Origin of the sequence: Hymenobacter sp. UYP22 (genome assembly GCF_040547285.1) — a bacterium.
Lineage (GTDB): Bacteria > Bacteroidota > Bacteroidia > Cytophagales > Hymenobacteraceae > Hymenobacter.
Genome location: NZ_JBEPPK010000001.1, coordinates 56212 through 168275, shown reverse-complemented (window position 1 = coordinate 168275; position 112064 = coordinate 56212). Strand labels below are relative to the sequence as shown.

Below are 112064 nucleotides of genomic sequence, written 5' to 3'. Positions count from 1 at the left end.
GGCCCCGCTGGCCTGGCGGCTGTTCACCAAAAGCCTGCCGCTACCCCAGGCTGCCGCCCTGCTGACCCTGAACGGACCGGAGTGGCTCACTGCTCCCTTTCTCTCTACGCTAACGGTAATGGCGTAGCTTTAAGCGGGGCACCTGCCGCCGCCCGGCACTACCAAGCGGCGGCAGGTGCCCTGTAGCTAAATGCAGGCGGTTATTCCTCTTCTAGCTGCTCAAACACGGCTTCCATTTCATCGAAGTCGCGCAGGCCGGGCTTGATTTCGTCGCCGCCTTGCAGCACAATGCCCGCAGGCCGGACGGTATCGGCCAGGGTACGTAGGGTTTCAGGGGCGAAACCAGCCCCCAGCCAGATGCTGTACGTGCGGGCTTGCTCGGTGAGGCGCAGCATGGCCGCCGCGTTGGGCAGGGGGGAAGGCGGAGTAGCCAGCACGAAGCCCTGGTAGTACGGGGCCTGCTCCCGGAAACGCAGGTCCACGTCCTCGGGCATCATGTCCGGAATCCAGTTGATCAGCTTCAGGGCGGGCACGGTTAGCTGGGCCAGCTCCTCGGCGGGGCGGCGGCGGTGCAGTAGCACGGCCTGCAGCCCACATTGCGCCACCAGGGCGTTAATTTCAGCCACGGGCAGCGTATCAAACTCGCCAATGAGCTGCACGCCGGCCACCCAGCCGCTGAGCTCCTGCATGGCCTGCGGCGTCAGATAATCGGCAAAAGCGGGGTCGAGGCGAAATGTGAGCGAATCAGCCCCCATGCCGGCGCAGTAACGGGCGTCGGAGAGGTTATTGATGCCGCGCACCATCACGGGAAGTAACAAAGCCATAAGAAGAGAAACGAAAGGCGGAAAACAGCCCCGACGCTACCGCCGTTGCCGCTGCAATAATCGGGACTTCTGCGTGAATTGTTGAGTGGGCAGATAGGTGTAAGGTGCATACGTCTGTCATGCTGAGCGAAGCGAAGGATCTTCTCCCGCTGCAACGGCTGGTTCATGTGGAAGAAGATCCTTCGCTCTGCTCAGCATGACAAGGCTTTTTGATGGCAGGGCCTTATAGTGCATCAACTCACCTATTCCCTCATGTAACCATCCACCCGTCCCGCTTTCGTATCTTTGCGCATTCGGCCGGAACCTTTCACGCTTCGGGCGCAATTTGATTCACGTATGAATACAACGAAAGGACGGGTGCTGGTGGCCATGAGCGGCGGCATCGACAGCTCCGTGGCAGCCGTGATGCTGCACGAGCAGGGGTATGAGGTGGTGGGGATGACCATGAAAACCTGGGACTACGCCTCGGCGGGCGGCAGCAAGAAAGAAACCGGCTGCTGCTCCCTCGACAGCATCAACGACGCCCGCCAGATTGCCGTGGAGCTGGGCTTCCCGCACTACATCATCGACATCCGGGACGAATTCGGCGACTTCGTCATCAGCAACTTCACCGAGGAGTACCTGGCCGGGCGCACCCCCAACCCCTGCGTGCTCTGCAATACCCACATCAAGTGGGATGCCCTGCTGCGCCGGGCCGATCAGCTGGGCTGCGAGTTCATTGCTACCGGCCACTACGCCCAGGTGCGCCAGGAAAACAGCCGCTACGTTATCAGCAAGGGCCTCGATGATAACAAGGACCAGAGCTATGCCCTCTGGGGCGTAACCCAGGAAAGCCTGGCCCGCACGCTGTTTCCACTAGGGCAGTTGCGCAAAACGGCCATCTACGACTTTGCCCGGGAGCGGGGCTTTACTGAGCTGGTAAACAAGCCCGAGAGCTACGAAATCTGCTTTATTCCCGACAATGACTACCGGGGCTTCCTGCGCCGCCGGGTGCCGGGCCTGGAGGAGCGCGTGGCCGGGGGGGAGTTTGTGCTGCGCGACGGCACCGTGGTGGGCAAGCATGAGGGCTACCCGTTCTACACTATCGGGCAGCGCAAGGGCCTGGGCGTGGCGCTGGGTTTCCCGGCCTACGTAACGGCTATTGACCCCGACACCAACCGCGTGGTACTCGGCAACTTCGATGATCTGGCCAGCACCCGCACGGTAGTGGGCAAGCTCAATATGGGTAAATACGCTTCCCTGGAAGGCCGCGGCCTAGTACCGAGCACCACCAAAATTCGCTACAACCACGATGGTTCCCCGGCGTTTCTGGAGCAGAAGGGCGACAAAATTTACGTGTACTTCGAGGAGGCCGTGCACGCCGTGACGCCCGGTCAGGCCGCCGTATTCTACGATGGGCAGGACGTGCTGGGCGGGGGCTGGATTGAGCGCCACACCATTGGCGAAATTCCGGAGCCCACCGCAGCGGTAGCTCTGCACTAAGCGGCCGGTCGGAATTAACTAAGCGGCCCGGGCACTTGTCCGGGCCGTTTGCGCGTTGCAACGGCGACCCGGCCTGGTTGCGTAATGAATTCCTGTTAAACCTGTGGTACTTTCAGGGCGCTAACTGTCTTCTATGAAAAAGAATTATTCCGCTTATTTCCCGGCCCTGCCAACTACGGCGGCGTGGCTGGGCCCGGTTCTGCTGCTGGCGGCCGTAGCGGGCTGCCAGAATGAGACCGTGCAGCTGCCCAACCCCGGCCCCGAATACTATCCCGTGGCCGTGGGGGCGTACCGGATTTATGATGTGGCTGATACCAGCTGGCGCAACAACGTACCCACGGCCAGCCGCTTTCAGTTTCGGGAGCAGGTAGCCGCCGAACTCAGCCCCGATGCCACCGGCCAGCCCGTGTACCGCGTCGTCCGTTCCCGCCGCGCTACCCCGGCTGATGCCTGGGCTACAGACTCGGTGCTGACCGTGACGGTAGGCCGCCAGACGTTGACTGAGCAGCGCAACGGGCGTCGGACGGTAGAATTGGTGTTCCCGGTAGTGGAGGGAAACTCCTGGAACACGGACACGTTTTTCGCTCCGGATACCTCCAGGGTACTCAACCGCGTGCCTAACCGGTATTACCGCCAAGCGGGGCAGGCCTTCAGCATTGCCCGGGCCGGCAAAACGTATTCTTACCAGAACACCGTCACCACCCTTAATGACCTGGATGCCGCCAACGGAATAAACGTTTGTGGCACTACCGTGCTGCGCACAACGTATGCGGAAGGAATTGGGCCCGTGTACCGGGTACGGCGGCGCTTTTCGCATGAGCTGAGTGGTTCCGGTACCTGCAACCCCGCCATCAAGTACCTGGGCCAGTCGCGCAGTGAGGTGCTGATTGAAAGCGGTAACTAGCTTTCCGAGTAGCTGGCGTGAAGCCACCGGTAAAAACCCTGCCCGGAGCTTCGGTTCCGAGCAGGGTTTTTGCCTGTTAAATCATTCCTGAAAACGCAGCAGTTGCGGCGCGAAACTGTGAATTTTCCAGGCTGCGTTGTATCTTCCGGCACGTCAATCCTATTCTGAATGACCTCGTCCCGCCTCCTGCTTATTGTTGGCCTGAGTTTGCCACCTTCGCTTACGGTTACGGCTGCTCCTGGCCCGCCGCTCACACCCACCAAAACCACCGGTACGGTGCGCAAGCACCTGGTGTATTTTAAGGATAAAGCCGGCACGCCGTTCTCGGTGGCGCAGCCGCAAGCTTTTTTATCTACCCGAGCCATTCAGCGCCGCCAGCGCCAGAATATTGCCGTGCTCCCGCGGGATTTACCCGTGTCGCCGGCCTACGTGCAGCAGGTAAAGGCCGTTTCCGGGGCGCAGGTGTGGTATACGTCCCGCTGGTTTAATGCCGCCGTGGTTGCCTGCGACTCGGCTACGCTGCTGCAGGTACAGGCTCTGCCCTGCGTGCGCGCGGCCCAAACCCTGAACCGGGGCCTGCCCGGCACCCGCAAGCCGAAAGGCGAGGACACCGACCAGCCCCCGGTGCTGGAACGCGGCACCCGCAGTCAGTACGGCAAGGCCTTCACCCAGGCCCAGATGATTGGAGCCGTGCAGATGCACGATGCCGGCTTTCGGGGTGAAGGCATGCAGATTGCCGTATTTGATGCGGGCTTTCCGGGGGTGAATTCCGCCTCGGCCTTCGCCTCCATATTCCAGGAGCAGCGTTTGGCCAGTACCTTCAATGTGGTGGACAAGAATACCCAGGTGTACACCCGCAACAACCACGGCACGCACTGCCTTTCCACCATTGGCGGCAACGAGTCGGGTTCCTACATCGGCACTGCTCCCAAAGCTACTTTCCGCCTGTTCATTACGGAGGATGCCGCTTCGGAACATCCCATTGAGGAAGCCAACTGGCTGATTGCGGCCGAAAAAGCCGATTCAGCCGGCGTGGACGTGATTAGCTCCTCCCTGGGCTACAGCACCTTCGACTTTCCTTCTATCGACTACACCTACGCCAACATGAACGGGCGCACGGCCATTTCTACGCGGGCGGCTACCGTAGCGGCCCGGGTGGGGATGGTGGTGGTGAGTTCGGCCGGTAACGAGGGCAACGGCACCTGGCGTTATATCACCGCCCCGGCCGATGCCGATTCCATCCTGACCGTGGGCGCTGTTGACTCGCTATCGGCAGTGGCGGGCTTCAGCTCCCGGGGGCCCACGGCCGATGGCCGCATCAAGCCCAACCTGGCCGCTATGGGGGTGCAAACGGCCATTGTAAGCGCGAGTGGGGCAGTTACCCGGGGCAATGGTACGTCCTATTCCTGCCCGGTGCTGGCGGGTATGGTAGCCGGGTTCTGGCAAGCCAACCCCACGCTCACGGCCCAGCAGGTCATTAGCCTGTTGCAGCGCTCCGGTACCCGCGCCGGCACTCCCAACGACGAAATAGGTTACGGGTTGCCCAACTTTGTGCGGGCCTATAACCTGGCCAACCCCGGCACGCCCCTGGCCGCGGCCCCGCCCGCCCCGCGCCAGAACCTGCTAATTTACCCCAACCCCAGCAAGGATGATGAGCTGTACCTGCACCTGGCCGTCGACTTTCAGGCTGTACCCCTGCAAGTGCACATCTACGACAGCCGGGGGGCGCTGGTAGCCGAGCAGCAGGTAGCACCTACTTCGGCTGCAGCCGTGCGCCTGAAGCCGGGCGTACTCACCAAGGGAGTATATACCTGCCGAATTAGTAATGGGCGTGAGCAGCGCACCGTTCGGTTTGTGAAGCTCTAAACCAACTTTCCTTCAGCCACCAAAAAAGCAGGCCACACTGGTCTGCTTTTTTCTTGCCGTTTACCTGGATAACTAATATAATTGGCTTTATAATTGCGAATAATTTTAGTAAATTGTCTCGCTTTTCAGGCAGTACTTCCTGCCAGTTGAAAAGCTCTTTTTGTCAGCAGATTCACACTAAACTTCTTGTATATGTTGCAGATGATGGTCACCAAGCGCCTGGGTAAGCGCCAGTTTCACTTCACCGTTCAGGGTGCCAATTTTCACGAAGTGGTAGCGGAGTATGACCGCCTGAGCTTTCCGGATGTAAACAAGTGCGGCGTATGCGGGTCGGATAATCTGGACCTGACCGCCCGCGAGGCGCAGGGCAAGTTCAAGTACACCTCACTCAAATGCCTGGATTGCCGCGCCGACGTGACATTCGGCAAACGCCAGGACGACGACCAGACCGTGTTTTTGCGCAAAACCGAGGATGGTAAGCTGGATTGGCGGGCCTGGGAAAAGGAGCCGGCTACTAAGTAGATTGCCTTTTCTGGGGCTCCATCCTCCACTAGGCTGAGTGGACAGTCACGCTTCTCACTACCAAGCGGAACGTCATGCCGATCCGGAGGCCAAGCATCTCGCGTGCTGAGGTTGAAGTTACTAGCACAACCTCAGCACGCGAGCTGCTTCGTCCCTGGCTCAAGGCGCCACATGCTCGGCATGAGGTGGCGTTATGTAGGCTTGCTTGTTCTGTCCACACAGCCTAGTAAAGCGCTGGTGTACCTGCTTGGCCGGGTGCACCAGCGCTTTTTTTGTGGCCAACATACTACTGGGAGTGGCCTGCCGTTCTTTTGGCCATCCTGGCGCTTTATCGCGTAGCCGGGCTTTTCCTGCGGCATCGTATTACTATCAGGGGCTATTCCGTTACTTTCGCGCTATGAATCCAACCCGTCGCATGGCGCCGTTGCTGGCTCCCTCCTTACTTGCCGCCGATTTTGGCAATCTGCAGTTTGAAACCGAGCGGCTGGCCGGCTCCGCCGCCGACTGGCTGCATTTTGACGTAATGGATGGCCGTTTCGTGCCGAATATCTCCTTCGGCCTGCCGGTGCTGCAGGCCGTGCACCGCCACGCCAAGCAGCCCATTGATGTGCATTTAATGATTGAGGAACCCCAACATTTTCTGGGTGCTTTCCGCGACGCGGGTGCTGCCAATATCACTGTGCATTATGAGGCCTGTACCCACCTGCACCGCGTAGTGCAGCAAATCAAGCAGTTGGGCTGCCGCGCCGGCGTGGCCCTGAACCCCCACACGCCGGTGAGTGTGTTGCAGGACATTGCCGCCGACCTCGACCTGGTATGCGTGATGTCGGTAAACCCCGGCTTTGGGGGCCAGGCCTTCATTCCGAACACCCTGCGCAAAGTGGCGGCCCTGAAAGAGCTGCTGGTGGATTGCGGCTCCGAGGCCCTGATTGAAATTGATGGGGGTGTGACCCTGGATAACGCCGGCGCCCTGGTAGAAGCCGGGGCCGACGTGCTGGTGGCCGGTTCCTTCGTGTTCAGCTCCCCCGATCCCGTAGCCACCCTGGCCACTATGCGCCAGCAGCTGGGAGCCGCCGTGAACAGTGCCGAGCTTACCTAGCCTTCCCCGAATGCCAGCAATTTTCCGCGCCCAGTTCCGGGCTCAGTCGGCGGTGTGGCTGGGGCTGCTTGTGGCCCCCGTAGTACCGGCCCTGTTGCCCGCGCCGGCGCAGGCCCAGCAAACGAGCCGGGTGCTGCTCACCGGCACCGTGCGCGACGCGGCGGGCCGGCCCCTGGAGCAGGTGGCCGTGGGCGTGGAAGGCATGCCCGGCGGCACCAGCACCGACGACCGGGGCCGCTTCGCCCTGAACGTAGTGCGGCCTTTGGGTAGCAAACCGCCCGTGCTGGTTATCCGCCGCCTGGGCCACCGCACCGAGCGGATTCAGCTGGATTTGAGTAGTCAGCGGGAGTTGGTCCTGACGATGCAGGAAGACAGCCGGGCCCTGGGCAACGTAACGGTGCGGGGCCGCACTGAGGCGGCTGACACCCGCGAGCAGGTGAGCATTCTGCAGCTGGAACCCCGCACGGCCAAGGAAATACCTTCGCCCTTCGGCGACTTTTCGGCGGTGCTCAAAACCCTGCCCGGCGTGGCTAGCACCAACGAGCTGACCAGCACCTACTCGGTGCGGGGCGGCAACTACGAGGAAAATCTGGTGTACGTGAACGGGTTTGAGGTGTACCGGCCCTTCCTGGTTACGGCTGCTATCCAGGAGGGCCTGAGCTTTGTGAACCCCGATTTAGTCAGCCGCATTGAGTTTTCGACCGGGGGCTGGCAGCCCAAGTACGGTGACAAGCTGTCCTCGGTGCTGGACATTCAGTACACGCAGCCCGACCGGTTTGAGGGTTCCGCTACGGCCAGCCTGGTGGGCGGCACGGTGCACGTCGGGGCCGCCTCGGCCAATAAGCGGGTGAGCTACCTGGCGGGAGTGCGCTACAAAAATGCCACGTACGTGTTCAACTCCCTGCAGCAGCAGCAGGGCGGCTACAACCCCACCTTCTACGACGGCCAGAGCCTGATAACCCTGAACCTGGGGCCCAGGGACAACCTGGAGCGCACCGGCCTGAGCATCTTCAACACGTTTGCCCACAATGATTTCCGCTTCAACCCCGAGAGCGGGCAAAGCTCCTTCAGCACCGGCACCAACCAACTCTCCCGTCTGTATATCGGCTACGGCGGGCGGGAACGGATGCAGTACGACATGTACCAGGGCGGGCTGCGTTTGCATCACGACGCGGCGCGCAACCTGCGGCTGGAGCTGTTGGGCGGGCTGCTCTATTCCCGGGAGTTTGAGTACCGCGACGTGGAGGCGGCTTACAGCATTGCCGAAATCAACCGGGACCAAAACTCGCCCGATTACGGGGGCGACCTGAACCGGCGCGGCTTGGGCTCCCGGTTTCAGCACTCCCGCAACAACCTGCTGGCCCGCATTGCCAGCCTGGAAACCCGCGGCACCTGGACGCCCGGCGAGCGAAATACGGTGCGCTGGGGCCTGAAAGTGGGGCAGGAGCAGATTGAGGATGAACTAAACGAATACAGCTTCGTGGACTCGGCCGATTATGTGCCGGAGTTCCGCCGGACCCGCCTGCGCTCCAACCTGAACCTGAAAAGTACCCGCACCCAGGGCTACCTGCAGCACACCATCCGGTTCGACTCCCTGCGCACGCTCACCTACGGGGCCCGCGCCAGCTACTGGACGGTAAACCGCCAGGTTACCTTTAGCCCCCGGGTGCAATATTCCTTTGTTAGTGCCCGCAACCCCCGGCTGGCCTGGAAAGCGGCGGTGGGCCTGTACCATCAGCCGCCGTTTTACCGGGAGCTACGCTACCAGACCGGGGCCCCCCAAAGCCAGGAAGGCGTACTAAACCTGGATTTGCGCGCCCAACGCTCCCTGCACTTTATTGTGGGCAATGAGCTGCGCTTTACCCAGTGGGGCCGCCCGTTCCGCTTCACCGGTGAGGCCTATTACAAGTACCTCACCGATGTAGTGCCCTACGACATCGACAACGTGCGCCTGCGCTACCAGGCCCAGAACAATGCCCGCGCCTACGCCGCCGGCCTTGATGCCCGGGTGAGTGGGGAGTTTATTCCCGGCACGGAATCCTGGTTTAGCCTGGGCGTGCTCACCACCCGTGAGAATCTGGCCGCCGACTCCATCAATACATTCGATGCCAACGGGGGCATCACCGGCCGCGTGCCCAAAGGCTACATTCGCCGGCCTTCGGATCAGCGGCTGAATCTGGGCGTATTTCTGCAGGACAATTTGCCCGGTAACCCCTCGGTGAAAGGCTACGTGAACCTAGTATTTGGTACCGGCCTGCCCTTCAGCCCCCCCGATGCGCCCGATTTGCGCGGTACCAGCAAGCTTACCCGCAGCTACAAGCGCGCCGACCTGGGCTTTACCAAGGTGCTGAGCCTGCGCTCAGAAGCTGAGCAGCAGCAGGGCCGCGCCGTGCAGCTCCGTAGCCTCTGGCTGAGCCTGGAAGTGCTCAACGTGCTGGGCGCCGACAATCTGGCCGGCTACAACTACATCCAGGACCTGAACGGGGTAACGTATTCCGTACCCAACTTCCTTTCCCGCCGCCTGGTGAATCTGCGCGTTATTGCCCGGTTTTAGGGCGTTTGGGCTGCGTTTTTGCTGGGTAGTTGCTGGGTAGTTGCTGGTCCTCGCCGGGTTCCTGGTGTACGTCGCGGAAGCACAGCATTGGGAGGAGGCGTTCCTCCTTATCAGCGTCGAAGCCACAAGTGGCCTGGAATGTCCGCGGATTGTGGTAAGTGCCGAACAGCCAGTCCCAGAGCGGTAAGTCGCCGTAGTTGTGGCTGTGCTTCTGGTACTGGTGGTGAATACGGTGCATTTCGGGACGCTGAAATACGTAGCCGACCCACTGGGGCGTGCGCACGTTGGTATGGTAGAAAAACTCCCCCAGGGCCGTGCAGAGGGTGTACAGGGCCCCGGCCGCCGGACTCAGGCCCAGCACCGTAAAAACCAGCAGCCCACCCAGTACGGAGTTAACCATCATTTCGAGCGGGTGCTTGTAAAAGGAGGTAATCACCTCAATGCGTCGGGGGCTGTGATGAATCTGGTGAAAGTGCAACCACAGGAAATCAACGGTGTGCCGCCACCGGTGCCACCAGTAAAATACGAACGTGGCCGCAACGTAAGCCAGCAGGCCGCCCGCCACCGGGCCCACGTGCCGGGAAAGGTGCAGCAGGGAATACTCTGCCAGCCACTTCTCCCAACTTATGCCGGCCAGCAGTACCACGCCCAACTGGGCCCCGTTGATGGCCAGCACGCGGAGCGGCCAGGACGAAATGCGCGGCAGCGGCCAGCCCGGAACCAGCCGTTCCAACACGAAGCAGCCCACGAATACCGCCAGAATATAGCCGAGGGTGGGCGGGAAATCCAGCTTGGGCAACAACGAGAAGTCACAGCTGGCCAGAAAGTAAAGGGAAAGCATAAGGGTTGACGTTTGGTGAAACCATGCGTCAAAAGTCTCCTGTATGGGCCTCACTTCCCTTGATATTTGTCAAGAACGACGGCTCAAGAAAGGCGGCTTAGCCGCGGCGGGCGCGCAAGCGGCTCAAGGTTTCGGGCGTGATGCCCAGGTGGCTGGCCAGCAGCTTAAGCGGCACGCGGCGGGCTACATCCGGAAACTGCTGCACCAGCAGCGCGTACCGCTCGGTGGCCGGCAGCATGCGCAGGTGCAGCGCCCGTTGTTCACTCAGCACGTAATACTGCTCCGTGAGTACCCTGCCAATGTAATTGAACTCGGGAAACTGCTGGTAGAGGGCCTGCAAGTGGTCCTGGGTGATAAACCAGAGCACGGAATCCTCCAGGGCCTGCAGGTATTCGTGGGAAGGCTGCCGGGAGAAAAAGCTGAGAATGGCCGCCACGAAGTGGCCCTCGGGCATAAACCAGGCCGTGACTTCCTTGCCATCCTTCAGGTAAAAGCCCCGAATTAGCCCACTTTCCAGGAAGTAGAGCTTGTGGGCCGTGTGGCCCGGTTGCAGCAGCAGGCTGCGGGCCGGAGCCGTTTCCCGCCCCACCAATTGGCGCAGGGCCGCCTCCAGCCCCGGGGAAAGCGGGTGAATAGCGTGGCAGCGGGCAATGAAGGCCTCCATAGAAGCAAATAACAGCCAAAAGGAGAAAGTAAGCTAACGTCAGCACGTAAAAAGGCAGCGCGGCTACGTCCTAGTGGGAAGCCGTAGCCGCGCTTTGACTTTTTACTTGCTCCCTTTGACTTCTAATACGCCTTCGCCTGCCACTCGGTGAGGGCAATGCGCATGCCCGGCAGCTGCGACTTAAAGGCGGTATCCTCCTTGTCGCCGAGCTTGATGGCCTTGCGGGCGTACACGATGGCCGTGCCGAAATCCTGCTGCTGGGCCAGCAAACGGGCCTTGATCCAGTTGTTGGTGGCCGCATCCTGCAGCTTCAACGACTCATTAATCCACGTAAGGGCGCGCTCGGGCTGAATGTTATTCTGCACCAGATAATCGGCGGCCTGGGCCAGCAGCTGCCAGTCATCAGGTTTCTGCTGCAGTACCTGCTCAATGCCCACTAGCACCTGCTTGTGCACTTCCGTTTCGATGAGCAGGGTGAGGGTGCGCTTTTCCCAGGTGAGGTTGAGGTGGGCACCGGTGGGCTTGATGTCGGAAAACCAGTACGTGAGGTTTTCGTGGTAGGGGGCCGTTTCGGGCATCACCGGCACCCGAATTATATCGTCGCGCTGGTCGTAGCCCTCGGCTCCCCAGTGGGTAGTCACGCGGTTCAAGGCCAACTCCCAGTCCCGGTCCTGGTGGGGTACCACGTAGTAGGAGTACTGCCCGGCCGGCACCAACTGCCCCCGCAGCAAAACCGGGGTAGAAAAGCGGATGAGCGTGTTTTCATTGGCACCGGCCCGCCACACCTGGTCGTAGGGCACCAGCCCGCCCCACACCGTGCGGTTACGCACCGCCGGCGCGTGGTAGTCTACCGTTACTTCCGTGAGCCCAAACGTTTGCGAAACCGACGCCCGGGGACTGGCTTGGGGCAGGGGCAGCTGAATGGCGGGCACGCCAGCGGCCGGAGCCGCCATGCCGCTTGGCACCGCGCTGGCGGGCGTAGTAGGTACGGGCTGGGATGAGGCAGGAGTGGGGGCTGGCTCAGAAGAAGCTGGGGAGGTGGCCGGGGCCGTCTGGGCCCGCACGAGCTGAGGCGCACAAGCCAAACTTAGCCCCATGCCCCAACAAAGAGCCGATAAGCGAATGGTAAACATAGCGGAAAGCAACAGGTGAGGCGGAAAAACCGCAACGGGCAACCCCATCGGAGTGGTGGGCTCCGAAACAATGGTGCCAGAATGGCGGCTCTGGGGCAGAAAAGGCAAAGGTCCGGCTTTTATGGTAAAAATTCGGTGAAAAAGTTTTCAACTCTGGCCGTCGCGCTTACCTTTGCCCCGTTACCCCGAGCCCCGTATGCCCTTCTCCGCGCTTTTCCTGAGCCCCATGAGCCATCTGGCCGCCCCCGCTGCGGGCCGCCTGGCCGGGCCCTGCGCGTCTGAGACTCAGCATCACCATCATCACGGGCACCATTCCTCTTTCTAGAGGAATATACGCATCATATTGACCCCGTTGGGCGAACCGCAACCGGTTCCCCGGCCCCCGAAAATCAGGTGGCCCGGCCAAATTATGGCCATTTCCCAACGCTGGGGTCTGCTTCCCCGTTTCCCCACCAACTCATCCTTGAATTGCGGTTGCGCACCGGGCAAAATCACCCACTGCCGACTCCCGAATTCAACATTTACTTCCCAACGACATGCTCCGTCTGGCCATCCAGAAATCGGGCCGCTTAAGCGAAGACTCCCTGAACCTGATTCGGGAGTGCGGCATCAGCTTCCTCTCGGCTTCTTACAAGCTCAAAACCGAAGCCACCAACTTTCCCCTCGAAATCCTCTACCTGCGCGACGACGACATTCCCGGCTACGTGCAGGACGGTGTGGCCGACCTGGGCATCGTGGGCCAGAATGTGCTGGTGGAAGCCGGCTTTCCCAACCTCGAAGTAGAAGGCCTGGGCTTTAGCAAGTGCCGCCTGAGCCTGGCCGTGCCCCGCGCCGCCGCCTACGACTCCATTGAGGATTTACAGGGCGTGAACATTGCCACCTCGTACCCCCGCATTCTGGGTGATTACCTCGCCGAGCGCGGCGTGAAAGCCAACCTGCACACCATCAGCGGCTCGGTGGAAATTGCCCCCAGCATTGGGCTGGCCGAGGCTATTTGTGATATTGTGAGCAGCGGCTCCACGCTGCTGGGCAACGGCCTGCGCGAGGTGGAAACTGTATTCCGCTCCGAAGCCGTGCTCATTGCCAACCAGAACCTGAGCGCTGAAAAGCAGGAATTACTGGAGCAGCTGCAGTTCCGGATGCAGGCCGTGCGTCGCGCCCGCCGCAACAAGTACATCGTGCTGAATGCGCCCGTGGCCGCCCTCGAGGCGGTGAAGGCTTTGCTGCCCGGCATCAAGTCGCCGACGGTGACCAAGCTGGCCGAGGAAGGCTGGGTATCGGTGCAGTCGGTGGTGAACGAGGACGATTTCTGGCACATCACCAGCCAGCTCAAAGCCGTCGGCGCCGAAGGCATCCTGGTACTCCCGATTGAGAAAATGATTTCGTGAAGAAGCTAGGAGTTAGGAGATAGAAGCAAGGAGTCAGGAGTTAGAATCAAATTGGTGTTTCTCGTCCTATTCCAACTCCTTGCTTCCAACTCCTAGCTCCTAACTCCTAACTCCTTTAACCATGAACATCTTCCAATATCCGGTACAAGCTGAGTGGGCGGCGCTGCAGCAGCGGGCGGCCCAGCAGCAGGCCCAGGACGTGGAGCAGCGCGTGCAGCAGATTTTTGAGGATGTGCGCCAACGCGGCGACGCGGCCCTGCTCGACTACGCCCGGCAGTTCGACGGGGCTGACCTCGCGGGTGGTTTGCGCGTGGGTCCCGAGGAGCTGGCGGCCGCCGCGGCCCAGGTGCCGGCTGAGCTGCAAACGGCCATCCGGCAGGCGCACGCCAATATTCTGCGGTTTCACCAGGCGCAAATTCCCCAGGAGGAGCGGGTGGAAACCATGCCGGGCGTAAGTTGCTGGCGGCGGGCGGTGCCCGTGCAGCGGGTGGGCCTCTACATTCCGGGCGGCACGGCACCCCTGTTCAGCACCCTGCTGATGCTGGGCGTGCCCGCCCGCCTGGCCGGCTGCCCCGAAATCGTGCTCTGCACCCCGCCCCAGAAGGACGGCTCAGTGAATCCCATCATCCTGTTCACAGCCCAGCTGCTGGGAATCAGTGCCATCGTGAAAGCCGGCGGGGCCCAGGCCGTGGCCGCGCTGAGCGGCGGTACCGGTTCGGTGCCGGCCGTGGATAAGATATTCGGCCCCGGCAACCGCTACGTGACGGCCGCCAAGCAGCTGGCCACCCGCTACGGCGTGGCCATTGATATGCCGGCCGGCCCTTCGGAGGTGCTGGTTATTGCCGACGCCACGGCCACGCCGGCCTTCGTAGCCGCCGACCTGCTCAGCCAGGCCGAGCACGGCCCCGACTCCCAGGTGATTCTGCTGTCTGATTCCGTAGCTATACTGGAGCAGACGAAAGCGGAAATTGAGCGCCAATTGCGGGAGTTGCCCCGGGCGGAAGTTGCCGCCCAAGCCCTCACCGAGAGCCGCGCCATTCTGCTGCGTACGCCGGAGGAAATGCTCTACTTCTCGAACCAGTACGCGCCCGAACACCTGATTCTGGCCGTAAAAAATCCGGAACAGCTTGCTGAAGGCGTGACCAACGCCGGCTCCGTGTTCCTGGGCCACCTCACCCCGGAAGCCGTGGGTGACTACGCCTCGGGCACCAACCACACGCTGCCCACCAACGGCTACGCTCGCAACTACAGCGGCGTGTCACTGGATTCGTTCCTGAAGAAAATCACCTTCCAGCGCCTCACCCCCGAAGGCCTGCTGAACGTGGGCCCCGTGGTAGAAACCATGGCCGAAGCCGAAGGTCTCCGCGCCCACGCCCGCGCCGTCACGCTCCGCCTGGAAGCCCTGGCCGGCAGGGAGCAGTAAAGATTGGATGAAGTAGACCGTCATTCCACCCCTCGCGAGGAATCTCGCTTGCCTGCGTCAGAGTCTATTTGGTTGAAGTATGAAAGTGCAAAGTCAAATCATGAGCTATTCCACGCTTGAAACCACGCGTACTTGCCTGGCCAGTGCTGGAGCTGTTCAATTGGCTCTTTCAATTTCTCAAATTCTTGCGGGCACTCCGCTTGAAAAACCGTTGCTGCATAATGCCCCGCAGCAGATTTGGACCAATCAGTATGTTGTGTATCTCACAACTGACGAAATAGAGTCTATTCGTGAGATTCTCTTCAATGCTGAGGCTGCTTCAGTTAGAAGTGATGGCGAGGCAACAGAACAGACTAGTTTCTATGCATCATTAGTTGATGTATGGAGTGACTTGTTCGATCAGGCAAAGCAATAGAGATGCTTCGGCAAGCTCAGCGTGACGCTCTACAAAATCCGCGAAATCCGAATAATCCGTCTAAATCCGTGATTCATGTTTAATCTCGATAGCCTCGTACGCCCCAACCTGCGGGATATGAAGCCCTACTCGTCAGCCCGCGACGAATTTCAGGGCGAGGCCCAGGTCATGCTCGACGCCAACGAGAACAGCCTCGGCAGCGCCGGCCCCGACCAGTTCAACCGCTACCCCGACCCGCTGCAACGCGCCGTGAAGCAGGAGCTAGCCCAGCTTAAAGCCGTGCGCCCCGAGCAGATTTTCCTCGGCAACGGCTCCGATGAGGCCATCGACCTGCTGGTGCGCCTCACCTGCGTGCCCGGCCACGACAGCCTGCTGATCCTGCCGCCCACCTACGGCATGTACGAGGTGGCCGCCAACCTGAATGATGTGCGCGTAGAGCGTCTGCAGCTGACGCCCGATTTCCAGCTCTCGCCCGAAATCGTGGCCGGCGTGCTGGCTTCCGACGCCAAAATCGTGTGGCTCTGCTCGCCCAACAACCCCACCGGCAACCTGCTCCACGCCCAGTACATAGAGGAAATCCTGCGCGGTTTCCGTGGGCTGGTAGTGGTAGATGAGGCCTACGCCGATTTCGCCGCCGCCCTCAGCTGGACCACCCGCCTGGCCGAATTCCCGAACCTGGTGGTGCTACAAACCTTCTCGAAGGCTTGGGGCCTGGCCGGCCTTCGCCTGGGTATGGCCTTCGCCTCGCCGGAAATCATCGGCTACCTCAACAAAATCAAGCCGCCCTACAACGTGTCGGAGGCCACGCAGCGCTTCGCCCTGCAGGCCCTGCGCGACACCGACCGGTTTGAGGCGCTGCGCGAGCAGCTGCTGGTAGGTCGCGACTGGCTGGCCGAGCGACTGCCCGCGCTGCCCATCGTGGCAGAGGTGTTTCCCTCGGATGCCAACTTCCTGCTGGTCCGTTTCCACTCCGATGCCACGGCCGTTTACGATTTCCTGGTAGCCCGGGGCATCATCGTGCGCAACCGCACCACTCAGCCCGGCTGCGCCGGCACGCTCCGCCTCACCGTGGGTACCCCCGCCGAGAACGAGCTGCTGCTCCAGGCTCTGCGGGAATTTGCGGGGTAGTATATATAAGGAGTAAAGTATGGCATGCGGAGGTTGCCGAAGCATCTCTACCGTTTCGTTGTAGCAGGTTTCTAACTATGGATTCATCTTCAACCGCTCGTTTCAAGGATCAGAATAAGATCCTTAGACATTTTAAAGAGCGTATTACGGTTTGCTGCCCTAAGTGCGAGGGGCGAGGTGAAGTGGTAACAGACTTCACTACGTACAATAGTCGATTCCACTGTCTGAACTGCTTTCATCAGATGGAGAAAAGCCTAGTATTTTTTGATTTGGTGTTGAAGGTGTACTGTAATCAGTGTTCCCATAAAATTGTAGTAGAAACCTCTGAGGTCAAGCAAAAGAAGGAATCCATCAGAGTGCGTTGCTCTGAGTGTGGAGGAGTTGAATCATACAAGCCAACTTATATCGCCCACACTGGCTATTCCTACGCTTTTGATGGCGTTGATCCTTTTTTCCAACTGCCGCTCTGGTATCAGGCCTCTTTCAAAGACGAACTGTTTTGGGCATACGGTCCGGAGCACTTGCTCTACCTAGAGCAGTACATCGGAGCCAGATTACGTGAACGAAATCAGCGTCTTTACGCCACAATGGTGGAGCGGCTGCCGCAGTTCATCAAATCCGCTAAGAACCGGGATTCGCTGCTGAAACTGCTGGAGCGCATGAAGCTGAAGTAACCACCAGCTGTCTTTCATTTTGCATACATAACTCTGTCGTTGCCTGACAGGCTTAATCAATTCATGAAAAAAGTACTCTTCATTGACCGGGACGGCACCATCCTCATCGAGCCGCCGACGGATTTCCAGGTGGACGCGCTGACGCGGGAAAAATTTCAGTTTGTGCCCGGTGCCATCACCGGTCTAGCCCGCATTGCCCGCGAACTGGATTACGAGCTGGTGCTGGTGAGCAACCAGGATGGGCTCGGCACCGAGAGCTTCCCGGAGGATACCTTCTGGCCGGCGCACACTATGATGCTCGACGTGCTGCGCTCGGAAGGAGTGGAGTTCGTGCGTGAGCACATCGACCGGAGCTTCCCCCACGAGAACCTGCCTACCCGCAAGCCCGGCACCGGCATGCTCACCCAGTACCTGGGCGAGGGCAGCGGCTACGACCTCAAAAATTCCTTCGTCATCGGCGACCGGCTGACCGACGTGGAGCTGGCCCAGAACCTGGGCTGCCAGTCCATCCTGCTGAAGCCGGAAGGGGAGGGCGACGACCGCGCCGCGCTGACCACCATGAGTTGGGAAAAAATATACCAGTTTCTGCGGCTGCCCGCCCGCACCGCCGTGGTACAACGCGACACGAACGAAACCAAAATCCGCATTGAACTGAACCTCGACGGCAACGGCCGCCCCGAGATGCACACCGGCCTGGGCTTCTTCGACCACATGCTCGACCAGCTCAGTAAGCACTCGGGCGTGGATATGAAAATCACGGTGCAGGGCGACCTGCACATCGACGAGCACCACACCATCGAGGACACGGCCATTGCCCTGGGCGAAGCCTTCACCCAGGCTCTCGGCGACAAGCGCGGCCTGGCCCGCTACGGTTTCTTGCTACCCATGGACGACGTGCTGGCCCAGGCCGCCATCGACTTCTCGGGCCGCCCCTGGATTGTGTGGGATGCCGAGTTCAAGCGCGAGAAAGTAGGGGATATGCCCTGTGAAATGTTTTACCATTTCTTCAAGAGCTTCTCCGACGCCGCCCGCTGCAACCTCAACATCAAAGCCGAGGGCCAGAACGAGCACCACAAGATCGAAGCCATATTCAAGGCCGTAGCCAAGTCCATCAAAATGGCCCTGGTGCGCGACGCCGGCCGCATGGAAATCCCCAGCACGAAAGGCATTTTGTAGTTTATCCATTTGTTTAAACAAATGGATAAAGGGTTGCTCAGGCGTGATTTGCGTGCATAATTGCCATCCTGAATGAAGCGAAAGGCCGTGTTACATTGCACCGGTTCGTGCTGGCATAAAAGGGCCTTCGCTCCATTCAGAATGGCAGATTATCAACCCAAATACCTTTACACATTTGTTTAAACAAAAGAATAGACGCCCGTTGACTTCTCACATTCTCAAATGGAAATAGCCATTATTGATTACAAAGGCGGCAACGTACAGTCGGTGCTGTTTGCGCTGGAACGGCTGGGCGTGCAGGCTACGCTCACGGCCGACCACGACGTGATTCGCCGCGCCGACAAGGTGCTGTTCCCGGGCGAAGGCGAAGCTGCCTCCGCCATGCGGGAGCTGCGGGCCCAGGGGCTGCACGAGCTGCTGCCCACGCTTACACAACCGTTCCTGGGCATCTGCCTGGGCATGCAGCTGCTGGGCCGCCATACCCAGGAAGGCGGGGGCACTGAGCTGCTCGGAATTCTGCCCTTCGACGTGGTGCGGTTCCCGGCCGCGCCGGAGTACAAAGTACCGCACATGGGCTGGAATAACCTGCAGGTGTTGCGTGGTCCGCTATTCGAGGGCCTCAGCGCCGAGGACTACGTGTACTTCGTGCACAGCTACTACGCCCCGGTGGGCGGGTACACCATTGCCGAGGCCGCGTACCCCGCGCCGTTCAGCGCCGCCGTGCAGCACGAGAACTTCTACGCCGTGCAGTTCCACACCGAAAAGAGCGGCCCCGTCGGCACCCGCATCCTGGAAAACTTTCTCAAGCTGTAAGTCCGTGATAAAAGAACGGTCATGCTGAGCTTGGCGAAGCATCTCTACCGCTTCGTTGTGGTAGTACTTGATTACCCCCTCGGTAGAGATGCTTCGCCAAGCTCAGCATAACCGTTCTTTTGATCCGCTATCAGCACTAAGCCCTACATCCAACATGGAAATCATTCCTGCTATTGACCTCATCAACGGCCAGTGCGTGCGCCTGACGGAGGGCGACTTTGCCCAGCAGACCACCTACGACGCCGATCCGCTGGCCGTGGCCCAACGCTTCGAAGCCGCCGGCGTGAAGCGCCTGCACCTGGTGGACCTCGACGGGGCCCGCGCCAAGCGCCCCGTGAACCTGCCCGTGCTTGAGCGCATTGCCCGCCACACCAGCCTGCATATCGACTTCGGGGGCGGGCTGCAGAGTGAGGACGCCGTGCGCCAGGCTTTCGACGCCGGAGCCCGGCAGATTACGGCCGGCAGTATTGCCGTGCGCGAGCCCGAAACTGTGAACGGCTGGCTCCGTGCCTTCGGGGCCGACCGCATCATCATTGGGGCTGACTACCGCGACAACCACATTTCCATCAACGCCTGGGCCGAGCAAAGCGAGCGGACCCTGCGGGAGTTTGTGGAGGGCTACCTGGCCAGCGGAGCGACCACCTTCATCTGCACCGACGTGAGCAAGGACGGCAAGCTCCAGGGCCCGTCGCTGACTACCTACACCGAGCTGCGTGAGCAGCTGCCCGCCGCCCGCCTTATTGCCAGCGGCGGCGTAACCACCATTGCCGACGTGGAGGCCCTGGCCGCCGTGGGCATGCACGGGGCCATCATCGGCAAAGCCATCTACGAAGGCACCATCACCCTGGAGCAGCTGCAGCCTTGGTTGTAGGGTGTAATACTGTTATGGAGCAGCTTCTTAAGGTAAATGTGCTAAGTCTGGATGATGGTGACGGCTTTCTGCATTATGAAATTGCCTTATCTAACGGTGATTCAGCAGCTGCCCTCGACTTCTATGGATACGATGACCAGTTCAAAGACTTTGGAGAGCAACTCAAGAATTTTCCGCTGACTGGCAAAAGCACTGTCAGGCTACAAATAGGAGAAAACTCCCCTAGATGGGCGTACTATATGCTGCTGGAAGTATTCTGCTATCAGCCAAATGGTGCATCTGCCATTCTAGTGGATATCAAGAATCATCGGGAAGCCCCATATAGTTGTGATTGTAAGTTTTATATACTGACGATTCCAGCAGAGCTGAATAGGCTAGGGGCTCTACTCAGTGGTTGGAACCCACGTGAAAAGCCAGTTCTCAACTGGCCCAACTCAAATCAGACAGAAGACTAATCTAGTCAACCACCCAAGCATGCTAACCAAACGAATCATACCCTGCCTCGACGTGAAGGACGGACGCACCGTGAAAGGGGTGCGCTTCGAGGGCCTGCGCGACGCCGGCGACCCGGTAGCTTTGGCCGCCCGCTACGCCCGCGAGGGCGCCGACGAGCTGGTGTTCCTCGATATTACCGCCACCAACCAGAAGCGCGCTACGCTGGTAGCCCTGGTGCGCGACGTGGCCCGGGAGCTGGACATTCCCTTCACGGTAGGCGGCGGCATCGGCACCGTATCCGACGTGGAAGCTCTGCTCATGAATGGTGCTGATAAAGTGAGCATCAACTCGGCCGCTTTGGCGCGTCCTGAGCTGATTGACGAGCTGGCCGCCCGCTTCGGCTCCCAGTGCATCGTGGTGGCCGCTGATGCCCGCTATAACGACGCCGACGGCTGGCAGATCTACACCCGGGCCGGCACTTACAATACGGGCCGCGACGCGGTGCAGTGGTGCCGGGAAGCCGCCGAGCGGGGCGCGGGCGAAATCCTGCTGACCTCTATGAGCAACGACGGCACCAAGGACGGTTTCGCCCTGGACATCACCGGGGCCGTGAGCCGGGCCATCACCATTCCGGTGGTGGCTTCGGGTGGAGCCGGCTCCAAGCAGGACTTCACCAACGTGTTCCAGCAGGCTCATGCCGACGCCGGCCTGGCCGCCAGCATCTTCCACTTCGGTGAAATCGGCATCCGCGAACTGAAAGAACACCTGCGCCAGGACGGCATTGCCGTGCGGCTGTAACTTGTTGAGTGATGAAGTGAGGAAGTAAATGGTGATGAGGTAACCCAGAAATTAGTTGTTTCTCTATGCAACGCCGGTCCCTTAATACCTTGCTTTTCACCTCATCACCTCATCACCTCATCACCTCATCTCTTAAAACATGGATTTTGCCAAAATGCCCGATGGGCTGATTCCGGTGATTGTGCAGGATGCCCACACGGGGCAGGTGCTGATGCTGGGCTACCAGAACGAGGAAGCGCAGCGCGTGACCCGCCAGACGGGCCGCGTGACGTTCTTCTCCCGCTCCAAGCAGCGCCTCTGGACCAAGGGCGAAACCTCCGGCAACTACCTCACCGTGGTGAGTGAGCACGAGGACTGCGACCAGGACGCCCTGCTCATCCTGGCCCGCCCCGACGGCCCCACCTGCCACCGGGGTACCACCAGCTGCTTCGAGCAGCCCCGGCAGACGCGCTACCCGGCCCCGGCCGTGAGCTTCGTGGCGGAGCTGGAGCGCCTGGTGCAGCGTCGTTACCAGCACCCCGACGAAGACCCCAAGTCGTACACTGCCTCTCTATTCCGTAAGGGAATGCCCAAAATCGCCCAGAAAGTAGGAGAGGAGGCCGTGGAAACCGTCATCGACGCGGTAGGCGGCAACGTGGAGGGCCTGAAAGGCGAGGCCGCCGACCTGCTCTACCACCTGCTGGTGCTGCTGACGGCCTCCGGCCTGTCGATGGAGGATGTGGTGGACGTGCTCAAGCAGCGCCACACCACCATTTCCGGCGGGGTGCGGCGGGAGTAGATTGCGGGTTGGAGCGGTTTTGCTTAAGAAGGAAGCTTAAAAGGCGTATCCTATTTCCAGGTCGGAAGCGGTAGTAACGTGAACGTCTAGTCCACCTTTGCCGGGCCGGTTAGAAACCGCAACGGCTGTTGAGCGGGGGGTATAGTCGAATCCGGTACTACCGCTCAGCAGCCAGCGGCCCTTGCGCAGCTGGTAGCCGATGCGAGTGGTGAGGGGTACGTGCACCTGAATGCTGCTGACATATCCCCCCGGACTGTTACTGTCCTGCTGAAATTCCTCCGCAACGGCCTGGAGGCCGGCTCCTACGAACAAGCCGGCTCCGGGGCGTCGCAGGGGCCATAAAAAATAGCGCAGCTGAGAGGTAAGCAAGGCACTGTTGTAAACGCCCCGGCTTTCCCTTACTGACTCGTATTGTCCGCTAACGGGGTTGAGTACGACGGTATAGCGACTCGTATTTCGATGGATGCCGCCCAGGCCCAGGCGCAAGCCAAGACGCGCCGTGAGCAGCCGCTCATACGTGAGGCCGGCGTAGTGGGTCAAGCCCCCATATTCGGCTCGGTGTAAGCCCAGATATAGAGCATGGTGAAGCGCAGGATGCACAAGTGAATCGGGCGGTGATGATGGAGATGCCAGCAGTACAGCCGCTGTTAAATGGACAAGCATAAAGGGCTTAAGATAAGATGAGTTTTCAGGAAGATGGCTGGAGAACGGCGTGTAGGCTATATGTAGTATAGCCTATAAACTGATTATTCAAGAGCTTTTCTGCCGCGTTCCGCTTCTACCCGGTGGCTCAAAACCTGTAACCCAACTGCAGCCCGGCACCTCGGTTCAGGGGCTGATATCTGGCCTGGGTGTTGCGGGAAAGGGCCCGCCGCAAAATTTCCGTTCCCACAAACGTATCCAGCACGAGCCGTGAGCCGAGGCCCCATTGACGACCTAATTGGAGCTGAGGCTGCAGCCGGGTAACTGCGGAGTAGGCTACGTAGGCCGCCGTGGTGGGCGTGGGTCCATATTCGCGGGTAGTGCGAACGTGTGAGCCGTGCAGAACCAGGGCGGCATACCAACCAGTCAGGGGCCGGCCAGCGGTTCGCCGCCGGAAGTAGTACCGGGCCTGCACATCCACGTTGTAGTACCGGTTCACTCCCTGCTCAACCGTGGGCTGCTGCTGCCCGGCCGCATTGGTGTACCACAAGCCGTAGGAAGTATAGTGCTGGGGGAAATAGCCCAACGTGGTGCTAAGACTCCAGCGGGCCGGTAGCCACCGTTCATAGCTAAGTGCCACGTCGGGCTGCTCAAATACGCGCAGCCCAATTTTAAGCGCTTGTTTACTGGTTTGAGGAGGAGTTTCGGGCTCAAGCGTCTGGGCTTGGGCCACGAGAGCGGGTAGAGAAAGCAGGGCCAGCAGGCCGCTTAGTCGGTAGGGCATAGAACCTATTCGGATAGCTGGCAGTAAGATACTGCCGCTAGATGAATGGTTGCAGCCTGGCGCACCTATTCGCTACCAAACCTTCCGTACCTTGCGCCCCCGATTCACCCTCCGTTTCTATGTCTGCTCCCGACCACGCTGCCTACCTTGCCTCCCAAAGTCTGACGGTCCTTGTGCCCGTGTACAACGAAGAAGAAAGCCTGGGGCAGTTTGTAGTGGAGATGGATAAGTTCCTGACTCAGACGCCGGTGCCGACCACCGTGCTGTTCGTGAACGATGGATCGACCGATGGCTCCCTGGCTATTCTGCGCGCGGTGTGCCAGCAGAAATCCGCCTACGAGTTCATTAGCCTGAGCCAGAACCGGGGCCTGAGCACGGCCGTGAAAGCCGGCATCGACCACGCCCGCACCACCCTGATCGGCTACATCGACTCCGATATTCAAACCACGCCCCTGGATTTTCTCACCTTTTTCGAATTTTTTCCGGAGTTCGATATGGTAAACGGTATCCGCAGCAAGCGCCAGGATACGGTGGTCAAGAAGCTCTCCTCCAAAATTGCCAATGGGGTGCGCCGCACGCTCATCAACGACGGCATTCAGGATACCGGCTGCCCGCTGAAAATCATCAAAACCGAGCACGCCCGCCGCCTTCCGCTGTTTCACGGCATGCACCGCTTTCTGGGGGCGCTGGTGCAGCTGCAGGGCGGGCGCGTGAAGCAGCTGCCGGTGCGTCACTTTCCGCGCTTTGCCGGCACGGCCAAGTATAACCTCTGGAACCGGGCCTGGAAACCTTTGGTCGATACATTTGGTTTCCGCTGGATTCGCTCACGCTGGAAAAACTACGAAATTGGGGAAGCGCACCGCCAGCAGGCCGGGGCGGTAGCCACCACGGGCAAGTAAGCGCCGGGCCCTATGACGTCGCAAACGGTTGCCCTGGGCATTGGGCTGGTGTCGCAGCTGCTGTTTTCCAGCCGCATTGTGCTGCAGTGGATCCAGAGTGAGCGGGCCAAGCGGGTGCTGGTGCCCACGCTGTTCTGGCAAATCAGCCTGGTATCGTCCTTTCTGATGATTGTGTACGGCATTCTGCGCCACGACCCGGTCATTCTGGGCGCGCAGCTGATCAGCTACGCCATCTACATCCGCAACCTGCAGCTGCTGAAGGAGTGGGACAAGCTCAACCCCTGGTTCCGGGCCGGCGCCTACGCGTTTCCGGTGGCCATGCTGGCCTGGTTTGTTGCCGGTAACCAGCACTTCAGCCTGCAGGCCATGCTGGGCAGCCGCATTCCGGGCGGACTGCTGGCGCTGGGCGCGGTGGGGCAAACCATTTTCCTGCTCCGCTTCGTGTACCAGTGGATCTACTCCGAGCGCAAAGGCGAGTCGTCGTTGCCCCTGAGTTTCTGGGTAATCAGCTTTGTGGGCTCGGTGTTGATTCTGGTGTATGCCTTTCTACGCCTCGATGCGGTGCTGATTATTGGTAACGTGTTCGGTACGGTAGTGTATGCCCGCAACATTGTATTGCTGCGCCGCGAATTGCGCCGCACGGGTACAGATGAACTCAGAGCGCCAGTGGGGTAGAGATGGTGTTACCCGTACCAAAAAGGGGGCGCGGTGCTTGATAATTACCGCGCCCCCTTTTTGGTAGGTGCAAGCCGCGAATACCTCCTATCTGGCCCGTTGTGGGCGCAACATGCGTGCGTATCTTTGAGCCAAGCGTACGGTAAACACCCCGCCAACACGGTAGCCTATAATACGGCGAAACCCCGACTGTTGGCGCAATCGGGGTTTCAAGAAGTGGGTGCCTACACACCCTGTCTTCTTCAACCAATGAGAAAGGTGCGTACGAACCCGAAGCAAACCGTGAGGCGGTTTCTTCGGGAGAACAAGTCCCTGCTTTTGCAGGTGACGCTGTTTGTGGTAAAAGAGTGGCTACTGCCGCTGCTGCACCACTGGTAACAGGTTCGAATAGGGGGCGGGGCGATACGCTCAGCCCCCTATTTTATGGTCGGCCGTTTGCCGCCCTACAAACATACGGGGTTCGAAGAAGTTTGGTGCAACCCCCACCTCAAAATTTGTGATCTACGGCCACGGCCCCCGGCTCGAGCCAGGAAGTTTGGTCCAGCCACTGCACAAATTCGGTGAGGCCCGCTTCCAGGGTAGTCTGGGGGGAATAGCCCAGCAGCTGGCGGGCTTTGCTGATATCGGCGTAGGTAATGTCTACGTCGCCGGCCTGCATGGGCTGAAATGCCAGTTGGGGCTCTTCCCCCACGGCCTCGCCCACGGCGGCAATCAGGTCCAGCAATGCCACCGGCCGGCTGTTGCCCAGGTTTACGGTTTCGTACACGCCGGTATGCGTGAGCAGGTAGTGCACACCCCGCACGATGCCCTCCACGGTATCCCGGACAAAGGTATAGTCGCGGGCCGTGCTACCGTCGCCGAACACCGGAATGGGCTGCCCGGCCCGCAACAGCCGCACAAACTTATGAATGGCCAGGTCGGGCCGCTGCCGGGGGCCGTACACGGTAAAGAACCGGGCATTGAGCACGTCCAGCCCGTGCAGGTGGTGGTAGGTGTAGGTGAGCTGTTCCCCGCTGAGCTTGGAGGCGGCGTAGGGCGAGATACAGGCGGCCAGCAGGTTCATATCCTCCCGGAAGGGCTGCTGGCGGGTGTTGCCGTACACGGAGGAGGAGGAGGCAAAAAACAGCTTGCCAATAGCGCGGTGCCGCATCCACTCCAGCAGGTAGGTGGTGCCCAGCACGTTGTTTTCCAGGTAGCCGATGGGGTCCTGCACGGAAGGGCCCACGCCGGCTTTGGCGGCCAGGTGTACTACGGCCTCAATGGGGTCGGCGGGCAGGGCATCCACCAGGGCATCCAGGCCCCGGCGCAAGTCAACCTCGTGGAAGCTAAAGCGGGGGTGGGCCAGGCAGGTAGCCAGGTTTTGCTCCTTGAGGGGGCGGTTGTAAAACGGGTCGAAGTTATCCAGGCCCACCACGCGGTGTCCCTCGAGGAGCAGGCGCTCGGCCAGGTGTGAGCCAATAAAGCCCGCGCAGCCCGTTACCAGAATGGATGCCATGCGTACGATGCAGGGAGAAAAGGGAAGAGGAAAAGAGGGCCTGAAACCAGGCCGGGGCAAAGGTAACCGGAAATGCCCCCCGCCGGTTATTCTGCGTATAGGCCCCGGCCAGCTCGTTACGGGCAAGTGCCGGCCCCTGTTGCCGTCCGGCTTCCTGTTTGCTGCCACCCCCCTAGCTATGCCCCGATTTCCCCTTGCTTCTACCTGCCCCCTGGCCCGGCTGCTGGGGGCCATTCTGCTGGCCATCGGCAGCCCTGGTCCGGGTATAGCCGCCGGCCCGCCACCGGTGCCTGCGGGCCCTGCTCCTGTGGTGATTGGGCACGCGGGTTCGGGCTTTTTTCACTTTTTCAACTCCCTGCCGCCCAGTAGCCTGCGCAGTATCGAGCGGGCTCTGCACCGGGGTGCCGATGGGGTAGAAGTGGATGTTCGGCTTAGCCAGGACAGCATTCCGGTGCTGTACCACGATAACTCGCTGGCAACGATGACGACCGGCCAGGGTTGCGTAAGCCAGACGCCGGCCGCGGCCCTAACCCAACTGCGCTACCAGGGTGGCTGGCCCCACGACTGGGTGCAGCACGAAAAGCTTCAGACGCTGGAAACCGTGCTGCAGCGGTTACGCCAGGAACCGGTATTCCCTTATGTGCACCTGGATTTGCACGAGGATGACGACTGCAACCACAACGACGAAGTGCGCAGCCGGGCCCTGGCGCGGTGCCTGCGCCGGCTGCTGATTGCCTACCAGGTACCCCCGCAGAAGGTGCTGATTCTGACTACCCGGGCCAGTACTTTGGGGTACCTGCGGCAGCTGCTGCCCCAGGTACCCCTGGGCTACGAGATGAACAATGATTTTGCGGCGGACGTGGCCACGCTGCAGCAGCTCCCGCAGGTGCAGGTGGCCGTGCTGCACAAAGACCGGATTACCCCGGAGCGGGCCGCAGTAATTCACGGCCTGGGCCGGCAGCTGGTGGTGTTTGGCGGGCGCTCGGCCCGGGCCGTTGGCCGGGTGGTGGCCAGTGGCCCCGAGGCCTATGAGGTAGATAATGTGCGGCAGCTGCGGGCTACCCTGCGCCGGCAGAAGCGCCTACCTGACACTACACCGTAACCCCACTTCCCGGCACCACACCCGCTAGCTGGTAGTTGCGGTGTGTCGGCCAGCGCGTTTCTTTGTTGCTATGTCCATACTACATCCCGTATCGTCCCGGTGGGGGCAAGCCGTAGCCGTGCTGCTGGTGAGCAGCTTTAGCTTTTTTATTCACGGCGATGCGCCGGCCGTTAGTCTGATGGAGTCGCGCAACTTTGTAGCGGCCCGCGAAATGGTGGCCGGCGGCTCCTGGCTTATCCCCACCATGAACGGGGAGCTGCGCCTGGCTAAGCCGCCGCTGCCCACCTGGGCTGTAGCAGCCGTGCAGCAGCTTTCCGGCCCCACTGCCGACCTGGGGATGTTGCGGTTGCCGGCGGCGGTGGCGGCGTTGGTACTGGTGCTGTTCTTCTGGGGCCTGGCCCGGGAACTGACGCGCCAGCAGCCGGGGGAAGCCTCGGCCCCGGGCCGTACGGCTTGGCTGGCGGCGTTGGTACTGGCCAGTAGCTTGCTGGTCATCACCACGGGGCGGGAAGGGCAGTGGGATATTTTTGCCAATAGCTTAATGGTCGGAAGCCTGTGGCTGCTGGTGCGCGGGTGGCAGCGGGAGCGGGGAGTAGTAGATATTCTGCTGGGGGGCTTGCTGGCGGGGTTATCCATGCTCAGTAAAGGGCCGGTGCCCCTATACGCGGTTCTGCTCCCGTTTCTACTGGCTTTTCTTGTGCAGCAACCCCAACGGCGCCGGCTCGTGGTCCGACAGGGCAGCGCTACGCTGGGAGCCGGTGTGCTGGCCCTTCTGGTGGGCGGCGCGTGGCCCCTGTATATCTGGCTGAAGGTAGCACCCGTGGCCTTGCACGTCGCCCGCACCGAAATGTCTTCCTGGGCCGACCGCCATGTGCAGCCCTTCTGGTATTACTGGTCGTTCTTCGCTTTTACCGGGCTCTGGGCGCTGGTGGCCCTGGCCGGGCTCGTAGCCCCGTATGCCCGGGCCCGGGCCGGTCGTTTTGTGCCGTACGCGCTGGCCCTGGCCTGGGTGGTGGGTGGCCTGGTGCTGCTAAGCCTGGTACCGGAAAAGAAAGAGCGGTATATGCTGCCCCTGATGCCACCATTGGCGTTACTTGTGGCTGGCCTCATCCGCTACTGGGAAAGCACTGCCCGCCCGGCCCTGGCCAAAGCAGATGTGGGGCTGATTCGCAGTTGGGGGGCATTACTGGCTCTGGTGGCGGCCGCGTTACCAGTGATTATGGGGGTGGTCGGCCTCCCGGGTTTTACTATCGGCTCCACCCGTTGGGCCTGCGTGGTCGGTATTTGCAGTGGGCTGGTGGTGTGGGTGTTAGGGCAGGGGGTGCGCCGGCTACAGCCGCGGGTGCTGACCGGGGCTACAATCGTCTTCACGGCTAGCGTGTTGGCGTTGCTGATGCCCGCATACCCGGCCTGGGAGGCCCGTAAGGATACGCCTGGGCTAGCTCATATCCAGGATGTCCGTACCTGGCCCCAGGCGCGGGGCCTAGCCGACTGGCGCAGTCTGGATACCCTGCACGTAAAGCAGGCGTGGAGCGCGGGCCGAACCGTACCTGTCTGGCATCCCTCACTTATGGACCTACAAAACCTGAAGAAGCCAGTGTTGGTGCTGGCGGGCTCGCCGGTACCAGCTAAACTACCAGCTGGCTGGCAACAAAGCGTGCGAGTGCAACGCCTTGACAGCTTTTATCTGGGCCGGAATGAAAAATCAGGCTACTGGCATGTATCCAGAATAGATCCTATTTGATAAAGCACAGCAAATTTAAAAACTAATTGATTTATAGTGATTTACTTTAAATATAAGTTAACATAATAAATAAATGGAATTAAGCCTAAAGATTATGGACACTAACTAATGGAAGTAGGGGGTGTGAATTCACTCGTCGGCAAACATAGCTTGCTGGTCATCACCACCGAGAAGCGGTTATCAAGAGACGAAAGGAATGGTAGAAGCTCCACACAATACCCTTTCGAAAGTCACTCCACTACTACCCGCCACGGCATCCTAAACTAAGTTGGAATGGGAACCGCCGCGGCGGGTAGTAGTAGTGCGTTAAGCAGACAAGCGTCGGCGAATCTGCTTGATCAGTACTTCCACTACATCCAAGTCATCCAGTTCGTCTACCCGCAGCTGTGTATCTATACCCGGGCCCTGAATCCGAATCGAGTAGCTGGTAGTAGGCTCACTACTTGCCTGGGCGGTTGCTGATACCTCGGATGCTGTTGCGCCCGCCGGTTGGTATGAAGAAGCAGGTACATCAGGAGCGCCCGCGGATATACTGCCAGATCCGGGGGGTATACGGGTGGTAAATACCGCTTCGGGGCCACCGGCAGCTACGTGCGTTGCTTGCGGTATAGCTGGGGCAGTATGCGGAGTTGTAAAATCAGGTACAACCTCCTCTAAATCGTCCGTGTCCAGGCCAAATAAGCTGGACACAGCATCAACGGTGCGCGCAGGAGTAGGCACTGGGGGTACAAAGCTGGCGACGGGAGATAGACTACGGGTAGAAGGTGGATCTGCGTCCTCATTGGGAGTAGGTGTAGAGCGCCCAGCCGAGCTAACGGAGCCAGCAGACGTTCCTGCGGCTCTGAAAAGATTACTAGGCATCTCACCACTGGCTAACTCCCGGCGTGGGGCCTGCTGGGCAGCTAACAGGTCAATATCGGCTAAGACGTTACGCTCATCCATAATACCTGCCATCCGCGCTCCATCGATAAAGGCCTTGGCGACAGTTTGGGCGTTTATCTCTTCTACTCCGAATTCCCGGATCAGCATTACGTCGAACATATGCACAGGAAGCTCCCGATTGCGAAACTTGCGGCATATCTGGTTGAACAGGGGCGGATGCAAAAAGGCTTCCCGGTGGTAAATAAGCTCTTCTTGCTTATCGTACGCATGCTTGATGCGACGAAACAAGTTAGTGGTTGTTAGAAACTCCCGCTTACTGGTGAGTAACCCGAATTTAACGGCTGAACCAATAATGGCTTTAAAGGATCCACTGACCTTTCTATTCAGTTTCCGGGCAGCCGTCTCAATGGCACATTTGCCGCCAGTATCATCAACTATTTCGGCTACTTCCCACGCTCCCTGATACGAGGTGCGAGGATAGTCTATGGTCTTAGGCATATAGGTTAAAAGGAAGAAGTGGCAAGTAATAAAGTAAAAGTATACGGCATATAAGAGAAATCAAACTAAACTAAGTAATAAATAGCAGTATAAAGTATATAAAAGTAAAACCTACTTATACTTTTTGTGCTTTTTTTTACTTTTCAGATATCCATTATAAGTAACACAATTACACTTATACCACAACAACTAGTATATATTTTACCCTCTAACAAGGCCGGGCCAGGGGAGGGCAAGCGAACAACTGTCTGGCCCGGTTACACAGGGCACATAGGCTGCGCTGCTTCGAATTGGCTGAACGTTTCTATACTTCGCAATGCACGTTCTACCTACCTGCTTATACGAGTCGAAGGCCGGTGCTCCTCAAGCCACTCGAATTATGATTTATTAGCGCCTACTTTACTTGTGAACTTGGTCTGCGTAGGTAGGAAGAGATACAAAGGAGAAGAAGGATAAAGAAGTAAAAAGGTGTGGTCTGTGACGTGCCCGTATTCTAGGCTTAAGTATGGTGGTCTAATTTTTTAAAGTGTAGGGCCAAGGATTACATATATAGCCAGTCAGCTTATTGCCGGCACTCACAGCAGCTGATTCAGGTAGAAAGCCAACAGACAGTGGCTAACAATGGAAGTATAATATACAAACACTGTACTGTGCAGTAAGCCTTAGGCAGATGACGCAACTTAGATCGACAGGATATTTCTGTCTTATAATTTATATTATGTTAAGTAATGATTTGGTATAATAGGCCAACACAATGTGCTGGCCTATTATATTCAGTTGCTCCCCTATTGTAGGGTTGCGAGTTACTTCTTTGATGCGTCTAACTTGGCTGACATTTTCTCGGAATCAGCCGTGCGGCCTACGCGCAGGTAAGCCTTCTGCAAGGAAGAAATGGTAGACCGATCATTGGGCTGTGCTTGCAGAGCCTTCTCGAAGTACGGAATCGACTCCTGGAACCACTTCTTACCATCGGCTTCAAACTTCTTCCCGTTCTTGTTATAGTCAGCCAGACTCATCTTGCTGGCCTTCGTGAACAGATCAGCACCTTTGTTGTAGCTGTAAACACCCAGGTTGAAGTTCGCGTCGAAATTGGTTGGGTCAACTTCTACTGCTTTCCGGTACGCTTCCAATGCCTTAACTGGCTGCTTGTCCCCATCCAGGATTGAGCCTTTTACCGCATACAGATTGGAGTTGGTGGGGTCAGCAGCAATGGCCCGGTCAATTTTGTCGAGGGCTTCTTTGCCACGGCCGGCGCTGAGGTACATGTTCAGTTCCTCCAGCATGAAGCTCTTGTTGGTTGGGTACGCTACCAGCGCATCCTGCACTACCTTCAAAGCCGCCGCATCGTCTTTTTCCTGGCGAGCAATCTGCAGCAGACGGCCGTACATCTGCGGCGACTTATAGCCGATGCCCTGGAGCTTACCGTACATTTCCTTTGCTCCGCCGAAATCCTGGTTGGCTTCCGAGGCATACGCGGCATACAGATAGGCCGTGGAATCCTGAGGCCGAATTTGCTGGGCCATGCGGTACGAGTCAATAGCCTTGGCGTAGTCCTTACCGTTGTAGCTTTCCACGCCGGCGTTCAAGGCCAACCCGTACAGGCCGTCGAGCTTAGCAGTAGCCATTTTGCCATATTCGCTGTCCTTGCCCTCGAGGCTCACAGCTTTAGAGTACGACTCAAAAGCCGTTTTGGTGCCCTCCATTACGGGCAACGACTTGCCATAAATAGGACTGGCGACGATGCCCTCGTAGATTTCGCCCCGGGTATACCAGGTTTTGGCTTTGCCCTGAGTTTTTTCGTTGGTAATGGCTTTATCAATTTCAGTGCGGGCCTTGTCCAGCGTGCCTTGCTTCTGGTACAAGATGGCATTGGTTACGGCCGAGTTTTGGGCCGACGCCGTGTGCAGGGCGGCAGCGGCTACAAGAGTCAACAGAGTCTTCTTCATGGGAGTTTTGCTGAAGAATTACAGGTAAAATGAAAGGAGTTGCAAGACAAACGGCAGAACCCGTTGCCGAGTTCTGCCGCTGCAAGTTAATTAGCGCTGATGAAATCCGGGTCCGTGAGGTCCGTCAGGTCCGGGTCCGGCGAATTACCGAGCCCCTCCCCGTCTGCTCCGGTGCCGTTGGGCTCGGCGGCGGCAAACAGGTCCGTTTCCGCGTCCGGGTCTTTTTCCTCGGCCGCCACTTTGGCCACCGAGGAAATTTCGTCGCCCTGGCTGATTTTGAGGAGCCGCACGCCTTGCGTGGCCCGGCCGATGCTGCGCAAATCACTCATGCGCAGGCGAATGGTAATACCCGATTTGTTGATAATCATCAAGTCATCGGTATCATTCACGGCCTTGATGGTCACCAGCTGCCCGGTTTTATCGGTCAGCTTCATGGCGCGCACGCCTTTACCGCCGCGGTTGGTGATGCGGTATTCCTCCAAGGGACTCCGCTTACCGTACCCGTTTTCGGAAACCACCAGCAGCTCATCCTGGCTATCTTTATCAATACAGACCATGCCCACCACTTGGTCGTCGGCCATTTCCTCCGACAAGGTGATGCCGCGCACCCCGGCGGCCGTGCGGCCCATGGAGCGTACTTTCTCCTCGGGGAAACGTACCGCCCGACCCGAGCGCAGGGCCAGCACCACCTCCGAGTTACCGTTGAGCAACTGCACGTCCAGCAGCCGGTCGCCTTCGTTGATGGTAATGGCGTTGATACCGGCGGTACGGGGCCGCGAGTACGCTTCCAGCGGGGTTTTCTTCACGGTGCCCTGCTCGGTGCAGAACATCAGGAAGGTGTTGTCCAAGTAGTCTGGGTCGCGCAGGCCGCGCACGTTCAGGACGGAACGCACGTTGTCTTCACGGGGAATTTCAATCAGATTCTGGATGGGCCGGCCTTTGGTGGCCTTCCCTCCTTCCGGCACTTCATATACTTTCAGCCAGAACACGCGGCCAGCTTCGGTAAAGAACAGCAGGTACTCGTGGGTGGTAGCCACAAACAGGTGCTCGGTAAAGTCATCCTGCTTGGAGGTAGCGCCCCGTACACCTACGCCGCCCCGGCCCTGGGCCCGGTACTCGTCCAGGGGGGTGCGCTTGATGTAGCCTTCGCGGGAGATGGTAATGACCATGCTCTCGTCGGCAATCATGTCCTCCATGGAGAAGTCGCCGCCGGCGTACTCAATGCTGGTGCGGCGGGCGTCGCCGTACCGCTCCCGAATGTCCACGAGTTCCTGGCGGATGATGTCGCGCTGCATGTCATCGGAGGCCAGCACGGCTTTCAGATGGTCAATCAGGGCCATCAGCTCGTTGTATTCCTGCACCAGCTTATCACGCTCCAGCCCGGTGAGGCGCTGCAGACGCATATCCAGAATGGCACGAGCCTGCACCTCACTCAGCGAGAACCGCTCAATGAGCTGGGCCCGGGCCGCGTCCCCGTCCCGGGAACCACGGATCAGGGCAATTACCTCGTCGAGGTGGTCGAGGGCAATGAGCAGACCTTCCAGGATGTGGGCCCGCTTCTGGGCTTCGGCCAGCTCGTAGCGGGTACGGCGCACCACCACATCGGCCCGGTGCTCCACAAAGTAGTGGATCAGGTCCTTGAGGTTGAGCGTCATGGGGCGGCCTTTCACCAGGGCCACGTTATTCACACCGAAAGAAGACTGCAGCTGGGTGTACTTGAACAGGTTGTTCAGGACCACCGTGGGCATGGCGTCCCGCTTCAGGTCGTAGACGATGCGCATACCGTCCCGGTCCGACTCGTCGCGCAGATCGGCAATGCCCTCGATTTTCTTCTCGTTGATGAGGCCGGCGGTTTTCTCAATCATCGAGGCCTTATTCACCATGTAGGGAATTTCGGTCACGACAATCTGCTCCTTGCCAGAGGCGGTGGTTTCGAAGTGGGCTTTGGCCCGCATCACCACCCGGCCCCGGCCGGTTTCAAAGGCCTGCTTTACGCCCTCGTAGCCGTAGATGATACCGCCGGTGGGAAAGTCGGGAGCCGTTACGTGCTCCATCAGCTCGGCAATGGTAATGTCGGGGTTCGAGAGGTAGGCCGTAATGCCGTCTACTACCTCCGTGAGGTTATGCGGGGCCATGTTGGTGGCCATACCCACGGCAATACCGGTGGTGCCGTTCACGAGCAGGTTGGGGAATTTAGCCGGCATCACCGACGGCTCCTCCAGGGAGTCATCGAAGTTAGGCTGGAAATCCACGGTTTCCTTGTCCAGGTCGCCCAGCATCTCGTCGGAGAGGCGCTTGAGGCGGGCTTCGGTGTAGCGCATAGCGGCCGGCGAGTCGCCGTCGATGCTCCCGAAGTTACCCTGCCCATCTACCAAGGGGTAGCGCAGGCTCCACTCCTGGGCCATCCGCACCATGGTGTCGTAGACGGAGGAGTCGCCGTGGGGGTGGTACTTACCGAGCACCTCACCCACGATACGGGCGCTCTTCTTATAGGACTTGTTGTAGGATACGCCCAGCTCCGACATGCCGTAGAGCACGCGTCGGTGCACGGGTTTAAGGCCGTCGCGCACGTCGGGCAGGGCCCGGGAGATGATAACCGACATCGAGTAGTCGATGTAGGCCCCACGCATCTCGTCTTCAATGTTTATCGGAATGATCTTTTCGCCTTCCGCCATAGGGAGAATGTAGTCGGCCGCAGCGGCTCCGAAAAAGGAGCTACCAGGCCCGTGAGAGTGAACTTCGTTAAGCGTGCAAGATAGGCAAAAAACCGCGCTTTACCTAGCCAGAAGCCCGATTTGCGGGCTATTTCAGGGTCTTGCTCCGGTCGTTGTTATGCTTGCCGGTTTCCTGCTTGTGCACCTTGATTTTTTCGCCGATGGCGGGGTTCTGTTTCTTGAACCAGGGCTGCCCCCGGTACTTGGTGCCGCCGTGCAAATGCACCTTGCGGGTGTGGCAGGACGGCATGGGGCAGGTGCGGCAGGACGCCAGCAGGGCGAGCACCAGCAGGGGCAGGAAAAACCGAGGAAAAAACCGGGAGAAGGAAAGTATAAAACGCATGGCGAAAGATAGGCATTAGGACTGGGCTAGATCCTGGCCTTCCCACTCCCGCAGGAACTGGGCCACGAACTGCTCCATGAAGGCGTGGCGCTCCTCGGCCACGCGCCGGGCCGCGGGCGTGTTGAGCCGCTCACGCAGGTGCAGCAGCTTCTCGTAGAAGTGGTTGATGGTGGGCGCGGTATTCTGCTTGTAACTCTCAAAGGTGGCGTGCTGCACTGGCGCCACGGACGCATCGTGCAGGGGGCGGCCCTTGTGGCCCCCGTAGGCAAAGGCCCGGGCCACACCGATGGCTCCAATAGCATCCAGGCGGTCGGCATCCTGCACCAGCTCCCCTTCCACGGAACTCATGGGCGTGGCCACCCCCAGGCCCTTGAAGCTGATTTCCCGGATAATGGCCTCTACCCGCTGAATCACCTCTTCCGGAGCCTGCTGGCTTTGCAGCCACTGCCGGGCCGCCCAGGGGCCGGCCTCCTCGTCGCCACCGTGAAATTTCCAGTCGGCCACGTCGTGCAGCAAAGCGCCCAGTTCGGTGATGAGCAGGTCGGCCCCGGGCGTGTGTTGGGCCAGCCCCCGGGCCACCTGCCACACCCGGCGGATGTGCTCCCAATCGTGGCCGGAGCCTTCGTGCAGGAATTTTTCCCGGATATATGCGGCCGTACGGTCGACCAGCGCGGCCGGGGTTGTGGGGGTAAGAGTCATGGTAGGTGTTGGGTTCAATAAAGCAAGAAACCAAAAGTAGCACGCCGGCGCGGTACCCATTCGGCCCACTTGCCGGCCTGCAGGGCAACTGCCCCAGTCGGTGCAAGTAGTCAGCCCCTTACCCTACTCGCTTTTTCTTACCGGCCAGCCTGGCCCACGCTTAACGAGTCCCGGACACCCTTGAAATTAGGGCACACTATAGGATAATTCCTGTTTTTTACTTAGCTTAAATCAAGGAGAGAGTCAGTCTGCTAAACTCTGCCACTGCCCTACCGTTCCTCTACTCTGCCTATGCTCTAAACACCTACTGTCCGCTTTTCCGTCACCTTCTGACCACGTACTATATGGCTAGGGTAAGAAGCACCGTGCGGTCTGCCATTTTTCTGATTTTCTTCATTGGCTGCGCATTTTCCCTGCTGGCTCATCCGGCCCCGGGAGAATATGATGAAGAAACTGCCCGCGCCGAGCTATCTGCGGCAAAGGCCTCCTTACGCGCCCTGCTCAATACCGAGGCCCGGGGTGCTACGGCGACTTACGCCGCCCTGGGCCTGCGCAACGGTACGGCGGTGCAGGCCTTCTATGCCCGGCACGAGTACGCGGCCCACTGGATCCAGGAAGCCGGCTGGAACGAGCCGGCCCAGCGGGCCCTGGCAGTGCTGGGCCGCGCCGCCGAAATGGGCCTGAACCGCAACCACTACGCCTGGGGTTCCTTGCGGGCCCTGCCCGACTCTTTGCAGTTAACCCGCGCCCGGAGCCGGAGCCAACTGCTGGCCCTCGCCGAGCTGCGCCTGACGGATGCGCTGCTGCAGTACCTGCAGCATGTACAACTGGGCCGGCTTACCCCCCATACCACCGCCCTGTCCCCTCCGCCCGACAGTGCCCGCAGCACCCGCCTGGCAGAACAGCTGGATGCGGTGCTCCAGGCCCCTAGCCTACCGGCCGCCGTGCAGCAGCTGCAGCCGGCCACCCGAGGTTACCAGTTGCTGCAGGCAGCCTGGGCCCGGGCACTACAGACCTCCGCAGCAGATTCGGTACGGCTCATGCAGGACACTGTGGCCGGATTTGGGCGGGTGGCCGTGAACCTGGAGCGCCTGCGCTGGGAAGCCCCCGTCGACTCGGAGTACGCGGTAGTAAATATTCCGGCCTACCGCCTGCAGCTGGTGCGCAACGGGCAGGTGGTGCGCACCCACCGCGTGGTGGTGGGCAAACCGGAGTGGCCAACCCCGGTGCTCAGCGGCCGCATTGTAGTGTTTGTGACGGCCCCGGAATGGCGGGTGCCTTATAGTATTGCCGTGCAGGAGTTTCTGCCGGAGCTGCAGCAGGACCCCGGCTTCCTGTATGACCACCACTACCGGTTATACGACTGGCGGGGCCGTTTGCAAAACCCCTGGCGGGTAAATTGGCAGAAAGTAACGCCCGGCAAGTTTCCCTATACCATCCGGCAGCGGGCCGGTGCTTTCAATGCCCTCGGCAACGTGGTGTTTTACTTTCCTAACCAGCAAACTGTGTTCCTGCACGATACGCCGGCCCGCAGCGCTTTTACCCGCCCCGACAGAGCCCTCAGCCACGGTTGCGTGCGCGTGGAAAAGCCCTTGGAGCTAGCCGAGTATCTGCTGCGCCGGGAAGGAAGGGCCAAAGAACTCACGGCCCTGTACCAGAGCGTGCGGAGCCACGATAAGCAGCGCTTCGACCTGCAGCGGAGCCTGCCAATTTACCTGCGGTATTACACCTGCGAAACGGATAAAGGCAAGCTGGTTTTTCTGCCGGATATTTATCACCAGGATGCCGCCATACAGCTTGCATTACAAAAATAATAAGCAGACTATAAAGTGCGCAAACCGCTAATAACTAGCCGATTTTTAGCACATTTTAGATTTGATTTTCTAACGCAGGCATTTATTTTTAGCCGGAGTAAATCCGGGTAAAGCAATAGTGGCGTAGATGACGGCAAATAGTTCCACCAACAACTTATTTGCCTCTCTCCTCATGAAAAAGCACCTGCTTTCTCTCGCCCTGGTAGCCCTCATGGGCTCAGCTGCTGCTACCTCCGCTACTGCCCAAGCTAAACTTACGCCCGGCACCGTTTCGGTGGGTGGTGAAGCTATGTACCCCAACAAGAACATTGTTGAAAACGCCGTAAACTCGAAAGATCATACCACTCTGGTAGCCGCCGTAAAGGCCGCTGGTCTGGTGGAAACGCTGCAAGGTAAAGGGCCTTTCACGGTATTTGCGCCCACCAATGCCGCCTTCACCGCCCTGCCCGCCGGCACCGTGGAAACTCTGATCAAGCCCGAGAACAAGGCCACACTGACCAAAATCCTGACCTACCACGTGGTAGCCGGCAACATGACGGCCGACAAGATCATGGCGGCTATCAAAGCGGGCAAAGGCACGGCTACCCTTAAAACGGTAAGCGGCGGCACACTGAAAGCCATGATGAACGGGCCGAAAAACGTAGTACTGGTAGATGAAAAAGGAAATATTTCCACTATTTCTACCTACGACGTAATCCAGAGCAACGGCGTAATTCACGTAATTGATAAAGTGCTGATGCCCTAATACTTTTGGCAACTGTATTCTTACACAGCAGGCAGCGTATTTTATTTAAAATACGCTGCCTGCTGTGTGTTTTTATTTACACGTCAATTACAAATAAAATAAAGTTACAAAACAATAGGCTTAACAACTGACAAGGCACTTGGTATCTTAGCTGCTTTACCTACCCTTGCAAACAGTAGTCTGGGCATACAGGTTATAAGGGCAACCTACTCCCAACACCCTGTTGTATGCCCTATTTCAGCGCCGCTGACCTCCCCGAGTTGGAGAAAGTGTACCGGCTAAACTTGATTAACGCCATAACGGGCTTCAAGCCGGCTAACCTACTGGGCACGGCCGACGCCCAGGGCCGCACCAACCTGGCCATCATCAGCTCGGTAGTACACCTCGGCTCCAGTCCGGCCTTACTAGGGCTGGTAATGCGCCCACCCACCGTGGAGCGTCACTCCTACGACAATATCCGCGCTACGGGCTGCTACACCCTGAACCACGTGCATGAGGGTATTGCCCGGGCCGCCCACCTCACCTCCGCCAACTTTCCCCGGGAAGTGTCAGAGTTTGATGCTTGCGGGCTTACCCCGCAGTATGCCGATGATTTCGCGGCCCCGTACGTGCAGGAAAGCCACTTGCGGATCGGGCTGCGGCTGGTGCAGGAGGTACCTCTGGAAATTAACGGCACCGTCTTGCTGATTGGGTCGGTGGAACACCTGTATTTGCCCGACACCGGGGTGCTCCGCCCCGATGGCTCCCTGGACCTGGCGGCCGCCGGCACCGTAGCTCTCAGCGGCCTCGATACCTACTACCAGGCTTCGCCCGTGGCCCGCTACGGCTACGCCCGCCCCAACCAACCCTTGCCGGAGCTGCCCCTGACTATCTTCTGAAGCAACGCAACCAGCGGCTGCTTATACGCCCACGGCTCCCAGCTTCACCAGTTCCTCCCACACCCGGTGCACGGGCAGACCCATCACGTTGAAGTACGACCCTTCCAGGCGGGTTACGGCCACCATCCCAATCCAGTCCTGGGCGCCGTAGGCACCGGCTTTGTCCAGGGGCCGGTACTGGCGCACATAGTGCTCGATTTCGGCTAGCATCAGAGGGCGGAAGTGTACCCGGGTCTGATCAGAGAAAACTACTTGCCGCCCGTCGCCGTGCAGCAGGCACACGCCGGTATACACGTCGTGGGCGCGGCCCTGCAGCCGCAGCAGCATTTGTACGGCCTCGGCCTCATCGGCGGGCTTGTTCAGCACGTCCTCATCCAGGCACACGATGGTATCGGCTGTGATAACCAATTCCTGTGGGGCCAGGTCGGGGGCGTAGGCGGCGGCTTTGTGCGCGGCCAGATACTCGGCCACCTCGGCCCGCACCAGGTGGGGCGGAAAGTTTTCCTCCACTTCCCGCAGGCGGATTTCGTAGTGCAGCCCCAGCTCGGAAAGCAGTTGGCGGCGGCGGGGGGAGTTGGAGGCCAGAATCAGGCGGGGTACCGTGGGGGAATTAGCCATGAAAAGCGGCGTAGAAGGGCGAGTTGGCTTCGGCGTCCTGAATGCTGCTGAACAGAAATCCGCCAATGGTTTTGGGATAGAAAAACGTGGACTTAGGCGGCATAACGGCCCCGGAGTGGCATACCCGTTCTACTTCCGCCATGGTTACCTCGTTGGTAATAAAAGCGGCCCGGGCCTCGCCCCGGTCAACGCGGGTCAGGCACTCGGGAAAGTTGCGCACGTAGGCCACCCCCGTCCACTGCCGCTGCGCCTCCGGCCCCACAATGCCCAGGGCTTTTTCCAGCACGAAGTAATGCAGCACCGTCAAATCCAACGCCTTAACCTCGGAGGTAGTATCCCAGTCTAACTGCGGGTGTACCTCGGGCCGCAGCCGGATTTTGTACACGTGGCCCTCGCCCAGGTAGAGCCCAAAGGCCCAGGGCTTGCCGGCAATGCGTTCGGGCAGGTCGTAGGGGTCGTCCAGGGGCAGCACCGTGAAGTAAGGAGCCAGCCGGGCCAGCAGCTCCGCCTCAGTAAGGCCGCCGGGCAGCTCCAGCAGCAGCCGGTGCGTGGGCAGAATCCGCAGGTCATCGGCGGCGGCGTTGGTCAGGTACATCAGGTGGTAGTTCCAGGCTTCCCGGCCGGTGTAGGCCGCCCCGGCCGCCTGCTGCCGGGCCCGGCGGTAGGCCAAGGAGCCCTCGTAGCGGTGGTGCCCATCGGCCAGAATCACCTGCCGCTGGGCCAGCACCTGCTGAAACCGCCGGATGATGCGCGCATCCTGAATGACGGCCAGCACGTCGCGGGCGCCCTGGTAATCTTCCTCGGTTTGGTAGAGCGGGTTCAGCATGGCCTCGTCCAGGTAGCGCTCCAACTCAAAATCCTCGTCGCGGTAGAGGCCGTGGGTGGCGCTGGTCTGGAACTGGGTACGGGCCAGCAGCTCCGCCCGGTCGTTAACGGCGGCGGGCAGCGTATTCTCGTGGCGCAGCACCACCTCCTCATTCCAGTCGTAGGCCCGGATATGGCACATGAACCCCTTGCGGCAATATTCCCGCGCGCTGCCCGCCAGCCGAAAATACTGGTAATACACGTAGATGCCGGGCAGCTCATCCTGGCGCAGGATGCCCTGCTGCTGCCACTGCTGCAGCCGCAGCTGCGCCTCCCCGGCCGGGTCGTCGCCCCGGGGCACCGACAGGTGAATACTGTTAAGCGGATTGCGGTAGAGCGCCTCCCGCTGCTTTACCGATACCACATCAAACAGCGGCGACACGTAGGCATCTATCTGCTGGCTTAGCTCAGGAGCATAGCGCCAGCCACGGAGGGGTTGAATTTCAGCCAAGGGGAAAGGGAGAGTTAAAAGAGAAAAGGTAAAAAGTCAAAGTGCTGATTTCTTATACTCCAGCCCAGTCTTTTCTACCTCTTTCTTGACGGCCGGCAGCGTTCCGCCTGCCCGCTTTTACTGTTCACTTTTTATTTTTCTCACGGAGCCAGGCGGCTGATTTTCCAGCCCCCGGGATGACGCTCGTACACCAGCCGGTCGTGGAGGCGGGACGGGCGGCCCTGCCAGAACTCGATACGCTGCGGGCGCAGCAGGTAGCCCCCCCAATTGTCGGGGCGGGGCAGCTGCTCCTGGCCGGCAAAGCGAGCCGCTACCTCTTGCTCCCGCTCCTCCAACTCCTCGCGCGTGCGGATGGGCTGACTTTGGGGGGAAGCCCAGGCTCCAATCTGGCTGCTGCGCGGGCGGCTCTGGAAGTACTCGGTCGATACCGTTTCCGGGGCTTTTTCTACCCGGCCTTCCACCCGCACCTGCCGCTCCAGGGCGGGCCAGAAAAACGTGAGGGCTGCCAGCGGGCTAGTAGCTAGCTCCTGGCCTTTGCGCGACTCATAATTCGTAAAGAACAGAAAGCCTTCATCCTGGGGCAGCCCCTTAAGCAGCACCACCCGGGCGGCGGGCTGCCCGGCCTCGTTCACGGTGGCCAGGGTCATGGCCGAGGGCTCCTCCACGCGGGCGGCAATGGCCTCCTCCAGCCAGGCCCGAAATTGTACGACGGCCTCCATCTGCACGTCGGCTTCCGTGAGCGTCTGGCGGGAGTAGGTCTGGCGCAGGTCAGCCAGTTGCTGGTCAGTCATGGAGCGGGGTGGAACAGGTAAAAGTGAGTAGCCAAACCCGGAAAGTGGCCCAGGAAAGCACCTGTAGCCGCCCGAATTCGGCTGCAAGGTAGCACAAATGATGCGGCCAGGGGGAACCCGCAGCCCCCTGGCCATCGTACTCCCCTCAGGAGTACCAGCGCAGGGGCCAGGGCCTCTGCAAATCTTTTCCGTACTTACTTCTCCCACTCACCCGTGTTATTCCACGTACACCTGACTTCCAATGCCACGCCTTCAACCTGGTAGTCTGCTGATTTCCCAGCCTTTCTTGGGTGACCCCAACTTTGAGCGTACCGTTGTACTGCTGTGCAGCCACTCCGAGGAGGGCTCATTTGGACTGGTGCTGAACCGCCCAGCCACCCTGCAGCTGGGCGACGTGCTGGAGTTGCCCGGCGGCTCCGCCCTACCAGCGGCCAGCATTCCGCTGGGTATCGGCGGCCCCGTGCAGCCCGACACCCTGCATTATCTGCACCGCTATTCCGACCTTGCGCAGGCCCAGACCCTGGGTGACGACGTGTACTGGGGTGGGGATTTTGGCCAGCTACTGGATCAGTTGATATCTGGCACAACTAGCGCCGAGGATGTGCGCCTGTATGTGGGCTACTCGGGCTGGACGGCCGGGCAGTTGGCGGCCGAAGTGCAGGAAAATGTCTGGATTGTGCATCCTAATGCTGCCGCGAAAGTATTTACTTTGACCACCGATGCCTTTTGGCAGTCGATTTTACGGGAAAAAGGCGGGCGCTTCCGCATGCTGTCCAACTACCCCACCGACCCCCGCCTGAATTAACGCCTCACCACCTGCCCGGCCAGTACCCGGGCCTTCCTTTTGATTCGTATGCTACCTGACCAAGATACCCCCGCCCCCACTAACCCGGCCAACGATGCCGAGTCGCCGCAACGCATTCTGGAACGTCGCCTGGCCGAAATACGCTCCCAGCAAACCGGCCCCACCACGGACGCTGAACCGGAGCAGGGCACGGAGCCTTCATCAGCCCAGCCCGTAGCAGCCGGTACTACTGGGGCAGCGGCTGGCTCCTCGCCGGAAGTGGCCGCCACCGCCGAGTCGGCAACCCACGTTTCCGCCCCGGAATCGGCTCCGGAAGTACATTCAGCCGGTGAAGCCCGGGCCGTTGCCCACTACGGCACCACTACCCCCGCCGAAACTCAGCCCACCCCCGTAGCCACTCCTGCCACCGAGCACGTAGCAGGTGCTCATGAGGCGTCCAGCTTCACTACTCCGCCGACATCACAGGCAGCAGGTACTGGGCTGCCGGCCACTACCTCGCACGAGGAGGATGCCCCGCACGTTGCCCCGGTTGTTGACCTTGCTGCATCCGCCTCCATCGAGCAAGCTCTGGAGCAGGCCCCTGCCGTTGCCTCCCTGCCCACCTCCTCTGATGCGGCAGCCGTAGAAGATGAGGAAGAATATGTAGCGGACAGTCCGGCAGTTGACTTCAACTCCCTGGATTTGCCGGGCCAGACCCAGCACCTGCAGCACCTGCTTGACCGCCCCGATGCCCGTCAGAACCGCAAACAGATTACGGATCTGCACCGGCAATACGAGGCCGGCATTCAGGCCGAGCGCACCGCCGCCCGCCAACGCTTTCAAACCGAAGGCGGTGAGGCCGACGAGTTTGCCTATGCTGGTCCGGCTGGCTACACTGAGCTGACCAAATCGGTTCAGACCTTCCGGGAGAGTCGGGCCCGCGACGCCAAGGCGGAGGATGAGCAACGGGCCAAAAACCTGGCTCACAAGCAGTACCTGCTGTCTCAGCTTCGCACCCTGGTAGAGTCGGCCGAAACCAAGGATAGCTCGGCCCGCATCAAAGCCCTGCAGAACGACTGGAAAGCTACCGGCCCCGTTCCCCAGAAGGAAGCCCAGGAGTTGTGGAACAGCTACCACGCCCTACTGGACATCTACTACAACAACCGCGGCCTGTTCTTCGAGATGAAAGAGCTGGACCGCCGCCGCAACCAGGAAGCCAAAGAGGCGCTGGTTGGGCGGGCCGAGGCCCTGAGTCAGCAGTCCAGCATTAACAAAGCGCTGCAGGAGTTGCGCCAGCTGCACGAGGAATGGAAGCACATTGGTCCGGTGCCGAATGAACAGCGCGAAACGCTGTGGCAACGCTTTTTGCAGGCCTCGGAGCAGGTTCACAACCGCAAGCAGGATTTCCTTTCGGCCCGCCAAACGCAGGAAACTGCCAATCTGGAGCGTAAAACAGCCCTTATGGAGCAGTTGCGGCCTTTTGGCGACTTCCAGACGGAGCGAGTGAATGAGTGGCGGGCCAAAACCGACGAGCTGCAGAAGCTGAAAGAGGCCTGGGATGCCGCTGGCCTGGTGCCCCGCGACAAAGCCGAGCAGCTGAATAAGCAGTTTTGGGGTGCCTATAAGGGCTTCTTCCAGAAAAAAAATCAGTTTTTCAAGGCCCTCGATGAGGAAAAGAATAGCAACCTCAAACGTAAGGTAACCCTGTGTGAGCAGGCCGAGGCAGCCCTGATCAACCCGGATTGGGAGGAAGCCCGGGAAACGGTTATTCGCCTGCAAAAGGAGTGGAAGCTCATCGGTCGGGTTCCCGAAAAGCAGTCGGACAAAGTCTGGAACCGGTTTCGCACGGCCTGCGACTCCTTTTTTGATCGGAAGAAAGAAGAAACCCGCCAGCGCGAACATCACGCCCACCAACTCAGCCAGGAGCAAATCCAGTATCTCACCCAGGTAGCCGAGGCCGTAGCCGCTCTTTCGGTCGACCAGCCGGGTACGCTGGAGGGCTTCCGGGAACATGTGCACGGCTGGCGCACGTTTGATGGTGCCCGGGCCGGCCAGGCTGCCGAGGAGAAGTTTCAGAAACTAATGGCCTCCTACCTGGACCAGGTACCCGGCCTCACCTACCCGGAGCGCACCGACTTGCTCTTTAGCCTGCAAATTGAACGGCTCAAGGCCTCGCCCGATGCCCAGCAGTTACTGTACAAGAAGGAGCAGGCGCTGCGCCGGGAGATTAATGAGCTGGAAAACGACATCTCCACCCAGAAAACTAACCTGGAATTTTTTGCCCGCTCCAAAAACGCCGGGCAACTGCGTGAGGAGTACCAAGGCCGAATTGCGGAAACCCAAACCCGCATTGATGGCCTAAAGCGCCAGCTTCGAGCCGTGCGCAGCTAGATGATCCTGTTTTTATAAAAAAGGGCCTGTCGTGAATTGACAGGCCCTTTTTTATTTTCCGCAGCGTCAGCCAGTTACTATTTTTTTCGATAAATTATCCCTGCAATACTTGCCCCGTTCAGCCCCAACTTCTACTTTTGTGCCACCTGAATGCCTCCATAGCTCAGCTGGTAGAGCAACTGACTTGTAATCAGTAGGTCGTTGGTTCGATTCCGACTGGAGGCTCACATATTTAATCCCGGCAAACCCGGAAGTCCGCATATCTGGCAACAGAAGCGGGTTTCCGGGTTTTTTGCGTTTGGCCCAATCCTGCTTCCACGCCTGTGTAATCCCTGATTTAAGCCACAAAAACAGCCACACTATGACGATCCAATTCTACCTCCGGGACCCTGAATCGGCTACTCCTACGGCCGTGTACCTGTTGGCGCGCACGGGCGGCCAACGACTACGCCTGAGCAGCGGCGAGAAGTGCCTGCCCAGCCAGTGGGACGACAAGCGCCAACAGTTCCGCCGCTCCTATCCCGGCTATCAGGAGGCCAATGAGCTGCTGGCCTCCATGGCGGCGCGCCTAGTGGAGGCGCACCGCCGGCAGCGGGCGGCCGGAATTACGCCCACCCCCGCCACCTTAAAGGAGGCGCTAAACCCCGCGCCGGCGCCCGTGGTGCTGGAACAACGCCTCATCGAGCTGATGACGGAATTCCGGGAAGTCCTGCGGGGCCGGGGCTACATGCGCGACACGCTGCGGCATTACCTGGTTTCGCGCAACTGGCTGCGGGACTTTGAAGCGTATCGGGGCCGCAGGCTGCTGGTGGAAGCATATACGCTGGCTGACCATGATGCCCTGCTGCATTACCTGACCATCCAGCGCAAGCTTGCTCCGAACTCGGTGTACACGCTGGTAAAGAATCTGAAAGCCCTGCTCCGGCACCTGCGGGACGAAAGAGGCTATACGCTTGGCCTGGACCTGAAGCACCTCAAAGCCGTGCCGGTGGACGTGGACAAGGTGTACCTGACCGCCGACGAGCTGGCCCGCCTGTATCGGACGGTGCTGCCGGATAACCTGGCACCGGTGCGGGACGTGTTTCTGTTCTGCTGCTACACCGGGCTGCGCTATTCCGACGTGTATCAGCTGCACGGCGGCAACGTGGCGGGCTGGGACGGCGGGCAGGTGCTGCGGCTCACGCAAAGCAAGACGCGGCGGCCGGTGAGCATTTATCTCACGGAGGCGGCCCGGGGGATTCTGGATAAATACGCCGGCGAGCGGGCGAAGCTACTGCCCGTGTATCAGAACCAAGTGATGAACCGGTATCTGAAGCGGGTATGCCGGCTGGCAGGCGTTACGGGACTGGTGGAGGTGGTGGAAATCGTGCAGGGGCGGGTTTCCAAGACCCAGCAGCCGAAGTACGAGCTGATAACGATGCATACGGCCCGGCACACCTTCGCCACCCAGAGCCTGCTGCGGGGGATGCCGGTGGAAGTGCTGCAGAAGATCCTCGGGCACGCCAACATCAAAACCACGCTGATTTACGCCAAGATCGTGGAGGACTTCCAGCACCAGACCATGCGGCGCATCTGGGAAGGCCAGGGCCTGACGGACAGCACCGGGGCGCTGGATAGCCGGATCTGTGCCGTGGAGCCCTCGGCCGCCTGATGAGCCTCCCCATATCATAAAGCAACACCCCGGCTCACTTGGTGGGCCGGGGTGTTGCTTTATGATATGGAGATGAGTGGTATCTGACGACGCAGCCGTAGCAGACGGCGGCGCTGCCAGAGGCGCACCAGCAGCAGCAAGGCCAATAGCCCCGGAATCAGCAGCAGCAGCACCCAGGTATTGGCTTCGGGGTAGCTCGTGCCGCTGAGATTGGCCAGATTCACCATGAAATCGACGCAGTACCAGTAGGCCAGCCGGCCGAGGCGCAGCAGTTGGGTAAAGACGGCGCTACTCATGTACCGGCAGGGTTTGCAGGCGGCAGATGGCGCGGGCGTCGCGCAGTACGGCGTAGGTCAGGCGCAGCAGTAGCAGCGGGATGACGACCAGAAACACGAGCAGGTTGGCCAGCACGTAAGCGGCCCCGCCCCCACCGGCCGCCAGCGCCCGGATGGTGAGCTCGTAGAGCGGGCGCAGCCGATAGTAGGCCGGGCTGTTGGCCGGCGTGGCGTGCGGGCAGGCGTGGTCGTGGCAGTAGCGGGTGCAACGGGTTGCCACCCGGGCGGCCGTGGGCGGGTGCGGGGCGGTATAATTGACGGCAACGCCCAGCAGCAGCGGCAACAAGGCCAGCAGGAACGTGAGCAGCAGGGGGCGGAAGGCGGGCAGCATAGGCGGAATCAGAGAACTCAACGGCAAGGAAGCACTTACAACCCATTCCGGGGCCAGGGCACAACCGCTGCAGCATGGCCACCGCCCGGCGGGCTCCCTACCGGGCGTGACGGGGGGCTACCTGCGCTTCCAGCAGCCGCAGGGCAGCCTGCAACTGCGTATCCTGGTGCTGCAGGTAATCTTCGTAGGACTGGACCACTTCTATGTCGGGCAGGATGCCCCGGCCCACTGGCTGCGTAGCGCGCCGGAGCACCTGCTGCTCCAGATCGACCAGCGAAAACCGGGTGATGATGCCGGAGTGCGGCAGCTGGTAGGCGACGGGAGTATGGCCCGTGTGCCCGTAGTACCCCCCGATGGTTTCTGTGCCGATGACCACCGCCTCGGTATTGCCGCGCACCAGGGCTGCAAACAGGGAGGCGGCAGAAGCCACTTCCTGATCCACCAGCAGGTAGAGGGGTTTGGTGGTATGCAACGGATTGGGCTGCCACACCGGGTTCCAGCGGGCCCGCTGGTAGTGGCGGCCGGCCGTATCGGCCGGCCTGAATTCCCGGTGCAGCGCCCAGGTTTCTGCCAGCTGCTCAACCCAGCGGGCCAGGCCCCGGCTCTCCGTGAGCTGGTGCGCCCGGGAGGGCAGACGGCGGCAGCGCACGAAGGCCGACGTATTTTCCCGAAACGGCTCACGGGCCAGGTAGCTGAACGTGAGCAGATCGTTAGGGTCGGAGCCGCCGCCGTTGCCACGGATATCGACCAGAACGGCGGCAATGGCCGGCCGGTCGCGAATCAGGGTGAAGCACGAATCCAGGAAGCGAGCATAGGCCCGGTGCGCTTCGGAGCGGGCGTTGTCGCCGATGTCAAACGAGCGGATGGTGAGCACGGCGGCCGCCCCGCGCAGCTGCAGCCCGTACGGCCGGCTGGCGGAGGGCTGCTGCAGGGAGTCGAGCAGGCGCGAGTGCCGCTGCCGGCGGCGGGCCGCCACGGCCGTATACGGCACGGCGGGCAGCGCCCGCACGACCGGCGCGGAGTGTCCCGGGAGCCGCACGGCCACCCGGAACGTATCCTGGGGGCCGTAAGCGGCATGGTAGAACCGGGCGAAATGCTCCCCCAGCGCCGGGTAGCGGCCGGTGGTATTGGTGCCGTCGGTGGTGTAGTAGCGCCCCAGCGTGGCCTGCAGCTCCGGCAGCGCACGCCCGTTGATCGTCAGCAGCTCGGTGCCGACCGGCCAGGGGCCCTGCCGGTCGTCCAGCCGCAGCCGGCCCGCCACCAGGCGCACCAGGTACGGGAAGTACGCCGGCTGCTGCTCGCATGCCTGCTGCAGCTTCGCGGGCAGTTCGGTATCGTTGTGCAGGCTGCCTTCCAGATCCGTGAGCCCGACCACCAGCCGGTAGAACTGCAGCACGCTCAGGCCCTCCCCGACCTGACGGCTGGCCGCGGCGTACGCGCTGTCGAGCTGGGCCGGCGTACGGTATTTGTACGTCCCGGCGTGCGCCCACTCGCGCAACTGACGCAGCAGCTGCAGATCAGCCAAGGCCTGTGCCCGGGTCAGATGGGGACTGGCTGGAAACGAGGCGGGCTGGCCCAGCCCCGGGCGACCAGCGAGCAGCAGCAGAACGGCCAACAGCCCCCAGGGCCACCACCTCATCGCAGGGCGGCGGCTACCTCCTGCTCGGGCAGGCCGGTGAAGCGGCAGAACTCGCCGACAGAGACGTAGGAGCCGGTGGGCTTGCCCAGGTGCCGGCGCACGCGCTGGAGCAGGCGCTTGGCGCCGTCGTAGCTGTGGCCGGTGAGCGTGGCCACGTCCTTGGGAAATACGCAGACCTGGGGCATACGGGGTATCGTGGGGTAGTATCGGAAAGTGAAGATACGAAGCGCCCCGATGCCGTGCTAGGTTTGGCCTATGCAGGTATTCAGGGCACTTCTGCTGGCTATCCTCCTGACGGGCAATGTGTCCGTCCGGGCCCAGGTGCGCGCCAGCCGGTTGCCCCGGCTGCTGCGGCCCGCGCCAGCCGCCGGCGGGCTGCCGGCCTCGCCTGTGTGGCAGCTGGTGCGGGTGGAACGGGTGATAGACGCCGACACCTACGAGGTGGCCACGGCCGGCGGCCGGGCCCGGGTCCGGCTGCTGGGGGCCGACGCGCCGGAAGCGGATCAGCCCTTCGGGCCCGAGGCCACGGCACTGGTCAAGGCCTTGCTGCGCCGGCAGTACGTGTGGCTGCAGGTGCGGGGCCGGGACCTGTACGGGCGGCACCTGGCCGCGGTGCGGCTGCGGCCGGCGGCCTTTTCCTTTGCCGGACTGGTGGCGCTGGATAGCCTGCTGGTGGTGCGCGGCTGGGCCTGGGCCTATGAGCCGGACCGGGCTACGGCCCGGCGACTGGCCGAGCAGCAGCTGGCTCAGCGGACCGGCCGGGGGCTGTGGCAGTGCCCGCAGCCAATGGAGCCGCGCCTCTGGCGCGGCCTGGACAACGAAACGAAGCGGCGCAACCGGGGCGGCTGCCCCCGGCTGCAGCAAGCCCGCTGAAGCAGCCGTTTTTCTCACCTCTTTTCCCTTTTTCCGATGGCACGCATTCGCAGCCTGCTCGGCGACATTGAAGGCTCGGCCGGGCAAATCACCTTCAGCAAGCAGAATGGCAAGAACATTCTGCGCCAAAAAGTGGGCAGCAACTCCAGCAACTCGCCCGCCCAGCAGAACACGCGCAGCCGCTTCAAGCTGCTGGCCGACCTGTTCCGCCGCTTCGGCGGGGCCGTACAGCTGGGCCTCAAGTCCCAGGGCGGGCAGTCGCCATACAACCGCTTCGTGGGCCAGAACTTCGCCAACACCCAGGCCGATGCCCAGAACGTGGCCAGCGTGGACTACACCAGGCTGGTGCTCTCGAACGGGGCCGTGGAGCCGCTCACGGGCGTTTCGGCCGCGCTCGACGCGGCCACCGGCAAGGTGACCGTGAGCTTCGCCGACAACAGCAACGGCAACACGGCTTTGGACACTGACCTGGTGAAGGCCCTGGTGGTCAACAAAACCACCGGCCGGGTGGTGACGGCCGCCGATGAGGACAGCACCCGCGCCGACGGCGCGGTGGAGCTGGAGGACGACGCGCTCACGGGCGCCGTGGCCGCCGACCTGGTAGCCCTGGCCTTCGCCTACCGCGCCAACGGCTCGGATGCCTCGGCCACCAGTGCCGCGCAGGTAGCCTAGTAGTGGCCGGATGACGGACTGTAAAACCGCCCCGGCCGCTGTCGGGGCGGTTTTGCACCGTGGCCGGATTGAGGCACCGGAAGCTACCTGGGAGAAGCATAGGAGCAACCTACCAGCTACCCTCTCCCCTGTCGCGGCCGTCTTTTTTGCATTTTTCCACTCTTATTCTCTGCTTACGATGGCCAAGACTGCCTATCAGAAACAAGCCGACAAGCGCACGAAGGATGCGCTGCGGCTGCGGGCCCGCTTTGACAGGCGCCTGCGCAAGTGCGCCGGGCAGCTGCTCGACGCGCTGGCCGGCACGGCCCAGGCCAAAGCCCGCCTGGACCGCATCAACCTGCTCTACGGGGTGGACATCAGCACCGAAACCATACTGGCCTATGACGTACGTGTGGCGGGTCTGGGCGAGGCGCTGGCGCCGCTGCTGGAACAGAGCACGCCCGGCGAGGAAGTGCAGCTGTTCAACCCTACCCCGGACGGTAACGGCGGCCTGTCGCTGCCCACGGAATTTGTATTCGGGGAGCCCATTGAAGCGCCACCCATTATTGTGCTTCCCAGCCCGCCCCAGATGACGGACATGCTTTAATCCGTCAAAAGACCTTATTGCGACAAGCCCCGACCTGAGCAGGTCGGGGCTTGTCAGTTTATATGGATCAACAGTGCCAGTCTATTCGGCTACGGTTTGCATAGGTACCAGTTGCAGAACAGTCCGGGTACGATTGTCTGTCAACATCGGTGGCATGTATATGCTCGCACTGCCCTGGTTGGCAGGCAACGTGTTGCCAAACCAACCACCTCTGTTCCTCACTGCCTGAAGCGACCCACTCCCGTTGCCCCCCAGAAATACCGAGACATTCTGGAGCTGATGAACGCCAAACCACAGGGTGCTCGGGGCGGTGCAATAGTGGTACGACTCGGTGCTGCGTTTGCCTGCATATCTCAGCGGAACCTGGGTGCGTAACACATCAATCAGGGTCATGCCTTCGGGAGTACGCACCGTAAATTTGATATGCCCGCGACGTTGCCCCTGCGTGGCAACAGCCAGGATATGCGCTTTTGCTTCGACCAGACTTGTCAGCAGGACATATTCCTTCTGCCAAAGACCCGCCCGCTGCATCTGCAGCACGGCCAGATCAACATCAATCAGGTTATCGATTCGATGTGTACAAACATCAGCCGCTACCAACGCCAAGCGTCGATCTGATGAAAACCTCAACTGCATCAGGGCTTGCCCGCTTAGCGCGTCATGTTGCACCTCAATCTCCGGTTTCAGGTCAGCGCCCTGAACTATCGTGCCGTTCAAAGAAAGCTCAGGAAGCCGGCCATCGGTTTTGCGCCGCAGCCTGCAATGCCCTTGCGTGAAAATATTGCCAATAATCTGAAAGCGGCCTGCTTCCAATGTCCCATAGTCGCCCAGTGCTCTTTTTGTGGCAACCGGCCAATTGGGATGCATGTATTTATCGTAACGGCGTAGCGCCTGGCGGTAATAGGCAGGTGTATCGGACATATCAGGCTGTTCAGTAACGGACGTGCGCGCACGACTCAACCACAAGAAACAACGCTTTTCTGACTCAGCAGACCCGCCGGCGCGCTCAGGTCTGGGTTTTTCAGTTAGTTTCATACCAATTGTTACACGTATCTTCTGTTACCGAAATCAGAAATGGAGCATACTGCATCCCTGGTAGAGCCGTTGGCGCGCATCCGGCATTTGATGGGTTACATTCACGAGGTTGAGCAGGTGACCGTTCCGGCGGTTATGGCCGAAATGGCAGGCCTGCTGCTGCACCAGACGGAACTGCGCATAGGCGCGGCCCGGTATCGACTGGCGGATATTGAGTTTTACCTGCACAGCCGCGCCCACCCGGACACGTTCATCCACGGCGAACCGGAACAGCGGCAGTGCGGCCGCTGGTACTACAACCGGGCCGGCGGCGTAGATCTGACCTTCGGCAACGGCACGAACGCCGGCGGCATCCTGCTGCGCGGCCTGCTGCGGCTGGATGAGCCGGGCGGCGTGGTGTACGGCCCGCAGCGGGTGCTGCGGGAGCTGGTGGCAGTTCAGGCACCGATGTGGGAGTCAGCCGGCGGCTGGAGGCTGGAGGCCGTCGAGCGGCAGCCGGGCACCGTATGGAAAACAGAGCGCGTGAACCTGAAACAAGTGGACAGCCCCTACCGGAGTCTGCACTATCGGGTTATCGCTCATTCGGACTACCTGCGGCAGCTGCCTACCTCGGTGCGGAGCAAGCTGTGGCGGGAACTGGGCCTGACAGCGGATGATCTGAGCACCGCGCACCATGCATAAAGCGCAGCAACAGGCCCCGGTATATGTGGCTGATACCCTGGTGGTGCGCTATCCCGGCGCCGCCAGGGCCCTGCAGGCGGCGGTGGAAGCGGCGGGGCGCGTGCAGCTTGAGCTGGCGGGCACGCGGGACGTCTGGGTACGCGACTTTATGCCGGTGAGCACCGGGGACGGCAGCCGGGTGCTATTCCGCTACTATCCCGAGTACCTGCGCCCTGCCCAGTGGCGGGCCACCATAACGGATGCAGCACCTATCTGCCAGGCACTGGGGGTAAGTGTGCGTACCTCAGACCTGGTGGTGGACGGGGGAAACGTGGTGTGGGTGGGCCGGCGGGCAGTGCTGACCGACCGGGTGTTCAGCGACAACGCCGCCCTACCGGCCGAGCAAGTGCGGCGTCGGCTACTCGAGGAGTTGCGGGCGGAGGAGCTGATCATCGTGCCGGCGCACCCCCAGGACTTTACGGGCCATGTAGATGGCATGCTGTTTCCGGTGGACGCGCAGACCGTGCTGCTCAGCGCCTACCCACAGGAGAAGCCGGCTTTTCGGGAAGAACTGCACCAGGCATTGCAGCGGGCCGGCATTGCCTGGCAGCCGCTGCCGTACAATCCCTACGCCAACCCGACGTTCACGGACGCGGCCGGGGAATACGCCAACGCGCTTCGGCTGAACGCAACGATTCTGATCCCGGTATTCGGGCGCAGCGAAGATGAAGAAGCCCTGCGGTGCTACGAACGGGCCTTCCCTCACTGCTCTGTGCAGGGGGTAGCGGCAAACGAACTAGCCCGTGACGGAGGGGCCCTGCATTGCGTGACCTGGACCGGGTAGTATGCGGCCTGCTCAGCGACGCATAAGCAGGAGGCGGATTTCTGCCGCTGTAGCCTCCGCGGCTCCTTTTTCGCGCGCCGCCCAGCTACGGGGGCCAGCTTCTTCCTCTGTGGGGTAGCCGGCCGGAACGGGGGAACGGTACAGATGCAGGTAGTAGAGCACCATGGTGTACCAATGCGGCGTAAAGGCCGCCGGCAGATAGCCCCAATGGCGAAACATCCGGTGCTGATAGAAATTAACCGCGAAATTGTCGGCCAGCCGGGGCGACAGGACGCCGGTAGCAGTGGCCTGCTGCAGCAACTCACCGAACCGCTCGTGCATCGGCGCGTCGGTCAGCTTCCATTGCTGTTCGGCATAGGTGTAGCCGTTGAATAAGCCTGAAAAACAGCAGAGCCAATGTTGTGCCTCGTGGGTCAGTAGAGTATCATCCATATAGTCACGCATGATTTCTTGGTTACTACCTGCGCGTGAGCCGATTCAGCTCACCGAGTAGCTCGGTCATTTCCGGCGTCTGGAAAGGCGCTACTTTGGCCACTATTTGATCAAGAAACTGCTCCGTTTTGAACTGAGCATACCAAGCCAGACGGAACGGGCCGAATTGAGTGTCTGAGGGAGATCCGAAACTGAAATTGAATCTCTCACGGGCTAAAAAATGTCCTTCGACACCTCTATCAATCCGCTCAAAGCACGACAAGAGCTTATTGAATTTTGGCTGTGCCAGCAGTTCGACGACCTTCGCCAAGTCATGATTTTGATTGGCACCGCGCACCTCCAGCACAAACTCACCCTGCCACGCCAGCACTAGGCAAATTGAGAAGTCGTCGTATTGCACCAGATGCCAGACCATGGCCAAGTTGTTCCCGTTAATCGGCTTGTAGCTCCACCCTGGCGCCTGATGCTCACTTCTGAAATAACGGCTGATTCTTACAAAAGCCTTTTGGAACATGGCCTGCTTCAGCTGCTCATGGTGTTTAGCCAGGGAAATGAATGCATCCCATTTCTCGGGCGTGTCAAATAGCGTGAGGGCTTGGTTTATTTCTTCCGTCTTCATCTATTGAGTCGGTTGCCAGAATTGAATATACTGCTCGGTGAATTCCCGCAACCGGTGGTTGTAGGGCGCAATAAGTGTCAGGGAATGTTTCAACCAGTTCGCCACGAATTCGCCGAACAAATGATGCTCAATGATTCCGTCCGGTACTGTTTCCGGCAAGGTGGAGTCGTACCTGTTAGGCCTGGTCACGGACTGCCGGTCGGGTTGCTTCCAGGCCCCCGGGGACAGGTACATAATCCGGTAGCGGCTTCTCGGAGGGCTTATCAGTTCCCCGGGAGTGGGGTGTAATTCTCGCTGCTTGCGGTAGATTTCCTGATACCAATAGCGGTACAGCTGGTTGGGCTGGTCCAGAGCGTAATTTGATTTGTTTTCGATGATGACTACCGTGTGCGGATTCGCCCGTTTGATCAGCACGTCCACCCGTCCTACTTCGGCAGTCACAATCCAGGGAGATGCTGACGGGTCGTCGGGCTGGCTGATATCGAGCAAACGAAGAAACTCAATCAAAAACAGTGTACCCTGGCCGTGGGAAGCGCGCGGGTCGAGAAAATAGGCAAGTAGCCGACTGTGCGTGGTTTCGCCTGGGCTGAAGAAGTGGAATACGTTTAAATCCCGGCTGGTCAGCCGGTTTCGTTCCCGGCTCAGGATATCGTTTCTGCTGATTGCCGGAATCAATTCGGCCAGCACGCTGTGCCGTTTCCGCTTCTGTTCTGCATGAAGTAGCGCAATAGCATCAATAACTGATGCCAGGACTGACAGCTTATTGTTGTCCATCAGGGAAATGAGATAAGTAGCAACGGAGGATAGATAGGGCTGAGATAGGGCGCTAAGTTCGATTATCGGCTAGGAATTCGAAAGCATTAGCGACCGGAAACTTATCAAAAGAGAAGGCTTCGTCGGCTGATAACCGATGAAGCCCCCTTTTTTGACAAACCCAGGATAGCACTCCCGACCCAAAGGGCGGAAAGGACCGGCAAATTGAACCCGGCCTATGCCGCCTGCCGGCCAGAAGCTGCCAACTGCCCAGCATAGGCCCGAAGCAGGCGGCGATACTTCTTACGGCCCTGCGCCATGGTGTCGGCGTCGGCGGATATTTCCACCAGCCAGATGTCGTGCGGGGCTTTCTTCTGCACGCCCACGATGAGGAAGCGGTCGGCCTGCAGCACGTCGGAATAGAAGGCGGCTTGGCGGTCGTAGTCGTACTGCTCGATGGTGGCCACGAACTGCGCGTAGTCGCGGCAGCTGGTGGTTTTGAAATCTACCAGCACCCGGCGGCCCAACCTTGGCGTCAGGACGATCAGATCCGGGCGGATTTTAACAGTGAGGCTGGTTTCGGTGTGGGTGGCGGTGTGGGTCAGCTCGGCGGTGCCCCGGTAGAGCAGGTCGCGGCAGTAGCGCTGGCGGCGCACGGCGGCGGCCAGCGTATCGAGCAGGCGCAGCTGGGCCGGGGGCAGCTGCTGCGGGGCGTGGTATAGGTGGGGCTCCAGCACGGCCTCGTGGAAGGCAGAGCCGAAAATGAGGGCCTGCGGATTGCCGGAGCGGGTAATGCCCAACGCCTCATTTTTGAGGTTGCTCAGGTCGGTATTGCTGACGTATGGCAGGGCGCGGTGCTGGGCCTGCGTGAGGCCGGGATGGGCGGTAACGGTATGGAACATGGTTGGAGAAGCTAGAAGTCAGGAGTTAGAAGCTGGTAGTAGGACTAGCTGATGAAGGCCAGCCGCCGGGATTCGCCCTGGCGGTGGAGCCAGACGTGGGCGCCGCCGCAGCCGACTTCGTAGGCCGGGGCCGGGAACAGCTCGCGCACGGCCGGGGCCAGGTCGCGCAGGTCGGGCAAGGGCTCGGCGGCTTCGACGAGGCGAGCCAGCGCGGCGAGCTGGACTGCTTCGGCTTCGTCGCGGGCGGGCTGGTGGATTACCAGCTGCGGGACTTCGAGGGAGGCAGGCATAGGGTTAAAGTATTGAGTAGTTGGCAGTGAGTAGTGAGGGCAGCCGGGTGGCCCCTGCCCTGTTGGGCAAGGGCCGGCGGGCTCAGGCAGCTTCGGCGGGCTGGGCGGCGGCGAGCTGGGCGGGCCGGGGCTCGGTGTAGCGGGCCGGCAGGCGGTAGCCCTGCGTGATGCGGCGTTCCTCGGTGCCGGTCAGGGTTTCTTCGCGGTAGAGGTCGAAATCTTCGGCAAACTCCTGCAGGGCCTGCACCTGGGCCGGGTCGGCGGCGGTGTAGCTGAACTCGGCAATGAAGTAGGTGGCGGGCTTGCCGTCCTTCTCGGTCTGCTTCTTCTGCGGGGTGACGGTGAGCAGCACGTCGGTGAGCTTCAGCTCGTCGTAGAACAGGCTGGCGTTGAGCTTCTGCAGGTTTTCGACGCTGTAGCCGTGGAACAGCACGGCGCACACGGCCCCGGCTTCATCCACGAAAAACAGCTCGGCCCACACCTTGCGGCCCATGTTGAGGATGTTGTCGGCGAAGATGCGCAGGGCCATCGGAATGAAGCTGAGCGTCTTGCCCAGCACCTTGTCGCCGCCCACGTTGAACACGCCGGCTTTCAGGTCGGCGCGGATTTGTTTGGGGTGGCCGGGCAGGTAGCGGAAGCGGCTGGTTTCGGTGACTTCGCCCGTGGCCTCGTCCACGGTGGCCGTCAGGTAGGCCCGGCTGGGCGTGAGGGGTGCGGCCGGCGCGGCAGGCGTAAGGGGAGCAGCGGCAGCGGTTTTGGGGGGGGTGGTGGCGGTTGCCATAACAGAAGGAAGTAAAAGGTGGGGCCAGTCGGCGGCCGGCCCCTTCGCCGTGGGTACTGGGGAGGATGCAGGGCGCGGGGCCTAGCGGAACTGCTTGTCGTGGCAGAGGATGGCGCGGCCCACGATGCTGTCCTGGCCGCGGGCTTCGGGCTGGTACTGATACCAGAGGTAGGTAGCCAGCAGATTCAGGTAGCAGGGCTGGCGGAACTTGCCTTCGTCGTCGATGATGAGAATCAGCTCATCGGTGAGGCGCACCACGTCCACCGTCTGGCAATCGAGCAGCCGGTAGAGTTCGGCCAGCCGGAAGCTGCGGCCGTTGGCGGGATGGATGGGTCGGGGCTCGGCGCTGTGTGGGTCGAGCAGATGGGGCTGGTACGTGGTAGCGGTAGCGGGCATAAGGTGAGGTAGTGGGGCCCGCGCCGCCGTGTGCTGGCGCGGGCCGGTGGATGATTTATTTCAGATCCCACGGGTGCGGGTGGTACTCGTCGTCGTCCTCGTATTCGTCCCAGTCGGCGGGGTGCATATCATCCCAGCGGCTGGGCTCCGGGGGCAGGTTCAAGGCCTCGGCGGCGGCCGTGGCGGCCTCCTGCGTGATGTAGCGGCCGGGGCCGGCCTGCATCTGGTAGAGGCCGGGGCCGCCGGGCACCGTGCCCGACCGGGCCACGTCGCGCACCACGGCCCAGCCGGGGCCGGCGGCGTAGAGGCAGGCCGCATACCAGCGGCCCGCCTGCTGCGGGTGAGTGGCGCGGCTCATAGCCGGCGGCCCTCCCGGCCCAGCAAGTCCTCCAGCTGCTCACGCAGGGCCTGCTCATGGCGGGCTCCCACGTAGAGCGGGCGGCCGGTGCGCAGGCAGTACACGCCGCGCAGCTGCACATGGGGCGCCGTGCCTTTGTAGCTGTAGAACTCATCCGACACCCATTGCACGTAGTAAGCCACGGCCGCCGACACCTCGCGCAGGCCGCCGAACAGGCTCACCGTCATCTCGCGCTCGGGAAAGCAGCGGCGGCGGGTGTAGCTGCCCGCCCCGACCGGGGCGGGCGCTACGAGGGGGGCCGCGCTACGCATGGCGGGCCGACGCGTGAAGGCCGGGCACTACGAATAAGCCGCCCCGCCGGAACCGGGCAAAGCGGTGGCGGCGGGCCCGGCAGGCGAAGCCGGGGCGGAGCAACTGCACCCCGCACAAGGCGGCGGCGGTGCGGCTGATGACGTGCTGGGCGTGGTGGCGGCTGACCGGCACCCCGGCAGCCGCAGCGGCGGCCACGGCGGCGGCTACGGCCTGAAAGGGGCACAACCCGCACAGCGGCGCGTGGAACATGGCCCCGCCTACGGTGTAGGTAACCGTGTAGTAGGTGGCAAGCTGGCCGGTAAAGGGCTGGCAGGTGCTGATGGAGGCCTGCACGATGGGGGCGGGACCCGCCCAAGCGGCAGCGGCGAGCTGCGCGAACTGTAAAGGAGTGAGCATGGCTGTAGATGTTAGCCGTGAGGTGCGCTCCTGGCGGGCCGGGCCCTGCCTGCCTGTGCGCGGGTGACCGGGCCTATCCCGGACTACATTACTAATATACACATTTTGATGTAATATTATATATCAAAACAGGAAAATATTTGCAGATATTTTACATTCAAACAGGATAAATATTACTATCTTATAATGTGGAAATGATACAAAAAATAATAGCAGTAACAGGTAGCCGCGCCCTGGCGCAGTGCCCTGCCCTGCTGGCCCGCCTGGACGCGCTGCACGGAGCCGGCGAGCTGGCCGGGGTGGTGAGCGGCGGGGCGGCCGGCGTAGATGAGCTGGCCGCCCGCTGGGCGATGCGCAACCGGGTGCCGCTGACCGAGTACCGGCCCGACTACGCCGCCCACGGCCGGGCCGCGCCGCTGGTGCGCAACGGGCAGCTGGTAGCGGCGGCCGACCTGGTGCTGGTGTGCTGGGACGGCAAGAGCCGGGGCACGCTGGACGCGGCACGCCGGGCGGCCCGGCTGGGCAAGGTGCTGGAGTGGCTGGTGGCGCCCGCGCCGGGCACTGCACCAGTAGCCGGCGGGCTGGGGCTATGAGCCGGCAGCGCCGGCCCCTGCCTGCGGTGCGAAAACAGCCCCGCCACGCGGCGCCAGCCGCTAACCCGCCCAACGGCCGCGCCCACTGCCGGAACGTGCGCCCAGGGCCACGCCTGACGCTGTGGCGGCCCCTGGCGGGCGCGGCCGACCCACTACTGCTAAATGCCAGGAGGCCCGGGGGCCGCCCCCGGAAAAACACCGCCCGAAGGGCACCTTATGAGGCCCTGAATCAACAAGCCGCTGTGAGCCGCTGCAAGCCGCTTCTGAGCTGCGGGGCCGAGGTGGATGACCGGCCGACCAGCGGGAGGCTGGGCATGAAAGCCGCTGTGTGACCCGTCATTCAATGCGCAAAGCCCAACGCGGCGGGCTTCTGTGAGCCTGAGGCAATGCCTGTCGTCCGGGGAGCCGCAGCAGGCCGCCGATAGTTGCTGCGGGCTGCATTCTTATGTGACGGTTATGTAACTGCAGACCCTTTTTTCGGCCTACACTGGCTGAAAACGCAGGTTTCTTATGTAACAGTCATGTAACCGGCGGGTGGGAAGCGGCAAGGATGCCCGCTTGGGAGGTGGCAACCAGCGGGAGCCGGCGACCTTGTGAATTGGCAGTCTGGGCCGGTGCGGTGGGCTGGCGTCTGGGGGTGGTAGGCTGGCCGACCGGAGGGAGGCGGGCCGTGGGGTGGTAGCGGAGGCCGGGGGCCTTTTTCTGGCCCTGGGCCGCAGCGTGGAACGGCCTGCAGAAGCAACAGAATCAGTAGCTGGTGGGTGGGTGGAGGCTGGCCGACCAAGTGACGCAGGAACGCGGGAGGCGGGCCGGGCGGGGGCTTCGGTAGCGGAGGCCGGCCGACTAAGTGACGCAGGAGCGCGGGAGGTGGGCCGGAGCGTGGAACGACAACCGTAGCCCTCGAATCAGGCAGAATCAGGCAGCATGCGCTACGGATGGGAAGGGCCGGGCGGGGCCGTATCGGTGGCTACGGTTGCAGCTGCTGGTGTCGTCGGGTATCGGAGCCCCGGCCGGGTGCGGAGCACCGGAGCGAAGCGGAGCCCTGGACAGCCGGGGCCGAAGGCAGCGCCCACCATAGTACAATTTCGCAAAGACCTGAAACAGAAATTCCGCTTTTGCATTTTGATGTAATTATCTGAAATTTACCAGCGTCACTTACATCAAACCACGCAATGCCTGTTGCTAACCTCTCGTTGCCACGTCGGCCGCCGCCGCTGAGTCCGAAACAAGCCACCTTGCAGGCCGCCCGGCTGGGTCAGGCGGTGCCCCATCTGGCGGCGGCTTACACGCAGGCGCTGACCCGGTGGCTGGGGGACCCGGTGCTGCGGCTGGCGGGGCGGCCCATCATTACGGAATGCTACCGGAGTCCGGAGCGGCAGAACGAGCTGTACGCGCAGGGGCGTACGCGGCCGGGGCTTATCGTGACCTATAAGCGCGGGGGCGAGTCGAAGCACAACCTCTCTCCTACTCCGGCGCTGGACGTGGCGTTTCTGCTGGCCGACGGGTCGGTGTCGTGGTCGGGGCTGCTGCTCTCCAAGTTTGCTCGGCTGATGAAGGCGGCCGACGCCCGGGTGGTGTGGGGCGGCGACTGGGCCACGTTCAAAGACCGGCCGCACTTCGAGGTGCTACTGCCGGCGGTGCCGGCCGGGAAAGGAGGTGATGGACGTGGATAGCCCGATTCTGGAGCACTGGGGCGTGGTGACGTCGGTGGTGGGCGGCTCGGTGGCCGTGCTGCTATACTTCGTGAAGAACTGGCGGGCGGTAGAAGAGCTGAAGGTGACCTGCCAGAAGCAGGAGCAGCAGCAGTCGGCGCTGGCCCTGAAGGTGGACGACTACCATGTGTCGGCGGTGGCGAGGGAAGCCAAGCTACGGGAGGAAATTAAGCTGCAGGCCGAGCAGGTGCGGGTGGAGAGTCTGCAGCAGCGGGCCGAGCTACGAAAGGAGATGACCGACCTGGTGCTGAAGCTGACGGAGCGGCTGGGCAACATCGACAAGACCATGGCCCTGGTGGAGGAGCGAACCAAGGTGCTGACTGAGGCCAGTAAGGAGCAGGACGCGCGCAACAAGTGGGCCGACCGGATTCTGGCGAGGCTGGATGAGAAATGAGTTGTCAGGGGGCGGTTGTCCGTTGTCAGTGGCTGCCTTCCCGACCGGTACTAACAACTGACAACGAGCAACTAAACAAATAAGCAGATGGACAAGAAACTGACAGTACTCGACCGGGTGACGCTGCCTACGCCCCGGTTCTTTCGGAAGGTGCGCACGATTGGGGCCGCGCTGGCGGCGGTGGGCGGCGTCATTGCCACGGCGCCGGTGGCGCTGCCGGCGGCCGTAGTGGCGCTGGGCGGCTACCTGGTGCTGGCCGGTTCGGTGGCTGCGGCCGTGTCGTCGGTGGCGGTGGACCCGGAACCGGCGCGGGCCGATGGGCGCCCGGCAACCGAGGCGCGGGAAATCGTGGAGCTTGGGGACGCGGCTTCTCTGTAATCTTCTCTCCTACTACTCACTTCGATTAATCATGGCAACCAACCCTCCTACCGGCGATAATGCCCGCAAAGGGGCCGTGCGTAAACGGTCCCAAACCTTCAATCCGGTAACGAAGCAGTTCGTGAAGCGGGACGCGGGGACGGGGCGCTTTCTGGATGTGAAGCAGGATGGCAAGCCGTTTAAGGGTGTGCGGAAGGAAAAGAAACGGCGGCCATCGTAACCGGCGTGCAAACAACAACGGCCACCTATTGGGTGGCCATTGTTATCTTCGGGCTGCGGTCCCGGATAGTGTGTGCGGGCTGCAGGGGCAGGTAACTCGGTTATCGGCTACACCACACCTGTTGCATTGGAGGCCCGGCCGTAAGGCTGGGCTTTCTTTATCATATGGCAGGACCAGACGGGCATTTCTCCATTTGTATCTGAGCGCAGGTAGCCGGATGCCACTTGAACTTCATTTTTGTTGTGAGCGAAAACGGCTGCCTGATTTCTGCGAAAACAATTGCTCAACTATTTCATGAAAAGAATTTATTTCTCTCTCATTACTCAACGTGAATATGCTTTTGCGATGAAATATCGCCAGACCAACCTATTGTAATCTACCTCTGTATATTTTGTATTTATATGGTGTGTACTCAACCTTACTGGCAAATGTAGCGCCTGAATATTTCGTCATTAGCTTTACTCTAGATTCATCTATTTGCTCAGCGGCTACGCTAACATATATTGGCTGATGCAAGCTCATGTCGCTCCACAAAGCCCTGGTAACACCAGATGACATAGTACCTATATAATATTCTATCGGGCTAAAAGAAAATCTACGAATTAAATTGTCTTTAAGCGTAAATTCTTTAACCGGAACTTCTATTGGCGAAGTAATAAAGTCATTGTTAGCACGCAAGAACTCGCGGTCTATTTCAAAATATAACTTTAGTTTTTTCACATCGGTCACAGCTTGCTCAACATAAAGCTTGAACATTGGCTGGGTACCTTGAGGCACCTTAATCACAGAGGAATATGTTGAAATATCTGCTAAATCTAGTATGTAATTATTGCCATCCTCAATATCAGTTTTAAAAGATTGACGGCAATCTTTGCAGCTAGGAACAAGATTAATTGCCAATGCCCTAAAATATACTTGAGGATTTTTGATTGTTATTGCTATCGTATCAGTAGCTACGCGAGAAGGCTTAATACTTGCAATACTTGCATTTGGAATTATTTTACTAATCTCTGTGATAATATTTGGAGGCAACACCTCATCAATTTTTATTGTAGAAGTGTTTTCAATTTTAAAGAAATAGGTCACTTGTTTTGCGCGTATTGCTTTATAAACAAAGGTATTAGTTTCATAGTTGGGGTTACCAAACATAGCTTCGTCACTGAGGTAATCAACCACCATCGTATCAATGTGGACTCGACTGAACTTAAAATTATCGTACTTGGACACAGGTAAGTTAATAGTGAAATGACTAGTAGCCTCTTGGCGATAAGTATCTGGACCGGCAACTGTTTTCAATAGACTTGCAGGAAGTTGGTTGCCTACCATAGTTCCTTTTCTGACAAGCTTGCCTACAACTCCTGCCTGAGGAGGGTTTATATTAATCCAATCTTTAGTCTGAGCTTGAACTAATGACAGACCGGTCAGCAACAAGTAGAGCAGAAGTAAGAGAGGTTTCATAGGAGAATGGTTAGATGGTTAAGGAGCTGGTTGGCTTGACACTTACAGCATATTTTCTGGTAAGTCTAGCACTTTTGATTAACATAGTTCAAATATATATAATAAAAGTTTACTTTATTGCACAAGTAACCTGCAGCTGGCTTGCCGGGGTTGCTGCATCAGCTTCATCATAGCATCAGGTTTGCATATACCTGATCAGCAGCCACTTCACAAAAAGCTCAGAACTACCCAGCAATGACTTAGACACATAAGTCACCTTGCATTGAAAGTGCATTCAACTCCCCCAAACCATTCACGTCTTATGCTTAATCTGACAATCTTTCGAGCAGGCCTACTATCTATCGGCCTTACGCTGAGCGGCTGCGGCGTGCGATCCGTGCTTTATGGCGACGAAGCCCATAGGCATGGGGCAATCAATAGTGGGAACGTAACGCGCGTGTATTTTGACCAGGAAGGAAGTTTATATCCTGCCGCAAAATCCGGCGTAAGGGTGGATAATCAACGCCTTGACTACCACAAAGGGGTCCTGCAGTATTATTATCAATACCAGTATGCCACGCAACGCAATGGGTCAGAAGTTAAGCCAGATTGGGCTTCTAATCAGCGTGGTGAGTTGGCTGCTCTACAAACCTATTACCAAGCCGAAGGTGCTAAAGTAACACCAGCCGCAACCGGCACGGACTATGAGCGAGTAAAGGCAGCAAATGACCTGGCATGGCGGAATCTTCAGTTGGCCATGCAGGAACAATTTATCAGGCAGTTCAAATCTCATTTATCCGCTACCAAGACTGAAGCTTTAGTGATACTTGTGCATGGATACAATAATGACGTGGACCAAGCTGCATGGTATAGCTTGCTCGAACGGCGTATTCAGACTGAATATTTTCCTGATAAAAATGTTCACTTTTTAGAAGTACGCTGGGATGGGCGGACGGCCAAAATACCATTTCGCATCTGGCCATACGCCCAATACAGTATGTATCCGGTGGGGTTAGGTTTACGCCGTATAATGGCTAACCTTGATCCTGAATTGCCGCTTTACGTTATGGGACATAGTACCGGCGCACCTCTCACATGTGCCGCGCTTTGGAATTGCACTTCTGCTTTACAAAGCAAAAGCACACCTGCAACAGTGTGGGGAGAGGAATATACAGCTCTTGTTAGCCAGGAATTATATCAGACGCCAAAGCCTGCGTCCTTACGAGTAGCATTAGTAGCCCCAGCAATGCCAGGGCTACATTTTCGTGATTTTGCCAATCGTACTCCCAGTCTCCCCGCCGGAGCTTCTCCCCCTAATGGCTATGAACGATTTATTGTTGCTCACAACCAGCACGACATAGCCACCGGCAAATGGATATTACCAGCTAGTTGGGGTGTGGGAAGTACTACACTAGGAGTACGAAAGGAAGAGTATTGCCAGGAAGTAGTGCCGGGCGTTCGTAGGTCTGGCAGTAAAACCGAAACTTATCTGTTAGACTTCACGGCAGGTATGAAAGCAAACGATGTGCGTAGTGGGCACGGGGTTGCGCAGTTTATGGAAGATAAAGCTAATTTTAAATGCCTGCTTGACGCTTGGCTTGCCGATCCAACTGGGGTCGCTCCACCTTGCACATCAACTTGTCCTTAATGGTAGATCCGGTTTCGCAGTTCAAAATTTGAATACACGCTACGCCGCTTGTAGTTCCACCTAGTAGTAACAATCCCAATAGCCGTTGTCGAGGTAATACACACTGACGCGATGGACCGAGTTGACATTGAGGTTAATGATCCAGGCTTTTTGCCAGTAACCTGATCCACCAACGGCTTTAAATTAAATCTATGGCTTTCATCCACGAAGGAAAGGAGTTTCTCCATGCATTGTCTCTAAAATGAAACATGCTCTGGGATTGAAGACGACAAAACCAGCCAACAAGAAACGGTGTGCTGAGAATTATTGGAAACGGGCCGCAGTAGCAGTGGGTACTCATCATGGCGTTTCGGCCGATAGGATTGCACAAGCTGCCGAGAGTTATGCAGACTATGTCAGCAGCAGCCCCAAAAAACAGTAATGCCTTCTCGTTAGCCTACGACCATTAAATCTTCCAGCCGGGTGGTGAAAGCCGGGCTGCGGTGCCGGGCGTTGCCCTGCCAGGGGGCGGGCTGGCCGGCGGCAGTTACGGTAGCAGCGGGGCGCACGGTGCCGCGGCCGAACTGGCGGTTGAGGGCGTCGAGGGTGTGCATGAGCTGTTGGGCGCGCACGTCGGACAGGGAGTTGGTTGCTGGTGACGAAGCGGGGGCGAACAGGTCAAGCTGCTGGCCGCGGCCGGGGGGCTCCAGGCCGTCGAGCACAACGCCGGCTTTGGCATAGAGGCGGCCGGGCTCGTAGAGCCGCTCCAGCATCCGGTGGGCGTAGGCCAGCAGCTGGAGCGTGTCGGAGGTGGGGCCGCCGGGCAGGGTAAGCGTGGTGGAGCGGGTATAGGGCGGCGGTACGCGGGTATCGTGGCGGTCCTGGCTGATGTAGACGGTGAGGATGTGGGCCTGGTCGCCCTTGGCGCGCAGCTTTTCGGCGGCGCGGCTCAGGTAGGTGGCGACGGCGCCCCACAGGTCGGCAAAGGTGGCCAAGCGCTGGCCGAAGGAGCGCGAGCAGCTGATGCTTTTGCGGGACAGGGTGCCGTCCTCGGAGGGCAGCAGACCGTGGCAGGGCTGGCCCAGCAGCTCCTGCACCAGCCGCCAGCCGACCACCCCACCGAGGTGCTTGCGGGCCCAGGCCTCGGACACCAGGCTCAGCTGCCAGGCCGTGTGGATGCCGTGGGCGGCGAGCTTGCCGGCGTACTGGTAGCCGATGCCCCAGACGTCGGCCACGGGCAGGGCGCGCAGGGCCCGCTCCCGCCGGCTGGCGGTATCGAGGCGCAGGATACCGTGCAGCTCGGGGTGCTTCTTGGCCAGGCGGTTGGCCACCTTGGCCAGCGTTTTGGTGGGCGCCACGCCCACGCAGGTGGGGATACCGGTGCAGGCCAGCACGTCGCGGCGCAGGGACTGGACGCGGGAGTCGAGCGTGCCGCACCAGGTGGTGAGGCCGTGCAGGTCGAGGAAGGCCTCGTCGATGCTGTATACTTCCACGGCGGGGACGTGGGCCGCCAGCCGGGCCATGACGCGGCGGCTCATGTCGCCGTAGAGGGCGTAGTTGGAGCTCAGGGCGTGGCCCTGGTGTTGCTGCAGCAGCTCGCGCACTTCGAAGAACGGGGCGCCCATGGGGATGCCCAGCTGCTTGGCCTCGGCGGAGCGGCTCACCACCGCGCCGTCGTTGTTGCTGAGCACCACCACCGGGCGATTATCGAGCCGGGGCTGAAAAACCCGCTCGCAGCTGACATAGTCGAGTAGGCGGAGAGCATTGCTGCCCTCCACCCCTCTAAGAACCGTACGTGAGAGTTTCCCCTCATACGGCTCAAGCCTCACAAACGCCCGGCTTTAACCGGACGCGGTTTCTCTAACTGAATGCCTAGACTATGCACCTTGCGGTGACAGTCGGGGTGCAACAGTACCCGGTTTTCTGCTGTATCCTTGCCGCCGAGCGACCGCAGTTGCAGGTGGTGATTGTGCCACCCGGTCTGCTCCGTGATAAGCTCGCCGCAGACGGGACAGCGCCCGCCTTGCTGCTGCCAGAGATATAGCAGTTGCTTTCGGCCCCGAAGGGTCTGCTGCATTTGCTGGGTAAGCCGTTGCTCGAAATACAATTCCCATTGCACGTCAAACGGGTTAGCTTCCTCTTTCAGCCGGATGTGTCGTCGAATCTTCACGTCTGACACAGCAAACAGTTGCGGTCGAATGCGACTGCCATCCTGTTTGATTGCTTCGCCGCTAAAGACCCAATTTCGTTTTCCGACTCGGGCAAAGTACTTCCGCTGGGTCCACCGCTTGCCTTTGCGCGGGTGTCGCCGCCTGGCCCATTTCCAGAGCGCCCGGTACAGTTCCGCGTCCACCCGATGGAAGGTCTTGGCACTGCAAATGTGGCGATAGAAATAAGCCCATCCCTTTAATCGGGGATTCAGGTAGGCGATTAACTCGCCCGCGGCCGTGGCTTTGTTCTGTTGGATGAGCTGACGCATTTCCCGCAGAAAAGCCAGTAGCCGCGTTTTGGCAGGGGTAATCAGTAGCTTTCCATTGAAGGACCGGAACGTGCTGCCGAGGAAGTCGAAGCCCGCTTGTAAGGAAGTGACGTGCGTTTTCTGCTCGGATAAGCGTAACCCGCGTTCGGCCAGGAAAGCACTGACCAGGGGCTTTACCTGCTCCTGGAGTATTTCCTGACTGTGGCCAGTGATGATAAAATCATCGGCGTACCGCACGACATGTACCTTCGGATTGAACCCCCGGTTGGGTTTCCGGCGGCTTTTAGCAAAGGTCGTCTGTAGGAGCGGGGCCAAGCCATCCAGTGCCAGATTTGCCAACACGGGGGAAATGATGCCCCCCTGTGGGGTCCCCTCGCTGGTCGGGTACCAGTGGCCTTTCTCGAAGAACCCGGCTTGCAGCCATTGCCGAAGAATCGCTTTCTCCATCGGAACGTGTTGGAGAAGCCACTCGTGGCTGATGCGGTCAAAACAGGCTTCGATATCGGCTTCCAGTACCCACTGGGGGCTGGTACGCTTACTGAGCAGCGAAAAGCACTTTTCCACGGCATCCGCCACCTGACGGCCGGGCCGAAAGCCGAACGACGAGCGGTCGGCGGTGGTTTCGGACACCGGCTGTAACGCCAGCAGGTAGAGGGCCTGCATGGCGCGGTCTTTCATGGTGGGAATGCTGAGCGGTCGTCGTTTCCCGTTGCGCTTGGGAATGTAGATACGTTTGAGGGGCTGGGGGCAATACCCCCGTTGCCTCAATTCCCCAATGGCCGCCGCTTTGCGGACGGGGGTGGCCCATCGTTGGCCGTCCACGCCGCTGGTGCGGTTGCCCTGGTTTTCAGTCACTCGTCGCACTGCCATTGCTTTGGCACTGAACGAGCGGGTCAGCAAGCGTTGCAAGGCGTTCACCTTGCCCCACCGGCCGGCCTGAGTAGCCTTCACGATACGCGCCTGAAGCCGCCTGACGTGTTGGGTCGCCTGCTGCCAGTCAATGGCATGCCAGTCGGCCACTACGCCGGAAACCGCACCAGTTGAACTTGTTGGTTCTTCCGTCATCTGCTTTGTTTCCTAAGGGGGTTTGTCAAGTTTTCTCGTGAGGTGAGACCCGGTGGAAGTGGGCCCGCTTTCGCGTGGGGTGAGGTTGCAACCCCTATCCGAGCCATTACAGCCCGGCCTTCGCTTTTTCCACCATCCTTTACCCGCCGCCTCGTCGGGCGGCCTTACGGCCGACCTACCCCGAAGGGAAGACGACGGGCTTACCGTGTTTCATATGTTGAACAACGAATGAGGTAGGCTCCTTCTTTCCGCCGGTGGTCTTTTTGTCCACGGTTGGGGAAACTTCAGCCCCAACACCGACCACGGTCCCTTTTGGGTCAAGCCTGTCGGCATCCTTTGGCTTGGTCTGCATAACGGCGTTTGCGAAGGTTCACATGTGTTAGCCCTGTCATTCACGCTAGTCCTATCCCGTGTGATGCTCGCGGAACCACCGTTCCCTCGCGGGTCAAGTGGGCTTCGGTCCATTGTCAGAAGGCTTGGCACGGCTGGTTACCCAGCCGCACGTCTTCCTAGCGTACAGCCAGTGGAATGGCTGGTTTTGTCCGGGGTTTCCCCCGGCAAAACAGTTCAGCATACGACTTTTCACGTCGCACGAAATTGTTGCAGTCGACGAGGCCGTACACGGTGAAGTGGTGAGTTGGTGAAATGGTGAGTTGATGGGCAGGCGGTGTATGTGGTGGATGGGTCTTTGGTGATGGCGGCACCGTCAGGGCCGGCTTAACAGCAACTCACCATTTCACCATCTCACCACTTCACCCCTAATCCCGGCTGCGGAGCAGGGCGGTGAGCTTGCCGGGGATGAGCTCGTGCACGACGTGGGTGACCACGCCCCAGATGCGCAGGTTGTCGGGCTCGGTGATTTCGTAATCAGGGTAAGCGGGGTTTTCGGCCTGCAACCACCAGGTGGTGCCGCGGCGCACCAGGCGCTTGACGGTGCACTCCCCTTCCAGCACGGCCACCACAATGTGGTTGTGGTCGGCCTCGAGGTGCTTGTCGACGGCCAGCAGGTCGCCGGCGTGGATTTCGGCGCCCTGCATGCTCTCGCCCGACACCCGGATCAGGTAGGTAGCCTCGGGATGGCGGAACAGGATGCGGTTCAGGTCGAAGAGCTCCTCCAGCTCGTCGGAGGCCGGCGAGGGGAAGCCGGCGGGCACCAGGGAGGCAAAGACGGGCAGCCACAGCGTGGTGGTCGGCTCGCCGACTTCAATGAGTTCAATGGTCGTCATGCGGGGTGGTTAGCTATATCGGGCACAGCAAGTATACTAAAATAATTAGTATTTTGTTCGTATACTAGCGCCGAGCTTCCGCCGGTACCCGGCTCTTCGGCAGCAGAGCATACGCTGACAAACTGCTGTTCAACTACAAAATACAGCCAGGCAGCTACCGGCAGCCGTTTGCCTGCTTACCAGATTGGCCTACAAACTTACACTAACATAAATAGCAAATTCAGTATGAAGCAATTCGTACCAGATCAGGAACTGCTCCGGGAAGTTTTCGGGGCCTATATGGTCAGGGGGCTGCGGTTCGAGGTGATGACGGAGCTTTTTGAGGGGACATGCCTGCTGCAGGTGCAGCTTTCGGCGGGCAGCACCGTCGCGCCCCTGCTGCCGCTGCCGGCTACTCAGATGCAGACGCCGGAGGCGGCGCGGCAGTGGCTGGAGTACCTGCGGGATGTGGAGCTGGTGAAGTTTACGCGAAAGAAGGTAGGGTAAGGCTTTCGGGCGCGTACTGCGACCTACGCGCGGTGCTGGTGGCCTCTTCTGCCCTGCGCCGGCGGGTCGTCTGGGGAGACGTTGTAGGGCCTGCATCTTGGGTGAAAATGAAACAGCCCCGACCTCACCGGCCGGGGCTGTTTCATTGCGCATCTGGGTTACCTAGTGACGTTTTCGGAAGTCAATTATGTGTTGTCTTCGGTGGGAGCAGTTGGTGCTTCCCGGATGACGGCGGCAATACCATTATCCCGCCCAGTGCTGGTCGTGTACTTTTCGCCACGGCCAATAATCTCCCCGTTCATGGCTTTGTGATTGAAGCCATATTGACTGGCCGCATACGTTTTGTCAAAACGCTCGGCGCTGCAGTTGGCTTTGACTGATGCGATACCGGCCTGGCAGTTGGCTTTAGTGGTGTACCCCTCCCCTGACTGAATGATCTCGCCATTACTGGCTCGCAGGCGGTAGTAGTACTGGCTATTAATGGCACTTCTGTAAATCTGGAACTTACCCATGGTACTATGTTCAATTGATGGTGGTAAATAGACTTGCGCAACCCAAGAGGACGAACAGCCGCCACGGTGGGGGTAGAAGAAAGTTACTACCGTCCTACAGTGGCGGCCTTTACGATCTAGCCGGGGATATTGCGCGGGTCGCGACCGTGGCTGTCGGAAGCCCGGATGCGGCCGTCGCGGCCATGAATAATTAGCTCGCTGCCATTGTTGGCAGCCTGGGCCCGACCGGCGGCAATGGCCTCAGCCTGGGTTGGCTTGATAGCGGATGCACGCTCGGCACCGGCGGAAATAACGGCCCAACCGTTGCTACGGCGGGTAATATGGATGTTAGGCTTCATGAGTGTTTTCTGGTAGGTGATGGTATTTGCTATTCTTGCCGGAAGAGTACACACCGAGCCAGGCAACCGAACACGAGAGTTGGCAATTGCGTAATTACCTATACTTTCGCGGACAGAAATTGCCCGTGAGGGCGATGACGGGGGTGGCTACATCCCCGGCACCGGACAGGTGCAACAAAGTCTGAGGTCTCAATTCGTAATTTGTTGCAGCTGCGCAAGGAAGCCGGCCGTCACATCCCGTGGCGGGCGGTTTTTTTTGATTTGGGGCTCTAGGTCATACGGGGTAACTAAAGGGTGAACAAACGCTACACCAGCTGCAGAGCAGCCAAGTCGTAGGCATAGGTTTGGTAACTGATGATGCCCTTCTGAGCCTGATTTTCCTGCCAGGCTTTTTCTTCGTGGCTTAGGTCTTCGATTTCGCGACGGGACTTTCGACCCAGCCGTTGCAGCACTACTGCTAAGACATGGCGTTCCGTTTCACTGAACACGTCCATGTTGGGCTTGCGGGCAGCTTCATATTTAAGTACTGGCGCTCCGTTGTCGGACTGCACCAGACTAGGATGAAAGCCGGCAATGAGTTGGCCGCGCTGTACCATTTCCTGCAGGCGTTGACCATACTCCTGAGGCACAGGACCATGCTGAATGGCCCGGTAACGCTGACCCGTAATGGCACGGTTAGTTAGCCGGTAGTGGTAGAAATCAGAATAGAACAGAAGTTTGAGCAACCGGACCTTAAAAAGGTTGTCGAGGTAATGGAAATAGAACAGAACCAGCTCAGCAAACTTCTCGGCATCGGGGCTGACGTAGCCGGTGAACTGATCAGGCTCTTCCACTACAGCGGGACCAGCTATACCGACTAACAGCCCTCCTACCTTAACAGGGGTCTGCTCCTGGTCTATGAGTTCCAGCAAACGGTTTACCAGCTTGGCATATTCGTTTGAACGTAGCTCCGTGCGCTTGGCTTCCACCATTTCGCGGAAAGTACGGGGGTTACTGGCCAGACGCAGCAAACGGGCGTTGGAGGCACTGGGCATCTCGCCATCCTCGTACTGACGGTACTGGTTAGGCCCCAGGTCCAGCAGCAACGACATGCGGGCGGCCGTCAGGTCGTAGCGCTGGCGCATGGCCTGGATCTGTTCGGGAAACATGATCCGGTGGCTTTCGCGGTATTGGTTGTAGACCTGGGCAGTATTCAGATTCGCCAGCTCCGGCGTGATAAACCGTTCGCCGGTTTCATCACACTCGTAAAAGTGATAGGTGTAGTTGAAGGACTCCTTGCGGAAGACCTGCGTATCGGCCTCCCAGCGCAGGGTGGCAGAGCCATCCGTAAACGGGCTATCGATGTGGGGTTGAATCATGACTGGGGCGATTGAGCGCGGGGCTTGAGGGGGTACTGAATGGGGTATTCAGCCAGATGGAATGAGATGCAGACTACCTGACGGCTGGGACGGCCAAGATGCACTTTAACGTACATCTCATGACCGCGGCAGCTGTGACCGAACACCCATACATCGGGGTTGCCGGCTTGCTGATTGGGTAGCGGCCCCTGGAAGTAATCGGTAGGCTGCAATTCCTGGAGGCACTCCCCGACCTGGTCGCCGTTGATGCCCATTTGGAGCAGGGTACGGGTGCTGTTCTTATCACGGTCGATGAGGATAAAACCGAAGAACTTAAGCTTTTCGCGAAACTCCCGTAGGTAGTCGGCTACCTGCTGTAGAGTAGGGAGGCTTTGTAATGACAAAACTAACGATGTTTACGCAAAGTTCAACTTTAAAGTTGATGTTTTGCAGTTTAAGAAATAATCTACTTTGGCAAGAAATCAGGCGAACAGTGCTTAGCTGTACTGGTTCAGCCGCTCGCGTAGCGTGGGCCAAGTTGGGAGCAGGCGGGTAAGAAGTTGATAGAACTCGGGGCCGTGGTGCGGATGGGCGACATGGCAGAGCTCGTGGATTATGAGGTAGTCGATGCAGGCAGTGGGGGCCTGAATGAGGCGAGGATTAAGCAGGATGCGGCCGGCACGGGTGTAGCTGCCCCAGCGGGTGGGCATGGTGCGCAGCTGCCACTCGGGGGCGCTGATGCCGTAGCGACGCACCTGTTTGGCGCAGTGGGCATAGCGCTCGGTGAGGCGGCGACGGGCGTGGTCGGCGTACCAGCGCTCCAGTAGGCGGCGGGTGTGGTCGGGCACCTGGGGAAGGTGGGTGTGCACGTTCAGGTAGGCGCCGCGCAGGCGCACGCCCTCCGGCTCGGGGAGCTTCCCTCCTTCCGATGCGGACTCCTCAACCAGCGACACAATGCGCAGGCGGTACTGGCGGCCGAGGTAGCGGTGGGTTTCGCCGGCCACGTACTCGCGGGAGGCAACCGGGGCCGGTACCGAGGCGAAGAACTGCAGCTGACGCACCAGCCAGGAAGCCCGGCGCAGCACGGCGGCCTGCACCTGTTCCAGCGGGGTATCGGTGGGCGCCGTCACGCTGATGCGGCCGTCGGGCAGGACGGTGATGCCCACGGTATGACGCCGGGGTGAATACGTCAGGTCGAAGCCCAGCTCGCGGGTACCGTAAGAAACGTGATAAGACGCCGGACTCATGCGAAGTTGTTGCGGGCGACTTCCAAGGTACGGTCCCAGAGGTTATCGAGCAGGTCGTACTTGTCTTTCTCAGCCAAGTGAGCTATTCCCAGCTCCACCTGGTGGTCGAGGAAGTAGTCCTCCACAGCATTGTGCATCTGGTTCTGAACGTCGGGGTTGCGGCGCCAGTCGCGGATGAGCAGTGTGCGGAGGAGCTGCTCGACTTCTAATGCCACAGAGGCTAATTGCTCGGGGGTAGGCTGAGCCACGGCGGACACTTCGCTCAGGGCCTTTTTGAGGGTATTGAACAGGGCACGGGCTTCGGGCTGGTGACGCAGGCCGGACGGAATGCCGGCATCATACCCCTGACCTACCAAGCTGGTGAGCTCTTGCACTTGGCGCAGGTATTCCACCTCGGAGGTGCGCTGCTGGTGGAAGTCGTCAATAGCTTCCTGGAGCAGCTTAGAGAACTTCTCGTACAGCACCCGGTCTCGGTCGAGGCGCTCGGAAATTACCTTCTTCAGGTTGTGGGCGATGAAGTCGGCTTTGGAAGCGCGGGATTTGGCGGGACCGGCGTGCTCGGGCTGCTCTTCCCCAACTTGCTCGAAGATGTTGATGGGCTCACCCATGGGCTCGATATTGACCACGCCGACGTGGGTGTAGAGGAGCTTACGGATGCTGGCTTCGTACTCGCGGAAGTCCTGATCATCGGCGTAGCGGGCCTTAACGGAACGCCACAACGTGGTGAACAGGGCCAGCTGCTGACGGTAGTAGTCGAGGTTGAGGTGGGCGGGTGGCACGGCCACGGACAGGGCGACCTGCAGGGTGCGGGCAAAGCGCGAAAGGCAGGCGCGAAACTCGTCGCGGCGGTTGGCGGGAGCTAAGTGGCGTTCCAGCGCTTCGCGGTCGGGGTCCGGGCGATTGAGCTCCCGGGGAAACAGGGCCCAGACGGCGCTGTGGTGGTCGGGCAGCTTTTCAACTTCCTCTTCTACGTTGGTAACGGTGCCGAGCAGGTCTTCCTCGTCGAAGCCCTGCAGTTCGTCGTAGTCGGTCAGGGCTTTATCAAGGTGGCCGAGCAGGTGGGCGTAGTCGATGATGTAGCCGAACTGCTTGCCGGTGAACAGGCGGTTGACGCGGGCAATGGCTTGGAGCAGGGTGTGGCTTTCGAGGTGGCGGGCCAAGTAGAGGACGGTGTTGCGGGGCGCGTCGAAGCCGGTGAGCAGCTTGCTGACCACAATGAGCAGTTCCACGTCGTCGGACGACGAGTTGAACTTGTCGATGGTATCGACTTCGTACGCCTCAGCCGAGCCGGCATAGGTGCTGTTAACAACGGTTTCGTTCCAGAAGCGCTGTACGAGCCCAGTCTGATCGGCCTCCTCGTACACGTTCACGTCCTCATCAGCAGCGGGTAGACGGTCGGGGGGCGAGATGATGACAGCGGAGTTGATGCGCAGGGCGGGGTTGGTTTTGGCCAGCCGCTGAAAGGCCTGATGGTAGAGCACGGCCACGCGCTTACTGGTGACGGCCAGCTGGGCTTTGAGGCCGGTACCCTGCCAGGTGCTGGTGTAATGTTTGGCGATGTCGTGGGCAATTTCCTCGACGACCTGGGGGCTGCCGTAGAGGTGGGTAACGCGGCGGGCGTGGCGCTGCTTGATGGTCTGGGCCTGGTACTCGGGCAGGGGCTCGGTCACGCGGTCTACTCCCCTATCCAGCGGCAGGGCGTTGATGTCGAAGCTCAGGTGACGGCCCTCGTAGAGCAGGGGCAGCACGGCGCCATCCTGCACGGCCTGGCGGATGGTGTACTTGTCAATGAAGCCGCCGAAGCGGCGGGCGGTGCTGCGGTCGGCTTTGAGCAGGGGTGTGCCGGTGAAGCCAATGTAGCAGGCCGAGGGCAGCAGGCGGCGCATTTTCTGGTGACGATTACCGAACTGGCTGCGGTGGCTCTCGTCGATGAGAACGAAGATGTTGGCGTCGGGGTCCTGGAACTCGCGGCCGCGCAGGGCGGTGTCGAACTTGTCGATGATGGCCGTGATGACGTCGGCACGGCGGTCCTGGAGCAGCTCGATGAGGTGCTGGCCGCTGCGGGCAGGGGCCACTTCCTTGCCACACTGCTGGAAGGTTTTGCGGATCTGCCGGTCCAGGTCGCGGCGGTCGGTGACGAGCACCACGCGGGGACGCAGGATGTCGGGCTGCAAGGCCAGGGCTTTGGCCAGCAGCACCATGGTGAGGGATTTGCCGGAGCCCTGGGTGTGCCAGATGATGCCCCCCCGCCGGGACGCCGGAGTGCCCTCCTCGTCGGAGCTGGTGGTATTGCGGGTGCGCACCCGCTCCAGGGTATTACGCACGGCAAAATACTGCTGGTAGCGGGCTACTTTGCGCACGCCACCATCGAAGAGGGTAAAGCGGTTGATGAGCTCCAGCAGGCGCTCGGGGCGGCAGAGGCAATACAGCTGGCGGTCCTGCTCGGTGGGCAGGGTGTCGGCGGGCTCACCCGGCAGGCCGGGGAGCTTGCGCAGGCGCACCCGCTGCACAGCCGCTTCGAGGCTAGCTTCCGACTGGCCTTCCTCGCGCCAGCGGGACCAGAAGTCGAGCTTGGCGCCAGTGGTACCATAGCGCACCTCGTTGGGCTGCAGGGCCAGCAGCAGCTGGGCGTAGTGGTAGAGGCGCGGAATGCCTTCCTCGTAGCTATAATTGTCTACGTGCTGACGGATGGCTTCCTCCACGGTATGCTCGCCGTCGCGGCGCTTGGCTTCAATGACGCCGAAGGGGATGCCGTTGACGAAGAGCGTGAGGTCGGGAATACGTTTGTGCTGGGCTCCCTGTACCAGCAACTGGGGCACTACGTGGTAGTCGTTGTTACGGGGCTCGACCCAATCGATATAGCGCAGGGTATAGCTTTTGGTGTCGCCCTGCACTGTTTCGGGGGCGCTTTTGCCCAGGGTGAGCAGGTCGTACACCTGTTCGTTGGTACGCACGAGGCCTTCGTCGGGAATGTCGCGCAGGGCCTGGACGGCCAGCTGGATGCTGGCCTCGGAGAATTCGTAGCGGGTATCGAGATAGTCGAAGCGGTTCAGCTCGCGCAGCTTGCGGGCCAGGATGCTTTCCAGCAGCACAGCCTGGGGGCGGTTGTCGCGCGCTTCCATCGCCTGCTCGGGGGTGAGCAGCTGGTAGCCCAGGCGCTGCAGGAAGCGCAGGGCGGGAGCTTCGGCGTCGGATTTTTCGGCGTAGGAGTTGGTGGACATAGCGGTGGTGGAATCTCACCCCCCCCCGGCCCTCTCTCCATCGGGAGAGGGGAGCCACGGCGGCGCGGATTTGGCGTTATGATTGACAATCAGATTCAGGCGTTACTCGTCGTCGTTGTCGTCTGCTCGATGGCGCTTGATTAAATCAATGTGCACAGGAGTTGCCTTGTAATTACCACTTTGGATTGCGGCAATAATGTCTGCACGGGGGATGCCCCACTTGCTGGAAATGTAGTGAAGGTGAGGTTGTTCACCCTGGTAGTTCTCCTTGCCGGCAATGCTTTTTTCGGTGTAGAAGAAGCAGTGCCATTCATCACCCTTGTCCAGGAATTTGGCGTGAATCACCTTCCGGGCAGTAATCACCTGCTTTAGCTGGCCGGGGGTGAGCGTAGTGTGCCCTATTGACTCCACTGCGTTGTTTTTGCGTAGGCGAATCAACCGGGGTAGCTTGGTTCTGTCGAGTCCCTTGTGGTCTATATGGGCACGGTAGGAGCTGTAGGAGTAGCCCAGATTTTCACCGGACTGGCACACGAAAGCGAAGAATTCATTCCAGGAAAGAGCTAAGCCGCGCAGGGCCTTTATCTGGTCTTTTTTGGAGTCAGCGGCCAACACATCCCAAAGTGCCTGTGGAGCTTTCGTGGTCATGTACTCCTGTTCCTTTTCTGCCCACGCTTCAACAGCATTTTTGAAGAGGACCTTCATCCATACTTCTTCAGGAAACTGCGCTCCTACACCACTTTGGGCATGAGCATCGACAACCGCCTTGTGCATTCGGATATGAGATGGTATAAAAAGCTCCCTAATCTTCTCGAGGGGCCTGACGAATTCGAAATCTCCGACTTCGGTAACGTGATAGTGGCCATTCTGGCCATCGGGGATAACTGCGTGATACATAAGAATTGAATTGGTGATATGTGAGGTGAAAAAATATCGGTTTACGCTGCCCGGCGCTCCAGGCCGTCCCAGATGCGGAGGAAGGAATCGGCTTCGCCGGCGAGGAGTAGGTCGAGGTCGGGGCGACGGGGGCCGGCTACATGCAGCTTGCCGGTGCTGAGCTGGAGCAGGCCGAAGATGGTGCCAGCGGGCATGAGCGGGGCCAACTCGGTTTCGAGCACGCTCAGGATGAGCTGCACCTGGGTGGGCTTGAGGCGCTCGTCTTTGAACCAGACCTGAATGAGGTGGGGCTGATCGTTGATGCGCAGGCCCAGGTGGGGCGACACCTTCACGTCGAGGGTGGCGTGCTGCCAGCAGGCTGTGGGCGGCTCGAACCACGAGAGAGTGCGCCGACCCCAGAAGCGGCTGTAGCCAGCCAGACGCAGGGCGTAGCTGGCCTGCTTCTTGGCATCGGCGGTGAGGGCCGGCAACAGGCCGGGCACCTCAGCGCGGGTACCGCACTGGCGGTGATGCTCGCGCAGGCCATCCCGCAGCGGCTTGTAGAAGTCGGTGGCTGGGTGGTAGTCGGGGCGGGTGAACAGCTCCTGCACTTTGGTGAGCTTGGGCTGGCCACTACGGGCCACGAAATCTACGAAGTCGGTGAGGTAGATGGCGGGCATCGGTATGGGATTAATGGGTGAAAGGCTGGCCCGTCAGCAGCCGCTGCATCAGGCCTTTTTTCTGCTGCTGGAAAAGCTTGTGCTGTTTCTTAAGCAGCTTAATTTCCTTCTCGGCACTCGATAAAACTCCTGCAATTGCCCGTTGCTCATCAACAGAATCAGGGATACGAACCTTGACTTTGGCAAATGATGGGTACTTGCAATTGAGCGTATCGTCGACAAGCCCCTGCGAATAGCGCCAGAACTTATGAATTACACTCTTGGTCTTGAAGAGGAAGCCAGCAAACTGCATGTCGATGTGTTTGTTGGGCACTACTACTGTATAAGCAGGACTGATTATTCCCTCCTTATCGGCCACGGTTGCCACCCCTTGCCACAGGCGCATTGTGTTGTAGCCAATATCACCGACACGAATGACCTTGTACTTGCTTTTGTCACTGTTTGAAGTGTCTCGCTTTTCCAGTTCATCACGATGAATCAAGCCTTGTTTACCTGTTATAGAGAGTAAGGGCAATTGAATTTGTCCACGTTCGGAACGTTCGGAAAACAGTTTTCCTAATGCTACTTCCCTCCAAGTGCCAGTGCCAAACCTGGGTATCCTTTTCGCTCCACCAATTAATTCCTCGAGCAGACTATCAAACTGCTGCTCCTTCTTTTTGAGAAGTAGGGAAATACCATTAATACCCTTGTCACATGCATCAAGAACATTAGCAATGCGCTGTTGCTCAGGCAAAGGAGGCAACAATAGTCTCAACTGTTTTTGCAATGTTGTTGGGTTGATGTTGCATTGGCTTACCCCTACAGTTGCGAGTGCTTTTAGTCGGTTCTTAGTGTCGTCGTCGTTGAGAAAGTAGTTTATGAATCGTGGGTCAGCCACCTCTTCATTCACTCGAAAACGCACTAAGTAAGAAGCAAAAACGTAATCACCAGGCAAATCGAACAGCCCGGTTTTACCAACTAATTCTAGGCTATTGGTGCGATTAAAAAGGATATCGTTAGGCTTGAGCAGGAATTTTCCCGCTTCCTTTTCTGACAAATCCACATACACCATATTCTCAGCCACAGTCTTTCCTTCCCGGAAGTTATTCATCCGGAACATTGGGTATTGACCCTGGTCGCTGGATGACATGGACAAGCCGTATTGCGCTATTGTCAGCACATCGCCCAACTTCACGTACTTCCAGCCTTTAGGTAGATTCTTCATACAGCCCGCTTACAGTTCAATTCCCAACTCCTTCAGGTAGCCATCCAGCTCCTGGCGCACGCCGGCCAGGTCGGTTTCCAACTGGCGGATTTCGCGCTGCACCTGCTGCACGTCCACGGCTTCCTCGGCCTCGAACATATCGACGTAGCGGGCGATGTTCAGATTGTAGTCGTTTTCCTGGATTTCGGCCAGGGTGGCGCGGTAGGCATAGCGCGGCACTGAGTCGTAGGCCTGGTAGGTGGCCACCACGCGCTCCAGGTGCTCATCGAGCAGGCGGTTCTGCTTCTTGCCGGCTTCGAAGTCGCGGCTGGCATCGATGAACAGCACATCTTTCTTGTCGCCCCGGTCTTTGCGGAACAGCAGGATGGCGGCCGGAATGCCGGTGCCAAAAAACAAGTTGCCGGGTAGGCCAACGACGGCATCGAGCAGGTTTTCCTGGATGAGGCGCTTGCGGATGGCTCCTTCGGAGGAGCCCCGGAACAGCACGCCGTGGGCCACGATGACGCCCACCCGGCCGCGGCCCTCGGTGGCGCTTTCAATCATGTGTAGAATGAAGGCGTAGTCACCCTTGCTTTTTGGCGGCAGGCCGCGGCTGAAGCGGTTGTGCAGGTCATTTATAGCTACGTCGAAGCCCCATTTGTCGAGCGAGAACGGGGGGTTGCCCACCACCACGTCGAACTTCATCAGGCGGCCATTCTCCAGCAGCAGCGGGTTGGTGAGGGTATTGCCGCGCTCGATGCGGGCCGAGTCGAACCCATGCAAGAACATGTTCATCTTAGCCAGCGCGAAGGTGCTGCCGTTGATTTCCTGGCCGTAGAGGGCAAAGTTGCGGGTAGGCTGGCCCTGATCGTCGCGGGCAGCCTGGGCCGCCTCGATGAGCAGGCCCGCCGAGCCGGCCATGCCGTCGTAGATCCGGTCGCCCTCGCGGGGGGCCACCAGCCGGGCCAGCAACTCGCTTACGGAGTGAGGCGTGTAGAATTCGCCACCCTTCTTGCCGGCGCTGGCCGCAAAACGCTCGGTGAGATACATGTAGGCGTTACCCACGATGTCTTCGCGCTTGTCGCCCCACACTTTCTGGCTGAAGTCGAGGCTGGGCTGGTTGAAGTCGTTAATAAGGTGCTGGAGCAATCGGTTGCGCTCCTTGGTTGAGCCTAGGCGGGCCTCGTTGTTGAAGTCGATGCCGCGGAACACCCCTTCGAGCTTGGCGCGGTTGGCGTCTTCAATGCTGGCCAGGATGCGGTTGATGAGGTCGCCAAGGTCGGGGTGGTTGCTGCTGGCCACGATGTGCTCGAAGGTGGTGCCTTCGGGCAGCACGAACCGCTCGCGGCTGAGCTTGCGCTGGAGCAGGGTTTCGTCGTCGCCGTACTGCGCGCGCAGCTCCTCGCGCTTGTCGTTCCAGACGTCGGAGAGGTATTTAAGGAAGAGGAACACGAGGATGTAGTCCTTGTATTCGGTGCTGTCGACGGGGCCGCGGAGGGTGTCGCAGGCGCGCCATAGGGCGGCGTTGATCTGGTCTTGGGTTGGACGGGTCATGTTGTGGGCCTCACCCCCCGGCCCCCTCTCTAGGAGAGAGGAGGAGCCAAGCGGGCTTTGTGAACTGGTAGTGTTGTTTTTAGAGCTTCTTCTACAGAATGCTTAGCAGCGTCAGCAGTCTGTACTTGCGGCGCATTTTTAGTGCATATGCCTCTGCATCCTCTTGTGAAGCGAAATCAGCCATCGAGCTCGTTGAATCAGCAGATGAAACATGCCACCGATTGCGGCAGTGGTAGATATCAAGGTCCTCTACTGAACCTGCTGTTCCGGCTTCTAGCCGAACTTGTATCAACTCTAATTGTGCCAAGAACGTGTTTACTTCATCTTGAAACTTTCCGTCGCGCACATACTCCAGGGAGTGCAACGACCGGCTCATTACCGTCCCTGTTTCCTGAAAGTATTTCTCAATCTTTTTGACCACCGCTTCATTTTGGGCCTGCAGCGCTGATCGATCTGCGGCATTTTTCGAGCCGGCGAACTTATCGTTGATAAGCTTCTCATTATTACGCGCCTGCAGTGTTAGTTTGTCATAGCCGGCTTTCAACTCATCGTGGTCAGGATGCTGTTCTATGTTCTTCATGGGTTCTATTTGTTTAAGAAGTGCTTGTTCAATAGCCCAAGCGCGTTTTTCGCGCAGATTGTCAGCGAGCTTAGCCTCGCGGCGCAGAGCGTCGGCAACGTGGGCAATGTGGCGCTGGACCTGTAGGTTGGGCAGCGGGATTTCGAGGCAGCCCAGCATGGGCTTGGTGATGCCGGCGACGCTGCTGCCTTGACGGAGGCTTTGGAGAGCGGCCTGGCCGGGGGTGGAGTTGAGATACCAGGTCAGGTAGCCGGCATCGGTAGTAGCCGGGTCGAGGACGCGGAGGCGAAAGAAGAACGACATGGCAATGGCCCGGGGCCAGGGCTTGGTATAGAGCACGGCCGGATTGCGGGGGCCTTTGGCCAGGAGCAGGATATCCTGGGGCTGCAGGAGCTGCTGCTTCGGGACGGAAGGCAGCTCGGTACGGAGCGGGTCGTCGGCCAGCTCGTTGTAGGGGCTGGCAACGTCGCGCACCTGGATGACGTAGGTGGAGCCATTGGGTTCGGGGGTTGGTTTTTCCCGAAGCGTAGCCCCGGAAACGATGTCAACTATATCCTGCAGAAGAATCATCAGTACGGTTATGCTGTAGTTTCTATTGCAAAGATGGGGATTATATCGTTGGGCGCAATGCAATAGTTGTCAGTATAGTCATACTGCGCTTTTTATTATATTCAAATACTTGATTATCAATTACATTATTTTTCATTATTTCTTAATTTTTCAATATCACTCTCTTACACACCAGCTTCCATAGGGTGTGCTGAAAGCAGGAGCATCGCAGCTATACAGGCCAGTTCTCACAATTATTTGTCCTAAAAAGGGCAGCTGTACCGTCTGCGTGGTAGCTTTGGCGGAAACTATACTTTATGCTTCCGGAATTTCTACCCACGGGCTTTGCCACGAAGAGTGACCGGTCCATCATCGACCGGCTTAATTTCAGCCTGGGCCAGGCCACGGCCATACGGGCCAGCGTGTGCTACTGGACCCGTTGGCCGAATGACTTACACCGCAACTTCACGGAACTGCTGAAGTGGGGTGACTCTTTTTGCTGCGTGGATATTAAGGACACCACCAAAGTAGATGCCTTATGTGCCTTCCATCAGGAAGGAGCCAGCAACTTCTATCTGTATCTCAGGGATGTAAGTGAGAAGCAAGATGGCCAGTTGCGGTTACGCCACAACCTGATGCACCCCAAAATGCTGGTGCTGGATATGCCCAACGGGCAGGCGGAGGTGTGGGTGGGCAGCCATAACTTCACGCAACGTGCACAACTGGGTGACAATTTTGAAGCCTCGACAGTAACGTCCTGCGCTCAGAATTCGGACTTCTATTGGCATTGCCGGACATACCTGGAGCATATCAGAAAGGAGTGTCATAAGCTCGACCCGAACCTGCGGGCGGCCTACAAAGCCCTGCAACGCCCCTACCAGACGAGCAATACAGATAATCTGTACCAGATTCTACCTCTTGTGGGATATAATGTACTCGCGCTGCCAGGGCAGACACTGCTACTGCTGGGAGATGATGCGCAGGAGCTACGGCGCTTTAGCGGCGCAACGCCCCGGCAGCAGCGGTTTCTTGTACGGGCCGGCGACCTGCAAACCGGGCAGCAGCATTTGCTGCATGCCCACGTGCAGAGCTCAGGACTGATTGACAAGTTGGATGAGCAATCGTTCGGCATTGATTTTTCGGCCCGCCCCTACGCTATCCGGCGCCGAAACCTGATACCGTATACAGCTTACCGCAGCAAGGCCTTCGTAGGGGCCGAGCTGAAACGCTTTGCGTACTGGGTGAATATCAAACTGGGGCCGCTGGCCGGGCACGGCGAGGAATTGCAGGCTGTAAAGGCGCTCCCACTGGCTTGGTGGGCAAAGGACAAGGCAGCCACAGCGCAGATTCGCCAAGATATACTGCAGGAACGGGCATACCAGCAGGTGGCCACTGGCTGGGAGGATCAGCCGCGGCGGGACTGGGAAACAGAACGGGAGCTGTTGGAGGCGCAACCAGTTTTGCCGGAAGTGCGCGTGGCGCGTTTTCGGCAGGAATCGGATGTACCGGTACTGGTGGCAGGCCGCGACCAGGAGGCTGCCTTTACGCCCCGGATGCTGACAGCAGCCCAGCCCTTTTATGAGCGGGAGTTTCAGCAGGTGTACTTTGAACCCGAGGCCAATGAGCGACGCCCCTTCCGGCTGAAGCCGGAAGCGCAGGTACCCGAAGAACTACGGGCGTTCACGCTTAAAACACTGGTACAGGAGCGGCGGTGGCAAGGTGGCTGATTGCAAGCCAAGCCACCTTGCGAGGATACCAGAGCAGTCTATGTGGCTTGGGGGCGGGGACCACGCCGACGGTAACCGGGCAATGCCAGACCGGTACGGAACTCGTGGTAGCAGTTGACCGCTGAGCGGTCATTGCCTATGTGTTTGGTAGTGCGGGCTGGAGCTTCGTTGCCGAGAAGGTGAATCATTTGATTGGTATTGGCAACCGTAATGGGCTCCAGGGTCATGCCCAGACGTTGCTCGATGCGTTTAATATCACGCAGGTATACACGAGGTGTTTTGGGTGGATAACCCTGATCGAGCATCCAGGTAGTGAAGGCGGCGCTTTGTAGCATAAGTAAAGTGTGAGTAACCTTGAGGCAGGGCTTGTAAGATGGGATTAAATACTATTTGGGTTCAGGCTATAGGGCTTATTCGACTTCCTGCTGAAACAATTCGTATTCGCGGCGGCCGCCGGGACGGCTGTCTACTTTGTCGCGGAACAGAACGCGGAAGCCGGTAGGCGCTGGCCAAGAAACCCGAAGAAGTTTTTCGGCGATGAGCTTATTGCCTAAACGACGATAAGTTTCGGCCGGCATCTCCGACAAATCTGCATTATCCAGATCAGCGCATTCTAATACTAGGTCATATGGATCGGTAAAGTCAGTGTTGACCTCGACATGCGTTTCGGAGTAAGAGCATTCGAGGCTCCGGTTTTCATGGCGGAAACAGCCATTTCCAGCTTGGATACGAGCAGCTAGCGGATGGTCATGGCCGATGAGACGACGCAACTCTTCCGCCGCCCAGTAGTCGGGCACGAAGATGTCGATGGTATCCAGCTTCGACAGAGACAAACCAGATTTAATCAGGATTTCCTGTTGTGAAACATCTTTATGCAAACTCCATTGTTCCGGAGTAAGTCTAGGGCCATTATTCTTGTGATGATATATTAAATAGCTAGTATCAAGCCGGTGAAGCATGTTTGCCAAGGGTCCATATTCAGTATTACTCTTTTGCATATTACCGTCACTGACGTAGAACCGATCCAATTGAGTGGCCAGAATCTCAGAGAGTCGGAAACGGAAGTAGATGGGAATAGGACACTTGGGAAAACCCAAGCTTTCGGCCCGAAAATATGGTGCATTATCCTTGGCTTTCTTTTCCTGCACCAGCTGCCAATCCAAGCCTAACTGCTCTGTGTAGTATTGAGTAAAGGTGTGGGGACGGTAATAGAGCCGCGCGTAGTCCCAGACAGAACTAGGATGGTAGTTAATACTACCAGAAGCATCGGCCAGCTTATGAGGTGTTTTGCGAACCTCACGTCGCGAAAGCAACTGTCCGGAGCGAATGATGGAAGCCGCATTGGTCAGGTGTGTGCAGTGGAAAGCATAGCCAGACCACTCGGATTTGGGGGCATGCCTTTCCAAGTAGTAGAGATAGAGCAAGACGCGTGTTGAATCAGCCCTAATCAAATTCATGACCGGTTGCTGAGCAGGTTCCGGCAAGGCTGCGTGAATGGCTAAGGCTACTAAATCCCAATAGTTACTATAGCGCTGCAGCCAGTCTGTCTGAAAGGCATATCCCCACGCGCGGCGGGACAACGTGGGCCAATGCAGGTACGATTTCAGACCATCCAGTAACTCTGTATTGAAGGCTATATCTGTACACTCTGACAAATATTGCCAATCCCAGGGCAAATCAGCGGTGGCTACCAGTACCTCGGCTGGCTGAACCAGCTTTCTTTGAACATCCTTATCTTCTTTATTCTTGGTTTCCTCCCACCAGTCGGCCAATGCTTTACTATGGGACAACTCTTTGAAGTCCCAATAAGCCTGAAACTCGCGCAGGCGGTCCGCAGTAAGGTTGAAGGGCGGATTGCGTGACAATTGAAGCCACGGCAAATGGGCAGACACATGGCGGAGCAAGTCAATTGACCATTCTATATCACGTCGGGTAGCGAGGTACACCCAGTCGAGCGGATAGTCGGCCAGCGTTTGTAATAAGTCAGCCGTCCATTTTAATCGATGATTGCGCGTAAGTGTTGGCCAGTCCCAAGCTTGTCCGGCCAATCTGCAGAGGGTGGCTCCGTCGAAGCGAAGGCCAGGATTAGCGGATAGCTTAGCCCAGTCCCAATCCTGGTTGGCAAGGGACTCTACTGTTTCCAGGTGAATGGAGAGCCGTGGGTTAGCAGACAGCGCAGCCCAGTCCCAGCCCCGATTCTGCAATGCCAGCAGCCCTTCATCTTCAAGCCGCAACGCGGGAGAAGCAGACAGCATCTTCCAATCCCATGATTTAAACTTGAAATCAGTGAGAATCTTATCTGAGAACACCACATCCTGACGCAGGCTAAGCGCCGCCCAGTCGACAAATTGATTGTAGCGACGGAGGTCAGCCTTGAGCTGCTTATTAGCCTGTTCTTGGTATCCCCCGATAAATTGACTGTATTGCGAGATATACGTCCAGTCCCAGAGAGAACTAAAGCCCGGATCCAGTAGATAATCAGGATTAGCATTCAACTCGGGATTACGCGAGAGAGTAGGCCAGTGCCAATAGCTGCGGTAGCGGCGAAGCGTTTCGCGGGTGAAATGCTGCGCAAGTCGAGAATCAGCAGACAACAGGTGCCAATCGAGGGGCAGCTCACTTACTGGCGTTGCTTCCGGACGCGGATAGATAGGTTGCCCGTTGGGAGTAGGCACAATAACTTCTACCGGCAGTTGTCGGGTGAAAGCGGCAAAGGCTGCTGACCGAACTTCCGGGTTGTGGAGAGTGGTGAGGCGGCGGCTCCAAAGCGGCAAGTTGGCGACCAGCTCGTCGGGTGATATAACTTGGCTCAGAATATAGTCCCAGGGCAGGTATTCCTTCACGACCGGATGATCGAGCAGATGTGCGTGCAGCAGCGAGTAGAGTTCCGGCTGGCGCATGAGGTAGGGCCAATCAAGATATGCTGCCAACGGGCTCCAATTCGCCTGCACCTGCTCAGGGCTGAGTAGCGGTGTTACCAGGGGCCATGGCAGCCAAGGCTGCACCTGAGCATCGAGCACCCATACAGTAGTGAGGAGGAAATGCATAGCCTCCTGGCTTACTATCTGGGTCCAGTCTATTTTCGGGGCCAGCTGGGACACATAGTGAGCAAGCTGCGTAGGCGAGAGTTGGCCACTGACATATTTCCAGTCCCACGGCAACGCAAGCCCCGGGGCAGTGGTGAGGCTGTATTCCAGCTCAAGGTGCGGAGCAGCTGCCTGGGACAGGCTTGCCAGTTGTTCATTGGGCTGCTGGCGGTATTCTTTATCGGCCGCTGACAGCAGCAGTTCCAGCCTGGCAGGCGTAGTATGAACCAACGCGGGCCAATTCCATTCGGCATTAAAGTCCTGCTGGATCAGGAGGAAATCTACTACTGCATCCGGGTCACGGCGGCAGAGCTGTGCCAGATTAAGGTGCTCCCGATATGTTGTATACCAAGAAAGCAACACAGATACCAGCAGGTGCTGATTGGCGTAAGCCCAGAGGTCAGGCAATGATGCAGGAGCATTTGCCTGCAATTGGCTGTGCAGCCCAGGCAACCGAAAGGCGACTTTTGACGGCCCGAATTGCTGCAGCAACCGGCTCCAAACAATACGGTCGAGGTAGCGGGTAGTAAGAGCCGGGGTCCAGGAGAGATGTTCATTGGACGACAGCGCAGCCCAGTCCCAGGCAAAATCCGGGTATTCGACAATGCGCTCTACCTCGCGGAGCTGAGCACTGACAAAAGCAGCCCCGGCAGCGGTGCGCACTCGGGAATGGTAACGGGCAAAATGCTCAGTAGTCCAAGCAACAGCGGGATGCTGCTCGAACCCGGGGCTGAACGAACCGGAAGCCCACTGCAACAACCCCAGCTCATCGAAGACAGCTATTAGCTCCGGCGTCCAAGCCAGCGGCTGTGTAGTCAGGGGGTTTATATCGTCGCGATGCTTACGCAGCAACGCCAGCAGCCTGGTCTGCTCAGCAGCAGAAGGAGGTAGCTGGCCCACTGCCAGCAACCGTCCGAGCAGACCGTGCCAGGGCAGTAGATGAACCAGTTGCTCCAGATGCTCCCACAGAAAAGCCAAAGACACTGTAGTCAGTACCTGCTCTCGGTTCCAGGTACCAAAACGGCCTACCTCCATTTCGGCTTTTAGGGCAGCTTCTATGAATTGAGCACCGCGTCCAAGCAGCAGACTGCGACTAAAAGGCAGAACAGCAAGATGCGCGAGGATAAATGTTTCTGACAAGCGGTTAGCCAACACGGCCCAGTCCCACTGAAAGGTCTCGGTGCCTACCAGCTGATTGGCCCAGGATGACTGCAGAAGCTGAGTAAGCCAGCTTTCCACGGCCGCCGGGTTGCGCTGTGACAATACCTCAAAATCCCAGGGGTACCGCAGCTCTTCGTCCAGCGCCTGGGTAAGGTGAGCGGAAATAAACCCGTGTTCTAGACGAGCTGATAACACCGCCCAGTCCCAGAGGTCAGGAAACTCATCGAATCGTGCCTGGCAGAGAGCGAGCGGGATATGGGTGGAAAGCTGTGAATGGTGGGTTGGAGGCACGAGGCGTGCTAATGCTGGCAACACCTCAGGCTGAAACCAATTCAGGCGGGAATCCGCCAGTAGGTCGGCCCATTTCCAGTCCTGACTGAACCGTCGCAATTGCGACGCATCGATTACTGCCGCGGAATCCTGCCAAAACCGGGCAAATTCGCAGGAGTGCCCCCACTGCATCCGCAATACTTCGTTAGCGGGCTGGTTGACTAACGTAGTCAGCAGTGGGCTGGCCGTTTCATTCACCGCAACAGTAAAGCGGTAATCAGCAGCGTCGGCCAACGGAGGAGCGGTGCTGAGGCGGTAACAGTAGCCGGTAATAGGAATGCCACCCGGAGTTGCAAACTGTTTAGTACTACCAGCGTAACCAACTTCAGATAAATCGGCTAAAGCTACTTCGACCTGACTTCTCAATTGCTGCCAAGCGTATTCAGACAGTTGCGTATCCGGCCCCGGCTGCAGTTCGATACGCCGGCCAGGGTGTTCCACTAGCACTTCGTTTGTGAGGGCGGCTTGGAAACCAAATTCATGAAAAGGGAAATCTGCGGGCCCGGTTAATTTCTCGAATTCCCAATAGCTACAGGTAGCCCGGAAGTATTGATACTTCACGCGCTGCGTGGCAGCTAAATGAGTGAAGGCTGTTCGGGCAATAGTTTTATCCTCTCGGCGAATCAGGCCAAAATCAGCTAACCCAGCTAATAACTCTTCCCAGATAGCCACCTCAGCCGCGTCGCGGTAGCGCAGGGGCGTAACCGTAAAATCTTCGGTAAGAGCGAATCCCAATGCAGTACCCAGTACCAACTCATCTACCTCGCCTCCCAGGTGTTCCAGACACTGCAGGATGATGGCTTCCTCCGTAGGCACAGGCTGTGCACGACGATACTGAATTCTGACGTGCTGCTTTCTCAAGCCCAGATGCTCGGGCTGATCTTCAAGAAAAGTAAAACCTGGGTAGGACACTGGGACTAGGGATAGAGAAGTAAAAAAGTAATTAGGTGGCGCAGGTCCGTTAGCTTTTTAGATAAGGTAACAGGTCAGCATAGGGCACTACCCGGCCACGGGCCTGGACGGTTTCGTAGACGCGCCGATAACAGTCGTTCCGGCTAAAGTGGCGGCTGTTACCTACGATAATAAGCAGACGCTTTGCCCGGGAGAGAGCTACGTTTAGTCTATTGGGAAACTGAGCGAATCCCAGGCTGGGCTGCAGTGGGTACCCACCGCTGGCGGGATAAGCCTCCAAATCAGGCTCCTGAAAACGGGTAGCAGCAATCTTATCGCTGCGCACCAGCGACACGACCACAATATTGCGCTCCATACCCTGAAATTTATCAACGGTTTGTACCCGACAGGGAATAGTATCACTAAACTGCGCAGCAACTTCCTGAAGCAGATTTACCTGTCGGCCGTAAAAAGTAATCAGCGCTACTTCGCGCTCTTCAGGCTTGGTCCAATGGGCCTGAAATTCCTCGAACCCCTGGCTCTGTGACAAGCAAGCCAGCACGGCTTCCGTGGCCTGAACCTCGGATGGGTTGATGCGGGAGGTGCCAGCCAGCAGTTCAGGCTCGTCCACTTCTACCCATATAAGATGGTCAGAGGGGCTAACCAGTACCGGGTGCGTTAAGCCATGGTAGCGACTAAGCGCGCTACTCAGATTGGGTTCATCAGCGGCTGCCTCCGGTATACCGCACTTGAGGCCATTATCATCGACGTAGAACTGCTCGATAACCGCATTAATATCTGGGTGCATGCGGTACTGCGTGTCAAAACGCGATACAACCCCTGGCTGGACGCCAGGCCGGGTGAACAGGCGCTCGAACTGGGAAGTTTCAGCATCAGCACGCGAGAACCGGGCTGCCAGCTCCGGGGCGCCGGCAGCTAACAGGGTACTACGAAAATCCCCCTCGTCCAGCAAAGGAGGCAGCTGACGGTGGTCTCCGATAATGATGGCTTTATATGCATAAACCAAGGCCAGAGCCAGCTCAGGAGGCGTGGCCTTACTGGCTTCATCCATCACCACCACATCAAACCGAATACCGGAAGTATCAATAGTATTAGCTGATGACGAGCCTTTACCTGAATTCTTTGCGCTATTCTTCTGACTTACCTCCGTTGCCGTCAGCCGCTCAGCAAACACTTTTCTATACTGCCGGAAAAACTTGGTGTAGACAGGTTTAATTGGAGTACTGCGGGTACTTTTCTCGCCTAAAGAGCCGCCGGTAGCCCCTATGACATTAACATTCTCCAAGTAGTGTTTCAGCACCACAGCGCGGGTTGCCGGAGCCAGGTCATCCAGGGCTGCCGTCCATGCTGTCGTCAGTTCGGTCGGCAGTAGAGCCTGGGCAGTGGCCCGGCGGGCAATCGTGCGCATCCAGCGGCGCAGGATGTTATCAGACTGGTCAACTGGTCCTGATTGGGCTTCAGTAGGCGCAGTGGCCCATTCCTCCAACCGGGTCAGGGCATAGCGTCCACCCTCCTCTTCCATCTTTGCTTCAGAGCCAATCCGGATTGGCTTGACGAGATTATGAAAACCATTCTCCAGCTTCTCCAGTGCGTTATCGACAGCCGTATTGGTTTCGGAGGTGAGCAGGATACGGTTCAGTGGATTCTGGCGAACCAGGTGCCAGATTATCTGGGAAATGGCAGTTGATTTGCCGGTGCCAGGTGGCCCCTGCACCAACGCCATATCAGGAGCCAACAGAGTGGCCACAACGCTGGCGTGCTGCGATTCATTGAGACGCAGAAAAGAGTGCTGTGCTACCTCCTGCCATGTGGCCGAGCCAACATTCAGTTCGGCGGGCTCTGATACAGCTCTGGCCTGAGCAGCATCGAATAACGCGGCGCGTAGTTGCGGATTGGGGACAGACTTTTTAGGATCTGTCATACGGCGCAGCGCATCAGAAAGGCGGGCCAGCTTTTCCCGTTCTCCAGTCAGGTTTGGGGTGATGGAATTGCCGGCGATCAACTTTTTGTATAGCTGAAGGCGGGTTTCGACATCAATCTCCGGTGCTAATGCAATAGTCAGAAAGGGAAACTGTACCCGAGCCAGCTTACCAATTTTCTGGTAGTTTTTGTCTTCCCCTATTCCTACTTCTTCCCCGGCAAGCTTACTGAAGCGGGTGGCGGCATCTTCCTGCTGACGCCGTTGATCGGGGCGGGCCAGAAAGTGTAGCTGATCTGTGCCGAACAAACGTGCTACTAAGCCGACCTGCTCCAACCTGTCTTGGTATGTATCGAGAAGATTACGAAGCCGTAGTACCTGAGCTGTTCGTTTGGAGAAATCCAGATAATATTGGAATTCCAGCCGAAGGCTGTTGGCGCTAAGAACAGGTTGGATCCTTGGGAAAGCCAGTCTTAACTCAGCACCTATCTCTTCCAATAAACCCGATGACGATTTTTCACCAGCGCTGGTCTGGAAGCAGTAGCGCAGCTGACAAATTTTGACATGTTCCTGCTCAACCAAGTCTGCCACCCAAGTTTGTTGAACTAACTGACTAAAGGAAGATGCCCAAACATTTCTGGTAAACCGACTTGTAACTAAAGACGCTTTCACCCCACGCGCCACGAATCCATGGCTGGTCAAAATCCTTGTCAACGCCATCCGAGCTTCAGCGTGCGCCCACCGTTTAGCGTTACGCTCAGCAGTGGACATAGCAGAACTGTCTAAATTGACCATTAATACTATTTCCAGATCGGTCTGGTGATTAGAGGCTTCGCCCTGGCACTCTGCTTTTACAATATTCCAAGGAAAGGCTATTCCAGCCTGTTGTAACAGCGAAGTAGCCTTGGCTTTTACCAAGTCTGGGTGCTCAAACCAACTTCCTATGGTCCCTTTAAGCATTGGAGCCGGTTCGAACTCCATATAACAGGTTTCAGCTGTTTGCTTCAGGCTATTTAATGTTCCCTCCGTAACAGTGGTGTTCCACGGGAGACAAAAGAGCCCTTCTTTTTCCCGGATGTCACTTTCCCGCAAACGAAGCGTTTGTCGAGCGGACTCATAGAACAAGGATACAGAGTTAACCTGCTCTAATTCAACTTTCCATTCATCTGCTGAAGGAGTAATATTGGCGGCCGACTTGATAGCAATAGGCTGCTCGTTGAATTGGATAAGAGCTTTACGCGCCTCTATGTAAGAATACCAGCTTTGTTGATGGGTCTGTAAATCGGATAGCTGACGTAAGGACATTATCGATGATAAGTAAATGAAAGCTGTAAGAAAGATCCGTAAGGTACGTCACAACTGCGTTGAAATGCATTTCTGAATGTAGAGAATAAACAGTTTTTCAAAGCTGTAAAGGGTCAATCCCCCACTTCTCAGCGAAGCGGCGGGTGGCCTGCTGGTGGCGCCGGAGGATCTGCTGTTGGGCGGCCTCGGAAGGCTGCCAGTCGGGCCGGGGGTGGCGGTGGATGGCCTGCTGTACCTGTTGGCGCTGCTGGGTGGCCTGCTCGTCGGTGAGCAGGCCGCGGCGGTATTTCTGCTTGATGAGGGTGAGCTTGTCGCGCAGGTGTTGGGCGTTGGGGTGGCTGGGGGGAATCATCAGGGCCACAGACTGCACCAGCGCGGGGGCGGCCTGCTGCAGCTGGTGGAGGGTGACGGCCTCCTGGCTGATGGCCTGGGTTTTTTGGTCGAGGTGGCCGTTTTCCAGGTACTGGGCCTTCTTCTCGAAGTAGGTATTGAACAGCCCGTAAATGGTGGCCGGGTCGAGGGCGTTGAAGAATATGGTGCCGGTGGTACGGGCCTGTTTCAGGGCCAGAATGATATCCTTGACGCTGTCGTGGGTGTAGGTGTGGGCCAGCGTGTCGGCCAGCTCCAGGATGTCGGCGGCGTCTGGCTTGTCGGCTACGCGCACGCTGTCGACGAAGGCGCGCAGGATGATGACCAGCAGCTTGACGACCACCTCCTCCCCTAACTTCCACTTGAGCTGAAACAGCTTGGGGGCGGCGGCGGCCTGGGCCGGCGTGAGGCCCACTGACAGCTCGGCCAGCACGAGGCGGGCGGCGGGGTTGGGCGTGGCGGCCAGGTGGCTACTGGTCGTACTTGGATTTGAAGCCAGTTGCAGCAAAGAAGTCTCCGGCCGGGGGCTGCTCGTGGAGGGTACCATCGGGGCGGCGCTGGACGTGGGGAGCGAGTTTGAGGCGGTTTTCATGGGCATCGTTGAGAAAGAATTGCGTGGCGCAGGCTTTCCAGTCGCGGCGCCGGGGCGGCTCGCCGGTCTTCCGGTCGCGCCAGGCCTGAATCTTGGCGTGGTAGAAGCGTAAATCAGCCAGCTGGTAGTCGGTACCGTCGAAGGCCTGAATGAACTTCTCCACATCGGCCAGCTCTGACTCGGCAAAGGGCACTTCGGGAAGCTGCTGCCGGCCACGCCGGGCCGGGCGGTCGGGGTGGCTGGCTTGGCCGGTGGCAGCTGCGCGAATGGCGGCCTGCTTTACCCCCTTTCTTTTTGGCGCAACTTTTTCTTTGGGGGCTGACGTTGGGGCCGGGTCTGCACCGGTGGGCGGGGCGGTGTCGTCGAGCAGTTCCGCGCCTGAAAGCCCTTCGCCTTCGAGCACCGCTATTTTTTTTTGGTGCGGGGCGGCGGTGCCCCTGTTTACTACTACACAGTTTACATCTACTGTTTTACTATATAAGGTGTCTTCGGGCACTTCTGCCCCCGATAAACCGCTTATCGGGGGCACTTCTGCCCGAAGTGCTTCGGGCACTTCTGCCCCCGGTAACGCGGTTTTATCGGGGGCACTTCTGCCCGTGGTAAGCGGGGCTACCGGGGGCACTTCCGCCTCCGATAAATCGGTGAGGTAGCAGCGGCTTTTCTCGTGCCGGGACTGGCTGGGCTGGTAGGTGAGCAGGCCCCAGGTATCGAGGTCGTAGAGGGTGGCCCGGTAGGTGCGCTCGTTGCCGATGCGGGCGGCCTGCATGAGGGCGGCGTGGTCGAGCAGCAGGCCGGTGGCAAAGCGGGCAGCGTTCCACTGGTAGAACAGGGCCCAATAGAGGCTGACGTGGTGGGGCCGGGCCTCGGGGCGGGCGCTGAGCTGCTGGTGGGCGGCCATGGTGTGGAGGATGAAGTTCATGCATGGGCCGCGCTGAGGGGAATGAATGGCTCGTCGATGGCCGTGAAGCCGGGGACCGGCTCAAACAAGCCGAGCTGCTTACCGGCGTCACTGTGCTTGCCGCGCAGGGCGGCCTCCACTTCCGTCAGGGCCTCCTGCACGGAGGCTTCCAGCAGGCCGGCGTAGGCGTATTCGGCGCCGGTTTCGTCGTTGTAGGCTACGTAGGGGCTGGTGAGGTTGAGCACCCGGTTGCCGGCGAGGCGGCGCTGGCCGATGAGCGTGACCCCTCCCCCGCTGCGGCCCAGGCTCAGGCCGGTAACGGTGAAGCTGTCGAAGTGCGCGGGCAGCTCCTCGGCCTCGTCGTCGGGCCAGAAGTCGGGGGTTTCCGTGAGCTGCTCGCAGAGCAGGCACAGGTGCGGGACGAGGCGGGCGAAGCGGTGGTGCAGGTCGGGGTGGATCAACTCCGGACTGGTGAGCGTGAAGGCGCGGGCCGGGGCGTCCGGGTCGCGCTGCTCGGTGAATTCGGCCTGCAGCTGGTAGTCCTTGATTTTGGCCTTTTGGATGCGGATGATGGACGTAGCGGCCTCAGGGCCGACGATGGGGGCGAGTTGCTGGTTCATACCGGTTGGGAAGCGGGATGGTGGGCGTGAAAGACGGCGGCCGAAAAGCCGCGGGGCGTGAGGCTGCGCAGGTTGGCGCGGTTCTTCGAGCCGGATACCTTGTCGACCATCGAGCCCTGCACCGGAAAGACGGGGCGCTTTTCGGGCATCCGGAAGCCGTGGCCGGTCCAGAGGCAGGTGCGCTTGGTGTAGGCCTCGGCTTCGGGGTCGGGGAGCCAGCCGGCATACTCGCAGGGGTCGAACTGGTAGTCGGGCTCGCGCCAGTAGTGGCGGAGCTGGCCGCGGGGGTTTTCCAGGAAGTAGGGCGCGCCCAGGCGGTGGCAGAGGTCGGCGGCGGCACCCACCAGGTCGAGGGCGGCGGCCAGGGCCCGGATGCCCTTGACGCGGAACAGGTGGGCGCCGGCGTTGCTCAGGTCGGTGCAGGGCGGGAAGGCAGCCACGAAAGCCACCGGGCCGGCCGGGGGCACGAAGCGGCGCACGTCGCCGCCGACCAGGCACACGTTGCCCTGCCAGGTTTCGCCGGGCGGGTGCTGCACGTCGATGCAGTAGCAGACGTAGCCGGCGGCGGCCCAGGGTGCCACGAAGCGGCCCGAGTGGTCGAATAGGGAAATAACGGCCGGGCTCATGCGGTGGCCGACAGCGGGTGGCGGTTGTAGCGGTTCTGGTAGCGCGTGAGCTCCGCGCGGCGGAAGCCCCACTCCTTCTCGTTGATGCGCACGCCGGTAATGCGTTTGGCGCGGCGGGCCTTGCGCAGCCCATCGGGCTGCATGCCCAGGAAGGCGGCGGCCTGGCGCACGTTCAGGATTTCCTCGGCGGCGGCATCAGTGGCCGCCGTGGCGGCCTGGGTGGCCTGCTCCAGCTTGTCGAGGCGGCCGACAAGCTGCCGCCACTCCTGCTCGGGGATGATGACAACGGCTTGCATGGCTACGCTTCGTTTATGAGCTGGCGGGCGCGCTCCTGCACCTGGCGGCGGCGGGCAAACTCCTCTTCGGCCACCTCCAGGAAGGTATCGGCTACCTCCTTGCGGGCCCCGTCGTCGGCGATAATCTGGTAGAGGCGCGACTGGCTGAGCTTGATGCCGCGGTCCTGCAGGCGGGTGAGGGTATCGGCAATGACGCTGTGCCGGCGGCCGAGCTTTTGTAGCACCTGCTGCAAAACTCCCGGCTTTTTCTCCTTCTGTTCCATACTTTTTCCTGTAATTTTGTATATTGCTTAAGCAAGCATTATTGCTTTGTGATGCAATTATAAATACACCACAAAGCAATAGTACATCAAAACAGGAAATAAAATGCAAAAGCCTGATAGCCAGTCAGAAAAAAAGCCTGAAATAGTGCAGCGCATTCAGCAGATACTCACGCACTTCGGTCTGAACGCCAGCAGCGCCACGCAAAAACTGGGCTACAGCACGACCAGCAAGCTATATAACATCCTGAAAGGCTCGGAACCGAGCTACCCCACTTTGGTGGACTTTCTGCGGCAGTGGCCGGATTTGTCGCCGGAGTGGCTGATGCTCGGTCAGGGCCCGATGCTGCGCGGTGAAAGCGGCGCAGCGGGAGTCATGGCGGTGCAGCGGCCGGCCGTCAGCGGCCGGTCGGTGGTGAACAGCGGCGGCGTGCTGGTGGTGACGGTGGACCGGGAGGGTACCGACAACGTGGAGCTGGTGCCGGTATCGGCTCAGGCGGGCTATACGCTGCAGCACAACGAGGCGGTGTTCGTGCAGGATTTGCCGCGCTACCGGCTGCCGCTGTTTGAGCGGGGCAAGTTCCGGGCCTTCGAGGTGGCCGGGGATTCGATGACGCCGACGCTGAACCACAACGACATTGTGGTATGCAGCTACGTGGATAACTGGCGGCTGCTGATTCCGGATGATATCTACGTGGTGGTAACGTCGGAGTCGGTGATGCTGAAGCGGATTCGCAACCGGATTTCCACCCTGGACGAGGAAGTATTGCTGTTCTCGGATAACCCGCACCGGCGGCCCTACCCGATGGATACGGCGGACATCACGGAGCTGTGGCGCGTGCGGGGCTACATCAGCACGTTCCTGCCCTCGGCCCCCGATGTGACGGCGGAACGGCTCTGGGAGGTAATTGAGACGCTGGGCTTCGATAAAGGAGAAATCCGGCGACGTCTGGAAGAAGGTGCCTCAAATTAAGCCACAGTTGAAAGCGCTCTGCTTTTGACAGCGGGGTAAGTAATTGAAGATGCGTGCTTTAGAGTGCGTCGGATTTTAGAGAGTGAGCCCCGACTGGGGGCTCACAGTACAGTAAACGCCTTGTAAATCTTTGATTTGCAAGGCGTTTTTGCTTTATGTACCTGCCAGTATGTGCATTTTCAAGTGGTAAACGGTGGCTGAACTGTGGAGCTGTTCCCACAGTTGGCGGCTCCACTTGCTGGTGGGTTCCTAGTCAAATACTGGATCAATGGGGCCGTCGCCCCCGCCGCCGGGGCCGGTACCGGGGCCACCACCTCCACCAGGGCTACCACAAACAACGGGGGTATTGTAGCCGTCTTCCATACCATCAAGGTAGCCCTGGTAGTAATCGGCTTCCTGCTGGGTAGTAGCGGTGGCCTGCCAGTACAACACCCGCTGCCGGTACGATTCATAGCGCTCCGGGAAGTTGGCCCCATCAATGCACTTGTTCTGCTCGGTTTCACGCTTACCGTTGGCGTACCCATCTTGGTAATCGGTGTAGGAGGTATGCGGCCGATGGAGTGCCGGGGTGGGCGGACTGCTAAAGCCGGAAGCAACCGCGCCTACGCCCAATAAGGAGGCAAGAGCAACAGAATGGAGGATGCGTTTCATAAGATGAAAATATGGCTGGTGAGGGCCCCAAGATCAAGCGGTTAACCGGCGCTGTAAAGGACAGGGCTACGCGTATTGTGACATGGGCTACTCATCTGTTACGCAGAGTGGCTGCTCTACCCTCCGCGTGACCTTCTTCATGCGCATTCCGCAACGGCTGCTTAGTATCTTTGCCGGCATGAAAGCTCCCCTGTTTCACCCAGGCCAGGAGGTTGTCTGTACCAACGACGACTTCACTCTGTTGCTGGTGCAGAACCCTAATATTCAGACTCCCAAGCGCGGGCCCATTTACACGGTGCGTAACGTGTACGACACGCACAATGGCTTCGGCATTACGCTGGTGCAGATCAACAATGCGGCGGTGGCACCTGGCTTCCCGGAGGCCAATTTTCACGAATCCCGCTTTTCCCTGCTGCCCCCGGTAGAGGAAGTGGATATTAGCGCGGCCATTGAAGAGAGCGTGCCGGCGTAAAGTACGCCTGGTGGGTTTAGCAGCGCCTGGTTTACTGCTTTTCCGGAAACGAAGTACAATCCGGCGCGTAGGAAGTGTAGTGGCCTGGTAAGCCCCGGCCCCATCTGCTTACTCCTATACCTCACCACCCGTAATGGCCAAGCAAGCACCCGCCACCAAAGCCGACAAACTTAACAGCCTGTATAAGGAGTGCGGCCTCATCAAGGAAGATGTTTTTCAGCACCAGCACTACACCATTCTGACCCGTTCAGGCATTGAGAAGGTGCAGGCCCATTACGGCATTCAGGTTAGTTACAAAGCCCTGAAGCTGGAGCCCAAGTACGCCGTTATCAAAGCCGTAGCGAAGATGGACGAAGCCACCGTGGAAACCTACGGTAGCGCCGTACCTGAGAACTGCAAAAACAGCTACTTCGCGGAAACGGCGGAGAAACGCGCCCTCAGCCGGGCCGTGTTGAAGCTAACGGGCCTCTACCAGCACGGCTTCTTTGGGGAGGAAGAATCGGAGCAACTAACTGCCGACGCAAAAGCAGCGCCGCAGAAGCCAGCGGAACCCGATATCCTCACCGACGCCCTCAACCGCTTGCGTAATGGCGACGCCCCGGGGGCTGTATGGAAAGCCTATACTGAACTTCACGCCAACGAAGACTTTAAGGCCGCCGTGAAGGCTGAATCAGAACGCCGCAAGGCGGCGGCAGTCTAGCGCCCTGCTTATGGGTAGTGGCCGAGGCCCGTTCGCAAACGCCGGGTTTGTGGACGGGCCTACTGATTTGCAGTTATTTGATGCGTAGGCTGCGGGCGGAACGAAACTACCCAGACCCATTCATTCCGGGCCCAGGCTGTGGAGTAAATACCAGCAAGCAGTCCCCGAAACGCGGCCCTAGGGCTGTTGTACCACCGGAACTCTCCCGCTACAGGTGGACTGGGCTCCACCCCGCCCCAGTATACCTGGCCCTGCTGCTCCCTGCATTCAATACCTTCGGCCACGGCGTCGGCCTCAGTTAAGGCCTGAACTCGCTCAGCCCGGATGCTCACTATCTGCAGGTGCAATGCGGGGTTTTCTTTTACCTGGAGTAGGTCACCGGGCTGCCCGAACGGGCACGGCACGGGGGCCAGCGGCACCTGGGTTGCCACATCCTCAAACACTGCCCCCGATTCCGACAGGCCCCGGTATCGGTAGCGGCCGGGCTGCTGCTGGAGCAGTATATTTCCTGCCAAACGTCGGCGGGTTACGGTTTTACGGCCGGCCTGCACGGCGGCAAGCATGGCTGGATTGAAAGAGATGAAGAGCATAGGGTACGGGAGGACAGAACAGGCCGCCGGTTAATTAAGTAGACTGATAGCCCGCTACACGCAATTTGGGGCCAATTACTGTGCAGGGCGGCCGCAGTATACCAGCAGAGCATCTTGGTATGCTTCTTGAACGGCCTGCTCCCTGTATCCTTTGTGCGTCTCCTGCCCATGACTGAATTGGAAGTATCCTTTCGCGCAGCGCTCCACGAAGCACGCTTCTCAACGGCCGCTGTATTGCTGGCGCAGGTTGTTGCGGCTCAGGCAGCTTCCGGGAGAGGTTTGCCGGGAGGGCATGAAATCCTGTTGCAGCGCCGCTGTGCCGACCTGCTCAGTGAGCAACCCACGCATACTGCCTCAACCCTGCTACGCGAGGCGGAGCAATACGTGCACGACTTACATGAGGGGCAGATCATGCCTGGGTAGCATAACAGAAATAGTGCGGGCCGGTAGCCGAAGTTGCCACGAATCCTCTCCTTGCCAGAAGTCATTACTAGGAATGCCTCTTGGTTTGCCAGCCAGGTTCACCCATTGTAGCCCTGCCTGAACCCGTTCAACACAACACCGGTGTACGGGTCCAGGCAGGGCTATAGTACGAAATGGCTACGATGTTAATGGGCGCAACCTTTGGTTCATCATTTTACCAATTGGTTAAAGAGCACCCGAATCCACCCGGCTCTCTATCTGCTGCTGCACGGCCGGCGCTACCGCCGAGAGCAGGTCGTAGCCAGTAGCTGCTTCAATGGCATCCACGGAAGTACGGTACTGCCCCCAATTGGTGTTTATGCTGTTGTCGTTGGGGGTATCAACGGCAATAATGCGGGTGCTGGCGCTTACGCGGGCTGCGTCATTGTCGCCGGTGGGTAGTATCACTATTACTTTCCAGATGCGGGCGGGCACGGTAACCCGGCCCTGGTCGAGGGTAGTTTTGTAGCCGTTGGAGCCCGTGCCGCCTTTACCATAACTGCCCATTATCACGTACACTTCCTGAGCCCCGTTGCTGAGCTGGGCGCGGCTATAGTCCTCCAGGTTAGCCCAGGTCTGCTGATTGTTGCGCGGGGCCTGGGGAATCATGTTGGTCATCAGAAACGTGGCCGAATTATCGGCTACCGTGGAGGTCCAGTCGGCGGAAGGGCAATTATGGCCCCGGTCGAAGCCCGAGCCCGAGTAGCTGTTGGCCTGCACTTGGTACCAACCGGCGGGCAAGGTATTATCGGGCCGAAAATCATCCTGGCGGGCGGCGCTGCCCCGGTGAGCCTGGGTGAGGTGCCAGCTTACCCAATTGGGTATACCCCGGTCCCGGTGGTAGCTGAGGGCATATTGAGGCTTTAGCAACAAAAAGTTAGTGGGCTGCTGCTCATCGGCGGTAGCGCCGCTGGGGTTGCCCAGCGTCAGGTGCTCGGGCAGGGCAACGGGTGGTAAGGTGGGCGGAACCGGCGGTGCGGGGGCCGGGTCGGAGGAGGTGGAGCAGGAAGCAACCCATAGCGTGGAAGCCAGCAATAGGGCGTACTTTCCGCTCCGGCGGAAGGCAACAGGTATGTAGAGCATGGCGCAAAGGTAGGGGCTCGGCGGCTGGCAGAACGAGCTGGCCCCCTACGGTTCAGTATTGGGCCAGCAGCCACTGCTCGGCCAAGACTTCGCAGCTGAAAAACTGGAACTGAATCCGGTACTGAGACCCCGCCTTTTCCAGAACAGCCCGACTGGCCGCTACTGCCTGCTTATTATCCGCCACCAGTAGCGCCCCCCACCGATACGAGCATGATCCACCCGCCCGGGGCAGCCAGTTCTTGAGCATCCAGTCCACGGTTCCGGGCGCCAACGGCCCCAAATGCTCCCATTTCGATAGAACACGGCCCCAGCCCGTTTTCTCTAATAAGCCCAGCTCCTGCTCCAATACCTGTTGCACGGCCACTGGGTCGTGGGAGCCGGGCAGCCATTCTACGCGCAAAAAGCCTTTTGAGTCGGCTAGCAACCGGCCGGCCGGATTCTCATACAACAGCGTGGGTGGAGCAGATGAAAAAGGCATGTCAACGGACGAAAAAGCCAGCTTCTCAACACCGTGGCAGTACAGGAAGTGGCAGCGCGGAAAGCACGTGCAGGTACAAACAAATATACTATACCCGCGTGTACAGCCGCGTTTATTTCCTGTAAAATACCATGAATATAGTGTTACTTGCCGCCCGCAAGCGCGCCCTACCGACCCGCCCCCGGCAATACCCAAGGCGAGTGGCCTTGCTCTTTCGTGTTCATTGCTCATGACCAACCGTTTACTGACCCTGGGGCTACTGGTGTGTACAGCGGGGTGGAGTCTCCCGGCGCACGGCCAAAGTCCGCAAACCCGTCCTCTGCAGCGCAGGCTGGCCGCCGCTACAGTTGATAGTAGCCGCGTTCTGCTGCTGGCCGATCTGGCGGCCACCTACCGCTATTCCCGCTTCGATTCCCTGCACTGGTTTGCCACGCAGGGGACGGCCCTGGCCCGGCGCATTGGCTATGCCAAAGGCGAAGGGCGCTGTCTTTCCCGCCTGGCCATTCTGCCCGGGGAGCGGGGCAACCTCCCCCAGGCCCTGCGCCTCGATCTGCAGGCTCTGCAACTGGCCCAAAGCAGCCAGGACTCCGAAGGGACAGCCCGCACGCTTAACCAAATGGGGCTGCTGTATTTTGCCCTCGACGACTTTCGGCCTTCCCTGCGGTATTATTTCCAGGCCCTGCACTTGTACCAGGCGGCCCCGGTCCGCGACACTTCCCAGCTGATTAGCGTTATCACCAACCTGGGCGCCAGCTACGAGGGGCTGCGGCAATACGACTCGGCAGCCTTCTTCCTGAACAAAGCCTGGGGCATGACGGCCCGCTCCCGGGCCGTGCACCGGAGCTGCTGGGGCAATCCGGCCCCGTATGTGTTGCGGGAGCTGGGCCTGTTACAGGTGGCTCAGGGCCATCCGGATGCCGCCCTTACCTTTTACCGCCGCAGTGCCCGGGCCGCTTTTCCCGAGAATGACCGGCGAAGCGCCAGCCGAGCCTATCAGTACATGGCGGAGCTGTTCAGGGCGCGCAACCAGACCGATTCCAGCATCTTCTACGCCCGCAAGGCCCTGGCTTTAGCCCAGACGCTGCCGTTTATAGTCGGCATTGTGCGCAATAACAAGCTGCTTACCGAAACCTTCGAGCAGCTGCACCAGCCCGATAGTAGCCTGCGCTATATGCGCGGAATGCTGGTAGCCCAGGATAGCCTGTTTAACCCCCGCCGCATCAAGCAGCTGGATGCCATTGGCTTTGCCGAGCAGCAGCGTCTGCAGGAGCTGGAGGCGGAGCGGGCTCAGCTGCAGGAGCGCCTGCGCACGGGCATTTTGCTCACTGGCCTGGCCGGGCTGCTGCTGGTATCGGTGGTGTTGTGGCGCACCAACCGCCAGCAGCGCCGGGCCCACCAGCTGCTACGGCACTTGCACGCGCAGGTTAGCCAGCAGGCCCAGGAGCTCACCACCCAGCGCGACGACCTGGCCCACACGCTGAAGGACCTGAAAATTGCCCAGAGCCAACTGGTACTGCGGGAGAAAATGGCCTCGCTGGGGGAGCTGATGGCCGGGGTGGCCCACGAAATTCAGAACCCGGTGAACTGCGTACGCAAGTTTGCCGCCATCAGCGTGGAGCTCTGCGAAGACATTCGTCAGGAGCTGCACAAGCTGCCCCTGCCCCTCCATGAGCAGGAAATGGTGGATGAGATGCTGCAAAACCTGGGACAAAACCACACCAAAATTGTGGCGCACGGGCAGCGCGCCGAGTCCATTGTGCGCGGCATGTTGGAGTACTCAACAGGTGGCAGCGGCCCCCGCCAGCCTACCGACCTTAACCGCATGAGCGAGGAGTATCTTCGCCTCACCTACCAGGACCTGCGCGCCAAGCACCGGCATTTTAACGCGGCCCTGCTGCTGCACCTCGACCCGGCCGCCCAGCCCCTCAACGTCATCCGGCAGGATATCGGCCGGGCTCTGGTGGGCGTTTTCAGCGCGGCCCTGCAGGCCGTGCAGCAGCGGCTGGCGCAGGCCGAGGAAGACTACGTACCCCAGGTGGAGCTCAGTACACGCTACGCTCAGCAGACACTGGAAATCCGGGTGCGCGACAACGGCTTGGTGTTGGCCCCGGAGGCGCTGGAACAGGTATTTCGCCGCTTTCAGGGTGGCAGCGACGCCCGTTTGGGTTTGTCGTTGAGCCATGATATTATTACGAAAGGCCACGGCGGCACCCTCACGGCTAGTAGCCATGCAGACAGCGGAACGGAGTACATTATCCGGCTGCCGGAGGCAGATTCTGCTCTGCGCTAGGGTTGCAGCAGCAGCCATTGCAGGGCGCTGGCTTCATCGGAAAAAGTGCGGTACACCAGAGGCAGATTTTGGACGGAGGTGGTGATGTAGGCCGTAGCCAGCCGGGTAAATACGTCCTCGGCCACCAGTACGCCACCGTAGCGGTAGCCGCCTTCCTGCACCGCCCGGGGCAGCCACTCCTGCACCACCCAGTGCTGCTCCGCCGCGCTGAAAGCCCGCATGTGCCGCTGGTCTACCAGAATTTTGGAACAGCCGTGGCGCTGCAGGGCTTGCACCATATGGTTAAATACGGCCCGGAACGTGAGCTGGTCACGCTCCTCGGCGCTCCAGATAACTCGTAGCAGCCCGGCCGGATCTTCCAGAATCCGGGCGGCTGTGTTCTGAAAATAGAGTGTGGGGGCAGCTGAACGCATAGTAATGGCTGCATACTACTAGCACGTTCCCCTTTTTGTTTAGCGCTGCCCTACCGTTCCGACAACTGACCCTTCCAAAACGGAAGGGTTTTGTGTTTTACCGGTGACTTCTTAATGGCTGCATGCATTCATATAAACTTGATTAACAAATAATTACAATAATATCATCCGTGCATAATTGAAATAGGCATCAGGCTTGGCAAAGGGCTATCATCTCCCAAACACCCGTACAGCCAATGCCCTTCTTCGACAATATCACCAAAGCTGCCAAGGATTTCTTCATCGAGGAAACCTCGGCCGGAGGCCCTTCTGTGGCGGCACCCCGCCCCTTGCCCGGTCAGTCGGCGCCGGTTATGCTGGGCAACACTCCGGCTCTTGAGCCAGCTCCCCTCCTGACCCAGCCCGAGCAGCGCCACCTCGACCACATCCGCCAGTTACTGGCCGGCGACGGCAAGGATTTTATGGCCTTTACCAAAATGGTAAGCAGCCTGCAGGCTAGCGGCCTCAATGGTCCCATTCTCTACCAAACGGCTTTTAATGCGTTTTCGGCCGTTACCAGCCTGGATTTGCCGGGCCTGCTAAAGTCGGCGGAGCAGTTTGAGTTGAAGCTGACCTCGGACCGCAACAGCATTCTGGAGCGGCACCGGGAAAAGGTGGGCGAAATAAGGATTCCGAACGTGCCGCCCAGCCCCTTAGTGCAATTACAGCAGCAGGAGCAGCAGCTCCAAACCGGCCTCGCCGACCTGGCCCGGCAGCTGGAAGAAGCCCAGCAACGCCTGCTGGCCGTGCGGGAGCAGCTACAGCAGCAACAACAAAAAGCAGGTGCTGCCCTGGCCTCCTACGAATTGGCCCACGCCACCGCCTCCACCGAGCTAAAAGCGCACCAACAAGCCGTGCAGGCCTTTTTGCTGAAGTGAAGCGGCCCGGATGAAAATCCTAGTCCTGCCCTTCGACTTCTAACCGTCCCCCTACTCACCATTTCACCACTTCACCGATGAACACTCTTTCCACTCCCGATTTTAAAACCGGCGAGCTGCCCAAGTGGCAGCAGCCAGAGAAGATAGCCGGCTGGATTTTTCTGGCCGGGCTGGCCGGGGCCGGCATCTACTGCTGGGGCACCATCGTGCCGTTCCTGGTCGAAATGGTGTTTGATACCGTGAAGCTGGGTATTGGGCTGGGTGTGCTGCTGGCGGCCTGGCTGGTACTCACCAGCCCCCGTGTGAAGGCCGGGCTGTGGTACGCGGGCCAGCGTATTTTCCGCACCGCTGCCGGTATTTTCGTCAACACCGACCCCATCGGCATCATGGAGGACTACATTAAAAGCACCTCCCAGGAGGCCCGCAAGATGGAGGAGGAAGTGGGCCACGTGGAAGGTGCCCACGAGCTGGTAAAGCGCAAGCTGGAAGCCAACACCCAGCAAATGCGCGAATATCTGCAGCTAGCCGACGCCGCCACCCGCCAGCGCGAACCGGATGCCGCCGAGCAATATGCCAGCCGCGCCGCCCAGCTGCAGGAGTACAACCAGCGCCTGCAGCCCATGCTCACTACCACCCAGAACGTGAGCCTGGTGATGCGCCAGATTCTGAAAGCGGCCCTGCGCCAGATTGACGGCAGCAAGTTCAAAGTGAACCTGCTGAAGGACGAATACCAGCTGGTAAAGCGCACCAGCTCCGGTATGCGGGCTGCCATGAACATCCTGCGCGGCGACCCGGACAAGAAATACTTCTTCGACCTGGCCACCGACCGGGTGGCCCAGGACATGGCCCAGCAGCTCGGCCAGATCAAGCAGGCCATGCGCTACTCGCAGGAGTTCGTGAAGGAAATGGACATCCAGAACGGGGTGATGAGCGAAAAGGGCCAGCGCCTGCTGGAAAAATACCAGAAAGGCGACTTCAACGCCCTGCTCGACGAAAAGGCCGCGCCCCTGACAACCGCCCAAACCCGCGTGGCCACCAATGACGCCTACAAGAGCCTGCTGGATTAGAGGAGCCAGGAGTTAGGAGCTAGAATGCTCTACTCAACCCAGGACCGATAGCTCCTGATTCCTGATTCGAATCACTCTCCCGCCAATTCCTGCATTCATTCTCAACTCAGCTGCGGAGCCGATTCTAAATCCTCGCTCCCAGCTCCTAACTCCTATCAACATGACAACTCGTGGTAAACTTGTACTGGGCGTGCTACTGGCGGCGCTGCTGTACTTCGGCATCAACAAGCTCGTGCAGAGCGGGGTGCTGTTCAAGAAAGCGGCAACTGAATCGGTGCTGCTAAATTCCATTGAGCTGCCCGCCGCCAGCGGCGGGGGGCGCGCCACGGCGGCCGTGCCCCTGGCTCCGCTACCCTCCGAAACGCCCGCCGGCAAGGGCACGCCCGTGGTGTGGGAGGTAATGGCCTGGAACTCGCAGATGGCCGGCATGCTGGCCAACGGCGGCCCCCGCACCACAGAGGGCTCCAGTATGGCCGCCAACGGCCTGGATATGCAGATTGTGCGCCAGGACGACGTAGCCAAAATGCAGGCTGACCTGGTGAAAAACGCTCTCGATCTGCAAAGCAACCCCGAAACGCCGGGCCTGCTGGTGAGCATCATGGGCGACGGGCTGCCGGCCTTCTCGGCGGTGCAGCCCCAGCTGGAAAAAGCCGGCACCGGCCTGCAGATTATTCCTTACTCGGTGGGCAAGAGTTTCGGCGAGGACAAGCTGATGGGCCCCAAGGAGTGGCTCGATAACCCCAAAGCCGCCCTGGGCAAAACCATTGCCTGCTACCTGCGCGACGGTGACCAGAATATTGCCCTGAAATGGTGCGCCGACAACGGCCTGAAAGTAAACCCCGACGAAACCACCTATGACCCCGAGGCCGTGAACTTCCTGGCTTCCTCCGACTTTCTGGTGGCCGCCGAGAAGTACATCATCGGCAAGCCCGAGCAGCGCGTGAAGGTGGTAAAAGGCAAAAATACCGGCGTGAAAGTGGACGTGGTGGCCGACGCCGTAGCCACCTGGACGCCCGGCGACGTGAACATTGCCAAGCAGAAAGGCGGCCTGGTGAACATTGTGAGCACCAAGGACTACAGCAACCAGATGCCTAACATCATGGTGACCACCAAACGGTGGTATGACGCCCACCCTAAGCAGGTGGAAGCCCTGATGACGGCCTTTGCCGTGGCCGGCGACCAGGTAAAAAGCCACCCCGAAGCCCTGAGTCGCGCCGCCGATATTTCCAGTGTGGTGTACGGCGACAAGGACAAGCCCGGCAGCTACTGGCTGCGCTACTACAAGGGCGTGAGCGAGGCCGACCGCAACGGCGAAGTCGTAGAGCTCGGGGGCGCCAAGGCCTTCAACTTCGCCGATAATCTGGCCCTGTTCGGCCTCAACGAAGGCGGCACCAACATCTACGCCGCCGTGTATAAAACCTTCGGCGACGTGCAGCACCAGCTGTACCCGAAAGAGCTGCCCACCTACGTACCCCTGGAGCAGATGCTGGACCTCACGCCCCTGCGCAAGCTACAAGACAAATACCGCGGCAGAACCCTGGCTCCGGCCGAGCAGCAGCAGTTTGCCGCCGATGACGAAATCCGCCAGAGTGTGAGCAAGCGGGCCTGGAACATCGAGTTCAATACCGGCCAGAGCTCCTTCACCCCCGCCGCCGAGCAGCAGCTCAACACGCTGTTCAACGACCTGGTAGTAGCCGGCCGCCTGAAAGTAGCCGTGCACGGCCACACCGACAACGCCGGCGACCCGCAGCGCAACCAGCAGCTCTCCGAGGACCGGGCCCTGGCCGTGGAGCATTGGCTGGAGCAGCGCAGCGCCAGCGCCTTCCCCGCGGGCCGCGTGCAGGTGTACGCTCACGGTGCCCAGGAGCCCGTGGCCCCCAACACAACACCTGATGGCAAAGCCCGCAACCGCCGCGTGGAAATCGTGCTGGGTAACTAGGGTTGAGGCAGCACGTCATGCTGAGCGCAGCCGAAGCATCTCTACCGCTGGCTAATTAAGACTATTGCAACGAAGCTGTAGAGATGCTTCGGCTGCGCTCAGCATGACGTCCCTCCTCACTCACTTCATATCCCTCACTCCCTCATGAAATCCCTCTTCCTTCCCAACGCCCAACCGCCCCGTACCACGTTGCTGCTGATGGCCGGCGGCCAGGCCCTGGTGCTGCTGCTGCTGTGGCTGTGGATGCCTTTGCGCATCTTTCCTTCGCTCGGGGAAGTGCTCCGGGCGCTGGCCGACCTGATTACCACGCAGGGCCTCATTCCGGAGCTGTGGGCCAGTATGACGACGGCGCTGCAGGCCCTGGGCGTGGCTACAGTGCTGGCGCTGCTGATTTCCTACCTCACGGCCCTGCCCTTCTTCCGGCCCCTGGCTTACGCGGCCTCCAAAATGCGTTACCTCACCCTCACCGGCCTCACGTTTTTCATGGCCCTGCTGGTCAGCTCCGGCCACGAGGTGAAGCTCTCCGTGCTGATTTTCGCCACCACCGTGTACCTGGTTACGGGCATGACCTCGGTGATGCTGACCACCACCCAGCAGGAAATGGACCACGCCCGCACCCTGGGCCTGGGCGAGTGGCGCAGCTTCTGGGAAGTGGTGGTGCTGGGCAAGCTGGATGATATGCTGGAAGTGGTGCGTCAGAACTTCGCCATCATCTGGACGATGATTACGCTGGTGGAAACCCTCTACCAGTCGGAAGGCGGTATTGGCCTGCTGCTCTATAAGCAGAACCGCTACCTCCACCTCGACGGGGTACTGGCCATTCAGCTCGTCATCCTCGCCGCCGGTGCCGCCCAGGACTACCTGTTCACCCTCCTGCGCCGCGTGTTTTTCCCCTATTCTGAGCTGGCCGCCGCGCGGTAGCAATTTGCTAATCAGACCGTCATGCTGAGCGCAGCCGAAGCATCTCTACTGCTTCGTTGGGCCCTCCGTAGCCCAGGGAGTCAACCCTGGGCTATGCAGCAGCTGTAGGCATTGCCACTGACTGGTTAGTCAGGGGTAGAGATGCTTCGGCTGCGCTCAGCATGACAATACCCTTCTACCTCCACACCCTACCTCTATGACTCCCTATTTCTATAAATCCCCGGTCCTTACCCTCGACAACGTGTCGATGGAGTTTGCGGGCGAAACCATCCTGCGCGACATTTCGGCCCAGGTGCTGGACGTGTGCCGGCCGGGCATGGAGCAAGGCCAGGTGGTGGGGTTCTACGGCCGCTCGGGGCTGGGTAAGTCTGTCCTGTGCCGCATTATGGCGGGGCTGATGGCGCCCAGCCGCGGCACCGTGCTGGTGGGCCAGGACCAGGAAGCCGTAGCGCCCGGCGCGGTGGGCTTCGTGCAGCAGCAGTACCCGCTGTTCAACCACCGCACCCTCCACGACAACCTGCTGCTGGCCGCCACCCGCAAATACCCCGATGCCGCCGAAGCCCGCCGTCAGACCGATGCCTACCTGGAGCGGTTCCAGCTCACGACCCACCGCCGCAAGTACCCGGCTCACCTCTCCGGCGGGCAGCGCCAGCGCGCCGCCATTGCCCAACAGCTGCTCTGTTCCGACCACCTCATCCTGCTCGATGAGCCGTTTTCGGGCCTCGATATTGCCATGATTGACGAGGTCAAGAAAATCATCCTCGAAGTAACCACCATGGACGAGCTGAACACCGTCGTCATCGTCTCCCACGACATCCAGACCACCACCGCCCTCTGCGACCGGCTCTGGCTACTGGGCTACGAGCGGGATGCCAGCGGCCAGCTCCTGCCCGGCGCCACCATCAGCCCCGAGCACCAGTACAACCTCGCCGAAATGGGCCTCGCCTGGCACGAAAACGTGGAAGCCGAACCGGAATTCGTCCGGTTTGTGGAGCACTTAAAGGAGGAAATTCGGCAGAGTGCGTAAAAAATCTTTGTTCGTATCCTAAGCATTCAAATCACTTAAGATGGCTTGGGAGAAGTTGCTTATATCTTTATCAGGATGCTCAGCCAGGTCCTTAAATAACGGCCTATCAGCTAACATCAGGTTGTAAAGCTTTATTTCCCATTCAATTAATGATTTATTGAGCGCACCTCGGTGTAAACACGAAGCGAATCCACTCATTATATCTAGTATTTCAATCTTGAGTTTTTCGTCAAGATTAATTAACGCCCTAATTAATATAGGATAAGCTGGCAAAGCTGCAGAGGATATAAAAGCGTGCTGATGACAAAGAGAACACCATAGCTGGTGCGTAGCTTCATTAGACACATTAGAATCGGAACAGAATAGGTTCTTTAGGTAATGAGGTATGGTCCCTTCTGCCTCACCGTATGCAGTTCCAAATCCTGTCCAGTCGACAGTATCAACTAGATTGATTATTTCACTTGGTATTACAGTCGGGCACGTTGCAGGCCTTAAACTATCATGAAGAAGCTTGTCCATTGTTTGTAGATCAATTATGCATGAAGCATTATTTCCCGTGTGTCAGTTCTATCACCCGACTGTCCTGAGAATTCAGAATAATAGTAAAAACACCACCATCCGAATCCTTTGGTAAAGTGCCCATCAATACCCAATATTTATCAATTAGATATACCTCATAAGGCCGTTCATGTACAATGTTCTTTTGGCCATATGTCCGAAACAAGATAGGCTCCGCAACTCGCACAGCGGCGGCACTATCTGGCAACGCCTGCGTCACAGTTGAAACATTGATAGCAACCTGCTTCTGCAGGGCTTCTTGTAATTCCTCCCTGGCTATTTCCCTACCCAGCCTGCTGTGTTTTTTGCCTTGAGCACAG

Annotated in this window: 111 protein-coding genes and 1 tRNA gene (2 of these 112 only partly in view); 51 read left to right on the top strand and 61 right to left on the bottom strand. The window is 59.3% G+C overall.

Annotated features, from left to right (window positions below):
• A protein-coding gene (locus ABIB60_RS00815; protein WP_354577042.1) for a maleylpyruvate isomerase N-terminal domain-containing protein crosses the window boundary here: on the top strand, window positions 1-127 show its 3' portion. It extends 707 nt beyond the left edge of the window; 127 of the gene's 834 nt are visible here — the last part of the coding sequence; the start codon falls outside the window, past its left edge; it ends in the stop codon at window positions 125-127.
• A 73-nt stretch (window positions 128-200) separates the two neighbouring features.
• On the opposite strand, the gene ABIB60_RS00810 is transcribed toward ABIB60_RS00815, so the two are convergent.
• Window positions 201-824: a beta/alpha barrel domain-containing protein gene (locus ABIB60_RS00810; protein WP_354577040.1), complete on the bottom strand. Its 624-nt coding sequence runs from the start codon at window positions 822-824 to the stop codon at window positions 201-203.
• 336 nt (window positions 825-1160) lie between these two features.
• On the opposite strand from ABIB60_RS00810, the gene mnmA reads away from it, so the two are divergent.
• From mnmA to ABIB60_RS00780, 6 genes are all read left to right on the top strand, one after another.
• Window positions 1161-2306: a tRNA 2-thiouridine(34) synthase MnmA gene (mnmA, locus tag ABIB60_RS00805; protein ID WP_354577039.1), complete on the top strand. Its 1146-nt coding sequence runs from the start codon at window positions 1161-1163 to the stop codon at window positions 2304-2306.
• 133 nt (window positions 2307-2439) lie between these two features.
• Entirely contained in the window at window positions 2440-3210 is a 771-nt protein-coding gene (locus ABIB60_RS00800; protein WP_354577038.1) for a hypothetical protein, read from the top strand.
• Window positions 3211-3378: 168 nt separating this feature from the next.
• Window positions 3379-5076 carry a S8 family serine peptidase gene (locus ABIB60_RS00795; protein ID WP_354577037.1) on the top strand — a complete coding sequence of 566 codons (1698 nt, stop codon included), beginning with the start codon at window positions 3379-3381 and terminating at the stop codon, window positions 5074-5076.
• 192 nt (window positions 5077-5268) lie between these two features.
• Entirely contained in the window at window positions 5269-5598 is a 330-nt protein-coding gene (locus ABIB60_RS00790; RefSeq protein WP_315997601.1) for a hypothetical protein, read from the top strand.
• A 415-nt stretch (window positions 5599-6013) separates the two neighbouring features.
• Window positions 6014-6697 (top strand): ribulose-phosphate 3-epimerase, encoded by a 684-nt coding sequence (rpe, locus tag ABIB60_RS00785; protein WP_354577745.1) that lies wholly within the window; start codon window positions 6014-6016, stop codon window positions 6695-6697.
• A 10-nt stretch (window positions 6698-6707) separates the two neighbouring features.
• Window positions 6708-9251 carry a TonB-dependent receptor gene (locus ABIB60_RS00780; RefSeq protein WP_354577036.1) on the top strand — a complete coding sequence of 848 codons (2544 nt, stop codon included), beginning with the start codon at window positions 6708-6710 and terminating at the stop codon, window positions 9249-9251.
• Here the strand turns inward: ABIB60_RS00780 and ABIB60_RS00775 are convergent.
• The 3 genes from ABIB60_RS00775 to ABIB60_RS00765 form a co-directional block, all read right to left on the bottom strand.
• Window positions 9235-10092: a sterol desaturase family protein gene (locus tag ABIB60_RS00775; protein WP_354577035.1), complete on the bottom strand. Its 858-nt coding sequence runs from the start codon at window positions 10090-10092 to the stop codon at window positions 9235-9237. The two genes, ABIB60_RS00780 and ABIB60_RS00775, sit on opposite strands and share 17 nt — an antisense overlap.
• A gap of 97 nt (window positions 10093-10189) precedes the next feature.
• Complete coding sequence (locus ABIB60_RS00770; protein WP_354577034.1) at window positions 10190-10756, bottom strand: Crp/Fnr family transcriptional regulator; 567 nt, start codon at window positions 10754-10756, stop codon at window positions 10190-10192.
• A 122-nt stretch (window positions 10757-10878) separates the two neighbouring features.
• The gene (locus tag ABIB60_RS00765) at window positions 10879-11889 is read right to left on the bottom strand and encodes a DUF2911 domain-containing protein (RefSeq protein WP_354577032.1); all 1011 of its coding nucleotides are present in this window, start codon (window positions 11887-11889) and stop codon (window positions 10879-10881) included.
• A 536-nt stretch (window positions 11890-12425) separates the two neighbouring features.
• On the opposite strand from ABIB60_RS00765, the gene hisG reads away from it, so the two are divergent.
• The 11 genes from hisG (at window position 12426) to hisIE (ending at window position 21788) form a co-directional block, all read left to right on the top strand.
• Window positions 12426-13277, top strand: coding sequence for an ATP phosphoribosyltransferase (gene hisG / locus ABIB60_RS00760; RefSeq protein ID WP_354577031.1), 852 nt, complete (start codon window positions 12426-12428; stop codon window positions 13275-13277).
• Between the two features lie 121 nt (window positions 13278-13398).
• Window positions 13399-14700, top strand: coding sequence for a histidinol dehydrogenase (gene hisD / locus ABIB60_RS00755; protein ID WP_354577030.1), 1302 nt, complete (start codon window positions 13399-13401; stop codon window positions 14698-14700).
• 79 nt (window positions 14701-14779) lie between these two features.
• Complete coding sequence (locus ABIB60_RS00750; protein ID WP_354577028.1) at window positions 14780-15115, top strand: hypothetical protein; 336 nt, start codon at window positions 14780-14782, stop codon at window positions 15113-15115.
• A 75-nt stretch (window positions 15116-15190) separates the two neighbouring features.
• Window positions 15191-16243 (top strand): histidinol-phosphate transaminase, encoded by a 1053-nt coding sequence (hisC, locus tag ABIB60_RS00745; protein WP_354577027.1) that lies wholly within the window; start codon window positions 15191-15193, stop codon window positions 16241-16243.
• Window positions 16244-16485: 242 nt separating this feature from the next.
• Complete coding sequence (locus ABIB60_RS00740; protein ID WP_354577026.1) at window positions 16486-16917, top strand: hypothetical protein; 432 nt, start codon at window positions 16486-16488, stop codon at window positions 16915-16917.
• Between the two features lie 63 nt (window positions 16918-16980).
• Window positions 16981-18093, top strand: coding sequence for a bifunctional histidinol-phosphatase/imidazoleglycerol-phosphate dehydratase HisB (gene hisB / locus ABIB60_RS00735; RefSeq protein WP_354577024.1), 1113 nt, complete (start codon window positions 16981-16983; stop codon window positions 18091-18093).
• A 222-nt stretch (window positions 18094-18315) separates the two neighbouring features.
• The gene (gene hisH / locus ABIB60_RS00730; protein ID WP_354577022.1) at window positions 18316-18906 is read left to right on the top strand and encodes an imidazole glycerol phosphate synthase subunit HisH; all 591 of its coding nucleotides are present in this window, start codon (window positions 18316-18318) and stop codon (window positions 18904-18906) included.
• A gap of 154 nt (window positions 18907-19060) precedes the next feature.
• Window positions 19061-19777 (top strand): 1-(5-phosphoribosyl)-5-[(5-phosphoribosylamino)methylideneamino]imidazole-4-carboxamide isomerase, encoded by a 717-nt coding sequence (gene hisA, locus ABIB60_RS00725; protein WP_354577021.1) that lies wholly within the window; start codon window positions 19061-19063, stop codon window positions 19775-19777.
• A 14-nt stretch (window positions 19778-19791) separates the two neighbouring features.
• Window positions 19792-20232 (top strand): hypothetical protein, encoded by a 441-nt coding sequence (locus tag ABIB60_RS00720; protein WP_354577020.1) that lies wholly within the window; start codon window positions 19792-19794, stop codon window positions 20230-20232.
• Between the two features lie 19 nt (window positions 20233-20251).
• Entirely contained in the window at window positions 20252-21010 is a 759-nt protein-coding gene (gene hisF, locus ABIB60_RS00715) for an imidazole glycerol phosphate synthase subunit HisF (RefSeq protein WP_354577019.1), read from the top strand.
• Window positions 21011-21149: 139 nt separating this feature from the next.
• On the top strand, window positions 21150-21788 hold the full coding sequence (hisIE, locus tag ABIB60_RS00710) for a bifunctional phosphoribosyl-AMP cyclohydrolase/phosphoribosyl-ATP diphosphatase HisIE (protein ID WP_354577018.1): 639 nt from the start codon (window positions 21150-21152) through the stop codon (window positions 21786-21788).
• A gap of 36 nt (window positions 21789-21824) precedes the next feature.
• On the opposite strand, the gene ABIB60_RS00705 is transcribed toward hisIE, so the two are convergent.
• Both ABIB60_RS00705 and ABIB60_RS00700 read right to left on the bottom strand, forming a co-directional pair.
• Entirely contained in the window at window positions 21825-22388 is a 564-nt protein-coding gene (locus tag ABIB60_RS00705; RefSeq protein ID WP_354577017.1) for a hypothetical protein, read from the bottom strand.
• A gap of 190 nt (window positions 22389-22578) precedes the next feature.
• Window positions 22579-23214: a hypothetical protein gene (locus ABIB60_RS00700; RefSeq protein WP_354577016.1), complete on the bottom strand. Its 636-nt coding sequence runs from the start codon at window positions 23212-23214 to the stop codon at window positions 22579-22581.
• A gap of 119 nt (window positions 23215-23333) precedes the next feature.
• On the opposite strand from ABIB60_RS00700, the gene ABIB60_RS00695 reads away from it, so the two are divergent.
• Window positions 23334-24113 (top strand): glycosyltransferase, encoded by a 780-nt coding sequence (locus ABIB60_RS00695; protein ID WP_354577015.1) that lies wholly within the window; start codon window positions 23334-23336, stop codon window positions 24111-24113.
• A gap of 12 nt (window positions 24114-24125) precedes the next feature.
• Window positions 24126-24788 (top strand): lipid-A-disaccharide synthase N-terminal domain-containing protein, encoded by a 663-nt coding sequence (locus tag ABIB60_RS00690; RefSeq protein ID WP_354577014.1) that lies wholly within the window; start codon window positions 24126-24128, stop codon window positions 24786-24788.
• A gap of 487 nt (window positions 24789-25275) precedes the next feature.
• Here the strand turns inward: ABIB60_RS00690 and ABIB60_RS00685 are convergent, their stop codons facing one another.
• Complete coding sequence (locus tag ABIB60_RS00685; RefSeq protein ID WP_354577013.1) at window positions 25276-26283, bottom strand: GDP-mannose 4,6-dehydratase; 1008 nt, start codon at window positions 26281-26283, stop codon at window positions 25276-25278.
• Between the two features lie 178 nt (window positions 26284-26461).
• Here ABIB60_RS00685 and ABIB60_RS00680 point away from each other — a divergent pair, with 178 nt between their 5' ends.
• Together ABIB60_RS00680 and ABIB60_RS00675 are read left to right on the top strand one after the other, a co-directional pair.
• A complete protein-coding gene (locus ABIB60_RS00680) occupies window positions 26462-27385 on the top strand; it encodes a glycerophosphodiester phosphodiesterase (RefSeq protein ID WP_354577012.1) in 924 nt (307 codons plus the stop codon).
• Window positions 27386-27455: 70 nt separating this feature from the next.
• On the top strand, window positions 27456-29129 hold the full coding sequence (locus tag ABIB60_RS00675; RefSeq protein ID WP_354577011.1) for an ArnT family glycosyltransferase: 1674 nt from the start codon (window positions 27456-27458) through the stop codon (window positions 29127-29129).
• Between the two features lie 306 nt (window positions 29130-29435).
• On the opposite strand, the gene ABIB60_RS00670 is transcribed toward ABIB60_RS00675, so the two are convergent.
• From ABIB60_RS00670 to ABIB60_RS00650, 5 genes are all read right to left on the bottom strand, one after another.
• Window positions 29436-30509, bottom strand: a complete 1074-nt coding sequence (locus ABIB60_RS00670) for a hypothetical protein (RefSeq protein WP_354577010.1) — start codon at window positions 30507-30509, stop codon at window positions 29436-29438.
• Between the two features lie 803 nt (window positions 30510-31312).
• Window positions 31313-32455, bottom strand: coding sequence for a tetratricopeptide repeat protein (locus tag ABIB60_RS00665; protein WP_354577009.1), 1143 nt, complete (start codon window positions 32453-32455; stop codon window positions 31313-31315).
• 86 nt (window positions 32456-32541) lie between these two features.
• Complete coding sequence (gyrA, locus tag ABIB60_RS00660) at window positions 32542-35130, bottom strand: DNA gyrase subunit A (RefSeq protein ID WP_354577008.1); 2589 nt, start codon at window positions 35128-35130, stop codon at window positions 32542-32544.
• Between the two features lie 127 nt (window positions 35131-35257).
• Window positions 35258-35512 (bottom strand): hypothetical protein, encoded by a 255-nt coding sequence (locus tag ABIB60_RS00655; protein WP_354577007.1) that lies wholly within the window; start codon window positions 35510-35512, stop codon window positions 35258-35260.
• A gap of 15 nt (window positions 35513-35527) precedes the next feature.
• On the bottom strand, window positions 35528-36211 hold the full coding sequence (locus tag ABIB60_RS00650; RefSeq protein WP_354577006.1) for an HD domain-containing protein: 684 nt from the start codon (window positions 36209-36211) through the stop codon (window positions 35528-35530).
• Between the two features lie 365 nt (window positions 36212-36576).
• On the opposite strand from ABIB60_RS00650, the gene ABIB60_RS00645 reads away from it, so the two are divergent.
• From ABIB60_RS00645 to ABIB60_RS00635, 3 genes are all read left to right on the top strand, one after another.
• Window positions 36577-38025 (top strand): L,D-transpeptidase family protein, encoded by a 1449-nt coding sequence (locus ABIB60_RS00645; RefSeq protein WP_354577005.1) that lies wholly within the window; start codon window positions 36577-36579, stop codon window positions 38023-38025.
• Between the two features lie 172 nt (window positions 38026-38197).
• Window positions 38198-38770 (top strand): fasciclin domain-containing protein, encoded by a 573-nt coding sequence (locus ABIB60_RS00640; RefSeq protein ID WP_354577004.1) that lies wholly within the window; start codon window positions 38198-38200, stop codon window positions 38768-38770.
• Between the two features lie 227 nt (window positions 38771-38997).
• Entirely contained in the window at window positions 38998-39648 is a 651-nt protein-coding gene (locus ABIB60_RS00635) for a flavin reductase family protein (RefSeq protein ID WP_354577003.1), read from the top strand.
• Window positions 39649-39669: 21 nt separating this feature from the next.
• Here the strand turns inward: ABIB60_RS00635 and ABIB60_RS00630 are convergent, their stop codons facing one another.
• From ABIB60_RS00630 to pdxH, 3 genes are all read right to left on the bottom strand, one after another.
• Entirely contained in the window at window positions 39670-40266 is a 597-nt protein-coding gene (locus tag ABIB60_RS00630) for a Maf family nucleotide pyrophosphatase (RefSeq protein WP_354577002.1), read from the bottom strand.
• Window positions 40259-41581, bottom strand: coding sequence for a DUF1015 domain-containing protein (locus ABIB60_RS00625; RefSeq protein WP_354577001.1), 1323 nt, complete (start codon window positions 41579-41581; stop codon window positions 40259-40261). Before ABIB60_RS00625 ends, ABIB60_RS00630 begins: the two co-directional genes overlap by 8 nt.
• 140 nt (window positions 41582-41721) lie before the next feature.
• The gene (pdxH, locus tag ABIB60_RS00620; RefSeq protein WP_354577000.1) at window positions 41722-42372 is read right to left on the bottom strand and encodes a pyridoxamine 5'-phosphate oxidase; all 651 of its coding nucleotides are present in this window, start codon (window positions 42370-42372) and stop codon (window positions 41722-41724) included.
• A 241-nt stretch (window positions 42373-42613) separates the two neighbouring features.
• Between pdxH and ABIB60_RS00615 the strand changes: the two genes are divergently transcribed.
• The 4 genes from ABIB60_RS00615 to ABIB60_RS00600 all read left to right on the top strand — a co-directional run bounded on the left by ABIB60_RS00615 (window position 42614) and on the right by ABIB60_RS00600 (window position 47198).
• Window positions 42614-43177 carry a YqgE/AlgH family protein gene (locus ABIB60_RS00615; protein ID WP_354576999.1) on the top strand — a complete coding sequence of 188 codons (564 nt, stop codon included), beginning with the start codon at window positions 42614-42616 and terminating at the stop codon, window positions 43175-43177.
• Between the two features lie 48 nt (window positions 43178-43225).
• Window positions 43226-45547, top strand: coding sequence for a DUF349 domain-containing protein (locus tag ABIB60_RS00610; protein ID WP_354576998.1), 2322 nt, complete (start codon window positions 43226-43228; stop codon window positions 45545-45547).
• Window positions 45548-45699: 152 nt separating this feature from the next.
• Window positions 45700-45772: transfer RNA gene (locus ABIB60_RS00605), tRNA-Thr, on the top strand.
• A 136-nt stretch (window positions 45773-45908) separates the two neighbouring features.
• Window positions 45909-47198: a tyrosine-type recombinase/integrase gene (locus tag ABIB60_RS00600; protein WP_354576997.1), complete on the top strand. Its 1290-nt coding sequence runs from the start codon at window positions 45909-45911 to the stop codon at window positions 47196-47198.
• A gap of 59 nt (window positions 47199-47257) precedes the next feature.
• On the opposite strand, the gene ABIB60_RS00595 is transcribed toward ABIB60_RS00600, so the two are convergent.
• The 4 genes from ABIB60_RS00595 to ABIB60_RS00580 form a co-directional block, all read right to left on the bottom strand.
• The gene (locus tag ABIB60_RS00595) at window positions 47258-47494 is read right to left on the bottom strand and encodes a hypothetical protein (RefSeq protein ID WP_354576996.1); all 237 of its coding nucleotides are present in this window, start codon (window positions 47492-47494) and stop codon (window positions 47258-47260) included.
• Window positions 47487-47864, bottom strand: coding sequence for a hypothetical protein (locus ABIB60_RS00590; RefSeq protein ID WP_354576995.1), 378 nt, complete (start codon window positions 47862-47864; stop codon window positions 47487-47489). Before ABIB60_RS00590 ends, ABIB60_RS00595 begins: the two co-directional genes overlap by 8 nt.
• 97 nt (window positions 47865-47961) lie before the next feature.
• A complete protein-coding gene (locus tag ABIB60_RS00585; RefSeq protein WP_354576994.1) occupies window positions 47962-49503 on the bottom strand; it encodes a S41 family peptidase in 1542 nt (513 codons plus the stop codon).
• Complete coding sequence (locus tag ABIB60_RS00580) at window positions 49500-49688, bottom strand: hypothetical protein (protein ID WP_354576993.1); 189 nt, start codon at window positions 49686-49688, stop codon at window positions 49500-49502. The genes ABIB60_RS00585 and ABIB60_RS00580 overlap by 4 nt, the downstream gene beginning before the upstream one ends.
• Window positions 49689-49758: 70 nt before the next feature.
• Here ABIB60_RS00580 and ABIB60_RS00575 point away from each other — a divergent pair, with 70 nt between their 5' ends.
• From ABIB60_RS00575 to ABIB60_RS00565, 3 genes are all read left to right on the top strand, one after another.
• Window positions 49759-50376 (top strand): thermonuclease family protein, encoded by a 618-nt coding sequence (locus tag ABIB60_RS00575; protein WP_354576992.1) that lies wholly within the window; start codon window positions 49759-49761, stop codon window positions 50374-50376.
• 36 nt (window positions 50377-50412) lie between these two features.
• Window positions 50413-51048, top strand: a complete 636-nt coding sequence (locus ABIB60_RS00570) for a DUF6266 family protein (protein ID WP_354576991.1) — start codon at window positions 50413-50415, stop codon at window positions 51046-51048.
• Between the two features lie 178 nt (window positions 51049-51226).
• Window positions 51227-51634 carry a hypothetical protein gene (locus tag ABIB60_RS00565; RefSeq protein ID WP_354576990.1) on the top strand — a complete coding sequence of 136 codons (408 nt, stop codon included), beginning with the start codon at window positions 51227-51229 and terminating at the stop codon, window positions 51632-51634.
• An 81-nt stretch (window positions 51635-51715) separates the two neighbouring features.
• Here the strand turns inward: ABIB60_RS00565 and ABIB60_RS00560 are convergent, their stop codons facing one another.
• A complete protein-coding gene (locus ABIB60_RS00560; protein WP_354576989.1) occupies window positions 51716-52555 on the bottom strand; it encodes a hypothetical protein in 840 nt (279 codons plus the stop codon).
• Window positions 52556-52708: 153 nt separating this feature from the next.
• Here ABIB60_RS00560 and ABIB60_RS00555 point away from each other — a divergent pair, with 153 nt between their 5' ends.
• Both ABIB60_RS00555 and ABIB60_RS00550 read left to right on the top strand, forming a co-directional pair.
• Entirely contained in the window at window positions 52709-53350 is a 642-nt protein-coding gene (locus tag ABIB60_RS00555; RefSeq protein ID WP_354576988.1) for a hypothetical protein, read from the top strand.
• Window positions 53343-54173, top strand: coding sequence for an agmatine deiminase family protein (locus tag ABIB60_RS00550; protein ID WP_354576987.1), 831 nt, complete (start codon window positions 53343-53345; stop codon window positions 54171-54173). The genes ABIB60_RS00555 and ABIB60_RS00550 overlap by 8 nt, the downstream gene beginning before the upstream one ends.
• Before the next feature lie 12 nt (window positions 54174-54185).
• Here the strand turns inward: ABIB60_RS00550 and ABIB60_RS00545 are convergent, their stop codons facing one another.
• From ABIB60_RS00545 to ABIB60_RS00500, 10 genes are all read right to left on the bottom strand, one after another.
• The gene (locus ABIB60_RS00545) at window positions 54186-54617 is read right to left on the bottom strand and encodes a hypothetical protein (protein ID WP_354576986.1); all 432 of its coding nucleotides are present in this window, start codon (window positions 54615-54617) and stop codon (window positions 54186-54188) included.
• A 13-nt stretch (window positions 54618-54630) separates the two neighbouring features.
• Complete coding sequence (locus ABIB60_RS00540; protein ID WP_354576985.1) at window positions 54631-55224, bottom strand: hypothetical protein; 594 nt, start codon at window positions 55222-55224, stop codon at window positions 54631-54633.
• Window positions 55225-55998 (bottom strand): PDDEXK-like family protein, encoded by a 774-nt coding sequence (locus tag ABIB60_RS00535; RefSeq protein WP_354576984.1) that lies wholly within the window; start codon window positions 55996-55998, stop codon window positions 55225-55227. It lies immediately after the preceding gene.
• A gap of 215 nt (window positions 55999-56213) precedes the next feature.
• The gene (locus ABIB60_RS00530) at window positions 56214-56879 is read right to left on the bottom strand and encodes a PD-(D/E)XK nuclease-like domain-containing protein (RefSeq protein WP_354576983.1); all 666 of its coding nucleotides are present in this window, start codon (window positions 56877-56879) and stop codon (window positions 56214-56216) included.
• Between the two features lie 44 nt (window positions 56880-56923).
• The gene (locus tag ABIB60_RS00525; RefSeq protein WP_354576982.1) at window positions 56924-57169 is read right to left on the bottom strand and encodes a hypothetical protein; all 246 of its coding nucleotides are present in this window, start codon (window positions 57167-57169) and stop codon (window positions 56924-56926) included.
• Between the two features lie 82 nt (window positions 57170-57251).
• Complete coding sequence (locus tag ABIB60_RS00520) at window positions 57252-57950, bottom strand: hypothetical protein (protein WP_354576981.1); 699 nt, start codon at window positions 57948-57950, stop codon at window positions 57252-57254.
• Window positions 57951-58031: 81 nt separating this feature from the next.
• Window positions 58032-58346: a DUF3846 domain-containing protein gene (locus ABIB60_RS00515; protein ID WP_354576980.1), complete on the bottom strand. Its 315-nt coding sequence runs from the start codon at window positions 58344-58346 to the stop codon at window positions 58032-58034.
• Between the two features lie 55 nt (window positions 58347-58401).
• Complete coding sequence (locus ABIB60_RS00510) at window positions 58402-58704, bottom strand: hypothetical protein (RefSeq protein ID WP_354576979.1); 303 nt, start codon at window positions 58702-58704, stop codon at window positions 58402-58404.
• A complete protein-coding gene (locus ABIB60_RS00505; RefSeq protein ID WP_354576978.1) occupies window positions 58701-59015 on the bottom strand; it encodes a hypothetical protein in 315 nt (104 codons plus the stop codon). Before ABIB60_RS00505 ends, ABIB60_RS00510 begins: the two co-directional genes overlap by 4 nt.
• Complete coding sequence (locus tag ABIB60_RS00500) at window positions 59008-59412, bottom strand: hypothetical protein (RefSeq protein WP_354576977.1); 405 nt, start codon at window positions 59410-59412, stop codon at window positions 59008-59010. Before ABIB60_RS00500 ends, ABIB60_RS00505 begins: the two co-directional genes overlap by 8 nt.
• A 194-nt stretch (window positions 59413-59606) precedes the next feature.
• Here ABIB60_RS00500 and ABIB60_RS00495 point away from each other — a divergent pair, with 194 nt between their 5' ends.
• From ABIB60_RS00495 to ABIB60_RS00475, 5 genes are all read left to right on the top strand, one after another.
• On the top strand, window positions 59607-60005 hold the full coding sequence (locus tag ABIB60_RS00495; protein ID WP_354576976.1) for an SLOG family protein: 399 nt from the start codon (window positions 59607-59609) through the stop codon (window positions 60003-60005).
• A 1172-nt stretch (window positions 60006-61177) separates the two neighbouring features.
• A complete protein-coding gene (locus tag ABIB60_RS00490) occupies window positions 61178-61678 on the top strand; it encodes a M15 family metallopeptidase (RefSeq protein ID WP_354576975.1) in 501 nt (166 codons plus the stop codon).
• On the top strand, window positions 61665-62111 hold the full coding sequence (locus ABIB60_RS00485; RefSeq protein ID WP_354577744.1) for a hypothetical protein: 447 nt from the start codon (window positions 61665-61667) through the stop codon (window positions 62109-62111). Before ABIB60_RS00490 ends, ABIB60_RS00485 begins: the two co-directional genes overlap by 14 nt.
• Window positions 62112-62198: 87 nt before the next feature.
• A complete protein-coding gene (locus tag ABIB60_RS00480; RefSeq protein WP_354576974.1) occupies window positions 62199-62489 on the top strand; it encodes a hypothetical protein in 291 nt (96 codons plus the stop codon).
• A 31-nt stretch (window positions 62490-62520) separates the two neighbouring features.
• Window positions 62521-62709 carry a hypothetical protein gene (locus ABIB60_RS00475; protein ID WP_354576973.1) on the top strand — a complete coding sequence of 63 codons (189 nt, stop codon included), beginning with the start codon at window positions 62521-62523 and terminating at the stop codon, window positions 62707-62709.
• 366 nt (window positions 62710-63075) lie between these two features.
• Here the strand turns inward: ABIB60_RS00475 and ABIB60_RS00470 are convergent, their stop codons facing one another.
• A complete protein-coding gene (locus tag ABIB60_RS00470) occupies window positions 63076-64167 on the bottom strand; it encodes a hypothetical protein (protein WP_354576972.1) in 1092 nt (363 codons plus the stop codon).
• A 301-nt stretch (window positions 64168-64468) separates the two neighbouring features.
• Here ABIB60_RS00470 and ABIB60_RS00465 point away from each other — a divergent pair, with 301 nt between their 5' ends.
• Window positions 64469-65794: a hypothetical protein gene (locus tag ABIB60_RS00465; RefSeq protein ID WP_354576971.1), complete on the top strand. Its 1326-nt coding sequence runs from the start codon at window positions 64469-64471 to the stop codon at window positions 65792-65794.
• Window positions 65795-66225: 431 nt separating this feature from the next.
• Here the strand turns inward: ABIB60_RS00465 and ABIB60_RS00460 are convergent, their stop codons facing one another.
• The 3 genes from ABIB60_RS00460 to ABIB60_RS00450 form a co-directional block, all read right to left on the bottom strand.
• Window positions 66226-67551, bottom strand: coding sequence for a Y-family DNA polymerase (locus ABIB60_RS00460; protein WP_354576970.1), 1326 nt, complete (start codon window positions 67549-67551; stop codon window positions 66226-66228).
• A gap of 47 nt (window positions 67552-67598) precedes the next feature.
• Window positions 67599-69272, bottom strand: a complete 1674-nt coding sequence (gene ltrA / locus ABIB60_RS00455; RefSeq protein WP_354576969.1) for a group II intron reverse transcriptase/maturase — start codon at window positions 69270-69272, stop codon at window positions 67599-67601.
• A gap of 803 nt (window positions 69273-70075) precedes the next feature.
• On the bottom strand, window positions 70076-70543 hold the full coding sequence (locus ABIB60_RS00450) for a LexA family protein (protein ID WP_354576968.1): 468 nt from the start codon (window positions 70541-70543) through the stop codon (window positions 70076-70078).
• Between the two features lie 225 nt (window positions 70544-70768).
• Here ABIB60_RS00450 and ABIB60_RS00445 point away from each other — a divergent pair, with 225 nt between their 5' ends.
• A complete protein-coding gene (locus ABIB60_RS00445) occupies window positions 70769-71029 on the top strand; it encodes a hypothetical protein (protein ID WP_354576967.1) in 261 nt (86 codons plus the stop codon).
• A 185-nt stretch (window positions 71030-71214) separates the two neighbouring features.
• On the opposite strand, the gene ABIB60_RS00440 is transcribed toward ABIB60_RS00445, so the two are convergent.
• The 11 genes from ABIB60_RS00440 to ABIB60_RS00390 form a co-directional block, all read right to left on the bottom strand.
• Window positions 71215-71541 carry a YegP family protein gene (locus tag ABIB60_RS00440; RefSeq protein WP_354576966.1) on the bottom strand — a complete coding sequence of 109 codons (327 nt, stop codon included), beginning with the start codon at window positions 71539-71541 and terminating at the stop codon, window positions 71215-71217.
• A gap of 116 nt (window positions 71542-71657) precedes the next feature.
• Complete coding sequence (locus tag ABIB60_RS00435; RefSeq protein WP_354576965.1) at window positions 71658-71879, bottom strand: DUF2188 domain-containing protein; 222 nt, start codon at window positions 71877-71879, stop codon at window positions 71658-71660.
• Window positions 71880-72184: 305 nt separating this feature from the next.
• On the bottom strand, window positions 72185-73237 hold the full coding sequence (locus tag ABIB60_RS00430; RefSeq protein ID WP_354576964.1) for a type II TA system antitoxin MqsA family protein: 1053 nt from the start codon (window positions 73235-73237) through the stop codon (window positions 72185-72187).
• Window positions 73234-73620, bottom strand: coding sequence for a hypothetical protein (locus tag ABIB60_RS00425; protein ID WP_354576963.1), 387 nt, complete (start codon window positions 73618-73620; stop codon window positions 73234-73236). Before ABIB60_RS00425 ends, ABIB60_RS00430 begins: the two co-directional genes overlap by 4 nt.
• A gap of 93 nt (window positions 73621-73713) precedes the next feature.
• On the bottom strand, window positions 73714-74463 hold the full coding sequence (locus tag ABIB60_RS00420; protein WP_354576962.1) for a M48 family metallopeptidase: 750 nt from the start codon (window positions 74461-74463) through the stop codon (window positions 73714-73716).
• A complete protein-coding gene (locus ABIB60_RS00415) occupies window positions 74460-77684 on the bottom strand; it encodes a type I restriction endonuclease subunit R (RefSeq protein ID WP_354576961.1) in 3225 nt (1074 codons plus the stop codon). The genes ABIB60_RS00420 and ABIB60_RS00415 overlap by 4 nt, the downstream gene beginning before the upstream one ends.
• A gap of 102 nt (window positions 77685-77786) precedes the next feature.
• Window positions 77787-78455, bottom strand: a complete 669-nt coding sequence (locus tag ABIB60_RS00410; RefSeq protein ID WP_354576960.1) for a hypothetical protein — start codon at window positions 78453-78455, stop codon at window positions 77787-77789.
• 164 nt (window positions 78456-78619) lie between these two features.
• Window positions 78620-79237 carry a hypothetical protein gene (locus ABIB60_RS00405; RefSeq protein ID WP_354576959.1) on the bottom strand — a complete coding sequence of 206 codons (618 nt, stop codon included), beginning with the start codon at window positions 79235-79237 and terminating at the stop codon, window positions 78620-78622.
• 10 nt (window positions 79238-79247) lie between these two features.
• The gene (locus ABIB60_RS00400; RefSeq protein ID WP_354576958.1) at window positions 79248-80441 is read right to left on the bottom strand and encodes a restriction endonuclease subunit S; all 1194 of its coding nucleotides are present in this window, start codon (window positions 80439-80441) and stop codon (window positions 79248-79250) included.
• A 9-nt stretch (window positions 80442-80450) separates the two neighbouring features.
• Window positions 80451-81974, bottom strand: coding sequence for a type I restriction-modification system subunit M (locus ABIB60_RS00395; protein ID WP_354576957.1), 1524 nt, complete (start codon window positions 81972-81974; stop codon window positions 80451-80453).
• Between the two features lie 91 nt (window positions 81975-82065).
• Complete coding sequence (locus tag ABIB60_RS00390) at window positions 82066-83124, bottom strand: restriction endonuclease subunit S (RefSeq protein ID WP_354576956.1); 1059 nt, start codon at window positions 83122-83124, stop codon at window positions 82066-82068.
• A gap of 296 nt (window positions 83125-83420) precedes the next feature.
• Here ABIB60_RS00390 and ABIB60_RS00385 point away from each other — a divergent pair, with 296 nt between their 5' ends.
• Window positions 83421-84830: a phospholipase D-like domain-containing protein gene (locus ABIB60_RS00385; protein ID WP_354576955.1), complete on the top strand. Its 1410-nt coding sequence runs from the start codon at window positions 83421-83423 to the stop codon at window positions 84828-84830.
• Between the two features lie 38 nt (window positions 84831-84868).
• Here the strand turns inward: ABIB60_RS00385 and ABIB60_RS00380 are convergent, their stop codons facing one another.
• The 9 genes from ABIB60_RS00380 to ABIB60_RS00340 form a co-directional block, all read right to left on the bottom strand.
• Window positions 84869-85165, bottom strand: a complete 297-nt coding sequence (locus ABIB60_RS00380; RefSeq protein WP_354576954.1) for a hypothetical protein — start codon at window positions 85163-85165, stop codon at window positions 84869-84871.
• Between the two features lie 75 nt (window positions 85166-85240).
• Window positions 85241-90319 (bottom strand): DarT ssDNA thymidine ADP-ribosyltransferase family protein, encoded by a 5079-nt coding sequence (locus ABIB60_RS00375; RefSeq protein ID WP_354576953.1) that lies wholly within the window; start codon window positions 90317-90319, stop codon window positions 85241-85243.
• A 49-nt stretch (window positions 90320-90368) separates the two neighbouring features.
• Window positions 90369-93542, bottom strand: a complete 3174-nt coding sequence (locus ABIB60_RS00370; RefSeq protein ID WP_354576952.1) for a DEAD/DEAH box helicase — start codon at window positions 93540-93542, stop codon at window positions 90369-90371.
• Window positions 93543-93639: 97 nt separating this feature from the next.
• Window positions 93640-94419 carry a hypothetical protein gene (locus ABIB60_RS00365; RefSeq protein WP_354576951.1) on the bottom strand — a complete coding sequence of 260 codons (780 nt, stop codon included), beginning with the start codon at window positions 94417-94419 and terminating at the stop codon, window positions 93640-93642.
• On the bottom strand, window positions 94382-95422 hold the full coding sequence (locus tag ABIB60_RS00360; protein WP_354576950.1) for a hypothetical protein: 1041 nt from the start codon (window positions 95420-95422) through the stop codon (window positions 94382-94384). Before ABIB60_RS00360 ends, ABIB60_RS00365 begins: the two co-directional genes overlap by 38 nt.
• Window positions 95419-96021, bottom strand: coding sequence for a hypothetical protein (locus ABIB60_RS00355; RefSeq protein WP_354576949.1), 603 nt, complete (start codon window positions 96019-96021; stop codon window positions 95419-95421). Before ABIB60_RS00355 ends, ABIB60_RS00360 begins: the two co-directional genes overlap by 4 nt.
• Complete coding sequence (locus ABIB60_RS00350) at window positions 96018-96647, bottom strand: hypothetical protein (protein ID WP_354576948.1); 630 nt, start codon at window positions 96645-96647, stop codon at window positions 96018-96020. The genes ABIB60_RS00355 and ABIB60_RS00350 overlap by 4 nt, the downstream gene beginning before the upstream one ends.
• The gene (locus tag ABIB60_RS00345) at window positions 96644-96943 is read right to left on the bottom strand and encodes a hypothetical protein (RefSeq protein WP_044017638.1); all 300 of its coding nucleotides are present in this window, start codon (window positions 96941-96943) and stop codon (window positions 96644-96646) included. The genes ABIB60_RS00350 and ABIB60_RS00345 overlap by 4 nt, the downstream gene beginning before the upstream one ends.
• 2 nt (window positions 96944-96945) lie before the next feature.
• Entirely contained in the window at window positions 96946-97206 is a 261-nt protein-coding gene (locus ABIB60_RS00340) for a hypothetical protein (RefSeq protein WP_354576947.1), read from the bottom strand.
• 103 nt (window positions 97207-97309) lie between these two features.
• Here ABIB60_RS00340 and ABIB60_RS00335 point away from each other — a divergent pair, with 103 nt between their 5' ends.
• A complete protein-coding gene (locus tag ABIB60_RS00335; RefSeq protein WP_354576946.1) occupies window positions 97310-98176 on the top strand; it encodes a S24 family peptidase in 867 nt (288 codons plus the stop codon).
• A gap of 249 nt (window positions 98177-98425) precedes the next feature.
• Here the strand turns inward: ABIB60_RS00335 and ABIB60_RS00330 are convergent, their stop codons facing one another.
• Window positions 98426-98827, bottom strand: a complete 402-nt coding sequence (locus ABIB60_RS00330) for a hypothetical protein (RefSeq protein WP_354576945.1) — start codon at window positions 98825-98827, stop codon at window positions 98426-98428.
• A gap of 82 nt (window positions 98828-98909) precedes the next feature.
• Here ABIB60_RS00330 and ABIB60_RS00325 point away from each other — a divergent pair, with 82 nt between their 5' ends.
• Window positions 98910-99299 (top strand): hypothetical protein, encoded by a 390-nt coding sequence (locus ABIB60_RS00325; RefSeq protein WP_354576944.1) that lies wholly within the window; start codon window positions 98910-98912, stop codon window positions 99297-99299.
• Between the two features lie 133 nt (window positions 99300-99432).
• Window positions 99433-99999 (top strand): hypothetical protein, encoded by a 567-nt coding sequence (locus tag ABIB60_RS00320; protein WP_354576943.1) that lies wholly within the window; start codon window positions 99433-99435, stop codon window positions 99997-99999.
• 59 nt (window positions 100000-100058) lie between these two features.
• Here the strand turns inward: ABIB60_RS00320 and ABIB60_RS00315 are convergent, their stop codons facing one another.
• From ABIB60_RS00315 to ABIB60_RS00305, 3 genes are all read right to left on the bottom strand, one after another.
• Window positions 100059-100589: an ASCH domain-containing protein gene (locus ABIB60_RS00315; RefSeq protein ID WP_354576942.1), complete on the bottom strand. Its 531-nt coding sequence runs from the start codon at window positions 100587-100589 to the stop codon at window positions 100059-100061.
• Between the two features lie 648 nt (window positions 100590-101237).
• Window positions 101238-102134, bottom strand: coding sequence for a DNA/RNA non-specific endonuclease (locus tag ABIB60_RS00310; RefSeq protein ID WP_354576941.1), 897 nt, complete (start codon window positions 102132-102134; stop codon window positions 101238-101240).
• Between the two features lie 52 nt (window positions 102135-102186).
• The gene (locus ABIB60_RS00305; RefSeq protein ID WP_354576940.1) at window positions 102187-102612 is read right to left on the bottom strand and encodes a hypothetical protein; all 426 of its coding nucleotides are present in this window, start codon (window positions 102610-102612) and stop codon (window positions 102187-102189) included.
• 229 nt (window positions 102613-102841) lie between these two features.
• On the opposite strand from ABIB60_RS00305, the gene ABIB60_RS00300 reads away from it, so the two are divergent.
• Complete coding sequence (locus ABIB60_RS00300) at window positions 102842-104902, top strand: tetratricopeptide repeat-containing sensor histidine kinase (RefSeq protein WP_354576939.1); 2061 nt, start codon at window positions 102842-102844, stop codon at window positions 104900-104902.
• Here ABIB60_RS00300 and ABIB60_RS00295 read toward each other — a convergent pair.
• Window positions 104899-105315, bottom strand: coding sequence for a hypothetical protein (locus ABIB60_RS00295; protein WP_354576938.1), 417 nt, complete (start codon window positions 105313-105315; stop codon window positions 104899-104901). The two genes, ABIB60_RS00300 and ABIB60_RS00295, sit on opposite strands and share 4 nt — an antisense overlap.
• 236 nt (window positions 105316-105551) lie before the next feature.
• Between ABIB60_RS00295 and ABIB60_RS00290 the strand changes: the two genes are divergently transcribed.
• The 5 genes from ABIB60_RS00290 (at window position 105552) to ABIB60_RS00270 (ending at window position 111186) form a co-directional block, all read left to right on the top strand.
• Window positions 105552-106232, top strand: coding sequence for a hypothetical protein (locus tag ABIB60_RS00290; RefSeq protein ID WP_354576937.1), 681 nt, complete (start codon window positions 105552-105554; stop codon window positions 106230-106232).
• A gap of 77 nt (window positions 106233-106309) precedes the next feature.
• The gene (locus ABIB60_RS00285; RefSeq protein ID WP_354576936.1) at window positions 106310-107299 is read left to right on the top strand and encodes a hypothetical protein; all 990 of its coding nucleotides are present in this window, start codon (window positions 106310-106312) and stop codon (window positions 107297-107299) included.
• A gap of 160 nt (window positions 107300-107459) precedes the next feature.
• Entirely contained in the window at window positions 107460-109238 is a 1779-nt protein-coding gene (locus ABIB60_RS00280) for an OmpA family protein (protein WP_354576935.1), read from the top strand.
• 144 nt (window positions 109239-109382) lie between these two features.
• Entirely contained in the window at window positions 109383-110159 is a 777-nt protein-coding gene (locus tag ABIB60_RS00275; RefSeq protein ID WP_354576934.1) for an ABC transporter permease, read from the top strand.
• 196 nt (window positions 110160-110355) lie between these two features.
• Complete coding sequence (locus tag ABIB60_RS00270) at window positions 110356-111186, top strand: ATP-binding cassette domain-containing protein (protein ID WP_354576933.1); 831 nt, start codon at window positions 110356-110358, stop codon at window positions 111184-111186.
• Between the two features lie 18 nt (window positions 111187-111204).
• Here ABIB60_RS00270 and ABIB60_RS00265 read toward each other — a convergent pair whose 3' ends face one another.
• Both ABIB60_RS00265 and ABIB60_RS00260 read right to left on the bottom strand, forming a co-directional pair.
• Window positions 111205-111705, bottom strand: coding sequence for a hypothetical protein (locus tag ABIB60_RS00265; RefSeq protein WP_354576932.1), 501 nt, complete (start codon window positions 111703-111705; stop codon window positions 111205-111207).
• A 28-nt stretch (window positions 111706-111733) separates the two neighbouring features.
• Window positions 111734-112064, bottom strand: the 3' portion of a protein-coding gene (locus tag ABIB60_RS00260) for a YbbC/YhhH family protein (RefSeq protein WP_354576931.1). It continues 59 nt past the right edge of the window; 331 of the gene's 390 nt are visible here — the last part of the coding sequence; its start codon lies off the right edge, out of view; it ends in the stop codon at window positions 111734-111736.

Coding starts and splice junctions, on each gene's coding strand:
- hisA (WP_354577021.1), top strand. CDS start 19,061: ATGGAAATCATTCCTGCTATTGACCTCATCAACGGCCAGTGCGTGCGC.
- ABIB60_RS00500 (WP_354576977.1), bottom strand. CDS start 59,412: ATGCTCACTCCTTTACAGTTCGCGCAGCTCGCCGCTGCCGCTTGGGCG.
- ABIB60_RS00595 (WP_354576996.1), bottom strand. CDS start 47,494: ATGAGTAGCGCCGTCTTTACCCAACTGCTGCGCCTCGGCCGGCTGGCC.
- ABIB60_RS00440 (WP_354576966.1), bottom strand. CDS start 71,541: ATGGGTAAGTTCCAGATTTACAGAAGTGCCATTAATAGCCAGTACTAC.
- ABIB60_RS00395 (WP_354576957.1), bottom strand. CDS start 81,974: ATGACCCGTCCAACCCAAGACCAGATCAACGCCGCCCTATGGCGCGCC.
- ABIB60_RS00420 (WP_354576962.1), bottom strand. CDS start 74,463: ATGAGTCCGGCGTCTTATCACGTTTCTTACGGTACCCGCGAGCTGGGC.
- ABIB60_RS00680 (WP_354577012.1), top strand. CDS start 26,462: ATGCCCCGATTTCCCCTTGCTTCTACCTGCCCCCTGGCCCGGCTGCTG.
- ABIB60_RS00270 (WP_354576933.1), top strand. CDS start 110,356: ATGACTCCCTATTTCTATAAATCCCCGGTCCTTACCCTCGACAACGTG.
- hisF (WP_354577019.1), top strand. CDS start 20,252: ATGCTAACCAAACGAATCATACCCTGCCTCGACGTGAAGGACGGACGC.
- ABIB60_RS00475 (WP_354576973.1), top strand. CDS start 62,521: ATGGCAACCAACCCTCCTACCGGCGATAATGCCCGCAAAGGGGCCGTG.
- ABIB60_RS00635 (WP_354577003.1), top strand. CDS start 38,998: ATGCCCTATTTCAGCGCCGCTGACCTCCCCGAGTTGGAGAAAGTGTAC.
- ABIB60_RS00750 (WP_354577028.1), top strand. CDS start 14,780: ATGAAAGTGCAAAGTCAAATCATGAGCTATTCCACGCTTGAAACCACG.
- ABIB60_RS00340 (WP_354576947.1), bottom strand. CDS start 97,206: ATGGAACAGAAGGAGAAAAAGCCGGGAGTTTTGCAGCAGGTGCTACAA.
- ABIB60_RS00480 (WP_354576974.1), top strand. CDS start 62,199: ATGGACAAGAAACTGACAGTACTCGACCGGGTGACGCTGCCTACGCCC.
- ABIB60_RS00275 (WP_354576934.1), top strand. CDS start 109,383: ATGAAATCCCTCTTCCTTCCCAACGCCCAACCGCCCCGTACCACGTTG.
- rpe (WP_354577745.1), top strand. CDS start 6,014: ATGGCGCCGTTGCTGGCTCCCTCCTTACTTGCCGCCGATTTTGGCAAT.
- ABIB60_RS00290 (WP_354576937.1), top strand. CDS start 105,552: ATGCCCTTCTTCGACAATATCACCAAAGCTGCCAAGGATTTCTTCATC.
- ABIB60_RS00765 (WP_354577032.1), bottom strand. CDS start 11,889: ATGTTTACCATTCGCTTATCGGCTCTTTGTTGGGGCATGGGGCTAAGT.
- ABIB60_RS00740 (WP_354577026.1), top strand. CDS start 16,486: ATGGAGAAAAGCCTAGTATTTTTTGATTTGGTGTTGAAGGTGTACTGT.
- ABIB60_RS00610 (WP_354576998.1), top strand. CDS start 43,226: ATGCTACCTGACCAAGATACCCCCGCCCCCACTAACCCGGCCAACGAT.
- ABIB60_RS00790 (WP_315997601.1), top strand. CDS start 5,269: ATGTTGCAGATGATGGTCACCAAGCGCCTGGGTAAGCGCCAGTTTCAC.
- ABIB60_RS00330 (WP_354576945.1), bottom strand. CDS start 98,827: ATGAAACGCATCCTCCATTCTGTTGCTCTTGCCTCCTTATTGGGCGTA.
- ABIB60_RS00360 (WP_354576950.1), bottom strand. CDS start 95,422: ATGAACTTCATCCTCCACACCATGGCCGCCCACCAGCAGCTCAGCGCC.
- ABIB60_RS00545 (WP_354576986.1), bottom strand. CDS start 54,617: ATGCGTGACTATATGGATGATACTCTACTGACCCACGAGGCACAACAT.
- ABIB60_RS00665 (WP_354577009.1), bottom strand. CDS start 32,455: ATGAAGAAGACTCTGTTGACTCTTGTAGCCGCTGCCGCCCTGCACACG.
- ABIB60_RS00600 (WP_354576997.1), top strand. CDS start 45,909: ATGACGATCCAATTCTACCTCCGGGACCCTGAATCGGCTACTCCTACG.
- ABIB60_RS00305 (WP_354576940.1), bottom strand. CDS start 102,612: ATGCCTTTTTCATCTGCTCCACCCACGCTGTTGTATGAGAATCCGGCC.
- gyrA (WP_354577008.1), bottom strand. CDS start 35,130: ATGGCGGAAGGCGAAAAGATCATTCCGATAAACATTGAAGACGAGATG.
- hisD (WP_354577030.1), top strand. CDS start 13,399: ATGAACATCTTCCAATATCCGGTACAAGCTGAGTGGGCGGCGCTGCAG.
- ABIB60_RS00655 (WP_354577007.1), bottom strand. CDS start 35,512: ATGCGTTTTATACTTTCCTTCTCCCGGTTTTTTCCTCGGTTTTTCCTG.
- ABIB60_RS00585 (WP_354576994.1), bottom strand. CDS start 49,503: ATGAGGTGGTGGCCCTGGGGGCTGTTGGCCGTTCTGCTGCTGCTCGCT.
- ABIB60_RS00670 (WP_354577010.1), bottom strand. CDS start 30,509: ATGCCTAAGACCATAGACTATCCTCGCACCTCGTATCAGGGAGCGTGG.
- ABIB60_RS00315 (WP_354576942.1), bottom strand. CDS start 100,589: ATGCTCTTCATCTCTTTCAATCCAGCCATGCTTGCCGCCGTGCAGGCC.
- ABIB60_RS00525 (WP_354576982.1), bottom strand. CDS start 57,169: ATGCCTGCCTCCCTCGAAGTCCCGCAGCTGGTAATCCACCAGCCCGCC.
- ABIB60_RS00675 (WP_354577011.1), top strand. CDS start 27,456: ATGTCCATACTACATCCCGTATCGTCCCGGTGGGGGCAAGCCGTAGCC.
- ABIB60_RS00505 (WP_354576978.1), bottom strand. CDS start 59,015: ATGCGTAGCGCGGCCCCCCTCGTAGCGCCCGCCCCGGTCGGGGCGGGC.
- ABIB60_RS00465 (WP_354576971.1), top strand. CDS start 64,469: ATGCTTAATCTGACAATCTTTCGAGCAGGCCTACTATCTATCGGCCTT.
- ABIB60_RS00770 (WP_354577034.1), bottom strand. CDS start 10,756: ATGGAGGCCTTCATTGCCCGCTGCCACGCTATTCACCCGCTTTCCCCG.
- pdxH (WP_354577000.1), bottom strand. CDS start 42,372: ATGACTGACCAGCAACTGGCTGACCTGCGCCAGACCTACTCCCGCCAG.
- ABIB60_RS00355 (WP_354576949.1), bottom strand. CDS start 96,021: ATGAACCAGCAACTCGCCCCCATCGTCGGCCCTGAGGCCGCTACGTCC.
- ABIB60_RS00385 (WP_354576955.1), top strand. CDS start 83,421: ATGCTTCCGGAATTTCTACCCACGGGCTTTGCCACGAAGAGTGACCGG.
- ABIB60_RS00540 (WP_354576985.1), bottom strand. CDS start 55,224: ATGAAGACGGAAGAAATAAACCAAGCCCTCACGCTATTTGACACGCCC.
- ABIB60_RS00350 (WP_354576948.1), bottom strand. CDS start 96,647: ATGAGCCCGGCCGTTATTTCCCTATTCGACCACTCGGGCCGCTTCGTG.
- ABIB60_RS00800 (WP_354577038.1), top strand. CDS start 2,440: ATGAAAAAGAATTATTCCGCTTATTTCCCGGCCCTGCCAACTACGGCG.
- ABIB60_RS00405 (WP_354576959.1), bottom strand. CDS start 79,237: ATGCCCGCCATCTACCTCACCGACTTCGTAGATTTCGTGGCCCGTAGT.
- ABIB60_RS00280 (WP_354576935.1), top strand. CDS start 107,460: ATGACAACTCGTGGTAAACTTGTACTGGGCGTGCTACTGGCGGCGCTG.
- ABIB60_RS00550 (WP_354576987.1), top strand. CDS start 53,343: ATGCATAAAGCGCAGCAACAGGCCCCGGTATATGTGGCTGATACCCTG.
- ABIB60_RS00700 (WP_354577016.1), bottom strand. CDS start 23,214: ATGCCCTACCGACTAAGCGGCCTGCTGGCCCTGCTTTCTCTACCCGCT.
- ABIB60_RS00520 (WP_354576981.1), bottom strand. CDS start 57,950: ATGGCAACCGCCACCACCCCCCCCAAAACCGCTGCCGCTGCTCCCCTT.
- ABIB60_RS00810 (WP_354577040.1), bottom strand. CDS start 824: ATGGCTTTGTTACTTCCCGTGATGGTGCGCGGCATCAATAACCTCTCC.
- ABIB60_RS00630 (WP_354577002.1), bottom strand. CDS start 40,266: ATGGCTAATTCCCCCACGGTACCCCGCCTGATTCTGGCCTCCAACTCC.
- ABIB60_RS00450 (WP_354576968.1), bottom strand. CDS start 70,543: ATGACGACCATTGAACTCATTGAAGTCGGCGAGCCGACCACCACGCTG.
- ABIB60_RS00575 (WP_354576992.1), top strand. CDS start 49,759: ATGCAGGTATTCAGGGCACTTCTGCTGGCTATCCTCCTGACGGGCAAT.
- ABIB60_RS00510 (WP_354576979.1), bottom strand. CDS start 58,704: ATGAGCCGCGCCACTCACCCGCAGCAGGCGGGCCGCTGGTATGCGGCC.
- ABIB60_RS00410 (WP_354576960.1), bottom strand. CDS start 78,455: ATGCACAAGGCGGTTGTCGATGCTCATGCCCAAAGTGGTGTAGGAGCG.
- ABIB60_RS00560 (WP_354576989.1), bottom strand. CDS start 52,555: ATGTCCGATACACCTGCCTATTACCGCCAGGCGCTACGCCGTTACGAT.
- ABIB60_RS00515 (WP_354576980.1), bottom strand. CDS start 58,346: ATGCCCGCTACCGCTACCACGTACCAGCCCCATCTGCTCGACCCACAC.
- hisC (WP_354577027.1), top strand. CDS start 15,191: ATGTTTAATCTCGATAGCCTCGTACGCCCCAACCTGCGGGATATGAAG.
- ABIB60_RS00570 (WP_354576991.1), top strand. CDS start 50,413: ATGGCACGCATTCGCAGCCTGCTCGGCGACATTGAAGGCTCGGCCGGG.
- ABIB60_RS00370 (WP_354576952.1), bottom strand. CDS start 93,542: ATGTCCTTACGTCAGCTATCCGATTTACAGACCCATCAACAAAGCTGG.
- ABIB60_RS00580 (WP_354576993.1), bottom strand. CDS start 49,688: ATGCCCCAGGTCTGCGTATTTCCCAAGGACGTGGCCACGCTCACCGGC.
- hisIE (WP_354577018.1), top strand. CDS start 21,150: ATGGATTTTGCCAAAATGCCCGATGGGCTGATTCCGGTGATTGTGCAG.
- ABIB60_RS00400 (WP_354576958.1), bottom strand. CDS start 80,441: ATGAAGAATCTACCTAAAGGCTGGAAGTACGTGAAGTTGGGCGATGTG.
- ABIB60_RS00775 (WP_354577035.1), bottom strand. CDS start 10,092: ATGCTTTCCCTTTACTTTCTGGCCAGCTGTGACTTCTCGTTGTTGCCC.
- hisH (WP_354577022.1), top strand. CDS start 18,316: ATGGAAATAGCCATTATTGATTACAAAGGCGGCAACGTACAGTCGGTG.
- ABIB60_RS00555 (WP_354576988.1), top strand. CDS start 52,709: ATGGAGCATACTGCATCCCTGGTAGAGCCGTTGGCGCGCATCCGGCAT.
- ABIB60_RS00325 (WP_354576944.1), top strand. CDS start 98,910: ATGGGCTACTCATCTGTTACGCAGAGTGGCTGCTCTACCCTCCGCGTG.
- ABIB60_RS00780 (WP_354577036.1), top strand. CDS start 6,708: ATGCCAGCAATTTTCCGCGCCCAGTTCCGGGCTCAGTCGGCGGTGTGG.
- ABIB60_RS00495 (WP_354576976.1), top strand. CDS start 59,607: ATGATACAAAAAATAATAGCAGTAACAGGTAGCCGCGCCCTGGCGCAG.
- ABIB60_RS00695 (WP_354577015.1), top strand. CDS start 23,334: ATGTCTGCTCCCGACCACGCTGCCTACCTTGCCTCCCAAAGTCTGACG.
- mnmA (WP_354577039.1), top strand. CDS start 1,161: ATGAATACAACGAAAGGACGGGTGCTGGTGGCCATGAGCGGCGGCATC.
- hisB (WP_354577024.1), top strand. CDS start 16,981: ATGAAAAAAGTACTCTTCATTGACCGGGACGGCACCATCCTCATCGAG.
- ABIB60_RS00685 (WP_354577013.1), bottom strand. CDS start 26,283: ATGGCATCCATTCTGGTAACGGGCTGCGCGGGCTTTATTGGCTCACAC.
- ABIB60_RS00390 (WP_354576956.1), bottom strand. CDS start 83,124: ATGATTCTTCTGCAGGATATAGTTGACATCGTTTCCGGGGCTACGCTT.
- ABIB60_RS00650 (WP_354577006.1), bottom strand. CDS start 36,211: ATGACTCTTACCCCCACAACCCCGGCCGCGCTGGTCGACCGTACGGCC.
- ABIB60_RS00615 (WP_354576999.1), top strand. CDS start 42,614: ATGCCACGCCTTCAACCTGGTAGTCTGCTGATTTCCCAGCCTTTCTTG.
- ABIB60_RS00720 (WP_354577020.1), top strand. CDS start 19,792: ATGGAGCAGCTTCTTAAGGTAAATGTGCTAAGTCTGGATGATGGTGAC.
- ABIB60_RS00295 (WP_354576938.1), bottom strand. CDS start 105,315: ATGCGTTCAGCTGCCCCCACACTCTATTTTCAGAACACAGCCGCCCGG.
- ABIB60_RS00310 (WP_354576941.1), bottom strand. CDS start 102,134: ATGCTCTACATACCTGTTGCCTTCCGCCGGAGCGGAAAGTACGCCCTA.
- ABIB60_RS00435 (WP_354576965.1), bottom strand. CDS start 71,879: ATGAAGCCTAACATCCATATTACCCGCCGTAGCAACGGTTGGGCCGTT.
- ABIB60_RS00530 (WP_354576983.1), bottom strand. CDS start 56,879: ATGTTCCATACCGTTACCGCCCATCCCGGCCTCACGCAGGCCCAGCAC.
- ABIB60_RS00690 (WP_354577014.1), top strand. CDS start 24,126: ATGACGTCGCAAACGGTTGCCCTGGGCATTGGGCTGGTGTCGCAGCTG.
- ABIB60_RS00430 (WP_354576964.1), bottom strand. CDS start 73,237: ATGATTCAACCCCACATCGATAGCCCGTTTACGGATGGCTCTGCCACC.
- ABIB60_RS00640 (WP_354577004.1), top strand. CDS start 38,198: ATGAAAAAGCACCTGCTTTCTCTCGCCCTGGTAGCCCTCATGGGCTCA.
- ABIB60_RS00590 (WP_354576995.1), bottom strand. CDS start 47,864: ATGCTGCCCGCCTTCCGCCCCCTGCTGCTCACGTTCCTGCTGGCCTTG.
- ABIB60_RS00300 (WP_354576939.1), top strand. CDS start 102,842: ATGACCAACCGTTTACTGACCCTGGGGCTACTGGTGTGTACAGCGGGG.
- ABIB60_RS00380 (WP_354576954.1), bottom strand. CDS start 85,165: ATGCTACAAAGCGCCGCCTTCACTACCTGGATGCTCGATCAGGGTTAT.
- ABIB60_RS00535 (WP_354576984.1), bottom strand. CDS start 55,998: ATGGACAACAATAAGCTGTCAGTCCTGGCATCAGTTATTGATGCTATT.
- ABIB60_RS00415 (WP_354576961.1), bottom strand. CDS start 77,684: ATGTCCACCAACTCCTACGCCGAAAAATCCGACGCCGAAGCTCCCGCC.
- ABIB60_RS00565 (WP_354576990.1), top strand. CDS start 51,227: ATGGCCAAGACTGCCTATCAGAAACAAGCCGACAAGCGCACGAAGGAT.
- ABIB60_RS00320 (WP_354576943.1), top strand. CDS start 99,433: ATGGCCAAGCAAGCACCCGCCACCAAAGCCGACAAACTTAACAGCCTG.
- ABIB60_RS00470 (WP_354576972.1), bottom strand. CDS start 64,167: ATGAAACCTCTCTTACTTCTGCTCTACTTGTTGCTGACCGGTCTGTCA.
- ABIB60_RS00265 (WP_354576932.1), bottom strand. CDS start 111,705: ATGGACAAGCTTCTTCATGATAGTTTAAGGCCTGCAACGTGCCCGACT.
- ABIB60_RS00285 (WP_354576936.1), top strand. CDS start 106,310: ATGAACACTCTTTCCACTCCCGATTTTAAAACCGGCGAGCTGCCCAAG.
- ABIB60_RS00485 (WP_354577744.1), top strand. CDS start 61,665: ATGGACGTGGATAGCCCGATTCTGGAGCACTGGGGCGTGGTGACGTCG.
- ABIB60_RS00795 (WP_354577037.1), top strand. CDS start 3,379: ATGACCTCGTCCCGCCTCCTGCTTATTGTTGGCCTGAGTTTGCCACCT.
- ABIB60_RS00335 (WP_354576946.1), top strand. CDS start 97,310: ATGCAAAAGCCTGATAGCCAGTCAGAAAAAAAGCCTGAAATAGTGCAG.
- ABIB60_RS00345 (WP_044017638.1), bottom strand. CDS start 96,943: ATGCAAGCCGTTGTCATCATCCCCGAGCAGGAGTGGCGGCAGCTTGTC.
- ABIB60_RS00445 (WP_354576967.1), top strand. CDS start 70,769: ATGAAGCAATTCGTACCAGATCAGGAACTGCTCCGGGAAGTTTTCGGG.
- ABIB60_RS00490 (WP_354576975.1), top strand. CDS start 61,178: ATGCCTGTTGCTAACCTCTCGTTGCCACGTCGGCCGCCGCCGCTGAGT.
- hisG (WP_354577031.1), top strand. CDS start 12,426: ATGCTCCGTCTGGCCATCCAGAAATCGGGCCGCTTAAGCGAAGACTCC.